The organism is Microbispora cellulosiformans, from assembly GCF_008728085.1.
GTDB lineage: Bacteria > Actinomycetota > Actinomycetes > Streptosporangiales > Streptosporangiaceae > Microbispora > Microbispora amethystogenes.
The window spans coordinates 169,740-282,186 of record NZ_VYTZ01000004.1 but is presented as its reverse complement, the minus strand read 5'-3'; the positions used below and the strand labels follow the sequence as shown (position 1 = coordinate 282,186).

Here is a 112,447-nt window from a genome sequence, read left to right as displayed (position 1 = left end):
GGTGAGGGGTCGCCGGAGAACTCGGCGTACCAGCACAGGAACGACTCCGCCAGGCGAGGCGCGCCCAGTCGCTCCAGATCCATGGCGAGGAAGGCGGCGTCGTCCAGGCCGTCGACGAAGCGGAGCCGGTCGTCGAACTCCAGGCAGTCGAGGATCCGGGGCCCGTCGTCCAGGCAGAAGATGTCGTCGGCGAGCAGATCGCCGTGCCCGTCCACGATCCGGCCTTCCGCGACCCGGACGGCGAAGAGCGGTCCCCGGCCGTCGAGATATCGCAGCGTGAGCCCTTCGATCTCGTCGAGGACATCGGCGTCGAGGACCGCCTCTGGCAGTGCCCGCACCTCACGGAAGCTCGCGGTCCAGCGAGATCGCAGCGCCTGCCCGCTCCCCTGTTCGTCGATCCGCCGGCTGTGCGGAGATCGGGCGTGCATGCCGGCGATCATCCGCGCGATCCGGCACAAGGCGTCCTCCACCGGTGCTCCCGACTGGACCAGCGCGGACAACCGGCGTTCGTCCGGCATCCGCCGCATCACCACGAGGTGCTCCCGGACCCGTCCGTCCGGGCCGGACACGTCGGCCACTCCTTCGTAGACGTCCGGTGCCAGCCGGCGGTTGAGCTCGACCTCCTTGTGGCACATCACCCGCCGGGCCTCCAGCGTCGTGAAGTCCAGGAAGCCCAGATCGACCGGCTTCTTCAGCTTGAAAGCGTGATCCCCGAGGAGGATCACCACCCCGGCGTGCGTCTCCTTGACCTGCGCCCACGGCCTCATCGAGGTGCCCCCGTCCCCGGTCGGTGCCAGGACAGCGTCTCCATGTCCGCTTCCTGGAGACATTCCCCCCGCAGAGACTCCTCCCCCCGCGGGTTATCCGTCCGCGTCCCAGGGGATTTTCGGTCCGGAGGGCCGAGGAGGCGGCGATGACCTGGGGGCCGATTCGGAAAACAGGGCAGGAGGCGGCGCGGTCCAACCTGACGGACTACGAACGTGAGCGCCGCGGCTTCTCCTGGCGGACGGCGCGGCGAGCACTGACCGGCCTGCCCGGTGGCCGAGGGCTGAACATCGCCCATGAGGCCGTGGACCGCCACGCGGACACGCCGCGACGCGATCACGTGGCGCTGCTGTGTGTCGGCAGGGACGACAAGGTCACCGAGATGACCTACGAGGATCTCCGCCTCGCCACCAACCGCTTCGCCAACGTGCTTCGCGGCATGGGGGTGGGCAAGGGCGAACGGGTGTTCACGCTGCTCGGCCGGGTGCCCGATCTCTATGTGGCCGTCCTGGGAACGCTGAAGAACCTGAGCGTGCTGTGCCCGTTGTTCTCCGCCTTCGGCCCGGAACCGGTCCGCGAGCGGCTGCGCCTCGGCGACGCGCGTGTCCTGGTGACCACCCCGGAGATCTACGCCCGGAAGGTCGCCGTGATCCGCGCGTCGCTGCCCGGCCTGAAGCACGTGCTGGTCACCGGTGATGCTCCCCCGCCGCAGGGCGCCGTGTCCCTGCGGGAACTGATGGCCGAAGCGTCGGCGGAGTTCGAGATCCCCGCCACCGACCCGGAGGACATGGCGCTCCTCCACTTCACCAGCGGGACGACGGGGACCCCCAAAGGCGCCGTCCACGTGCACGAGGCGGTGGTCGCGCACCACGTCACCGCCGCCTACGCCCTCGACCTGCGCCCCTCCGACGTCTTCTGGTGCACCGCCGACCCCGGCTGGGTCACCGGAACGTCGTACGGAGTCATCGCGCCGCTCAGCCTGGGAGCCACTCTCGTCACGGACGCGGGCGAGTTCGACGCGCGGCGCTGGTGCCGCGTCCTCCAGGACCAGCGGGTCACCGTCTGGTACACCGCCCCGACGGCGCTGCGCATGCTCATGCGCCACGGCGACACCCTTCCGGGCGAGTACGACCTGTCCAGGCTGCGCTTCGTCGCCAGCGTGGGGGAGCCGCTCAACGCCGAGGTGGTGGTGTGGGGGCCGCGCGCGCTCGGCCTGCCGATCCACGACAACTGGTGGCAGACCGAGACCGGCGCCATCATGATCAGCAATTTCGCCGCGACGGACATCAGGCCGGGGTCCATGGGCCGTCCGCTTCCCGGCATCGAGGCGGCCGTACTGGAACGAGGCCCGGACGGGCGTGCCCGCGTCGTCGACGGCCGGGTGCGGGCGCTGGAGGAGCCCGACGTCGAGGGGGAGCTCGCGCTCCGCCCCGGCTGGCCCTCGATGTTCCGCGGCTATCTTGGTGACCCCGGAAGGTACCGCAAGGCGTTCGCCGGGGGCTGGTACCTGAGCGGCGACATCGTCCGCAGGGACCGGGACGGTTACTTCTGGTTCGTCGGCAGGTCGGACGATGTGATCAAGTCGGCGGGGCATCTCGTCGGGCCGTTCGAGGTGGAGAGCGTGCTGATGGAGCATCCGGCCGTGGCGGAGGCAGGGGTGATCGGCAAGCCCGACCCGGTGGCCGGCGAGCTGGTGAAGGCCTTCGTCGCGCTCAACACCGGTTTCGAGCCGACCGAGAGGCTCCGGCTGGAGCTGATCGCGCTCGGCCGGCGCCGCCTCGGCGCGGTCGCCCCCAAGGAGCTGTGCTTCGACCAGAACCTGCCGCACACACGCAGCGGCAAGGTCATGCGCCGCCTGCTCAAGGCTCGGGAGCTCGGACTGCCCGAAGGCGACGTCTCGGCCCTTGAGCGCCACGAAGGAACCGCACCGTGACAGTCCCGCACCCGAAGCTCACGCCCGGGCGTGGGCGGCGAGGAAGTCCGCTCCCCCGGCGATGGTGGCGAAGGCGGGGTAGTCGTCCTCCTCGATCCGGCACCCGCCGGATTCGCTGAGCGCCTGCACGTAGGTGAGGAAGTCGAGCGAGTCCAGCTCCAGGGCGTCGCGGATGTCGGCGTCCCGCGGTAGCGCCGCCGGGTCCGTGTCCGGCGCCACCCGGCGCAACGCGGTCATGACGACTTCCTGAGCTCGCTGTGGCGTCATAGCGTCTCCGGCTGGTCGAGTAGCCGTCCGAGGATGCCGAGGAACCGCCCGCCGGTGTAGCCGTCGGTCGCCCGGTGATCGGCGGCCAGCGTGCAGGTCACCAGCGGGCGGACACCCAGCAACCCGTCGACGGCCCACGGGCGATCGACGATCCTCCCGAAACCCACCAGGGCCACCTGCGGCGGGTAGATGACCCCGTGCACCGCTTCGACTCCCTGGTCGCCGAGGTTGGTGACGGTGATGGTCGCCTCGGTCATCTCGGCGCCGCGCAGCCGCCCCGCGCGCGCCCGGGCGACCAGGTCTTCCAGGGCGGCCATGAGATCCTCGAGTTCGAGGCGGGCCGCGTCGTGCAGGGCCGGGGCGATCAGTCCGCCGCCTCTGAGCGAGATCGCCACCCCCAGATGCACGGCCTCGCCGGGGACGAAGGCGTCGTCGACCCAGAAGCCGTTCAGGCGCGGCACCTCGGCGGCGGCGCGGGCGGCCGCCTTGAGGAGCAGGGCCGCGGGGAGCAGCCGGCGTGCGACCGGCAGATCGCGGTTGCGCTCGCGCAACCAGGCGAGAGCCCGGGTGAGGTCCACGGTCGTGCTCAGGTAGTAGTGCGGAATCTCCCGCTTCGACCTGGCCATCGCCCGTGCGATCGCCTGGCGCATCGCCTCCCGCCGGCGTTCCAGGTCAGCCCCCGGCACGGCTCGCGCCTCGGCAGGCTCGGCCGGTGGGCGCGCGGCCTCCTCCATCGCCTCGGGCGGCCGTGGCCCGGCACCCCGTTCGGCCGCCTCCCGCACGTCCTGGGCGCGGATCGCCCCGCCCCGCCCCGTGCCGTGGACGCCGGCGAGGTCGACGCCGAGTCGCGCGGCGAGCCCGCGGGCCAGCGGTGAGACCCTGGCCTCCGGTGCGGGCTTCGCGTGCTCGACGTCCGCGCGGGTCACCCGTCCCTGCGGGCCCGTCCCGTGCAGGCGGGCGATGTCCACTCCGCGCTGCTCGGCGAGGTGCCGTACCAGGGGTGAGGCGACCGGTGCCGGAGCGTGCGGCGCGCCCGGCGCCGACGGGGGCCGTCGTGGGCGCACCGGCCTCTTCTCCGGCGGAGCGGGCGACACCGGTTCGGGAGGCACCGGTTCGGCGGCAGGCGGGGCGCCGGTGATCACGGCGAGGGCCGTGCCGACCGGCACCCGCCGGCCGGTCCCCACCAGCAGGCTCTCGACCGTCCCCGTGTGGAAGGACTCGACCTCGATCATGGCCTTGTCCGTGTCTATCACCGCGACGACGTCGCCTTTGCTGATCCGGTCTCCCGGCTTGACCAGCCACTCGGCGACGGTGCCCGACTCCATGTCCGCGCCGAGCGAGGGCATCACGAACTCCGCGCGCTCGTTCACGAGGCGACCGCCTCTCGCGCCGCGGCGACGATCGACGGCACCTGGGGGAGGGCGGCCTCCTCCAGGTGGCGGGCGTAGGGGATGGGGACCTCGGCCGTACAGACCCGCTGGATCGGCGCGTCCAGCTGGTAGAAGGCCTGCTCCGCGATCCGGCTGCCGATCTCGGCCGACAGGCCGCCCGAGCGCCAGCCCTCGTCCACGATGACGGCCCGGTGCGTCCTGCCGACCGACTCCATGATCGTGGCATCGTCGAGCGGGCGCAGGACACGCAGGTCGACGACGTCCGCCTCGGTACCTTCAGCGGAGAGCACGTCGGCGGCCGCCAGCGCCTTCCCGGTCGTGCCGCCGTAGGCGATCAGTGTCACGTCCTTGCCGGAACGCCGGAGCGCGGCGGAGGTGATGTCCACCTGACCGGGACCCGGCTGCCCCGAGGTGCCGTACAGCGAGCCGTGCTCGAAGATCAGGACAGGATCGGGGTCCTCCAGGGCCGGCCAGAGCATGCCGCGGGCGTCCTCGACGGTCGCGGGTGCGAGGATCCGCAGGCCCGGAATGTGGGCGTACCAGCCTTCGAGGCTGTGCGAATGCTGCGCGGCGAGCTGCCGCCCGGCTCCGGTGGTCATCCGGATCACCAGCGGGACGTTCAGCTGCCCGCCCGACATGTGCAGGAGCGTCGCGGCGTTGTTGAGAATCTGGTCGAGGGCCAGCAGGCTGAAGTTCACCGTCATGATCTCGACGATGGGCCGCATCCCGCCCAGCGCGGCGCCGATGCCCGCACCGACGAAGGCCGCCTCCGACAACGGGGTGTCACGGACGCGCTCGGGGCCGAACTCCTCCAGCAGTCCCAGACTCACCGCGAAGCAGCCCCCGTACGCGCCCACGTCCTCGCCCATCAGGAACACGCGATCATCGCGGCGGAGCGCCTCGCGGATCGCCTCCCGCATCGCCTCGCGATAGGTGATCGTGTTCGCCGCGCTCACGACTCGGCCTCCACCGGCCCCACGCGCGCCCTGCCGCTCGTCTCGGGCGTCTCGCTGTAGACGAAACGGGACAGGTCCTCCACCGGCTCGACGGGCGCCTGCTCAGCGAAGGCGACGGCGTGGTCGATCTCCGCCGAGATCTCCTTCTCCAGCACGGCGAGGTCGTCGTCCGTGATCTCGCGCTCCGCCTTCATCGAGGCGACGAGGGCATCGATGGGGTCGCGCTTCTTCCACTGTTCGATCTCCTGCTTGCTCCGGTAACGGTCCGGGTCGTACATCGAGTGGGCGCGGAAGCGGTAGGTGCGCGACTCCACGAGATGCGGCCCGGCCCCGGCGCGGATCGCCTCGGCGGCTCGGGCCGCCGCGTCGGCGACCGCCAGCACGTCCATCCCGTCCACCGGCCACGCCGCGACGCCGTATCCCGCCGCGCGAAGGGCCAGATCGGTCTGCGCGTGCGACCTGGCCAGCGCGGTGCCCATCGCGTACAGGTTGTTCTCACAGGCGAACAGCACCGGCAGCCGCCAGAGCGCCGCGAGATTCAGGCATTCGTGGAACTCGCCCTCGGCCACCGCGCCGTCGCCGAAGAAACACACGGTCACCCGGTTGCGGTCCTGCATCTTGTCGGCGAGGGCGAGCCCGACCGCCAGGGGAAGGCCGCCGCCGACGATCGCGTTGCCGCCGTAGAAGCGGCGGGCGACGTCGAAGAGGTGCATGGAACCACCGCGGCCCCGGCTGCACCCCGTGGCTTTGCCGTACATCTCAGCCATGATCGTCGTGGCGGGCACTCCACGGATCAGCGCGTGCCCGTGTTCCCGGTAGGTGGAGACGACCACGTCGTCCGCGGTCAGCGCATGACAGACGCCGACGGCCACCGCCTCCTCACCGATGTAGAGGTGCATGAATCCGCGGATCTTCTCGCCGCTGTACAGCTCGACGCAGCGTTCCTCGAACCGCCTGATGCGCAGCATCTGGCGCAGGAGGTCCCGATGCGACTCGGCCCGCGCGCTCTTCTTTCCAGCCATAAGGCCCGCCTCGTGTGCGGCTCGCTCCACTCGCGTCCCTACCCACAGACAGTGCGGTCCACTTCTCGGATCGGGTCATCGCCTGGTCGGCGTCATCAGCTGGACCGACCCGCCGGCCGCGGCTCGTACGGGCCCAGGCACCCGGCGGCCGAACGGCGTCCCACGGCGGTGTGGTTGGCTGGATGTGCTGGTGAGGAGGGGAGGACCATGCGTATCGCCAACGTTTACCGTCCCCTGGTGTTCGGGTGCCCGGTGACTGCGAAGCTGCCCGAGGTGGCGCGCCGGATGACGGAGAAGAACATCGGCGCGCTCGCCGTACTCGAAGCGGACCGGGTCACGGGAGTGATCACAGAACGGGACCTCGTGACGGCGCTCGCCACATCCGCCGATCCCGCCGCCCTGAGCGCGGGGATGTGCGCGTCGTCGGACATCAAGACCGCGACCTTGGACGAGGACACGCGTGAGGTGGCCCGCCGCATGCTCGACTACGGCATCCGTCACATTCCGGTGGACCAGGACGGGCGCCTGATCGGCATGGTGTCGATGCGCGACCTTCTCGCCCTGGAGACGCTCACGCCCTGACCACCGCCGCCTGGTCTTCGGGGAAGTGGGATCACACCGGTCCGTGGGTACGGAGCCAGGAACCAGGGGGTGGAACGCGAGATGTCCGGTCACGTTTTCCAGGACGAGATGCGGCAGGTGCTCGACGAGGTGTACCGCGGACGCGAAACGGTCGCGGTCCGGGATGTCTACGCGCAGGCGTCGGCGCGTCTGCACCTGACCGCCGACATGCTCGCGCACCTGAACGAGATCCCGGAGGGCGCCTACACCAGGCAGGAGATGGTCGCGGCGATCAACAGGGTGATCCTGCACCGCAACGAGCAGGACACTCTCGGCTTGATCGACGAGCCTTCCCGGACCGAGTAAGCGGCTGGGACGTAACGCGGCCGCGTACGTCCGCACCATGTCGGACAGGATCCGGCGTTCGCTGGTGATCGGCCGGTCGGGACCCTCACGGATCCGGCGATCGGAGCGCCGCGTGAGCGGAACGACCTGCCCGCGCCGCCGGAGCGGGTGCGCCGGGAGGAGCTGCGGTGAATCCGTGGTCGCTGACCTACGAGGGGTTCGATCCCGATCACGAAGGACTGCGCGAGGCGCTGTGCACGCTGGGCAACGGCCGGTTCGCCACGCGAGGCGCGGCACCCGAGGCCGAGGCCGGCGCCGTCCACTACCCGGGGACGTACGTCGCCGGATGCTACGACCGGCTCACGTCGGACATCGCGGGCCATCGGCTGACCAACGAGGACATGGTCAACCTGCCGAACTGGCTGCCGCTGACCTTCGCGACGCCCGGCTGCCCGTGGTTCTCCCCCGGCACGGCGGACCTGCTCCTGTATCGGCAGGACCTGGACATGCGCCACGCCGTCCTGCACCGGTTGATTCGCTTCCGGGACGCCGAGGGCCGCGTCACGTCCGTACGGCAACGCCGCCTGGTCTCCATGGCCGATCCCTACCTGGCCGCTCTGGAGACGACCTTCACGGCCGAGAACTGGTCGGGGCCTCTCCGCGTACGCTCCGGGCTCGACGGCCGGGTGACCAACTCGGGAGTGGCGCGGTATCGGGACCTGCGGGGCGACCACCTGACAGAGCACGCGACCGGAATCCTGGAGCCCCTGACGTGGCTCCGCGCGCGCACCCGCTCCTCCGGCGTCGAGGTCGCCCTGGCCGCCCGGATCGACACCTCCTCCGGCGGCGGAGGCGGGGCGGAGATCGAGCGGCACGACGACCACGTCATGGAGACACGTGTGCTGCCGCTGGACCGGGACCACCCCGCCACGGTCGTCAAGACGGTCGCGCTCACCACGTCGCGCGACCTCGCGGTCGCCGACGCGACCTCGGCCGCGCTGCGGCGGGCCGGGCTCGCACCCGGCTTCGGCGAACTCCTGGAACAGCACGAGATCGCCTGGCGTGACCTGTGGGAACGGGCCCGGCTGGAGGTGACTGGCCCGCGCACCCAGCGGGACATCCGCCTGAACACCTTCCACGTGCTGCAGACCCTGTCGCCGCACACCGCCGACCTCGACGCGGGCGTGCCCGCGCGCGGCCTGCACGGCGAGGCGTACCGGGGACACGTGTTCTGGGACGAACTGTTCGTGCTGCCCTGGCTGACCCTGCGGTTCCCCGAGATCGCCCGCGGGGCGCTGCGCTACCGCCTGCGGCGGCTGCCGGAGGCCCGGGCCGCCGCCCGCGCCGCCGGTCTACGAGGGGCGATGTTCCCCTGGCAGAGCGGGAGCGACGGACGCGACGAGACCCAGCGGTTCCACCTCAACCCCCGCTCCGGCCGGTGGACGCCCGACCACACCCACCTCCAGCGGCACGTCGGGCTGGCCATCGCCTACAACGCCTGGCAGCACTACGCGATCACCGGTGACATGGAGTTCCTCGCCGGGACGGGCGCGCGTCTCCTGGTCGAGATCGCCCGCTTCTTCGCCTCGCTGGCGCGGCTCCACCCCGGGTCGGGCCGCTACGAGATCCATGGCGTGATGGGCCCGGACGAGTATCACGACAGCTGTCCCGGCGCGGCGTCCCCGGGCCTGGACAACAACGCGTACACCAACATCATGACGGTGTGGCTGCTGCTGCGCGCCCGTCAGGCGCTCGACCTGATGCCGCGACGCGCGCGGGAGGACCTGCGCCGCCGTCTCGGCCTGACGGACGTGGAGACCGAGCGGTGGGAGGAGATCACCCGGCGGATGCGGGTGGACTTCCACGACGGCGTCATCAGCCAGTTCACCGGATACGAGCAGCTGGCGGAGCTGGACTGGGATCGTTACCGGGGCGTGCGCCGGCTGGACCGGGCGCTGGAGGCCGCCAGCGACAGCCCCGACCGCTACCGGGCGTCGAAGCAGGCCGACGTGCTCATGCTGTTCTACCTGCTCACGGCCCGGGAGGTGCGGGAGATCCTCGACCGGCTGGGCTATCCGGCGGCGCCGGGCCTGACCCGCCGCACCATCCGCTACTACCTCGCCCGCACCTGTCACGGTTCGACACTGAGCGCCGTTGTGCACGCCTGGGTGCTGGCGCGGTCGGACCGCACCGGCTCGTGGCGGTTCTTCACCGAGACGCTGACGGGTGACATCACCGACGTCCAGGGAGGGACCACCGCCGAGGGCGTCCACCTCGGCGCCATGGCCGGCACGCTGGACCTGGTCCAGCGCTGCTACCTCGACCTGGAGGCCCGGCCCGACGGCCTGCACCTGAACCCGGTGCTCCCCGAACAGCTCACCACGCTGTCGCTGTGCCTCCGCTACCGAGGCGCGGAACTCGACGTCGACGCCGACCCGGCCCGCGTACGGATCGCCCGGGCCGACGACGGCCCCACCGCCCTGGACCTCTTCGTGCACGGCCAGCACGCCCGGCTCCGGCGCGGCGACAGCCGTACGTTCCCCCTGCCGGAACGCAGGCACGACAGGTGACCGGAGGCCGCGTGGAGACACCGTCAGCTGGGCTGCCACAGCTCGACGCGGTTGCCCTCGGGATCGGTGACCCAGCCGAAGCGGCCGACGCCCTCCATGTCCTCGGTCTCCTTGGCCACGTCCGCTCCCTTGGCGCGCAGTTGGGCGAGCATCGCGTCCAGGTCGCGGACCCGGAAGTTGAGCATCGTCCCCTGGGTCCGGGAGCCGAAGTAGTCGGTCCCGGACTCGAAGGTGGCGAACACCGTCACCCCGGCCTCCTGACGCCACACGCCGTTCTCGTCGGCGTCCAGGCCCAGGCACTCGCGGTACCACGCGCCCAGGGCCGCCGGGTCGGCGGCGCGCAGGAAGTATCCGCCGATTCCAAGCACACGTTCCATGCCGCTCATCCTGCCAGGATCGCGATCATTCGCCACGCCCCTCGCCCCGGTCGCGTCACCTCCGCGCGGTGCGGATGGTGATGCTGCCGTACGGCAGGTCGCCGGTGATCCGGACGTGCAGCCTGCCCGGGCTCCGGCGGCCCGGCGCCTTGGACGTCACCCTGCCCCAGCCGAGGCGCACCCCGTCGGCGTTCGCGCTCGCGCCGGCGGGCAGGATGATCGTGGCGCCGCCGTACGCGAGCCGGAGCTCGATGTCGATCCGCGGGTGCGGGATGTGGGCCCGGGACAGGTCGAGCCGCACTCTGCCGTACTCGGAGTCGACGCGCAGCCGGCGCGGGACGTGCCAGTCGCCCGTCCGCTTGACGAGCCCGCCGTTGGCGGCGATGTGCACCACTTCGTCCTCGGCTTCGTCCGCCAGGTCGGCGACGACCGGCTCCAGCTCACCGGAGGCGGTGGCGGTGAGCGCCAGTTCGAGCCGCCGCTCCAGCTCGGCCGGGCCGAGCCGGCCGTCCGCGTACGCCTGCTGGACCAGCTCCACGGCCCTGTCCCGCTCCTGCTCGGGGACGTGTCCCATCGCGTGGCTCATCGGCTGACCGCTCTCTTGTACAGCCGCGTGGCCAGCGGCACGAACACGGCCAGGAGCAGGACCGACCACAGCAGCGACACCGGCACCGCGTGCCGCAGCGGCCAGGCGGCGGGCGCCGGGACGGCCGGGCTGGTGTTGCCGAACAGTTCGCGGGCGGCCTGGACGAGCGTGGACACCGGGTTCCATTCGGCGATCGGCCTCAGCGGCCCGGGGAGCCGGGCGCTGTCGACGAAGGCGTTCGACAGGAAGACCAGCGGCAACGACACGAGGGTGGCGACGTTGTTGAAGACCTCGGGCGTGCGCAGGGCCAGCGCGACCGTGGCCGTCACCCACGAGAAGGCGTATGCGAACAGCAGCAGCATCAGGAAGCCGAGGAGCGCTTCGAGCGGCGAGGTGTGGACGCGCCATCCGACGAGCAGCCCGACGAGGGTCATCGTGACGATGCTGGTCACGTTCATGATCAGATCGCTGAAGGTCTGGCCGGTCAGCACCGCCGAGGGCGACATCGGCAGCGTACGGAACCGGTCGAAGATGCCCTTCTGCAGGTCCTGGGTGAGGGTGTAGCCGGTGATCTGCGCGCTCGTGGTGATCGTCATGACGAAGATGCCGGGGAGCATGTACTCCGCGTACGACATCCCGGGCAAAGTGATCATGCTGCCGAAGACGTAGGTGAACAGCAGCACGAACACGATCGGGAGCATGACCACGCCGCCCAGCAGGTCGGGAGCCCGCCGGATCTTCAGGGCGTTCCGCTTGGTGATCGTCACGCCGTCGGCGACGGCCAGCCGCAGGGTGTTCATCACGCGATCTCCTCGATTTTCTCGTCGGTCCGCTGTCCCGTGAGGCTCAGGAACACGTCGTCCAGGGTCGGCCGGCGCAGACCGGCATCGCGTACGGTGATCCGCTCGGCTGCCAGGTGGCCGAGCGCCTCGGTCAGCGCGGCCGCGCCGCCGGCAACCGGGATCGTCAGCCGCAGGGCCGCGGCGTCGATCCGCATGTCCCCGGCGGCCAGCGGCGCCAGTGTCCTGGCGGCGCTCTCCAGACTCGCCGTGCTCGTCACCGACAGCTGGATCCGGTCACCGCCGACCTGGTCCTTGAGCTCGTCGGCCGTGCCGAGCGCGATCACGCGCCCGTGGTCGACCACCGCGACGCGGTCGGCGAGCCGGTCGGCCTCCTCCAGATACTGCGTGGTGAGCAGCACCGTCGTGCCTCCCGCGACGAGCTCGGCGATGATCTTCCACAGTCCGATCCTGGCCCGGGGGTCCAGGCCGGTCGTGGGCTCGTCGAGGAACAGCACGGGCGGTGCGGCGACCAGCGCGCCGGCCAGGTCGAGCCTGCGTCGCATGCCGCCGGAGTATCCGCGCACGGGACGGTCGGCCGCGCCGGTCAGGTCGAAGCGGTCCAGCAGCTCGCGGGCGCGCTCCCTGCTGCGCCTGGTGCCCAGGTGGTGGAGGCGGCCGACCATCTCCAGGTTCTCGGCGCCGGTCAGGTGCTCGTCCACGGCGGCGTACTGGCCGGAGACGCCGATGTGCGCCCGCAGCCGGTCGGCGTCACGGACGACGTCGAACCCGGCCACCGTGGCGTGGCCCGCGTCCGGCCTGAGCAGTGTGGTGAGGATGCGCACCGTGGTGGTCTTGCCGGCGCCGTTCGGGCCGAGCAGCCCGAGCACCGTCCCCTCGGGAACGGTCAGCCCCATCCCGTCGAGGGCGACGACGTCGCCGTATCTCTTGACCAAGCCCTCGGCCACTATCGCGTCTGGCATGGGAATCTCCCTGGTTTCAGGAACGGTGGATGACGACGTCGCCGTAGGTGGTGTGGGTCCGCACCTCGACGATCCGGTCTGCCCGCTCTGGGTCGTCGCCGGGATCGTCGCCGGGGTCGAGGGAGACGTCCACGGTGCCGTACGTGGAGGTCACGTCCAGCCAGGCGGCGGTGCCCTCCCGGATCCCAAGGTCCAGGCCGCCGCCGGTCGTCTCCATGACGACCGAGCCGGACACCACCTCGCCGATCCGCACACTGGCGTACGCGGTCTTGGCCGCGACGCCCGCCAGAGCGCGGTCGACGGTGATGTCCCCGTGGGCGCTGTTCAGCCGCAGTTCGCCGGTCACCTCGCGGACGCGGACGGCGCCGTGGGAGGTCCTGACCGCGGCGGTGCCGTCGATCTCGCCGATGTGGATGCCGCCGTGGGTCGTGGTGACCTCGGCGTGCCCGGACGCGCGGGTGACCGAGATGTCGCCGTGGGTGCTCCTCACCCGCATCCGAGCGGCCTGTTCGATCCGGATGTCGCCGTAGGAGGTGGTGATCGTCACCTCACCCAGCGGCCCCCGGCACCGGACGGTTCCCGCCGTCCTGGCGTCGAGCCGGGAACCGGCCGGCAGGTCGATCGTCACGTCCGCCGAACCCGGGCCGAGCAGCAGTGAGCGCGCCCAGGTGGCCGGCGACTCGACGAGCCTGCCCAGTGAAAGCCCCCGGCCGAAGGCGGGACCCGCGTACTCCTTGTCGGTCCGCACCACGAGCCTGCCGTCGGCGTAGTCCACCTGGATGTGCCGGGCGGCCTGCACGTCGGCGTCGTTGTGTTCGTCACTCGGGCGGACGTCGACCACGGTCTCGGTACGGTCGCCCGCGTTGATCCGGACGGTGGCGGTCGCGAGGTCGAGGACGGCGAGGATGGGCCGCGGGGTCTCGAAGGCCCGCATCCCCGCCTCCTTGTCGCCGGTCATCAGCGCACCCACCCGGTGTAGCCGCTGCCGGTCTGCCGCGCCTGGCGCCGGCCGGAGCGGCGGTCGGCGCTGCCGGGGTCGAGCGCGGCGGCGACGGCGCGGACCAGCCAGGCGTTGACCGACAACCCCTCACGGGTGGCCGCCTCCTCGATGCGCGGCTTGAGGTGCTCGGGAACCCGGAGGGAGATCCGAGACGTCCCGCCCTCGTCGGCGTCCGAGAACGGCGGCGGAGCGGGCTGTCTCTCCGCCTGCCCGGTCTCGCCCTCTCCCTCGTACGAACGGGCGCTCTGCGGTGCCGGCGTCACGACGAAACCGGGATCGCGCCCGCGCAGCCGCACCTCGACCGAGCCCGGTGCGAGGTCCTGGGTGATCTCGTCGGCGGCGGCCGACAGTGCCTCCAGCAGCGCGAGCCGGGTGGCCGATTCGAGCGTCGCGGCGAGGCGCTCGGCCAGCGCGCGGACGTCGTCGCCGCCCGCCGCGGCGACCATCGCGAGCTCCCGCCGGAGCTGATCGACATAAGGCGCAAGGTCCATGACGTCAGCATGACATCAGAATGACGCCATGCCAAGCCCTGAATCTCATCTAGGCGATGCCATGGAGACGCCACTGGCGTCGTCTACCCGCGGTCGCGCTTCGAGGGCTCGGGCCGGTCGGCGAGCCAGCGCAGCAGGCGGAAAGCGCGCTCGCTGAAGCGGTCGGAGCCGAAAAGGGCGGTGATCACGACGGCGAGGCCGGCGGCGGCCCCCAACCCGGCGATGACGGTGCTCAGCACGGGGTGGACGACCCAGACGGCGGCGGGTGCGGTCGCCGCGGCGGCGGCGAGGGCGGCGGCACGGCCACGGCGTGAGGTTGATCGGGGCATGCTCCGATCTCACCCGCCGGCCGCCCGCGACAACCCTTGTCCGGGGCGATGTGGGGATATCCGGGGTTGCCCCCAGTCGTGAGGCGCCTCCGGTCCGGCGAACGGTCGCCTAGGGTGAGATCGTCGCCGCACCGTCGGCGGCAGCACGGAGATCTGTCGCGGCTAGCGGCGAAGGGACACGAGATGACGGGACCGCCGGACGACCGCGGCGAGGCCGTCCAGATCTTCCTCGGCCATCTGACGCGAGCGCGTGCGGCAGCCTGGAACCCCTCGGCCCAGTGGCTGTCCCGCCAGTCCGGCATACCGAAGAGCACCGTCGAGGCGTTGATCAACGGCAGTCGAAAGCGGCTGCCGGACTGGACCGATCAGATCGTGCCCCTGCTGCGTGCGTACCGGAGAAGAGCGGAGGACGAGCACAGGGACCCGGACGCGGTGCTGGGCGGCATGACGGCCTGGCACCAGGCCTACAACGACGCGCAGAACGGCCGGTCCCCGGCCTGTCCTCTTCCGGCTCCGCCGTCACCCGTCCCGGCCTCGCCCCCGCCGGGAGCGGGCCGGCCCGTCAGCCGGGCGCGGCCGCTGGAACTCGAGGTCCATCCCGCCATCCAGGTCGGCGCGGCCGGCCGCGGCGACCTCGACGAACTGCCCGTCTACATCCGGCGGGCGCACGACGAGGCGCTGACCCGCGTCGTGGAGGAGGCCCGGACCGGCGCGTCCCAGCTGGTCGTGCTGGTCGGCGGATCGTCCACCGGGAAGACACGCGCCCTGTGGGAGGCCGTCCGCACGCTGCCCGAGCCGTGGCGGCTGTGGCATCCGATCTACCCCGGCAGGTCCGAGGCGGTCCTGGCCGGCCTGGAGGCGGTCGGCCCGCGGACGGTGGTGTGGCTCAACGAGGCCCAGCACTATCTGCGTACGGCCGACCCGAGGGTCGGGGAGCAGGTCGCGGCCGGACTCCGTGAGCTTCTGCGGGCTCCCGGGCGTGGGCCGGTGCTGGTCGCCGGCACGCTCTGGCCGGAGCACTGGGACGCCCTCACCGGCGTCCCGGATCGGGACGAACCGGATCCGCACGCCCAGGCCCGCGACCTGCTCAAGAACGCCAGTGTCCCCGTCCCCGACCGTTTCGGCGACGCCGATCTGGAGGCCGTGGCCGCACGGGCCGGAACCGGCGGTGACCCTCGGCTGGCCGAGGCCCTGCGCCGGGCCTCTTCCGGTCGGCTGACCCAGTATCTGGCCGGCGGCCCGGCTCTCGTCCAGCGCTATGACAACGCCGAACCAGGGGCGCGGGCCATCCTGGACGCGGCGATCGACCTCCGCCGCCTCGGCCACGGCTCCGCGCTGCCCCGCCTCCTGCTCGAGGCGGTCGCCCCCGGATATCTCGGCGACGAGCAGTGGGACCTGCTCGACGACGACGACTGGCTGGAGCGGGCTTTCGCCTATCTCACCGATCGCCGTCCCTGCCGGGGCGCGCGCCCTCCGCTGAGCCGGAGCAGACCCCGTCCCGGGGCCCACGCCGCTCCGGCGGCGTATGGCGCGGGGAAACCGTCGTACCGCCTGGCCGACTACCTCGAACAGCACGCCGGGCCGAGTCGCCGGTTCGAGGTTCCACCCGAGGAGTTCTGGACGGCGGCCGCCCGGCGTGTCACCACGGCGGAGGATCTTGAGGCGCTGTCCGCAGCGGCCCGTGACCGCCTGCGCTACCGTCATGCGGCCGATCTGGCCCTGCGGGCCGCGTCCCTGGGCCGCTTCGGTCAGCTGTATCGGCTGGCGGACGAGTTGGAAGGGAACGGAAACGGGGACGGAGCGGAACGGCTCTGCCGGGCCGGGGCCGAGGCGGGGGACACCGCCTGTGCCTATCGGCTGGCGATGATCCGGGAGAGGTGCGGCGACCATGCCGAGGCGGAGCGGCTCGCCTTCGCGATCACTGGGGAGGACGGTGCGCACGTCCTGGAACGGCTCGTCGAACACCGCTGGGAGAACGGCCGGCGCGACCTCGCCGAGCGGCTCGCCATCAGGGCCTTCCACGCCGGGCACCACGAGGTCCTGTGGTACGTCGCCCGCGGACTCTGGCATCCGGACGACCGGGGTGGAACCGCCCGGATGTACCGGGCGGCCGCCGACGCGGGCGAGGTCCGGGCCCTCGTCCCGCTCGCAGAGACCACGGACGATCCCGGCGAGGCCGACCGGCTCTACCGGGCCGCCGCCGAGCAGGGGGTTCTGGAGGCCCTGTGGGCGATGGCCTGGAAATCGGAGGAGGCCGGTGATCACGAGGAGTGCGAGCGCTACGCCCGCCTGGCCGTCGCGGCCGAGCAGAGCACGTTCATGCTCTGGGACACGTTGTGGCATCTGGTACGCCGGCGTGAGGAGCGCGGGGATCACCAGGGGGCCGAGCGCCTGAACGCCATCGCCGAAGGCAGGGGCGTCAGCTTCCTCGGTTGGATCGCTCATCTCCGGATGGACACCGGCGACGACGCGGCCGCCGTGTCCCTCGCACCCGGCCTGGCTGCCTCGGGAAAGACCCGCACCCTCGGGGCGCTCTCCGCCAGACGCGAAGCGGCCGACGACTTCGAGGGCGCGGAGCACCTCGCTCGAATGGCCTTCGACGCGGGTGATCCCGAGCCGCTGCGCGCCCTTGCCCGCCTTAAGGAACGGTCTGGAGCCGTGGATGACGCGGAACGCCTCTACGTCCTCGCCCGCGACCGCGGGGCGCTGCGCGCGAAGGCCAGGCGGCTGGAGCGAGCGGGGGACGTCCGCGGGGCGGTGCGGGTCTACCGCCTCGGCGCGGATCTGGGCGACACTCTCGCCCTTCACGCGCTGGCCCGGGTGAGGGAGTCCGAAGGAGACCTCGACCAGGCCGAACGCCTGGCCGTAGAGGCCGCCGAGGCCGGCGACGCCCGAGCCCTGCGCACGCTGGCCTGGATGCGCGAATGCCGGGGCGACGGCCCGACGGCCGAACGCCTGGCGGTCAAGGCCGCGAACCACGGCGCCACCGGCGCCCTGCGTGCCCTCGCCGTGGCGCGGGAGAGGGCCGGGGACCGGGACGGCGCGGAGTCGCTGGCCTGCCGGGCGGCGGGTTACGGGGACGCGCACACCCTGGCGGTGCTCGCCCGCCTGCGCCTGCGTGGCGGAGCGAGAGACCAGGCCGAACGGCTCTATGAGAGCGCGGCCGAGGCCGGCGATCCCCTCGCCGTACGAGCCCTCGCCGCGCTGTGCGAGCGGACGGGGGACACCGAGAGGGCCGAGAGGCTGGCCCGCCAGGCGGCGGCCGTGGGTGACCGGGGCGCGCTGTGGGACCTGGCCAGGCTGCGTGAGCAGGCCGGGAAGCACGGCGATGCCGCGCGGCTGTACCGGACGTTGGGGGCGGTGGACGTTCTCGCGGACATGGCGGACCGCCGGGCGCGGGCGGGTGACCTCGACGGCGCGGAACGCCTGGCGCTCATCGCCGCGGAACTGGGCGACAGCGATGCCCTGCTTTCCGTCCTGCGGCTCCGCGCCATGGCTGGAGATCGTTCCGGTGCCGAGCGGGTGGCCGATCTCCTCGGGGATCCCCGCAAGCTGCGCCTGTGGTCTCTCTTCGGGACGTTGGCCCCTCAGCCGGACCGGCATGACCTGGCCGAACTCATCGCGTCACGGATCGCCGAGAAAGGAGTGCCCGAGCCGCTCGAGGAGGTGGCGGTCTCCGTGTCGCGAACCGATCCGGTGCAAGCGGAGCGGCTGTTGCGCCGGGCGGCCGAGGCCGGGAGCGTGAACGCGCTGCTCCAGCTCGCGAACCTGCGTGAACAGGCGGGCGATCACGCCGAAGCGGAGCAGTGGGCACGCCGCCTGTGCGAAGCCGGGTCGAGTAATCACCCGATCAGGCGCATGGCCGAGTCCCGGAGGGAGCGGGGTGACCACCCGGGGGCGGAACGGCTCTACCGCATTCTGGTGGAGTCCGGAGAGATCACAGCGCTTCTCGCGCTGACCCGGCTTCGGCTGGAGCTGGGCGACGAGCCGGGGGCCGAGAAGACGGCCCGGCAGGCGGCGGACGCCGGCTACTCGATCCCAATCGTGATCCTGGCGAGAGAACGGGCCGGACACGACGTCTGGCAGCGGCTCCTCCACTACGGCCTCGAGGCGGACGGACGAGTCGCGGACCCCTGGTGACGTTCCCATCGTGCGCTCTCGGACCGACCGCGGCGCCGCTGGGCGAGCCGCGCCGCAGCGACGTCCGGTCCGGCTCGGTGGCTCAGGTCACCAGGCCTCTGCGGTAGGCGTAGACCACGGCCTGTACGCGGTCACGCAGGTCGAGCTTGGTGAGGATGCGTGACACGTACGTCTTGACGGTCTCCTGGCTGATCACCAGTGCCGTGGCGATCTCGCTGTTGGACAGGCCGTCCGCGATGAGGCGCAGGACCTCCAGCTCACGCGGCGTCAGCGCGACGTCGTCCGGTGTGCCCGGGGCGGGACGGATGCGCGCCGCGTATCTGCCGACGAGCTGCCGCGTCACCTCGGGAGCCAGCAGCGCGGCACCGGCCGCGACGGTACGGATGCCGTGCAGGAGCTGCGCCGGTGGGGCGTCCTTGAGCAGGAAACCGCTCGCCCCCGCGCGCAGCGCCTCGTAGACGTACTCGTCCAGGTTGAACGTCGTCACCACGAGCACCTTGACGGGGTCCGCCACCCCGGCGCCGGCGAGCAGGCGGGTCGCCTCGATGCCGTCGAGCACCGGCATCCGCACGTCCATCACCACGATGTCCGGGCTCACCCGGCGGGCGAGGTCGACCGCGGCGCGCCCGTCGCCGCACTCGCCCACCACCTCCAGGTCGGGCTGGGCGTCGATGATCGTCGCGAACCCGGTGCGGATCAGCGCCTGGTCGTCGCAGACCAGGACCCGGACCGGCGTGGTCACGACGGACTCCCCGCCGGGATCCGCGCCCGTACGACGAAGCCGCCGTCCGCGCGCCGACCGGCGCTGAACTCGCCGCCCAGGGCGTCGACCCGCTCCCGGAGCCCGGCCAGGCCCCGCCCGCTTCCGCCGGGCGACTCGGCCCGGGAGGCGGAAGCTCCGGTGCTCACCTCCACGACAATCTCCTTCTCGCCATAGCGCACGCGGACCGCCGTGGGGCTGCCCTGGGCGTACTTGAGGGCGTTCGTCAGGGACTCCTGCACGACCCTGTAGGCGACATACTCGGCGCTGCCGGTCGATTCCGCCCGCCTGCCGTCCTCGGTGAACTGCACCGGCTGCCCGGCCCGGCGCGTCTGCTCGACGAGCGTGTTGAGCTCGCCCACAGACGGCATCCTGACGTCGGTGTGGTCGGGATTGAGCAGATCGAGCAGGTGCCGCAGGTCGGAAATGGCCCGCCGGCCGGTGTCGGTGACCGCGCTCAGGGCCGCGTCGAGGCGATCGGGCGCCGCGGTCAGGTAACGCGCGGCCTCGGCCTGCACGACCATCGCCGTCACGTGGTGGGTCACGACGTCGTGCAGTTCGCGGGCGATCCTGGTGCGCTCCGCGGCACGGGTGGTCTCGGCGACGTGGCGGCGGCGTTCCTCCTCGGCGGCCCGGGCGGAGCGCTGCCAGGCCCCGATGCCCCACGCGAGGGCCAGCGCCAGGTAGAACACCACGTAACCTTCCGCCTTCTCCGTCGCGCCGATCCGCGCGAGCGCGAACGCCAGCGGCACGTACGCCGCGGAGAGGAGGACCACGGCGACGCGCCGGTGACGTTCCAGATGGATGCCCGTGCTGATGAGCACGACGGGCATCGCGTTGCTCGCGAGCACGTGGTAGGCGCGGATCTGGTCCAGGACGAAGCCGAGCGACACCAGAGCGAGGCACACGGCCGGCCACCGCCGGCGCACGGCGAGCGGAAGGCACTCCAGGGCGATCACCACGAGCGCCAGTGCGTCGAAGGGACGGATCGGAAGGTCGCCGACCTGCGTCCCCTTGCCGTGCAGCGCCGGCAGGAGCGAGGCGACGGCCAGCAGCAGCCCGAACGGCAGATCGCGGACCACGACGTCGCACCGCCGCCACAGATCCGTGACCCGCCGTGAATCGATCACCGGGGGAGCGTAGCGGTCGCGCGGCGCCGGAGCGGGATCACGTTGCCGCGCCGGCGGGCCAGCCACATGAACACGACCGTCAGCAGGAGGCCGAACACCACCGCGTACGGGCTCGCCTCCGGCCCGAACTCGCCGCCCGTGAGCAGGGCGGGGCCCGACGTCACGCCGTGCAACAGCCCCTGCGTCGCGCCGTTGCCCGAGACCTCGGTGCCGAAAATGCCGGCCGCGGCGAAGTTCCAGCCGAAGTGCACACCGATCGGCACCCACAGGGTGCGGGTCGCGGCGTAGGCGGCGGCGAGCATGCCGCCCGCCTCGACCGCGATGGCGAGCGCGCCCCACAGGCTGGCGTGCTGGTTGGTCAGGTGCATGAGGCCGAACACCAGGCCGGTCAGCACCATCGCGATCCACGTGCCGGTCCGTTCCTCGACGATCCGGAACAGGATGCCGCGGAACAACAGCTCCTCCGTCACGGCCGCGGCGGCCATGAAGCCGAACAGCCCGGCCGCTCCCGCCACCGAGCCGAGGCCGTCGACCCGGTAGCCCCCCAGGAAGGCGATGTTCGCGATGACGGCCGCGAACATCCCGGCACCGATCAGCAGCCCCCGGCCGACGGCGGCGACGGCCCCTTGGGCAGCCACCTCCACCGGCGCGCGGCGCTCGGACCACCGCACCACCCGGGCGTACACGAACACCGCGAGCGCGGCCGTCGCGACACCGAGAACCAGGGTCAGGAGCGGGCTCCCCTGCACCGCGCCCACGATCGAGCCGCCGGCGAAGGCGACCAACGCGACGGGCACGAGCTGTTTCAACAAACGCATGACGACTTCCTCACGTGGGGGGCTCAGCGACGGGGCGCCGCCGCTACGCCGGAAACGCTAGGGATTCGACGGCCGGGAATCGTCCCCGCACAGTGGACACTCGCGGGTAGCTCGCACGGGGGACAGACGCACGCGGCGCATGACTCATGGCTCTCGGGAATGCCAGGAGAAAGACGTCGATCCTGTCGCTGTTGCGGCGATCACTAGGTCTTCAGGTTGGAATATGCGAAGGGTAAGGTGAGGGTCTGTGACGACGTTCCGGATCAGCGAGGCCGCCGCGTTGCTCGGGGTCAGCTCCGACACCGTCCGCCGGTGGGTGGACGCGGGCCGGCTGGCCGCCGTACGGGACGAGCACGGCCACCGGCAGGTCAGCGGGGCCGACTTGGCCGCCTTCGCCCGATCGCAGGTCGAGACGACCGGCGACGGCACGCGGTCCTCGGCGCGGAACCGTTTCCGCGGGATCGTCACCGAGGTCATCAGGGACGCGGTGATGGCTCAGGTGGAGATCGCCGCCGGGCCGTTCCGCGTGGTGTCGCTGATGAGCCGCCAGGCCGCCGACGAGCTGGGCCTGGAGGCGGGGGTGGTGGCGGTCGCCGTGATCAAGTCCACCAACGTCGTCGTCGAGATCCCCGGCCACGAGCGCGTGGCCACTTCCCCCTGAGGAGCTCCCTTGGTGTTAAGGCTGGTGTTCAGGCGCCTTCCGCGATGGGCGGTCGCCGCACCCGTCGCGCTGGTGATCGCCGGGCTGTCCGGTTGCGGCTCGGCCGAACCGGCCGCGTCTTCGGCATCGGCACCGGCCGCCGCCGGGGCGAAGGAGGTGAACGTCTTCGCGGCCGCGTCGCTGACCGGGACGTTCACCGAGCTCGGCAGGGCCTTTGAGGCCGCCCACCCGGGCACGACGGTGAAGTTCAACTTCGGTTCCAGCGCGACACTGGCCCAGCAGATCGTGCAGGGGGCTCCGGCCGACGTGTTCGCCGCGGCCAGTCCGGCCACGATGAAGACCGTCACCGACGCGTCGCCGGCGAGCAGGCCGGCCACCTTCGTGCGTAACAAGCTGGAGATCGCCGTGCCGAAGGACAACCCGGCCAAGGTGGACGAGCTGAAGGACCTGACCGATCCCAGGGTGAAGGTGGCGCTGTGCGCCGAGCAGGTGCCGTGCGGGGCGGCGGCCGTCAAGGCGCTGGGGGCGGCCGGGCTGAAGGTCACCCCGGTCACCCTGGAGCAGGACGTCAAGGCCACGCTGACCAAGGTCGAGCTCGGCGAGGTGGACGCCGCCCTCGTCTACACGACCGACGTGATCGCCGCGGCGGACAGGGTGCGGGGCATCGACTTCCCCGAGGCGGACAAAGCGATCAACGACTACCCGATCGCGACCCTGTCGAAGGCTCCCGCCGGTGACCTCGCCAAGCAGTTCGTCGATCTCGTGCTGTCCCCGCGGGGCAGGGACGTGCTGACCAAGGCCGGCTTCCAGTCGCCCTGACCCCGATGAGCTCCTCGTACGACTCAGACACGTCCGGCGCCGGCGCGGCCGCCGGTCGTGAGGTCTCGGGCCGTCTGCCGTGGATGCTGGTGCTCCCGGCGGTGGCGGGGCTGGCCTTCCTGGTGCTGCCGCTGGCCGGGCTGCTGGTCCGGGCGCCCTGGTCCACGCTGCTCCAGCGGCTCGCCGAGCCGCAGATGCTGGAGGCGTTACGGCTGTCGCTGCTGTGCGCCACCGCCGCCACGGTCGTCTGCGTGCTGCTGGGGGTGCCGCTGGCCTGGCTGCTGGCCCGGGTGGAGTTCCCAGGCCGGCGGCTGGCGCGGGCTCTGGTGACCGTGCCGCTGGTGCTGCCGCCGGTCGTGGGCGGCGTGGCGCTGCTGCTGGTGCTGGGGCGGCGCGGGCTGGCCGGGCAGTGGCTGGAGTCCGCCTTCGGGATCACGCTGCCCTTCACGACCGTCGGAGTGGTCGTCGCCGAGGCGTTCGTGGCCATGCCGTTCCTGGTGATCAGCGTGGAGGGGGCGCTGCGCGCCGCGGACCGGCGGTTCGAGGAGGCCGCCGCCACGCTGGGCGCCTCCCGCTGGACCGTCTTCCGGCGGGTCACCCTGCCGCTCGTCATGCCGGGCGTCGTGGCCGGAGCGGTGCTGTGCTGGGCGCGGGCGCTCGGAGAGTTCGGCGCCACCATCACGTTCGCCGGCAACTTCCCCGGCACCACCCGGACGATGCCGCTCGCGGTCTACCTGGCGCTGGAGACGGAGCCGGAGGCGGCCGTCGTGCTCAGCCTGGTCCTGCTGACCGTCTCCGTGGTCATCCTGGCCGGCCTGCGCGATCGGTGGGTGAACAGCCCGTGAGCCTGGACGGTCTGCGATCGGCCCTGGTCGTCCACCGGTCCGCCTTCACCCTGGACATCACGCTCGACGTCGCACCGGGCGAGGTCGTCGCGCTGCTCGGGCCGAACGGCGCGGGCAAGACCACCGCGCTGCGCGCCCTGGCCGGGCTGACCCCCCTGTCCGGTGGGCACATCACCCTGGACGGCCGGCCGCTGCACACCCTGGCCCCCGAGCGCCGCCCGATCGGCATGGTCTTCCAGGACTACCTGCTCTTCCCGCACCTGTCCGCGCTCGACAACGTCGCGTTCGGGCCGCGCTGCCAGGGCGTCGCCAAGGCCGAGGCGCGCCGCGCCGCCGCCGCCCTGCTGGAGCGCGTCGGCCTGGCCGGCCGGGCGGCCGCCAGACCTCGTGAGCTGTCCGGCGGGCAGGCACAGCGCGTCGCCCTCGCCCGGGCGCTGGCCGTACGGCCACGGCTGATGCTGCTGGACGAGCCGCTGGCCGCGCTGGACGCGCACACCCGGCTGGAGATCCGCTCCCAGCTGCGCCGCCACCTGGGCGACTTCGACGGCGCCACCGTGCTGGTCACCCACGACCCGCTCGACGCGATGGTGCTGGCCGACCGGTTGATCGTCGTCGAGGACGGCGCCGTCGTCCAGCAGGGCGCCCCCGCCGAGGTCGCCCGCCGCCCGCGCACCGACTACGTCGCCCGCCTCGTCGGGCTCAACCTCTACCGCGGGCTCGGCGACGGCGCCGGGGCGAAGGTCGGCGAACTGCTGCTGCACACCGCAGAACAGCTCGACGGGCCCGCCTTCGTGGCCTTCTCACCCACCGCCGTGGCCCTCTACCGCACCCGCCCCGACGGCAGCCCCCGCAACCTCTGGCAGGCCAGGATCGACGGCATCGAACGGCACGGCGACAACGTCCGCGTCCACCTCGACGGCCCGATCAGCGCCTTCGCCGACATCACCCCCGCCGCCCTGGCCGACCTCGATCTGAGCCCGGGCGAACGGATCTGGGCCTCGGTCAAGGCGACCGAGACCCACGCCTACCCGGCATGAGCAGATCCCGGACGCCCGCCACGACCGCGGGGGCCGGCGCATCGGCGAATGGGTGACGGCAACGCCAGGAACTCGTCCCTTCCCATGGAACGCCGGGAAGCTTCCCGCGATTATCCGAGTGACAGATCATCGGAGTGGGGGAGATCGATGGAAGTGCTGCTCGGCAACAGACCGGTCTTCGCCAGCACCGACCTCGACGAGATCCGTGACGAGGTGGCGAGGATCTTCTGCCCTCATCGGCTGGACCTGGCCGGCGCGGCCTCCCTGCTGTCGGCCCGGTTCAACTCCGCCCAGCTCGGCTCGGTCCGGATCAATTACCTCGACTATGGTGCCGACGTCCACATCGAACCCGGCGACCTCGGCACCTTCTTCCTGGTGCTGATCCCGCTGGCCGGGCGCAGCCTCATCCGCAGCGGGCACCAGGAGATCGTCTCGACCCCGACGACGGCCACCCTCCCCTCTCCGACGCAGCATCTCGACATGCGGTGGGCGGCGGGCACCCCCACACTGATCGTCAAGTTCGAGCGGACGGCGGTCGAGCGTTCGCTGGAGCAGATGCTCGGCGAGCCGCTCGACCGGCCGGTCGTCTTCGACCTGGGCGTGGACCTGACCGCGGGATGGGCGCGCGCCTGGCGGGCGATGGCCGACCTGATCGTCCGCGAGGCCGAGCACGACGACGGGCTGACCGCGCAACCGCTGGCCGTCGCCCACCTGGAGAACGCGCTGCTCACCTCCCTGCTCACGATGCAGCCCTCCAACTACCGGGAACGGCTGACGGCGCCCCGGCCGCCCGTGCTTCCCAAGGTGGTGCGCCGGGCGCTGGAGTTCATCGAGCAGCACGCCCACCTCCCGATCACCACCGAGGACGTCGCGCGGGCCGTGGCGGTCAGCGGCCGTTCTCTCCAGGAGGGCTTCCGCGTCCACCTGGGCCGCACGCCGATGGCGCAGCTCAGGGAGGTACGGCTGACCAAGGTGCACGAGGAGCTCGCCGCCGGGGATCCGGCCCGTGACACCGTCACGAGCGTCGCCGCCCGCTGGGGCTTCCTCCACCAGGGCCGGTTCGCCGCGCTCTATCGTCAGAGGTACGGCCGGCACCCGTCGGAGACCCTGAGACGCGGCTGAGGCGGATCCCGCGCCAGATGGACGGAACCCGCGCTGAGCGGATGGATCACCGGGCCGCTTCGGCCGTAATTTCGCTGAAACCGCAACTTTCAGCGAAAGGAAACACCCTCATGCGCAGAATCCTCGTCGTCGGTGCCGGTCAAGCGGGTCTGCACCTGGCCATCGGCCTGCTGCGGAACGGCTACGACGTCACCGTGGTCTCCAACCGCACCCCGGAGTCGATCCGCGACGGCCGGGTGATGTCGGGCCAGTGCATGTTCGGCACCGCCCGGGCACATGAGCGCGCGCTCGGCCTGGACTGGTGGGCGGACGTCTGCCCGCCCATCGAGGGCATCGAGTTATCCGTCCCGAGCCCCGCGGGTGGCAAGGCCCTCGGCTGGGCGGCCCGGCTGAGGACTCCCGCCCTCTCGGTCGACCAGCGGGTGAAGATGCCGGCCTGGCTGGACGAGGTCGAACGGCTCGGCGGCAAGCTCGTCATCCACGACGCCACTCCGGAGGATCTGGAGACCTACGCGGCCCAGTACGACCTGATCCTGGTCGCCGCGGGGAAGGGGGAGATCGCCTCGCTGTTCGAGCGGGACGCGGCCCGCTCGACGTACAGCACCCCGCAGCGGGCGCTGGCGGTCACCTACGTCAACGGTCTCGCCCCCCGGCCCGAGCACTCCGCGGTCTCCTTCAACCTGCTGCCCGGCGTCGGCGAGTACTTCGTCTTCCCCGCTCTGACGCACAGCGGCCCCTGCGAGATCATGGTGTTCGAGGGCGTCCCGGGCGGGCCGATGGACTGCTGGGGCGACGTCCGCGGCCCCGCCGAGCACCTGGCGCGCAGCCGCCGGATCCTGGAGAGCTTCTTCCCCTGGGAGGCGGAACGCTGCTCCGAGATCGAGCTGACCGACGCCAACGGGACGCTGACCGGGCGCTTCGCCCCCACCGTGCGCCGGCCGGTCGCCGTCCTGCCGTCAGGCGCACCGGTGCTCGGGGTCGCCGACGTGGTGGTGCTCAACGACCCGATCACCGGGCAGGGCAGCAACAACGCCGCCAAGTGCGCCGCCGCCTACCTCCAGGCCATCCTGGAGCGCGGCGAGCAGCCCTTCGACGCGGTCTGGATGCGGCAGACCTTCGATCGCTTCTGGGCGCAGGCCCAGCACGTCACCCGCTGGACCAACGCGCTGCTGGCCCCGGCCGAACCGCACCACCTGGCGATCCTGGGCGCCGCCGGCCAGGTGCCGGAGATCGCCTCCCGCTTCGTCAACGGCTTCGACGACCCCTCCGACTACGCCGAGTGGTTCATGGACGCCGACAAGGCGCAGGCCTACCTCGACCGGGTCGCGTCATGAGATCGCTGCGCGAGGCGCTGGGACAGTTCGCCACCGGGGTCGCGGTGGTCACCACCGCGACCCCGGGCGGGGAGCGGGCAGGGGTGACGGTGAACTCCTTCAGTTCGGTCTCGCTCGATCCGCCGCTGGTGCTGTGGTGCCTGTCGGACCGCGCTCCCAGCGCGCCCGTCTTCCTGCGCGCGGGGCGTTTCGCGGTCAACATCCTGGCCGCCGGTCAGGACGAGCTGTCGCGGCGGTTCTCGACGCCGGCGCCGGACAAGTTCGCCGGCGTGGACGTGCAGGCCACCCCCACCGGGCTGCCCATGCTCGCCGGTACCCTGGCCACCTTCTCCTGCCGTACGGTGACCGTTCACGCCGGCGGCGACCACCACATCTTCGTCGGTGAGGTGGAGCACCACCAGCGGTCGGGAGGTGAGCCGCTGCTCTTCCACTCCGGCCGCTACCGCGAGTTCGCCTCCTCCCCGGGATGGTGAGCAGGCGCGGCCGGACGGCTCATCGGCCGCGCCTGTTCATCACAGTGCCGAGCCTCGGCTCGGCCCTGTGTCAGGACAGCAGGGTTTCTCCGATCCACCCCTTCGGGTCGCAGCCGGGAGGGACGGCGAAGACGGCGGAGCCGATCGGCGTCGTCCACTCGTTCAGCAGATCCGCCTCGGCCAGCCGCTGCTGAATCGGGATGAACTGCCGGGCGACGTCGGCCTGGTAGGAGGCGAACAACAGCCCGGTGTCGGCGGTGCCGTCGGAGGAGACTCCCTCGTCGTAGTTGTAGACACGGCGGAGGATGCGCGCGCCCGGGTCGGCGACATGCGCCCGGCGGATGTGGGCGTACTCGGAGATGACCGGCAGCCCGGCGGGGGTGAGGCGCGCGAGGTCCGGTTCGTCGTGCTCGCGCGTGCCGGTGAGTGGGGCGCCGTCGGTCAGGCGCCGGCCGATCGTGAACTCCTTGGCGACGGTGTCGGCGGCGTCCCAGGTCTCCATCTCCGCGCGGATGCGCCGCAGGACCAGGGTGGTCCCGCCGCGCAGCCACTCCTGCTCCCCGGCGAACCAGACCGCCCGATCGAAGTCGGGCGTGCCAGCGACGGGGTTGACGGTCCCGTCGAGCTGCCCCATCACGTTGCGCTGGGTGGTGTGGGGCTGCTGGGCGTGCGCGGCCCGCCGGAAGCCGCGCTGGGTCCAGCGGACCTTCGCGAACGACCGGGCGTCCTTGACGAGCACCCGCAGCGCGTGGGTGACGGTGAGCGGGTCGTCCGCGCAGATCTGGACGAGCAGGTCGCCGCCCGTCCACCGCTCCTTCAGCCGGTCGATGCCGAACGCGGGGAGGGGAGCGACGGACTCCGGCCGCTGATCGGACGTCCTGGTGGCCGCGAACAGACCCGGCCCGAAGCCGAAGGTGACGGTCAGCCGGGCGGGCAGCACGGCCAGATGGGGCTCGGTGTCGGCGAGCGCGGGCTGTCCCTGGGTGATGCGCCGGGCGTCGTCGGTGAGCACGCGCATCAGCCGCGCCACGCTCTCCCGGTCCGAGCCCGCCCGCAGGTCGAACGCCACGAACGCGGCGTGCGCCTGCGGCGCCGTCGCGACACCGGACTGGTGGACACCGTAGAACGGCTCCACCGCCGTCGCCTGGGGCGAGTCCACGTCCGAGCCGGTGGTACGGGCCGCCGCCGTACGTGTGTCGTCGGCGCTGGCACGTGCCACGACGGCCCCGCTCGTCGCGGCGGCGGCCACCACGGCGCCGCCCGACAGCAGCGCCCTGCGGCTCAGCCGCGGGCGGGAGACGTTCTCCGCCCCGGTGTGCCGCTCGCTCATCCCATGCCACCCATGTCGGCGCCCGGCTGGTAGTTCTCCTTGGCTCCGGCGAAGTCCTTGCCCAGAGCCGTGAAGGTGTAGGTGCCGCCCCCCTGCAGCTCCAGCGTGAACGGCACTTCGGACCCCGGCTTGATCTCCGCGGGCACGTCCATGACCATGATGTGGTCGCCGCCGGGCTGCAGGACGTGGGTGCCGTGGGCGGGGACCACGAAACCGCCCTTCTTCGGCCGCATCACCATCTTTCCCTTGGACTCCACGACCTCGTGCAACTCCACCATGGGTGCCACGGGAGTGCTGCCGGCGATGACGGTGACGTCCGAATCGGAGTTGTTGACCAGCGTGCCGAAGGCGGCGGTCATTCCCTTCTTGGCGGTCTTGACCCACGGGTCGGTGATGCTGAGCGCGGCTGGGGCGGACGACGGAGAGGCCGCCACCGCCACCGCCGACGGCGACGCCGCCGCCGAGGCGGAGGACGGCTCCTCGGAACCGCAGGCCGCCGTGGCCGTCACTGCGCCCAGGCTGAGAGCTACGAGCATGACACGGGAGAACATGAAGATCCCTTCATCCCGGCTGAGCCGGTACTGGTACCGCTGCACTGAACGATTTCGGCGCACGCGAGCGCACGCCGGACGCACCCCGCCACTAGGGGGGTGCCGGTCACATCAGAGAGGGCCCGCCGACCAGGTGACGGTCAGGCGGGAACAGTGCGAACGGTGCCAGGAGGGCCGCGCCGGCCCACCGAATGGCCGAGCACGACCGACCGCGCGACCACCCGGCGCTCGATCACCGGGACGACGACCGCGCCGTACGCCGGGTCCGGGAAGACGGCGAGCACGATGCGCAGCCGGACGGCCAGCCGGCGCAGCAGCGCCCAGAGCAATGCCTCGCCACGTGCCAGCCACGCCGCCGTCAGCGCGACCGCCCAGCCGTGCATGATCAGCATGCCCAGGCCGGGCACCAGCCCGGAGTGGACATGCCCCCCGCTCATCGCGGAGCCGGCGGTGACCGGCTCCAGGGTGTGCGCGAACGAGAACAGCAGGTGGAGCGCCGCCTGCGAGGCCGCCAGGGCCGGCAGGATCACGGCCAGCGACCGCTCACGCCGGGCGAGGGCGTGCGCGGGCAGGAAGGCGACGAGCAGGGCCACGAGAACGGCGGGCGCGGAGACCGACCCGCCGCCGACAGCATGCGCCCCGACCCCGAGCGCCACCGAGACCGCGGCGAACGCGGCGGCCCGTACGGCACGGAAGGGCATGGTTGCTGTCATGGCGCCGCAATCATCGCACACCGCCTCCCCGCCCCCCAGAGCGTGCGGTGACATACGCCGCGACCGGGTCGAAGGAGCCTGTCGCCCGGCACCGCGATTCCGCCTTCGCGCAGTGGCCCGAGCCCGCCTTGAACGAGCGGACGGCGTGGTATTGGGGCTGACCAGCCTTTGTGCGATAGTCGTTTTCATCATGCGCGCCGCATTGCCCCTGCGACTCGCGCGGTCGGCCGCCTTCACGGTCGTCTGCGTGCTCCTCGCCGTAGGCGCGCACGGGTTCGCCGGCGGGGCCGCCCCGACTCTCCCCGCCCTTCTCGTGGGCGGAGCGGTCGTCATGACCACCGCCACGGCGATGGCGGGCCGGGAGCGGTCGCCATGGGTCGTCATCGGCCTGCTCCTGTCGGCCCAGGCCTTCCTGCACGAACTCCTCGCGTCCCTCTCGCCGTCGGTGGAGACAACGGCCGTGGCACACTCGCACCGGCTGGGGGTGGGCGCCGGGATGCTCACCGCGCATGTCACCGCGGCGGTGGTCACGGGGTGGTGGCTGTCGCGGGGCGAGGCGGCGCTGTGGTCGATCCTGCGCAGGATCGGCACGGGAGCGATCCGCTGGCTCCGGGCCGTGCTCGCGGTGTTCCACCTCTTCGCCCGCCTGCGCCCCCGCCCCCGGCTCGCGTCGTACGACCTCGACCGCGAACCCCGGCGCGGGGCTGTCCTGCGACACGCCGTCATCCGGCGCGGACCGCCGGTTCTCGTGTTCCTGTGATTCTCTCCGAACCCTTCTGAGGGTTCCCTCACGCGGCCTGCCCGCTCGGACGTCACGCCTGCCCGCGGAAGCGGCTCGCCTCGACGTCCCGCGGACCGCTCATGTCGGTCCGTACGGCCCGCGCGCCCGCAGGTATTCACACACGATGACTGGAGATCTCCTGTGACACCCGCTGTCCGCTGTCACCCGCCGGGCCACGGCCTCCCCGTACGCCTGGAGCCTGTCGTGAAGCATCCCTCGTTCAGAGCGGTTTTCCTGTTCGGCGTCTCGTGCCTCTTCGCGGTGGTTCTCGCCGCACCCGCGTCCGCGCACGACAGCCTGAAGAAGAGCACACCCGCCGCGAACGCCGTCGTCTCCGGGCTCGACGAGATCGAGCTGGAGTTCAGCGCGCATGTCAGCTTTCCCGTGGTCGTCCTGCACGACGCGACCGGACGCCGCTTCGAATCGGGGACTCCACGCGTCAGCGGCTCCACGGTGACGGAAGCGGTCGCAGGCCCGCTTCCCTCGGGCGGCTACACAATCGCCTGGCGGGTCGTCTCCTCCGACGGCCACCCCATCCAAGGGGAGATACCGTTCGTCGTCCGATCGTCATCGGTGGCGTCGGCCGGAGGTACGGCACCCGCCGCCGCCCCGGTCGCCGGATCGGACCGCCCGGATCAGGCGACCGGCACACGGGGCTGGATCTGGGCGGCCGTGGTCGCGGTCGTGGTTCTCGGGGCAGCCGCCGTCCTGGTGGCGCGGGGCAGGAGACCGGCGACGCCCCCGGGCAACCCGGAGAATCGCCCATCGGGTCACGAGAACGGTGAGGGCGAGTGACAGGGAAAACGGCCAGAGCGTTTCCGCTCCTCGGCGTTCTGTGCGCCGTCCTGGGAGTGTTCGCCGCACCGGCGCTGGCACACGACACCCTGCGATCGAGCACACCCGTCAGCAACGCCGTGGTCTCCAGCCTCGACCTCGTCGAGTTGGAGTTCAACAGCCACGTGCGTTATCCCGTGGTGCTCCTGCACGACGCGGCCGGGCAGCGCTTTCCGTCCGGCACACCCCGAACCCGCGGGTCCAAGGTGACCGTGGACGTCGCCCAGCCACTTCCCTCCGGGAGCTACACCGTCGCCTGGCGCGTCGTCGCCGCCGATGGCAGCCCCATCGAAGGGGAGATCCCGTTCACCGTACGGTCGTCGACGGCTCCGCTGCCGAGCGCCCCTGTGTCCAGCGCCCCCGTGACCAGCGTTCCGGCGCCGTCACGTACGCCCGTGAGCGCGACAGGCGAGACGGACGAGCAGAGCGGCCTCCCCGGCTGGACCTGGGCGGCTCTGGCAGGGGTACTCGTCGGAACCGGGGCACTACTGATGTGGCGGAGGAGGAAACCCGCTGGCAGGGGCACCCCTTCCTGACCGGCAGTTCCCCGGCGCGGCCGACAGACGATCCCGGCAAAGACTGGACGATTTCGTCTAGTTTGTGGTGGTATGTCAGTAATTGTCAATGCCGTCCCTCCGGCTTGGCTCCAGCGGACCGGCTCGCCCGAGGGGGTGGTCACATGGCCGTTCGAGGGCCGGGGAAGGAGTCTCCGCGGCTCACCGCCCGCGGGGCGGCCACTCGCGCGCGCATCGTCACGACCGCCGCGAACCTCATGTTCCGGCAGGGGGTGACGGCGACGACCCTCGATCAGGTGGTGGACGCCTCCGGCGTCAGCAAGTCGCAGCTCTATCACTACTTCCCGGACAAGGAAGCACTGATCACCGAGGTGATCGCGATGCGCGAGCACCACATGGTCTCCTCTCAGAAGCCGCAACTCGACCAGGTGCGCTCGATGCGGGACCTCGAGAGATGGCGCGACTCCCTGGTGACGGGCCACTGGGAGCGCGACGTGCCCTACAGATGCCCCATCGGCGCGCTGGCCACCGAGATCGCCTGCCGCTACGAAGACGCCCGCCAGTCCCTGGCGGCCGTCTTCGCCAGGTGGCAGGAACTGCTCGCGGACGGCCTCGCCCGCATGCGGGCGAGCGGCGAACTCGACCCCGGCGCGGACCCCGCGAAACTCGCCGTCGCCTTCATCGCCGCCATGCAGGGCGGCTACCTGCTCGCCGAGACCATGCAGGACGAACGGCCCCTGGTCGTCGCCCTCGACATGGCACTGGAACACATAAAAGCCCAGGTCAAGACCCCTGTCGCCAACTTGACACAACCGGACAACTGACCCCAAGGTGGACGAAATCGTCCAATTTTCCCTTGGTGGTGGCCCACCGGGTGCGGCAGGAGAATGGTGAGGCGGATGCCGTCTCTGCACTCGATGCAGACGTACTACACGACAGCGGCGACGATGCTGCTGTTCCTGATCACGGGCTTGGGCGGCGTGAGCCTGGACCTGGCGATCCGATACCGGGTCGAAGACCAGGTTTTCTTTGACGCCGAGCAGGTCGCCGCCCAGTGGAGCGCGCAGGTGCGCGGCGGCGCGCTGCCGAATCCCGACTCCGTCTCCGGCACCGTCGACCTGGTCCAACTCGTGGACGCACGCGGCAGGGTCGTGGAGGCCACCCCGGGCGCGATGGAGCGGCCACGGCTGAGCACGTTCCGGCCCGCACCCGACGAGCGGCTCCAGCGGCGGGTCGAGTGCCGCCCGGGCGAGCCGTGCCTCCTGCTCATGGCCAACCGCGTGTCGCCGGCCCCCGACTCCCCCGTCGTCTACGCCGGAACGGTCGAGCGGCCCCTTATCGCGACGCACCGCCTCGAATACCTCATCGCCGGGGCCGCGCTCCTTATCACCCTGCTGGGCGGCTGGCTCATGTGGCGGATCATCGGCCGGGCGCTGCGTCCGGCCGAGCAGCAGCGCCAGCTCGCCTCCGTCACCTCCCACGAGCTCAGGACACCGATCGCCGGGCTGCGGGTGCAACTGGAGGAAGCGCTGCTCCACCCCGATCACGTCGACCCCCGCGACACCATCCGGGGGGCGCTGTCGGCCACCGGCCGGTTGGAGGCGATCGTGCAGGACCTGCTGACGATGGCCAGACTCCGCGGAGGGCAGCCGGAGCCGCGCGAACCGATCGACCTCGTGGCGCTGGTCACCGAGGAGGTGGACGCCCACTTCGGCGGCACGCCGGTGGAGCTCTACGCCGCCGGGGACGTGTGGGCGCACGGCTCGCGGATCCAGCTGATCCGGCTGGTCGGCAACCTGCTGAGCAACGCGCGGCGGCACGCGGCGACCGGCGTCACGGTCTGCGTCGGAGCCGCCGACGGCCAGGCGGTCCTCTCGGTGACCGACGACGGGAACGGCATCGCCCCCGCTGACCGTGAGCGGGTCTTCGAGCGATTCACCCGATTGGACGAGGGGCGGCGCCGGGACGCCGGTGGCACCGGGCTGGGGCTCGCCATCTCTCGCGACATCGCCCGCGCGCATCGGGGAAGCCTGCGCGTCGAGGACTCCCCGCGCGGCGCGCGGTTCGTCCTCCGGCTGCCGCTCCTCGACCGGAGCAGCGCTGTGGGCGGGTCGGACAACGCCTGGATCCGCGCCTAACCGAGGGCCGGCGGGTGGTCGGCCGGACGGCGTCCCCAGGCCGAGATCAGCGGCGCGAGTGTCAGATCGAGTTCGCCCGCGTGGATGGCGGCCAGGTGCGCGTCGATCTCGGCGTCGTCGGCCAGGCCGGCCGCGAGCAGCTCGCCGCGCACGTGCCGGATGGTCGCCGCCTCCAGCCGGTCGCAGGCCGGCCCGCCGACCGGGAAGGAGCCCGACGCGGCGACATCGACCAGGCCGGTTTCGCGCAGTGCCCGCGGCAGCGTCCGTCCGTAGCGCAGGTCCGCGCCGCGGCGCGCCAGCAGCTCCCGGACCGCGTCGCGCAGCCGGTTGGCCCGCCGCTGCGCCGGGCCGCTGTCGTCCAGGCATGCCAGTGGCTGCAGAGCGGTGTCGGCGTCCTCGACCAGCAGCCAGCCGCCGGGCCGCAGCGCCGCCGCCATGGTGGCCAGCGCCCGAGCCCGGTCGGGCACATGGACCAGCACGAGCCGGGCGTGCACCAGATCGAACGTCCCCGGCTCCGGGGGCGGATCAGCGGCGACGTCGTGCCGGCGCACCTCGTACCCGCCGCCTGCCTCCAGCCACGACGGGTCGAGGTCCGTGGCCAGCACGTACCCGGTCGGACCGACGGCCGCCGCGAGCGCCTCCGGGACGCTGCGGCCACCGGCCCCCACCTCCCAGCAGCGCGAGCCGGGCCCGACCCCCAGTCGATCGAAGTGCCCCCGCGTCACACCGTCGAACAGCTCGGCCAGCCAGACGAATCGCTCGCCCGCCTCGGCGCGCGCGTTGTCCAGCAGGTACCCGCGGGCGGGCTCTCCGCCGAGTGCGGGAGTCCCGCCGGTCGGATCCGGTCGGCCACCGACATGCGGCGGGCGGGGCGATGAGGTCATCACCACATGGTCACCTCACCGGCCCACCAGCGCCACGAGGACGGGGAGAGGGATATCTCACACAGCCGGCGGACCCCGCACGTCCTTCGGCACGGTTCTGCACCGTGACGTCCCGGGGAACCGGCGGCGACTGGGCGGGCGGGCGAGGATGCTCTCGCCCGCCCGCCCATGCCGCTTGTGGCGGGCCGACGAGGATGAACTCGCCCGGCCCCGGTTCAGTAGCGGGAATGCGCCGTGGCCGGTCGGGTTAGGCGCAGTTGATGGCGGTGTAGGAGGGGTTGTAGGTCGAGGTGACCTGTCGGCCATCGATCGTCGCGGTCGCCGTCACGGTCGCCGTGCCCGCGGCGATCTGGCCGGCCCTGGTGTTGAAGGACTGGTAGGCCTGCTTGCCTTGGGCAACGTCGGCCACGGCCTTCGAACCGTAGGGGGTGGTCAGCGTCACGTTCGCCGGCACGGTGGCGTCGTTGACCGCGGTCACGGCCACGTACGCCGTGGTGCCCACGCAGCGGGCGGTGGCGGTCACGGTCAGCGCGAGCTCCGGAGCGACCGGCACCTCGAACGACGCCGTGGTTTCCGACGCCTTCAGATAGTCGAAGCCGAGGTACTCGGCCTTGACCGTCCGGGTGCCCGCAGGCAGACCCGCCGGCAGCGTGACCGTGGCCGCGCCGTCCTCCAGCTGGGCGAGCTTCGACCACGAGCCGACGCTGAACCGCACCTGACCGCCGGTCTCGAACCCGTCGGCAGCCTCGACCGTGGCGGTGGCCGTGGTCGTCTGGGCCCCGCTCGCGTACGGCTTGACAGCCACCTTCGTGGTGGTCGTGACGTCGCTGTTCGGGATCTTGCGGATGTCGTTCCACTCGCGGAGGGTGAGCGGGATCACGGTGCCGTGACGCGGACGGACGACGCCCGCGTTGGTCATCGTGATCGCCTTGGCGTTCCAGGTCGGAGCCTCGATGTTCTCGTGGCACGCGGCCTGGTATCCGCCACCGTTCGTGTACCGGTCACCCCAGAGGTAGAACTTGCCGGGGCAGGAGGTGTCACCAGGGTTGGCTTTGAAGATGATCGGCCCCTCGTACCCCTGGTTGGCGACCCACGTCGTGCGCCCCAAAGCCGGAGCGACCAACGTCCAGTTGTCGATGTTGCTGTCCAGGAAGTCGGTGTGCTTCTCCGAGAAGATGTCCGAGCCCTGGTTGCCGGCCTCGTTCTTGGTCACGCGGTAGTAGTGGTCACCGACCCGGATCGCGGTCGTGTCGATCCGCGACAGAGGGGCCGGGTTCTGCCAGACCTTGGGAGCGGAGAACGTCTGGAAGTCGCGCGTCGTGGTGTACCACATCTGCGCGTTCCCCTGACCGGTGCGGTTCACGGGGTCGTTCCACAGCGACTGTGCCCAGAACACGGCGTAGGCGCCGAGCTCCTCGACCCACAGCGACTCGGGTGCGAAGGCGTTGCCCGCGTTGTCGGGCGCGACTTTCACGTGCCGCTGAGGAGTCCAGTTCACCAGGTCGTGCGACTCGAACACCTCGATGTACTGGGTGTCGTTGATGGCGTATCCGCCCTGGTCGTACCAGTTCAGGTCGGTGGCGATCATGTAGAACGTGTCGCCGTCGGGTGAGCGGACGATGTGCGGGTCACGAAGGCCCTGGTCGCCCAGCTGGGAGATGAGCGACGGCCGGCCTCCGGTCAGACCGGTCCAGTCCAGAGCGGTGTTCCCGTTGGACGTCGCGAACATGATCTGCTCGCCGTCGGCGATCCCCTCGCCCTTGAAGTATCCCAGGAAGTACCGCTCGTACTCCTCGGAACGGGGCATGGCGGTGATGGTCACCGGGAACGACTTCGTCTGCGAGGCCGAGCCCTTGGTGACGGTCGCCGTGAGGACGGCCTTGACATCCGCACGGCCGAAGGCCGGACGGGTCACCTTACCCGTCGGGGTGACGAGGTCGGAGGTCGACTTCCAGGTGATCGTGGATCCGAATTCGCCGGCCGCAGGGAGGTCGATGTTTCCGCGCACGTCGCCGGTGGCGTGCAGGGTCAGGTCGAACGTGTCACGGTCGACCGCCTTCGCGTCGTCGAACTCGGCCTTCACCACAACGGGGATCTCCCGTGTGGTGACCTCTTGGGCGCCCTTGCGGACAGTCGCCGTGAGCGTGGCCGTCGCGTCGGGCTGCCCCTTCGCGGGCCGGGTGATCCTGCCGGTCACCGCGACCTTGCGTGCGCTGGGGACGGCCGGCGGGGTGTAGACCGCGACGACCGACGGGTCCGAACTCGTCCACGTGATGGTGGAGCCCGCCACGGAGCCCACCTTGGGCAGAACGATGTCGCGTACGATCGCGCTGGTCAGGCCGAGGTCGATGGCGTCCGCGTCGGCGTGAACGCCAGTGGAGACGGTCTCTTTCGCCAGGGCGAGTGTCTCGTCGAGGCTCACTGCCCGGTCGTAGACCCGGAAGTCCCGGATCGTTCCGCGGAACGAGTAGTTGCCGGACGTCTGCGAGCGAGCGAGGAAGTTGCAGTTGGTCCCCGCGGCGTTCACCGACGGCGGCGTGGTCAGATTCGTCGACGTCGCGTGCAGCACGCCGTCGAGGTAGACACTGCCGGTCCAGCTCGTACCGTTCGCGTTCAGCGACTGGGTGTAGGTGACGTGCGTCCACGCTCCCTCGGGCATGCGGACCCGGTTCTGCTGGAGGTTCGCCGAACCCACCGCGACGCGGAACCGCTGGGTGTTCGACGCGAAGATGGAGCCCTGGGCGCCGGTGTCGGCGTCGCACGAGCCGGACTTCGCGCCGAAGCCCCACATCTGGTGCTCGCCGACGTTCGCCGGGTCGATCCAGACGTCATAGTCGACGGTGAGGTTCGACATGCCGGCGGTGATGTTCTTCGGCAGCGCCACGTACGCACCGTCGAGGGCGTTCTCGTAGGAGTCGGGGTTGAACCTGACTCCATCGCCGGTCAAGGTCGCCTTCTGCGGATTCACGAGCGTGGCGTTCGCCGCCGAGCCCGCGCTCCCCGAGTTGACCAGCGTCGTCCCACCGGTCTCGTCGAGGGCGAAGTGGTGCACCAGACCCTCGTTGAGCTGCTCCTCGGCAGCCTGCGAGGGCGTCGCCACGAACGAGACCGAGAGAAGCGCACCCAGCGTGATCAGACTCAATCGAGGACTACGACGAGACGAGGGCAGCACAGACAAAAGGTTCACCTCGCTGTGAGATGTGGGGGGTGGGGTGAGTTGGGGGGTACGGGGCTACATGTCACAAGTGTCCGGGTCTTGAATGCAGACACTAACCCCCAACCCCATCGAAAGATAGCGCTAACATGAGTCAACTTTGTCAGTTGGCCGATGAAAGCCGCGCAAGACCTCGATGAAGGCCTCGCCTTGTCAGCACTCAGCGGTACTGCCGCCGTGGTGGCGCTGCGCTGCTCGCGACCGCTCAGACCCGCCGGCAGAGAAACAGGAAGGCGGTGCCTGGTCTGTCGGCGAACCGTGGGGCGGGCAGGCCGATGGCGGCGAGGGCGCGGCCGGTGAGCCGCACCTGGCTCGACGCCCAGCCGGGATGACGGTCGAGCGGTCCGGACACCTCTCCTGGGACGGCCTCGACGACGTACTCGGCGTCGGGGTCGAGCCCGGGCAGTCGCATCGGCGCTGTCCGCTCCACGACGCCGGTCTCCAGCTGCACATAGGAGTACACGGCCCGGCTCCGGTCGAGGGCCACGATGCCGTGGACCCATGCGGCAGGGTCGGGGTGGTCGGCCCGCACCACCTCGCCGGTGTGCAGCAGCGGGCGCAGTTCCTTGTACAGGGCGATCCATTCGGCCAGCGCGGCCCGCTCGGTGGGGGCCCATGCGGTGATGTCGGCCTCGATTCCGGCATGTCCGAACAAAGCGGTGGCAGCCCGGAAACCGAGCGTGGTGACGCGTCCTGTGATGTGGGAGGGGGACGAGCCGACGTGTGAGCCGATCAGCTCGTACGGCAGCAGCAGGCTGGTCCACCGCTGGATGTGCTGGCGTTCGACGGGGTCGATGTTGTCCGAGCCCCAGACACGGTCGGTGCGCTCCAGAATGCCGAGATCGGCCCGGGCGCCACCGGAGGAGCACGACTCGATTTCCAGGGCGGGGAACCGGGCGCGCAGGTCGTCCAGCAGCCGGTAGACGGCCTCGGTCTGCGCACGGGTACCGGGCACGCCTTCGTGCACGGGCTCGGCCAGGTCGCGGTTGTGATCCCACTTGATGTAGTCGATGCCGTACTCGGCCACCATGCTGCTGATCCGTTCCAGCAGGTAGGCGTACACCTCGGGATGTGCCAGGTCCAGAGTGTGCTGGCTGCGTCGGGGTAGCGGCCACCGCTGCGGGTCGGCCAGCAGCCAGTCCGGGTGGGCACGAACCAGATCGGAGTCGAGGTTGGCCATCTCGGGTTCGAACCACAGCCCGAACTGCATGCCGTGCTCGCGCACCCGCCCGACCAGTTTGTGCAGGCCGCCGGGCCAGACGGTCTCGTCCACGTACCAGTCGCCCAGGCCCGCGTCGTCGCTCCTGCGGTGCCGGAACCAGCCGTCGTCGACGACGAACCGCTCGGCACCCACGTCCGCCGCGGCGTCGGCGAGCGCGAGCAGGCGGTCCTCGCGGTGGTCGAAGTAGACCGCCTCCCAGGTGTTCATCGTCACCGGTCGCGCCGATTTCGGATGGGTCGCCCGGGCGCGCAGCATGGCGTGGAACCGTCGGCTCAACCCGTCCAGACCGGCGTCGGAGGCCGCGAAGTACACCCACGGCGTGCTGTACGACTCCCCCTGGCCGAGCCGTACCTCGCCGGGTTCGAGCAGCTCGCCGGCGGCGAGCACGGTGTCCCCCTCCGGGAGCCGCTCGACGTACTGGACGTGGTTGCCGCTCCAGGCGATGTGCACTCCCCACACTTCGCCGGTCCGGAACCCGAACCCCGGAGTGCCGACGACGAGCGGGCCGGCGTCGAACCAGGTCCGGCCACGGCGGTTCTCCCGTGACCAGGCGCCCTGGCGCAGCGGCGCCCGCTGCGGGGACCGCTCCCTGGCCCAGCGGCCGGCGAAGTCGAGCACCTCGCCGGCCTGCGCGGGCAGCGGCAGCAGGCAGGCCAGGCGGTCCAGCGCGTACGGCGAGGTGGCGGTGTTGACGAGCGTGTGCCGCATCCGTAGCACACCCTGGGGCGTCAGCTCGATCTCAGTCGTCAGGCCCAGGCCACAGTCAGGGTCCTCGGCACGCGCCTCGACACGGCTTCCGTTCACGGTGACGGCCTCGGCCAGCGTGAAACGGGACGGACGCCAACCGCTGTCGTGACGCCCGGACAGCACCGGCCGACCGAACCAGCCGTCGCCCTGGCTGGGCACCACATCCTGGCCGGGCACCGGCGGAAGCCCCGTGAGCGGTCCCGGGCAGACACCCCAGTGCGACACCCGCGGCGGGCGCGGGCCGGTGAGGTCGAGGACGACGCCGACGCCGTCCGCGGACAAAGCGATCACCAAAGCTCCAAGCCAGGGGTGTCGGATGGGCCGGCGGGTGGGTGGGATGACGCACTCCTCATGCGGTGCTCGCCGGTGCCGTGGTCCCTCGGGGGATGAGCGTGGCTGTCGGGCACCGGCGTTCCGCGACCGGGCCTCCCTCGACGAGTTCCAGCAGAGACGCGGCGACCGACTGTCCGAACAGGTGCACGTCGAGACTCATGGTGGTGAGCGGAGGCGATGCCAGGCGACACATGCTGGAGTCGTCCCAGGCGATCAGACTGAGGTCGCCGGGCACATCACAGCCCAGATCCTTGGCGGCGCCCAGGCCCGCGACCCCCATGAGGTCGTTGTCGTAGATGATCGCTGTGGGAGGGTCGGGCCGCTCCAGCAACATGGCGGTGAGTTTCGCCCCCGACTCCTCCGAGTAGTCCCCCTCCAGCACGACCGGCTCGATGCTGGCCGACCTCATGCTGTCGAACAGCGCTTCGGTGCGGATCCGTGTGTGGATCAAGGCGGTGGGACCGCTGACCCGGGCGATGCGACGGTGCCCGAGCCTGCTGAGGTGGGCGACCGCTTCCCGCACCGCGCCGACGTCGTCCGTGCGGACGGCCGGGGTGTCTCCTTCCGGCTCGCCCGCCACCACGGCCGGCAGCCCGATCTCGCGAAGGACCGCGGGTCTGACGTCCTCGACCGTACGATTCACCAGCACCACGGCGTCGACCATGCGGTTGTCCGCCCACCGGCGGTACGCGGCGATCTCGGCCTCGTGTGTGTTGACGACATGCAACAGCACGGAACGGTCGTGCTCGGCGAGCAACTCTTCGATACCCGCGATGAACTCCAGGAAGAACGGTTCCGCACCCAGCAGGCGTGGTGGCCTGGCGAGCACCAGGCCGACAGGGGTGCCCGCGCTCACGTCGCGACCGCCGTCAAGGCGTTGGCGCTGCACAGCACGCCGGGAGCGGTCAGGGCGGACGGGTCGTCCAGCACCTCGGAGGTCCGCACGAGGAAGGTGTGCGACTGTCCGGCAGGCAGTGAGACCAGCATGTCGTCCACCAGGGCGTCGGCGGCGACCTTGTCGGCCAGCAGCGCGATGTCACGGGTGAAGGAGACGGCTCGCACCTCCACCTCGTAGCCGCCGGGCAGCCTCCTGACGGCCGTGACGAGCGGCGCGGGCTCGTACGCCAGGTCCCGATCCTCCGCGAACACGTGACAGACGCGGACGTCACCGACGGTCATCACCACCACCTCCCGCTTCACGTCGGCGGGATCGAGCAGGTCACCGGGCAGTTCGACGGCACTCACCGACCGGGGCGGCACGACGAGGGTCAGGTCGGCGTCGGCCAGCACGTTGCCGGCGAGCGTCTGCCGGACCGCGGCAACCGTCCCCGTCCACGCCTCGTCGTGGTCGTTGACGGCGATCAGAACCGCTCGGCCGTCCCTCGGCTGAACGGTGAGCAGCCGGGGCGCGAAGGCGTGCTTGAGGGCGTAGTAGAGGGGCTTGGGCCGTCCGTCGCCGTCCACCGCCGCCCAGGATGTGACCGGCCAGCAGTCGTTGAGCTGCCACACCAGTGCCCCGGCCGTGCGCGGCCACCAGGAGCGGAAGTGCTCGACGCCGAACGCGACGGCGCGGGCCTGGTTGAGCTGCGCCGCCCAGTGCCAGTCCTCGAAGGCGGCGGGCACGGAAAGGTGCGGCTCCATCCCCCGGTCGAGCTTGACGTCGCCGTTCTCCGCCTTCTGATGGAGCAGAAACCCCGGTGAGCTCGGCGTCATCGGCTCGTCGTGGATCCACCTGGTCAAGGTGCGCCAGGTAGGCGGCGCCTGGAAGCCGAACTCGGCGCAGAAGCGCGGGATGTGGTCGCGGTAGTGGGTGTAGTCGACCTTGTTCCAGACGGCCCATTCGTGCCGGGTGCCGTGGTCGTCGTCGTTCGGCCGTGAGTCGCCGGGGCTGTAGGGGCTACCGGGCGTGTAGGGCCGGGTGGGGTCGAGCTCCGCCACGATCCTCGGCAGCAGTTCGGTGTAGTAGCCGAGTCCCCAGGTGCGTCCCTGAAGTGTGTCGCACCAGCCGGGCCACTCCGCGAAAGCCTCCAGGTTCTCGTTGTTGCCGTTCCACAGTGCCAGCGAGGGGCGGGAGACCAGGCGGGTGACGTTCTCCCGCGCCTCGGCCTCGACCTCGCTCCACAGCGGCTCCTCCTCGGCATAGAAGGCGCAGGCGAAGGGGAAGTCCTGCCATACGAGCACACCCCGCTCGTCGCAGACGTCGTAGAAGTCGTCGCTCTCGTAGACACCGCCGCCCCAGACCCGCAGCATGTTCATGTTCGCGGCCACGGCCTGGTCGACTCTCCGGGCGATCCGCTCACGATCGACCCGGGTGAGGAAGTGGTCGTCGGGAATCCAGTTGGCGCCCTTGGCGAAGACGCGCCTGCCGTTGACGACGAAGGTGAACGGGCTGCCTGTCGAGTCGGGTTCGGTGTCAAGGGCGATCGTGCGGAAGCCGACACGTCGCCGGGCGACGTCCACCGGCTGGTCGTCCTCCAGCAGCGTGACCGTCAGGTCGTACAACGGCTGGTCACCGTAGCCGACCGGCCACCACAGGCTCACCCGCGGCACCAGCACGGTGACCGTCGCCGCGCCTCCGGACACGGGCACGTGTTCGGAACGGCCTCCCACATCGGCCCTGATGCTGTGACAGCCGTCGCGGACGCGGTCGAGTTCCACGTGTACCTCGACGCGGCCGGTGCCGTCGGCGTCCACGGTCACCAGCGGGCGTACGCGGGAGAGCCGGGCGCTGTCCCAACGCTCCAGCCGTACCGGCTTCCAGATGCCGGCTGTCTGCAGGTCGGGGCCCCAGTCCCAGCCGAACGAACAGGCCATCTTGCGGACGGCGTTGTAGGGATGAGGGTAGGCGCGCATGCGCGAGCCCAGTTTCTCCTCCACCTCCTCGGCGTGGTTCAGGGCGGAGCGGATCGTCACCACGAGTTCGTTCGCGCCGTCCTGCAGGATCTCGCCCACGTCGAAGCGGTATCCGCGATGCATGTTCGCGGTATGGCCGAGAAGCCGTCCGTTGAGGTGCACCGTCGCGACCGTGTCGATGCCGTCGAACACCAGGTCCACTCGCTCGCCGGGCCGCGCGGCCGACGTCTGGAAGGTCGTCGTGTACCTCCAGTCGGCGCGGTGCGTCCACACCAGTTCCGCTTCGTTCCGGTCCAGGTACGGGTCCGGGACAAGACCCGCCGCCATGAGATCCAGGTGGGAGCTGCCCGGCACCCGCGCCGGGATGTCGCAGCCGGCGACCGCCTCCGGGACGGGTCCTCCGACCACCCGCAGACGCCACCCGTCGTGCAACATCTCGCGGATCATGTGCCCTCTTCCCTCGGGTGCCGAGTAGCCGTCTGCGCTACTTGCTTACTTAAACTATCGAAGTTAGTCAACCTCTGACGCGACGAGGGAATAGGGAAGCGCGACGGGCTCGGCGTCCAGCCTCTCCGGAAGGCGGGCGGCCTGGCTGAGGGGCACCAGTTCCGACTCCAGCACCAGTGCGGCGGCGCCGACGGCGGAAGCGGTGGCGGCCGAGCGGGAGAGCCGTACGTCCACAGGCTGCGCGGCGCGCGAGAAGGCCGTCCGCTGGAGCTCCTGCTGGACGACGGGAAGGTAGACCGAGCCCGCGATCGCGAAGCCCGGCCCGGTCAGCACGAGGACTTCGAGGTCCATGATGTTGGCCAGGCCACGGGCCGCCGCCGCGATGTAGCGGGCCGACCTCTCGAGCAGCGCCAGGGCACCCGGCTGGCCCCTGGAGGCCGCCCGGCTGATCGCGGCGAAGTCGGCGGCGGTCGAGACGCGCCTCCCACGGGTCCCCAGGCCGACGGCCTCGGCCAGCGCGGCGTCCGCCTGCGCGGCCGCCACCACCGCGGCGGTGCCGGCCATCACCTCCGCGCAGCCCCGAGCTCCGCACCAGCACTCAGGGCCGTCCATGTCGACGCAGATGTGCCCGAATTCGCCCGCGTTGCCGTTGGGGCCGCGGTAGGTGATGCCGTTGATGACCAGGCCGGCGCCGATCCCCGTACCGAGATAGACGACCGCCGCCGATGTGGCGCCGCCGAAGCCGCCCGACCAGTGCTCACCCAGCGCCGCGGCGGTGGCGTCGTTGTCGAGCACCACCGGCAGGCCCGTCGCACGCTCCAGCGCTTCGCCCAGCGGGAACCCCTCCCAGTGCCGCATGGTCGGCGGCGCGAGGCCCACCCCGGGAGCGGAGCTGCGCGGGCCGGGAGAGACCAGGCCGACGCCGAGCACGCGTCCGCGCCGCACACCGATGCTCTCGATCAGCCTGGAGATCTCCTCGGCCGTCCGCGACACGACGGTGTCCGGCTCCTCCGCGCCGGCGCCGCGCCGCACGATGCGGGCCACCACGGTTCCGGCGAGATCGGTCAGGACGTACGTCATGGCGCCGTGGTCGAGATGGACGCCCACCGCGTAGCGGGCGGTGTGGTTGAGCTGGAGCAGGATCCGCCGCTTGCCACCCGTCGACTCCGCGCGGCCGGTCTCCACCACCAGGCCCTCCTCGATGAGCCGGCGGACCAGCGCGGAGATCGTGGGCCCGGTGAAGCCGGTGGCGGCGGCCAGCCCGACGCGGCTGATCGTGCCCGCGGCCCTGATCGCGTCCAGGACGGCGGCCTTGCTGCTCGCGTGCGGCTTCGCCCTTGCTCCTGTGCTCACTGCCACCCCGCCTTGGCCTGAATCCCGTCGGCCTGCGGTGAGCGTACAAGCCCGCTCCGAGACCCCATAGAGCCGCACATTACGCCGGAGCAGCCTGCCCTGAAATTTTCACGACCCGTTGACTTACTTAAGTCAGCGAATTAACAATGCTCAGCATCGTTCGAGAGGACTTTCCCGCTATGTCCATCAAGACATCCCGCGTGGCGGCCGGACTCGCTGCGTTGACACTGGTCGCCGGATGCTCCTCGTCCGGAGGCTCGCCGGGACAGGCGGCCGGAGCGACGTCCGGGGCCGGCGGATCGGCGGCCTCCTCCGAGCCTCTGGTCGTGTACACCGGCGGATCAGGTGACATCCAGCCCATCTTCAACCCGTACCTGCCGGGGGCCCTCGGCGGCGGGGGAACGATCTTCGAGCCGTTGTTCTTCTACAACACCGTGCGCAGCGAGGGCGCACCCAGGCCCCGGCTCGGCGAGAGCTTCTCCTGGAACGACGACGGTACGGAGCTGTCGATCTCGCTGCGCAGCGGCGTCAAGTGGTCCGACGGCCGGCCGTTCACCGCCGACGACGTCGTGTTCACGCTGAAAATGATCACTGAGCACAAGGCCATGAACGGCACGGCCTACCAGGGCAGGGCGACCGCCGTCGACGCCACCCACGTAGTGATCAAATTCGACGAGCCGGCCTTCGTGGACGGCCCGCAGGTGCTCGGCCGGATCTGGATCGTGCCCGAGCACAAGTGGAAGGACATTCCCGACCCCACGAAGGAGCAGCTGCGCGAGCCCGTCGGCACCGGGCCCTATGTGGTGGACGAGCTCAAGCCCCAGGCGTTCACGTTGAAGGCGAACCCGAACCACTGGGGTGGCGAGCCCGCCGTGAAGAAGATCCGTTTCCCCTCGCTGTCAGGCAACCAGTCCGGCGCCACCGCGCTCAAGGCCGGCCAGATCGACTGGCAGACCGGACCGGTGCCGGACATCGCGAACGTGGAGCAGAGCTATCCCGGGTACAAGCTGATCACCACTCCGGTGAACCAGATGGTGCTGGACACCTGCGCCAATGCCGACCTGGGGTGTAAAGGCCCGCAGACCGACCCGGCCGTCCGCCAGGCGATCTACTATGCCGTCAACCGGACCCAGTTGAACGCGCTGGCCTTCGAGAACACCAGCGCCGAGATCTCGCCGAGCATGGCCCTGCTGCAGCGGGACCAGGCGGTCATCTCCGGCCGGCTGCAGAACAAGGTCGCGCCAATGCGACCGGACGCGGCGAGGGCGCAGCAGATCCTCGAGAGCGCGGGCTACGCGAAGGGTGCCGACGGGATCTACGTCAAGGACGGCAAGCCCGTCAAGCTGACCCTCAAGACGGTCGCAGGGTGGACCGACTACATCACCGCGGCCGACACACTGAGCCAGCAGCTGGCGAAGGCCGGCATCAAGGTGACCGCGCAACAGCTGTCGTACAACGAATGGGCCGACGCGCGGGGGCGTGGCGACTTCGAGCTGATGCTCGACTCGTTGTTCCAGGGCCCGGCCGCCGACCCGTTCTACGTCTACAGCTACTTCTACAGCACCGACACCACCGACAAGGTCGGCGGGACGCCCGGCGCGAACGTCAGCCGCTTCTCCGATCCTGACGTGGACAAGGCCATCGCCGAACTGAAGAAGATCAACGTGTCGGACACCGCGGCGCGGCAGCCGTACTTCGACACGATCCAGACCCGCATCGAGCAGTCGATGCCCTATGTCCCGCTGCTCACCCAGGGGACGATCAACATCTACAACGCCAGGAAGTTCACCGGCTGGCCGACCAAGGAGGACCTGTACGCCTTCCCGGCGGCCTGGCAGGCTCCGGACGCCTCGGAGATCTACCTACGGCTCAGGCCCACGGGCAAGTGAGCCGATGCGGTACTACCTCCGCAAGTTCGGTTTCTACCTGGCCGCCTTGTGGGCGGCGGTCACACTGAACTTCTTCATCCCCCGGATGATGCCGGGCGACCCCGTGAGCATCCTGATGGCGAAGCTGCAGCAGCGGGGCGGCTCGGTGAACCCCGAGGCTCGCAGAGCCTACGAACTGCTGCTCGGCACCGACACGGGCGAGCCGTTGGCCAAGCAGTATCTGTCCTATCTCGGCAACATGCTGCACGGCGACTTCGGAATCTCGGTCAGCGCCTACCCGGTGCCCGTCTCGGAGGTCATCGCGACCTCCCTGCCCTGGACGGTCGTGCTGGTGGGCATCGCGACGGTGCTGTCGGTCCTGGTCGGCGCCGGGCTGGGAATGGTGGTGGGATGGCGGCGGGGCACCTGGCTCGACTCGCTGGTGCCCGCGACCACGGTGCTGGCGGCGGTGCCGTACTTCTGGCTGGCGCTCGTCCTCGTCGCCGTCTTCGGGTCCGCTCTGGGCTGGTTCCCGCTCATCGGCGGCTACGACGTCGACTCCACCCCCGGGTGGAACCTCGACTTCCTCGGCTCGGCCGTCCACCACGGCATCCTGCCCGCGCTGACGATCGTGATCTCTTCGGTGGGCGGCTGGTTGCTGGGCCTACGCAACATGATGGTGTCCACGTTGTCCGAGGACTATGTGCTCACCGCCACCGCGAAGGGGCTGCCGGACAGACGCGTGATGATCTGGTACGCCGCACGCAACGCGGCACTGCCGTCGATCGCCGGGTTCGCCATCTCCCTCGGGTTCGTGGTGGCCGGCTCCATCGTCACCGAACAGGTGTTCTCCTACCCCGGCATCGGCTCCAAGCTGCTTGAGGCCGTGCAGAACAACGACTACGCGCTCATGCAGGGCATCTTCCTGGTCACGACCGTGGCGGTGCTCGGCGCCAATCTGGTGGTCGACCTGCTCTACAGCGTCATCGACCCCCGAACCCGCGCGGGAGCGAACGCATGACCGATCTCGGTCCGGATTCCCCGGCGCCCCGGCGCGCCGCGCTGCCCCGGTTGTCGCCCAAACTGGTCACCGGGCTCGCCCTGATCACCGCGATCACCCTGTTCGGCGTCGCCGGCCCGCTCCTCCTCGGCGATCCGGACGCGATCAACGACATCGGACTGACGTCGCCCGGCGGAGGCCACGTCCTCGGCACCACGCAGATGGGCCAGGACGTGCTGGCCCAGATCGCGTACGCGACCAGGGGATCGCTCTACATCGGCGTGCTCGTCGGCGTGATGGCCACGGTCCTGTCGGCGCTGTTCGGCATCGTGGGCAGCTACGTCGGCGGCGTGGTGGACGAGGCGTTCTCCCTGCTGTCCAACGTGATGCTGGTGATACCCGGTCTCCCACTGGTCATCGTCATCTCCGCGTTCGTACCGCCCGAGCAGCGGGGGGCGTGGACCATCGCGGTGGTGCTCGCGATCACCGGCTGGGCCGGGTCGGCCCGGGTGCTTCGCGCGCAGACGCTGACGTTGCGCAACCGGGAGTACGTCCTGGCCGCCCGCGTGGCGGGGGAGCCGGCATGGCGGATCATCACCGTCGAGATCCTGCCGAACCTCCTGCCGCTGCTGGCCTCCCAGTTCGTGTTCTCGGTGATCGCGGCGATCCTGTCAGAGGCCGGTCTGTCGTTCCTCGGGCTCGGCGCTTCGAACTCCTCCACCCTCGGCACGATGCTCTACTACGCCCAGAACGGCTTCGCGCTCCAACGCGGCGCGTGGTGGTGGTTCGCGCCGCCGGGCCTGATCATCGCGCTGTTCGGATGCGGCCTCGCGCTGATCAACTTCAGCATCGACGAGATCATCAACCCCAAGCTGCGCGCCGTACCACGCCGGATCCGGCACCCGCGGCGCGAGCCGGCGCCGGTCGGGCGGCCCTCGCAGGATGTCGTGGTGAGTGTGCGGAACCTGTCGGTGACCTACGGAAACACGGTGCAGGCGGTCAAGGACGTGTCGCTGGAGGTACGGCGGGGCGAGATTCTGGGCCTGGCCGGCGAGTCGGGCAGCGGGAAGACGACGCTCGCGTACGCGATCAACCGCCTGCACCGGCCGCCGGCGGAGGTCACCGCCGGATCGGTCACATTCCATCACCGGGACGGCGGGGACATGGACGTGCTCGCCCTGCCGTCCGGCGAGCTGCGGGCCTTCCGGTGGTCGCAGATGTCGGTGGTGTTCCAGGGAGCGATGAACTCGCTGAACCCTGTCATGACGATCCGGGCGCAACTGGAGGACGTACTCACCACGCACCGCCCCCAGCTCTCGCGGCACGATCGCCGGGCGCGCTGCGCCAGGGCGTTGGAGCTGGTAAGCGTGGACCCCGCGCGGCTGCGCTCCTACCCCCACGAGCTGTCCGGAGGCATGCGACAGCGCGTCATGATCGCAATGGCCATGCTGCTCGACCCGCAGGTCATGATCATGGATGAGCCGACCAGCGCCCTCGACGTGGTGGTGCAACGAGGCATCCTCCGCGAGATCCTGCGCCTGCGCGACGAGCTGGGATTCGGGATCGTGCTCATCACCCACGACCTTCCCCTTCTCCTTGAGGTGAGCGACCGCATCGCCGTGATGCTGGGCGGGGAGATCGTCGAGTGCGCGGCGGCTGAGGAAGTCCTCGCCCGGCCCCGCCATCCCTACACCCGGCGCCTGCTCGGATCGTTTCCCAGCCTCACAGGTGAGCGCGGCGCGTTCGTCCGCACCGGTGAGGCCACCGGAGGTGCACGGTGACCACGCTCGACGTGAAGGACCTCGTCAAGGACTTCCGCATCCGGACCGGTCTGCGCGGACGGCGGCTGCGGGCGGTGGACCACGTCTCGTTCACACTCACGCCCGGCCGTACGGTCGCCCTGGTCGGGGAGTCGGGTTCGGGCAAGTCCACGATCGCCAGGATCATCGCCCGGCTGGAACGGCCCACCGCCGGACAGGTCGTCGTGAAGGACGACGACGGCGGCCGGGTGCCCGATCGGGCGTACCGCGACCACGTGCAGATGGTGTTCCAAGACCCGTTCTCCTCACTGAACCCCTTCCACACCGTCGAGCACCATCTGATCCGCCCGCTGCTGCTGCACGGGCAGGCCCGTACCGGTGCCGAGGCCCGGAAGAAGGCCGGCGACCTGCTGGAACGGGTCAACCTACCGGCACGCGACATCGTCCACCGCCGCCCACACGAGCTGTCCGGCGGCCAGCGGCAGCGGGTCGCCATCGCCCGCGCGCTCGCGCCGGGGGCGAAGGTGATCGTGGCCGACGAGCCCGTGTCGATGCTGGACGTCTCCATCCGGCTGGGCGTGCTGAACGTGCTGGCTCGTCTGCAGCGCGAGGAGAACCTCGCCGTCCTCTACATCACCCACGACCTGGCCACCGCACGGCACTTCTCCGACGACATCCTCGTGCTCTACCGAGGCCGGGTCGTGGAGCGCGGCCCGGCCGACGAGGTCATCCTCGGCCCGCGGCACCCCTACACCCGGCTCCTGGCCGCCGCCTCGCCCGACCCGGAGGCGCGTGGCCGTTCGTTCGACATCGACGCGGCGGCCGTCGTGGCCGCCGGCGAGGCTCCCGCCTACGACCATCGGATCCAGTCGTGAGGCGGCCGATCTCCGGATCCGCAAAGGAGAAAGAGGAAAGCCCAATGAAACACCGCGTCGCGTTAGTGACGGCGGCCGTCGGCCTCGTGGCCGCAGGCGCCGCGCTCGTGAATGCACCGGCCTCAGCCGCCGCCAGTGGCTGCTCAGTGAAATACAAGGTCGCAGGTGAGTGGTCGGGCGGCTTCCAGGGTGACGTCTCGATCACCAATCTGGGCGACCCGCTGACCAGCTGGACGCTGGAGTTCGACTTCCCCAATGCCGGTCAGGGTGTGAACAACGGCTGGAGCGCCGACTGGTCGCAGTCCGGCACCCACGTCACCGCCAAGAGCCTGAGCTGGAACGCCAATGTGGCCACCGGCGCCTCGGTGTCGATCGGCTTCGTCGGCAAGTGGAGCGGGAGCAACCCGGTTCCCACCGCGTTCAAGGTCAATGGTGTCGCCTGCACCGGCCAGTCCCCCAGCGCAAGTCCCAGCGCGAGTCCCAGTTCGAGCCCCAGTTCGAGCCCCAGCGCAAGTCCCAGCGCAAGTCCCAGCGCGAGCCCCAGCGCGAGCCCCAGCTCTGATCCCGGTGGCCCCGCACCGCAGCTGCACGTCTCCGGCAACAAGATCGTGACGGCGGCCGGGAAGCCGTACCGGCTGCTGGGCGTCTCCCGCTCCAGCGGCGAGTTCGCCTGCGTCCAGGGCAAGGGGATGTGGGACTCCGGCCCGGTGGACCAGGCGTCGGTCGACGCGATGAAGAGCTGGAACATCCACGCCGTCCGCATCCCGCTCAACGAGGAGTGCTGGCTCGGCCTCAACGGCTCGCCCAGCGGCGCCGCCTACCAGCAGGAGGTCAAGGGCTACGCGGACCTGCTGGTCGCCAACGGCATCACGCCGATCCTCGACCTGCACTGGACCACGGGCGCCTTCAGCAACGGACCGGACTGGCACTGCAAGGACGCCACCGCGACGTGCCAGAAGCCGATGCCGGACGCGCAGTACGCTCCCCAGTTCTGGACCGGCGTCGCGAAGACCTTCAAGGGCAACAACGCGGTGGTCTTCGATCTGTTCAACGAGCCGTACCCGGAGGTCGGCAGCGACTGGAACAAGACCTTGGGCTGGCAGTGCCTGCGTGACGGCGGCACCTGCACCGGCATTCCCTATGAGGTGGCCGGCATGCAGGACCTCGTCGACGCGGTCCGGGCGACCGGCGCGACCAACATCCTCATGGTGGGCGGCCTGGAGTGGGCCAACGACATGCGGGAGTGGCTGGCGTACAAGCCGAACGACCCGCTGAACAACATCGCCGCATCCTGGCACTCCTACAGCTTCAACGCCTGCGCCACGGCGTCCTGCTGGGACAGCCAGATCGCTCCGCTCGCCGCGAAGGTCCCCGTGGTGACCGGTGAGTTCGGCGCGGACAACTGCGGCTACGACTACATGGACCAGCTCACGAAGTGGGCGGACAAGAACGGCGTGTCGTACCTCGCCTGGACCTGGAGCCCGTGGGGCTGTAGCACGGGCGCGGTGCTCATCAAGGACTACGCCGGCACGCCCGAGCCCGGCATCGGCGAGGGCTACAAGGCGCACCTGCTCACCCAGAACCCGTACGCGTGATCATCTGTCCTGACCGCAGGTGACAGCGCCGGGCCCAGCCATCGGACCGCGGTGGCTGGGCCCGCAACGGTTCGCCAAGGAGCGTCACATGACCAACCCTCGTATGCACGCCTTCAGGAGCCGCCTGGGCGGCCTGGCCTACGGAGGCGACTACAACCCTGAGCAGTGGGACCGCGCCACCTGGCGGGAGGACGTCCGGCTGATGCGTGAGGCCGGAGTGAACCTGGTCTCGCTGGGGATCTTCGCCTGGGTCGCGATCGAACCAGCGCCCGGGGAGTACGAGTTCGGCTGGCTCGACGAGGTCATGGACCTCCTGCACGAGGGCGGCGTCAGCGTCAACCTGGCCACCCCCACCGCCGTGCCGCCCGCCTGGCTCACCCAACTGCACCCGGAGGTTTTCCCCATCATGGAGGACGGCCGGCCCCTCGGCCTGGGCAGCCGTCAGCACTTCGACCATGCCTCCCCTGTCTACCGTGAGTACGCCGCGAACATCGTCACCCGGCTCGCCGAGCGCTACTCCTTCCACCCGGCGCTCGCGATGTGGCATGTCAACAACGAATACGGCCCCACGTCGTACAGCCAGGCCGCCGCCGAGGGCTTCCGCCGCTGGCTCAAGCGCAGGTACGGCGACCTCGACACCCTCAACGCCGCCTGGACCACCCGCTTCTGGGGCCAGGTCTACACAGACTGGAACCAGATCGAGGTGGCCAACGTCATGGGCATCTGGATGAACCCCGCTCGCCGCCTCGACTTCCGGCGCTTCACCTCCGACTCCCTGCTCGAGTGCTACCTCGCCGAGCGTGACATCCTCCGCTCCTTCCGCGACGACATCCCCATCATGACCAACCTGATGTCCTTCTACCCGCACGCGGACTACTGGAGGTGGGCGCCGGAACAGGACGTCGCCGCCCTCGACGTCTACCCCGACCCCGGCGATTCCGAATCGCACATATCGACCGCATTCCACTACGACATGTTCCGCTCGCTGAAGAACGGTCAGCCGTGGATGGTCATGGAGCAGGCCGCGAGCGCCGTCAACTGGAGAGACGTCAACCTGGCCAAGGAACCCGGGCGGATGCGGCTCGGCTCGCTGCAGGCGCTGGCACGTGGATCCGACTCGGTGATGTTCTTCCAATGGCGGGCCGCCCGGGGCGGGGTGGAGCGCTTCCACTCCGCGATGGTTCCTCACTCCGGGCCGGACTCGCGGACCTTCCGGGAGATCACCGACCTGGGACACGAGCTGAGCCTCCTCGCCCCGGTGGCGGGTACGACCATGCGCTGCGCCGACGTCGCGATCCTGTTCGACTGGGATGGCCGGTGGGGGCTGGAGGACACCGGATGGCTGCCCCGTGACGACTTCGACTATGGCGAAAGCGTGCTGCGCCACCATCGGCCGCTTTGGGAACACCACCACACCATCGACGTCGTGTCTCCCAGAAGTGACCTGGCGCCGTACAAGGTCCTGATCATCCCCAACGCGTACCTGATCGGCGACGAGGGCGTCGCAGCCGTCACCGAGTTCGCCCGCGCCGGTGGCACCGTCGTCATTTCCTTCTTCTCAGGGGTCGTGGACGAGTGCGACCGCGTCCGCCCCCACGGCTATCCGGGGGCGTTCCGCCACCTCATCGGGGCGAAGATCGACGAGTACTGGCCCGCGCGTCCCGGAGAGCGGTTCGCGGTCCAGTTCGCCGACGGGCGCACCGCCACCGCGAGCTGGTGGCGGGAGGACATTCATCTGGAGACCGGCACCGCGCTGGCGAGATACGCCGACGGGCCGCTGGCAGGACGCGCCGCGATCGTCGCGAACGCCTACGGCTCCGGCCGGGTCGTCTACTTCGCGACTCTCCTGGACGACGCCGCCTTCCATGCCGTCCTTCTGGACCAGGTCCGGACGGCCGGGGTCACGGATCCCTTCCCGGGCCTGCCCACCCACGTCGAGTGCACGGTACGGGAGGGCGGGGGGAACGAGTACCTCTTCCTCCTCAACCACAGCCCCGACGAGGACGTCGCCGTTCCCCTGGACCGCTCGGGAATCGACCTGCTGACGGGCGCCGCGGCAACCGAGGAGATCACATTGGCTCCTCTCGGCGCCGCCGTCATCCAGACAACACGGCACGTGTGACGGCTCCGGCGACGTCAGGCTCGTACGTCCCGCTCGAGGAGGGCCAGCTCGCCCTGCAGGACAAGCACGGCGCCGCCGATCGCCGCCGCGTCCGAGCTGCTGACCGAGGTGACCACCCGGACCGGGTGCGCCCGCCGGGCGAAGGTACGCCGTTGCACCTCCTCCTCGATCACAGACTGGTAGATCGACGCCGCGGTGGTGAAACTGGGGCCGGCGAGCACGATCAGGTCGAGGTCGAACAGGCTCGTCATCGTGACGGCGGCGGTGCCCAGATGGCGGGCGGAGCGCTCGATCAAGGTCCGTGCCGCCGGGTCTCCGGCGACGGCGGCGGTCGCGATGCGGGCGAACCCGGTCATGACGTCAGTATCCGCAGGGTCGAGCCCAAGCCGTTGACCGAGGCTCGATTCCTTCAGCGCCTGCCTTATCACGGCGGCGGGTTCCACGTAGTTTCCAAGGCAGCCGTAGTTGCCGCAATCGCATGGTCCTCCGTTGACGTCGATGGTGATGTGGCCGATCTCGACGGCGTTGGAAGAGACGCCGCGGTACACCTCGCCATCGATGACGACGCCCCCGCCGAGGCCACTGGCCATGTAGAGGCACCCGTACGTACGAGACTCCACCGCCCCCAGCCAGTGCTCGCCGATCGCCGCGGCCGCCGCGTCGTTGTCGAGCAGCACCGGCAGGCCCAGGAGTTCGGACAGGCGCGGCGCGACCGGATATCGGAACCACTCGGCGGTCGGCTGGTGGGTCAGCAGCACGCCCGCCTGCCGGTCCTGTGGTCCGTAGGTCGCCAGCCCCACTCCGAGCACTTTGCCGCGATCGACTCCGGCGGTCTCGATCAGGGCGTCCACACGCGAGGCCACCAGCGAGAGTGCCTGCTCGGGAGGCAGCAGCGCCGTTCCGGGGAACGCGGTCCTGGCCACCTGCCGGCCGGTCAGATCGACGATGACGATGATGCAGATGTTGCGTTCGAACAACACTCCTACGGCGTACCGTGCGTGCGGGTTGATCTGCAGCAGTGTCGGAGGCTTGCCTCCGGTCGACGCGCCGCGCCCGACCTCGACGACCAGCCCAAGGTCCATGAGCTCACGGACGACCTGGGTGATGGTCGCCGCCGTGACTCCGGTGTCGGCGGCGAGCTCGACCCGGCTGATGGTGCGTGCCTTCCGGATCCTGTTGAGCACGATGCCGCGGGTCCTCGGCCTCCCCGCCCCGATGGGGCTGGTCGCCATTCGGCCTCCCTTGAAGCCACCGACCGACCACAGGTTGCGAGGCTCGGTGGGGACGGTGTCTCACGTGATTCAGCGACAACGGTTCATCGATCAGTCAATGGACTATTTTCCCACCGTCCTATGTAGTTGTCGTATCCGGCCACGTAACCGACAGTGGCGACCGCCGCGAGATCTGCGAGCGCACGGACGATTCGCCGGGGACGCGTAGGAGCGGCTGCACCGTACGGAGATCAGGAGCCTGGTCGTCACCGGACACCCTCGCGCGCAGGACGAGACGTCCCTGCCGTCCCTGAAGGTGTGCCCGGCCGCACCGCTGCCGGCCGATGCGATCCGCGTACACAGGGATGAGACAACCATCCTGACGCTGCGGCGTGATTCACGCTATGAGCAGGCGGAGGCCGAGATCTGCCGCGTCGAGGGCGGTGAGGTCGCTGTTGCGCTCGGCCCACCGGCCGGAGTCAAGGTCGTCGCCGAGGCTTCGCACCGCCCGCTGCTCGGCCTCGGGCCCGACCTTCGTCCACACCGACATCGCACGGCGCACGTGCTCCTCCAGATAAGCCGCCGGTCGGCGCCAGTACGCCTCGAACAGGCCGTCAGCGCAGTCCCACGGGATGGGCACCGGCTCAGCGCGGGCGCCGATCGCGTCGGCCGCGATCGGGAGGCTCGTAGGAGCCGGTGCCGGCCCCGACGTTCAGCACCGTCTGCGCGTCCCCGAGTGCAGTCCAGATCTGCGCGGCGATCCGCGGCTCAGTACGCCGTGTCGCGGGGTAAGCGCTGCCGATCTCGTTGTACAGCCGTGCACCGAGCATCTCCAGTTGCTCCTCCGGTGTCACCTTCAGCCCCCTCGCCCGTGCCTCGAGTCCCCTCTCGATGGCCGCCCGGACACTCACACCGGCCGGCTCGGCCACGTGTCCACAGTCCAGTGATCCTCCACGGCACCGACTATGCAGCCTGACGTCACCGCCACGTGAGGGTCAAGAGCCTCACTCGCGCAACAAGTGCCGAATGCGGAGCAGCGTGTTGCACATCGCGTGGTCAGGCCGCTACGACCGCGCTGAGACGGTCCCTATCGAGCAGTGATGCCCGAGGACCGCGGGAGGCGTGGTCGATGAGCGTGGCGGATCGCGCGCATCCCGTACGAGCTGTGCGTGCGAGTCGCCACCTGGAGCTGGACGGCGTCCCGCTCGGGCCTCCCAGCGCCCCGTGACGCACGGAGCCAGGCGCCGGGGTTCGCGGTCGAGGGCGCGGAAGCGGTCATGATGGGTCCGGGCCTCCCAGTGCAAGAACGCGTCCTGCATGGTCGCTTCGGTGTCGAAGCGATCAGTGGCGGTGCTGTCCACGCGGACCACGTGAGGTGGTTACGCGAGCGCCTTCTCGGCGGACACATCCGGCGTGGCGGCCAGGCGGTGCTTGCGCTTGGGCATGCCGAGCGTCGGGTGCGAGGTGGCCCAAAGTGACAGCTTGACGATGCCCGCCTTGATCCGCGCGGCCATGCGGCCGCCCACGTACTTGGGCTTTGCCTGTCCCTCGTACCGACCGCATGGTGCGATCGACGACGATCTGATCGTTTTCGGTGACCTCCAGCCCGCGTGCTCGGCCGCGCCGGGGACGGCGCGGCCGGCGCCGTGAATGCCGAGCGCGTACAAAGCGTGTCGTAGCCGAGTTCGCCGCCGCCGTCGGCGTCGGCCACGGCGACGACCTGGCGCTCAGGGTCCACGGCGGTGACGCGGGCCACGCGCAGCCGTATCCCCGTGCCCGCGAAGACGTCGGCGAGCTTGCTGAGCGAGCAGGTGGGCGCGGTGGTGCGGCTCAAGCACAGCGCCGAGGCCACCGGCGAGCATCTCCAGGAGTTCCTACGCGACCGCATCGCGGCGTTCAAGGCGCCGGTCCGGTTCTGGTCCAGGGAGGCCGAGCTGCCGCGCAACCCGGGGCAAGGTCCTCAAGACCCACCTGCGCAAGGAGACGCGCGGGCCGGAAGCATTACCCGGCGCGTAATCGCCTCTCCTCAAGGGTCCATGACACCGTTCACGTGTCGTCACCGAGACAACCTGAAGGAGCACGAAGATGACCGACTACACCGCCCTGGCCGAGCGTTACATCGCCGCCTGGAACGAGCGTGACCCCGAGGCCAGGGCGAAGGCGGTGGCCGCGCTGTGGACCGAGGACGGCGGCTACATCGACCCGCTGGCCACGGTGACCGGCCACGAGGGCGTCGCCGCCGTGATCGCCGGCGCGCAGGACATGTTCCCCGGGTTCGTGTTCACCCTGGGCGGCGCCGTGGACGGTCACCACGACACGGCCCGGTTCACCTGGCACCTCGGCCCCGAGGGCGCCGCCGAGCCCGTCGTGATCGGTTTCGACGTCGTCGCGATCGCCGAGGACGGCCGGATCGGCAACGTGTACGGCTTCCTCGACAAGGTCCCCGCCTGACCGCCTCTCTGCGGGCTCCCGGCCGCCCCTCGTGCCTGTCGATGAAGACTGACCTCTGTCACCTGGTCAAGGCTGGCCCGCTAACGAGTGACTGACAAACGATCAAGGGCCAGGTCCCGGATCTTGGGAACTGGCCTCTGAGCTGGTGGTTCGTGGTGGGACTACCAGGACTTGAACCTGGGACCTCTTATCAGCCTTCACATCTCGACGCGAAGGGCAAGACATACAGGCACGGCACCCTGACGGCCTTGACCGCGGACTGCCCGGCCCTGGCCGCGCTCCGTGAGCACGGGGCTGCGGCGCGACTTCGACGCCGCCAAAGCCGGCCTGACCCTGCCCCACAGCTCAGGCAAGGTCGAGGGCCACGTCAACCGCGTCAAGACGCTCAAGCGGCAAATGTACGGCCGAGCCAACCCCGACCTCCTGCGCAAACGCATCCTCCTCGCCACTGAGACGGGCCAACGCACGAAGTCAGTGCCAGAGCCACGATCGAGCCGGAATCGACACTGATACCTCGCCGCGGGGGCGGGGCGGACTGCGAGGCGTTTACCGCAGGGCCCGCACCCTGGACCCACTTTCGAGCGGCTCCCCGCCCAGTCGCCGAGAGAGCGTCCACAGACAGCGCTGGCGAGCCTTGCAGTCACCGACAGTACGACGGATTCAGACAACACAACCCTCAGAGCAGGGCGTTTGAGACGCCAGCGCGGTCGCGGTCTCGGCACACGATCTGCGCACCGTGGTGCCAATACGCGAGATGGATGCCTTCGTGCACGAACCTCCGGGCGGTGGCGGTGTCGTCTCCTGGTAAGGGGATGGTGGCGGATCGGTCGTTGCTGGGAGGAGGGCATTTGAATACTCTGCGTAGTAAGTCGATTACCCAAAGTAGAGGCAACTGGAGATCGCCAGCCGGCCCCGCCCAGGAAGGAAAGACGATTTCGGTCTGCCTTGCCTTTGCGCGACGTCCGGTCAAAGACATCTCGCCTCAGGAGAGGAGCATTCGATGACCCGTTGGGTTCGCCTGGCCGCCGTAGCGACGCTGGGAGCCGGGTTTGCGGCGGTTCCTGGTGCCGCCCAAGCCGTGCCGGCCCCCGACCTGGTGGCACAACAGCAGCGAGCGGCACGCAGCGTCGCCGTCACGTTCAACAACACCACCAAGTGTGTGCTGACGCTGCGCGACAAGGAGCTGGACCACGGAATCTGGGTCACGCACCCCGCGCGGACGATTCAGCCCGGCACCAGCGACGACTTCGAGACCGAGTCCGACGGATTCATGACCGGCACCGAGGCCGCGGTGGACTACCTGGCCAGCAACTGCACCCAGTCAGGCAAGCGGATCCGCTTCCACTGGGACAACCCCTACACGGGACGCAACAGCTACGACTGGGACGAGACCGACCAGGTCTTCGACACCGACTACACCGGTGGTAACGGCGACAACGCCTCCGTGACCGCAACGGTCTCGGCACCCGACTGATCCGCCGGCCTACCGGCTCTCAATCAGGCAGATCGGCGACCCGGTCCCGCAGCGGCGATCCCCCGCGGCCTGTTCTGAGCCTCCTGCCGGCCAGGTCAGGCCGGGGACCGACCGCGCCCTCCCGGGGGCGGTCCGGGGCGCGAAGGCCGGCCTCCCTGTGATCCTCCATCCCCAAGGAGCACGCTATGACGACAGCCGACCAGACCTACGACGCCTCCCAGACCTCCGGCGCCACGCTCAAGCCGGGCGGCATCTATCTGATCAAGCAGGCCGACGGGAACAACGTGCGGGTGTACCGGCCCGAGCTGCCCAAGTGCCTACTCGACCTGGCCGCCAAGCCCGAAGCCGCCAACTACTTCCACCTGATGCCGATCAACAGCGCACGCACCACCTACTGGATCGTCAACGCCAACCGGGGCGAGCTGGTGATGCCTGAAAACCTCAGCAGCGCCGCGGACACGAACCTTGTGATCGAGACCTCCGGCCAGCAGCGAGCCTGGGCGGCCAACACCCTCACCCACTGGGGCATCGTCGGCAATGGCGTCGGCTACGAGATCACCAACGCCAGCACCAGCCTGTACGCCCGCCGCAAGAAGGCGGGCGACCCGCCGCTGATCGCCGGGGACGACGATGAAACCCTGGCCCGGTTCACCCTCCAAAGGGTCAATCACCTGCCCAAGGTCGAGAACTTGGCGCACATCGACACCGACCCGTCCCAGATCGGTGACGTGGACCGGCTCAAGGGCTTCCAGCAGCCCAAGATGCGCACCGACGAGGTCCTCATCGGCCAGGTCGCCATCCCCTACCTGGCAATCAACGAGCCCGGTAAGGACACCACCTGGCAGGCCAAGCACAGCCCGTACTACATCGTGCGGCGTTACGGCTACTGGCAGCAGGTGCTGTACTACGAGCACGCCGGTAACAGCAACTACACCAAGACCGAAGAGGCCTACATTGGGCTGACCACTCGCAACGCGCAGGTGGTCGAGGAGACCACCAACATCCGCGTCAGCCTCGACCTCGCGTTCTCCTACGAGGGATTCTCCGCCGCGGTCAGCTCCTCCTACGAACACGAGCTGAAGGTCACCACCACCTCCGAAGAGGTCAAGGAGCAGTGGAAGAAGGTGAGCGTCAGCCGGGACTTCAAGAATGACGGGAAGCGTGTCGCCCTGTGCGTTTGGTACCGCGGAGATCACTACACCGTCCACCGGATCGATTCGGCCGAAACCCTGATCGCCGACTGGCGCACCCTCAGCGAGACCGGCCATATCGATGACGGATGGCCAAAGAACTGACCCATCCCGGCCTCGATGTCGACACGCCGTTCTCGCCAGCGGCAAGGTCGTCATCAAGACCTGCGACGGCTCAGGTGCCCAGGACTGCTGGTCCCGTCGACTGGAGGAGGCCGGTCCAGCCACGTCACCGGCTGGGCCGTCTTCCGCCCCCGCAACAACCCCAAGCTCGCCCTGACGCTGGACACCTACATGGGCCCTGGAAGTTGGGACACCCTCTACCTCAACCGCGGCCAAGACTCCTCCGACCGCCTCTGGCGTTTCCTGCGCGAGGGGGAACCTGGTACCCCCCGCCAGGCCCCACCGACGGTGGTCGGGCGGTTTCGTCGCGGTGGCCAGACGAGGCCTGCCCGCGACGCCCCTCGGCTGTAGGGCCGGGTTTCGTCGCGGCAGCCGCCGTCGAGCTCGGCGTAATGAAAGCCTCGGCGCAGCCGGTGCAGGAGTCCACAGTGAGGGCACCCAGCTCGCCGGCGAAGACAGCTTCGGACTCAACCAACGCCGGCCGGGGCAGCGCGAGCAGCACGTGCCGCTCCACCACCTCGCGGCGGAAGACCTCTTTGGCCTCCATCGCGTTCCTGAGCGGCCGTACGGCGGCGATCTCGTCCGGCCATCCCACTCGTACAGCCCCAACTCTGCAGCGGCACGTCCACCAGCCGGGCGACGTAGGCAACGACCTGGTCAGGGAACTCCGCCCCGCCCGTCGGGAACCGGCCGTTCAGCGCGTAGAACCCCAGAAGCAGCGCGAACCCGAGCTTCGTCGCGCCCCGCCGGCCCGACAGCTGATCCCGCTCGTTCCCAACCAGCGTCCAGTTCCCAATGAGCTCGTTCTCGTCCAGCACACGCGCCACGCGGCATCCGGCTCTCTCGCGAAGCGGTCAGCCAGGGCGCGCAGACCTCACGAATCCGCAGCAATACTGGCCGCAGCCGATCATCGCGCTTGTACAGCCGCGACGATCAGGCGTTGCGGGTGTGGCCGATCGCGTGACCTTGTGAGGTCATCGGGTGGGGGTATCCGCGACGTCACGAATTCCAAGCGTCGTCGTTGTCAGCCCTCCACGAACCACTCGTCGAAGAGTCCACCCACGCATTGGGCCCGATCGAGGCCGGTGACGCGACCGCCCCCGGTAAGGCACACGGCCCCTGGGATGGAGGCGTGTGCAGCGCTGGCCGCCGGGTGAGTTCGATGAACTGGTGCCGCCGAGGACTATGTGCGGGCTGTGGAATGGATCAGGTCTGACTCCTGGGCGTGCCCACGTTGCAGGGCTGGGTGCCGGGATTGCGGTAGAGGGCCAGCAGGCAGCGGCCGAGCGCCTGCTGGCCGAACGCGTTGGGGTGCATGGCCTCCTGCTGGTGTCCCTGGCTGATCTTCGCGCCGACGGTGCCGTACCGTACCCATTCCATCGTGTCGCCCAGTTTGGCGGCGTCGTCCAGCGGGCCGGATTGGCTTGTGCCCTGTTCGCACAACGTGTGGCCCTCCACGGCGCCCAGCATGCTCAGGAACTCCGCACCGGTCGCGGTGGCGACCCGCCGCAGCATGGCGTCGATCGCGGGTGCCAGGGTGTCGTGCATCAGATCGAAGTCGGCGTCCCGCAGCGGGCAGCCGCCCACGAGCGTACGCTTGGTGGCCTTGCCGCCGCCGCCCTCGCCGTAGCGCACCCGGGCCGAGGAGGGCACCGGAGAGGGATAGGACTGCAGGATCAGCCGGTATCCGGCGGAACGGGCCGACGCCCGGCCCATCACCTGGCGGATCTTCTGAACCGCCAGGGTCACCTGCTGCTCCACCGCCGGTAGCGCAGCGAGAAACCGATCGCCCTCGCCCGTTGAGGCGCAGGAGCGCTTGTCGCCCGCCATGTACATCGCGGCGCATCGGCGCAGCATCCCGGACAAGTTCAGGTCGTTGCCGCCGATCGACAGCACGACCACCTTGACCTGCCGGGTGGCGGCAACCTGCGCAAGCAGTTCGGCTTGGGAGGCGGTGTTCTCCTTGAACGCCTCGTTGATGACGTGCCGGGTCTCCGCCCCAGAACAGGCCAGGTTGACCGGGGTGAGCCCGGCCTGGCCCAGCCCGGTGATCTCGGCTACGTCGGAGCGGTGACATCCGGTGCCCTCTCCGTGCACGGCCGTGCCGTCATACACCCGCTGGGGGTCGTAGTAACAGATCAAACGCTTGCGATAAGCGGCCCGGTCGGTTCCGCCGCGGGTGCAGCCCGCAGCGGCGGACACCGTACTGTTGCCCCACCACCGGCCTGCCTCGCCGGAGATGAAGCTGTCCCCCAAGGACACCGCCACCTGCTCGTCTGCCTGGGCCTGGGCGGGTGCGGGAACGGCCAGGGCCGTGGCGCTCAGCGCCAGGATTGCCAGAACCCAACCGGCATGCCCGGCACGGCGCACGTGGCGGGGGCGGCGGGGGACGGCGGGAACGCTTCGGGGATGCTGCGGGACGGTAGCGCTCACTGCTGTTCCTTTCACGGTGCGTAGGAGACGCCTTTTGAGCCGGCCTTCGGGGTGTGGAAGAACGGAAACGTATGCCTGACCTCGGTGTTCGGGGGAACGCGGGCACATCCGTGACCGCACCCTGGAAGGCCACGAGTCCGCGCGCAGCCGCGGCAAGACCATCGGCGGCGCCGCCGTCACCGACGACGCCATGCTCCCCATGGCCCTGCACCTGCGCGCGCAGAACCTCAGCCTTCGTGACATCGCCAGCCGGATTGTCCTCACCAAGGGCGAGAAGAAGGGCCGGCACCCGTCCCCGGCCACCGTCTTGCGCATGCTCCGCGAGCACGACGCCACCGCGGCGTCGGTCGAGGGCTGACCAGCCTGTCGGTGCGGACCGGAACGGCCGCACCAGCCGCTCCGCGGGGGTCGTGATGGCCAGGGCGCCCGAATCCGCGCTTCAGGAGAAGACGACGGAGCGCACCAGCAGGCGCTCTGAAGCACCTGCGCCGGGGCGCAGGCTGTAGAAGACGTCTCCCATACAGCCGGCCTCGAGGAAGACCGTGGCCGTCGAGTCGGTCAGGTTCTTCGGCGCGTAGGCGGCCGACGTGCCGTCAGAGCCGGCTCCCTTGATGTCGATACATGTCCCACTCTCGGGGTCGTTGAAGAAGCCAACGGCGTCGTGCCCGTCGGCGGTCTTGTAGGAGTAACGGAACTGGCCTGTGGCGGCCGATGCGGAACCGGAAACCGCCAGAACCAGCATGAGGGCGCCGCTGGCGGCGGCCACGGCAGAGCGCAGACGCATGGATCCTCTCCCCGAAACAACGACAACACTTTCTGTAATTATTAGGTCACATTCAGTATTGGATGTCGAGCGCGTGCGCGCCCGCGGGCGGCGGGACGGCCACGGCATACGCCGCCGCGCCCGCACCCCGGACCCACCTTCGGGCGGCTCCCTCCCGATCTGCCAGGCGCTGCCGCCCAAGGTGCTGGAGTACTGCGCGGCCGCCCCGGGTAAGGCGATTCCGTCCTTGCGGGAAGCCTGTGTCCAGCGGCCGGGCAGGCGGCGGCGAGATTACGAGGCGTCGGCCAGGCCGGGCAGCGGGCTGTCCGGACAGTCCTGCGCGGTGGTCGTGCAAGGCGGTCTTCTCCGCAGCTGCCGCCCCAACGTTGCCGGCGACCTCGCCTGCCAACCGGGGAGTGCGTCCAAGCGCAAGTGATCTCCAAGAGGCGGAACTCACCCTGCGGACATGAACAGCAGACGCGACGGCTCCGAAGGATCCAGCGACGCCAAGCCCGGCAAACAGACCCAGTGGCAGATCGCGCTGGCTTTGCTGGCCGACCTGCTGCCGGTCTGCCTGGTGGCGGGCGTGCTCCTGGTGGCCGCGGTGAAGGCGTCCCTGCCGTGTGTGTCGCCACCCGAGGGCACCTGGCCGCCGCCCGCCGCCCGCACCTACACCTACGTCGATTTGCCGCCCACAGCGTCGGAGATGCGCCGTGCCGCCTCTAGCCCGGGCGAGGAGCCCGTCATCGTCGCGGTCTACAAGACGCCCGGCGGGAAAAGGGTCCAGGTGTGGCTGCTCTACGCAGAACACCCAGATCCGGGCGCCTCTCTCAACGAGAAACTGCGGCGGTCCGGCAGTAGGACGGTCACGACAAGGTCCCGCACCCAAGTCGTCGACGAGTGCCCCGACGGAATCGTGGCGATGCCGACCACCCCGCTCGGCGGAGCAGCGGCCTGCTACCCAACCCGGTTCATAGAGCCGAAAACCTACATCGACGAGCCGGGGGCCGTGTGTATTTTCTTTGACCGGTGGTCCGGGGCGGAACTGGAGGCGCCGGGCATGACCGTGACCGAGCTGGCCGGGCTGATGTCCCGCCTCCGACCCGCTATCCAGGTCCCCCGCACCCTGTGACCGCCTCCCTCATTGGAACCGCCGCCCCTTGAGCAGTTCGTCGCTGCCGGGTAGCGGACGATTGGACACGGCGGGTCGGCAGCGACACATGCTGGGAAAGGGCCGATCAGGACGGACCGGCCAGGTCGGGCAGGGGAGTGTGCGGACACTCCTGCGCGCTACGTCAACGGCCCATACGTTGATCATCTTGTTGCCGGGATCCGGCAGATGGATGAGCAGGTCCGTCAGGAACATGGCGTGCTCGCGGGCGGCATGAGCCAGCGCTGGGTGGGGGAGCTGGGGGATGCGCTCCTCAAGAGCGCCGATCGTCGAGGCGAGGTCGACGCGCTCGGCGCGGACCAGGATCTGCACTCGCTCGGACAGCGAGTTCAGCCAGCGTCCGAAGGCGGCGACCAGCCCGCGATACGCCCTACGGGGCTCGTACGCGCCTGGATGTCTTGGCCGCACCGCCTTCGGCTGCATCAAAATGAAGCGAGGGCGTCTGAGTTTTTGTCTTGGACGCCCTCGCCTTGATGTGTCGCCGTGCAGGCTGAGCGGAGGCGCCTGCGGCTTCAGGCGCTCGCCGGTCCGCTGTAGTCGGTGGCGGCATAAACCTGCAGGAGCCTCTCGACTCCGCGTAGGAAGGTCTCGCAGATCAGCACCGGGTCGAACAGGCAGCCGGCGGCCATGGCGCCGTCGCGCATCATCACGAAGTGGCGGGCGGCGGGCTCGGCGCCGGTCTCCTGGATCTTGGCCAGCAGTTCCGTGATTGTTTCCAGGAACCATTGGCGGTGGGCGAGCACGGCCTTGTGCACCGGGGACTCGGGGTCGGGATACTCGACGGCAGCGTTGAGGAAGGCGCATCCCCGGAAGCCGGGGGACTGGATGCTTTGGGCGATGGACTTGCTGAGGGCGCGGATGGTGTCGGCGGCCGGTAGTCCGGCGGCCACAACCTCGTCCGCCTGACTCCTTATGGCCCGGTCGACCTCGTTCAGGTAGGCCAGGACAAGGTCTTCCTTGCCCGGAAAGTGTCGGTAGAGGGTGGCCCGCGTCACCTGTGCTTCGGCGACGATGCGATCGATGCCGACGGCCTGGATGCCCTCCGCGTAGAAGAGCCGGCTGGCCGTGTCGAGCAGCCGGGACCGCGCTTCGGACGGCCGGCCGGCCTTCGGATTCGCTACGCATGCGACCATCCTAGTAGGTAGAACGTTCTGTCTTGACAGGTTGCACCGTAGATTGTAAGCTGTGCGAGGTAGAACGTTCTGTCTTGCGGGAGAGTTGTTCCAGTGGCTCGTCGTCTTCACGTACGCGCCGCCCCTCTGTTCATCGGTGCGGCCGTGGTCGCCGCGGTCGGCCTGTCGGCGGCGGGTCCGGCGTCCGCGGCACGGAGCACCTCGGACTTTCCGTCCTTTGTGAAGCCGGCCCGGATTTCCGTCGAGCATCTGCCGCGACCATGGCCGTCAGCAGCGCCCGTGCGCCGGGAGTGCCTTCCCGCAACGAGCGAGGCGGTCTCCTCGTCACTCACACTCGGAGAAGGATCATCATGAGCTCCATCGCTGCTTCGCCCGGCCTTTCCGGGACCGCGTCCGCACTGCGGCGTCTGTACTTCGTCCGGTTCGCGTTCGCCATCGTCTGGGCCCTCGCGATGTTCACGACCGCCTCGAACCTGGGCCCGCTCGTGGTCACCCTGCTCGTGCTCTACCCGCTGTTCGACGTGGCCGCCGCCGCCATCGACGCCCGCGCGTCGCGCGCCACCGGATCACCTGCCCTGTTGTACGTCAACATCGCGGTCAGCCTGATCGCCGCCATCGGAGTGGCCATCGCCTGCGCGTCCGGCATCCCGGCTGTGCTGCGCGTGTGGGGCGCCTGGGCAATCGTGGTCGGGCTGGTCCAGCTGATCGTGGGCGTCACGCGCCGCAAGATGGGCGGCCAGTGGCCGATGATCATCAGCGGCGCCATCTCGGTGCTCGCCGGCGCGTCGTTCATCCTTGGTGCCTCCGCAGCCAACCCGACGCTGACCAACGCGGCCGGCTACGCCATCCCCGGCGGCATCTTCTTCCTCATCTCGGCCTTCCGCCTCGGCCGCGCCGCGAAGGGGAACTGACATGGACAGCAACACTTACGACAACACCTACGACGTCGTCGTCATCGGGGCACGCCGCGACGATCGCGATCGTCGGCCGGGTTCCGCTGGACCGGCTGTGGCACGCGGTTCCGTCGTTCCCCACCATCAGCGAGGTGTGGCTGCGACTGCTGGAGGCCTACGGCCGCTGACCGCCGGGCCGCGCGCTGCTCCTCTGGCGTGGCGGAGCCCTCCCTGAGGCGTCACGGAAATCTACACGATGATGATAAAAATCGACACTGTGTAGAATTTGAGTCGAGAGCAGTCCAGCTCCTCGCGAGTCTTCTCTGGAGAAGCAATGCAGAAGCAGAAGTGGCTCATCACCGGCGTCAGCGCGGGCCTCGGACGCGCCTTCGCCCAAGCCGCCCTGGCCGCCGGACACACCGTCGCCGGCACGGTCCGCTCCGAGGAGGACCTGCGGGCCTTCGAAGGACTCCAACCCGGGCGGGCTCACGGCCGCATCCTGGACGTGACGGACGACGACGCCGTCTCGCGCGTGGTCGCAGAGGTGGAACAGAGCGTCGGCCCTCTGGACGTCGTCGTCGCCAACGCCGGCTACGGCCTGGAGGGCACCTTCGAGGAAACCCCGCTCGCCGAGGTGCGGCGGCAGTTCGAGGTCAACGTATTCGGGGCAGTGGCCACCCTGCAGGCAGCACTGCCCCACATGCGCCGGCGCCGTCGCGGACACCTGATGGCCGTCACTTCCATGGGCGGGCTCATGGCCGTGCCCGGCATGTCCGCCTACTGCGGCAGCAAGTTCGCCCTGGAAGGGATCCTCGAGGCACTGGGCAAGGAGGTCACGCAGTTCGGGATGCATGTCACGGCGATCGAGCCCGGCTCCTTCCGCACCGACTGGGCCGGGCGGTCCATGACGCGCGCCGCGCGGAGCATCGACGACTACGACGAGCTGTTCAATCCCATCCGGGAGACGCGGCAGAAGGCGCGCGGGAACCAGCTGGGCAATCCGGCCAAGGCCGGGGAGGCCGTCGTGCACATCGCGTCGGTCGACCGGCCGCCGGCCCACCTCGTCCTGGGTTCGGACGCGCTGCGACTGGTCACCGCCGCGCGCGCGGCTGTGGACGAGGACATCCGCGCGTGGGAGGCGCTTTCCCGTTCGACCGACTTCGCCGAGGGTGCGCAGCTCTGATGCCTGCCCACGACCGCGCGCGGAGCCGGCGCACCACCGAACGCAAGGGCGATATCCGGGAGCGGGCCATTCTGGACGCCTGCGAAGCCCTGCTGGCGCAAAAGGGCTACGACGCCATGACTGTCGGCGACGTCGCCCAGGGCGCCGGCATCACACGCGGCGCCCTGTACTTCTACTTCGGCTCCAAGCAGGAAGTGGTCACGGCACTCATGGCCCGGACCGTCGAGCACCTGTGGGAGCGGTCCCGGGTCACCGCGCAGACCGAGGAGCCGCGCCAGGCCATCGCAGCGGCCATGCGGCGCACGGTCGAGCTGTGGAACGAGCACGGCCTGGTCTTCCGCACGGCGATCGACCTGTCGTTGACCGTGCCGGAGATCGGCGAGCTGTGGAGCCACACAGCTGACCTGTTCATCACGGCCATCACCGCCGTCCTGGAGCGAGCCGGCGTTCAGGCCGGCACCGCACCAGACCATGCGCCAGCGATGGCACGAGCCCTGTGCTGGATGATCGAGCGGACCTTCTACCACGCCTCACAAGAGTCCCACGAGGAATTGCAGAGGGCATCGGCAACCTGCGAACACATCTGGCTGATCAGCGCCGGCATGGAAAGTGAAGCTTAAGAACCGAACCTCGCGATTCTGGCCGAAGCTTCATGCATGGGCCTCCACATCAGGTTCCAGAGTCCGGTCCGGGTAGGCATGCCGAGGGGCAGGTGGCGCTGGTCAACCACGCGGTGACTTCGTGCTCGCTTTCGGGGTCAGGCCGAGCGAACGCAGAAGGGGTGTCCGGCCGGGCTGGCGTAGACCCGGAAGCCCGGCTGGGTGGAGGCGACGACATCGTCAGCCGGTCGCAGCCGTCGACCGCCGGCATCGAGCACCCGCTTGTCCGCGGTCGCCACGTCGTCCGTGGCGAGGTCGAAGTGCATCTGCTGGGAGGCGCCGTCGGGCCATTGCGGCGGCACATGTTCCGGAGCGCGCTGAATCACGATCACGGGAAAGCCGTCGATCTGCAGAAAGTGGTGCGTCGCCGTCCTCGTGATCGAGCCGCCGAGTAGCCGGTGCCAGAACGAGCTTTCGCTGTCCAGGTCCGCCGCATCCACGATCAGTGACGTCAAGCTGAAGGTCATGGTGTCTCTCCTCGAATCGCCTGCGGGGGCGGCTCAGACCACGGGGATGATGCCGCCGTCGACCCGGAACTGAGCGCCGGTGAGCCATCTGGCGCGGCCGGAGGCGAGGAACGCGATCATCTCGGCGACGTCCTCGGGTTCGCCGGGGCGCCCCATCGGCACCTTCAGGTGGTCCACGATCTGCTGCTTGACCTCGTCGATGCCCACGCCCTGGCTGTCGGCCATCTGCTGAAGATGGTCGACCGCTCCCTCGGTGACGACGAAGCCCGGCAGAACGCACACCACACGTACGCCGTGCTCGCCCACCGCCGTCGCCAACTCGCGGCTATAGGCGTTGAGCGCCGCCTTCGATGCCGCGTACGACGCCTCGGCAGGCTGGGGAAGGTGGCTGGCGATGGAGGAGACGTGCACCACGACACCGAAGCCACGCTCGACCATCCCGGGAACCAGGGCCCGGTCAAGCCGGACCGCGCTGAGCAGGTTCATCTCCAGGTCGGCGAGCCACGACGCGTCCGACCGCTCCAAGGTCGGCATCGGTCCGGTTGCGGCTCCGGCGTTGTTGACCAGGACGTCGATGCCTCCGACGCTGTCCACTACGCGTCGGCCGAGTTCCGTCGCCCCCTCCTCCGATCGCAGGTCGGCGGGAATGAAGATGGCGGGCAGGTCTTGCGGGGGTGCGGTTCGCGAGGCCGTCAGCACGACGGCGCCGGCTGCGGCGAAGCGACGAGCCGTCGCCTCCCCTAGCCCTCGGCTACCGCCGGTCACCAGCACTCGCAGGCTGGCGAGCTGTTCGTGCTCGATCGTCATGGGCGTACTCCTTCAATAATGTGAACCAGACTCCGAAAACTGTACACTTAAACGGAGTCCGATTCACCTTATGGAGGGACCGTTGCCGTCATCACGTCCACTGCGCGCCGATGCCCGCCGCAACCGCGAAGCGCTCCTAGCCGCGGCGCGTGAGGCGTTCCTCGCCGACGACGCCGCTCATGTGGAGGAGATCGCCCGCCGAGCCGATGTGGCCGTCGGCACGCTGTACCGCCACTTCGCAACGCGCGAGGCGCTCGTCGCGGAGGTGTACCGCCAGGAGGTCGCCGAGCTCTGCGCAAGCCCCGCCCGGCTGCTCGCGCAATACGCCCCGGACGAAGCACTGCGCACCTTCCTGCTGCTGCTAGTGGAACACGCGGCAGTAGGCAGAGGGATGGGTGAGGCGCTGGACAGCATCATGGCAACCGATTCGCCGGTCTTCGACGACGCGCGCGACGAGATGGCCCGCGCCCTCGACGAACTTCTCGCCGCAGGTGTCGCAGCAGGCCTCGTCCGCAGTGGCATCAGTGGGCGCGTCGTGCTGCGCGCCCTCGGCGGCATCTGCGGGATGCGCGCCAAAGGCTGGAAGGACGATGCGCTACGCATCGCCATGATTCTGTATGACGGGTTGCGCTACGGCGCAGGGAACCACGGCTAGCGCGAGGTTGCCAGGCGCTTCCCTCTTCGAGAGGCAGCTCAGCCGCGCCATGGCAGCTTCCTCGGGCCGAAGCTCTGCTCGCCTGGCTTGTCGCCGCACACGCACGGGGCGACGTGAGGGTTGCCCTTGTCCTCTGCGCTTACGACGGAGTTCTCGTCTGATCAAGATGCCGACAGAAACTCACTTGAACGCGTCGGTGCCCGTTAGTGACGGACAGCGCGACGGTCAGATGACGGTCAAACGATCAAAAGGCCAGGTCCCTGATCACGGGAACTGGCCTTGCCCTGCTTCCACCTGCGGTGACTATCCAGTGCCGTCCACCTGTGTGCAGGGCTGTCCGTCTGGGTTGTCACGCAGTTCGTCACGCAGGGAGCCCAGCTTCCACTCGACTGATCCGAACATGCGGCGGGCGCGCACGACCGGGTGAACGAGCCGTACCGGAACTCGGTGCGCTGTCCCTCCCGCCGTGAGCGGGCGACGGGTGGGCTCGCCGCTCCACGTGCTCCATGAACCCCGAGTCCGGCCGGGGTGAGAAGGCGCGGGGACGGCATGCTGGCACAGCCGCCTCCGGCACCGCTCGGGCCGCAGGCCGCCGCCCATGCCGAGGCGTTGAAGCCAATGAGATCGCCAAATGTTCAAGTCGGCCGGCCGCGACCGCGCGACGCTCGCCGGGCAGTTGGAGGGGGGACGAGGGTCGTATGCCGCGCCGTCCTCCAGGGGTGCCGGAAAGGTCGAGCCGGGTGCGGGGCGGGCCGGGTGGGTCAGGGCGTCGACACAGGGGAGGCGAGGGGAAGCTGAACGACGAAGCGGGCCCCGCCACTGGGAGAAGGTTCGACCCACACGGATCCGTTGTAGGTCTTGACGATCTCCCGGACGATGCTCAGCCCGAGGCCCGTGCCGGCGTCGCCACGCAGAGGCTCGCTCGTGAGCTGGTACAACCGATCGAAGATGTGCTCCCGCTCGTGCAGGGGAATGCCGGGGCCGTCATCGGACACCGCCAGCCGTGCGAAGCGGTCGCCGCATCCGACGTCGACCCGCACGCTGTGCCGGGCGTGGCGCTGGGCGTTGTCCAGCAAGTTGGTCAGAATCTCGCGCATCTGCGTATGCATGGCTTCGACCTGACCACTGGAAGTGGAACTCACCTCGACGGGTATCGGGTCGGTTCGGACAGCGACTTCCTGCCTGACCAGCTCGCACAGATCGATCATCTCCATTCTCTGGGCGACACGACCCCGGGCGATCAGCAGGAGGTCGGTCGCGAGCGCCTCCAGTCGATCGACCTCCCGCAGCACCTCCCTGAACGCGCCTGGGTGGTCGGCGTGATCAGGGTCGGCGATCGCCTCTTCCACACTGACGCGTATGCCGGCCAGCGGGGAGCGGATCTCGTGGGCGACAGTGGAGGCGAACTGCCGCTCGCGGTCCAGCATGTCCAAGCTCACGTTGATGTTGCCGACCAGCTGGCTCATCTGCGTCGGATCCCGATGGTGGGTGATCTGGTCGTACTCGTCTTTGATGTTGATCCGGGCGAGGTTGTCTGAGATCCCGCCGACCCGACGCAGCAGCCGGTAGACGACGATCACGCCGGCGAGCATGACAGCCGGCACCCCCAGTGCCTTCCGCAGCCGACTCCATGAAACAGTGCCGCTGCCCCGCACCGCCCGGTGCCGCCGTCCACCCAAACTCAGCATGTGTCTACATTGTCCCTCGCACTGCCCTTCGCACAACCAGATGGCCTTCTGACCAGCAAAAACAGTACGCTCATCGGGTTCGAGAACATGTAGCGGTCGCCGCGGCCACAACTCGGTCGGTTCCCCTGCGACTGTGGTCGCCGGACACGGAGTTGCTTCGCACCTGGCGCTCCCGCTGGGGAACTTGCCACTGCTCATGCGAGGCATTTGAGGGGCAGGAAGGGTGGTGCGAGGGAACGCCAGGCGGGATCCTGGCATGGGAGACGAAAATACCGTCGGGCTGTTCCACAAGCCGACGAGGGACTCGCGTCACAGGGCTTGTTCTCGCTGGTAGAACCCGACACCGCCAACGTCGAAGGTGGCGTGGATTCCGGTTTTCCCGCTCGGGCCGATGCGCATCGGCGGTGGAGCGAGTCGTCTTCACGAGCTGGAATAGCCGAGGGGTTGGTCCCGTGAGCGTCCCGAGAACAGCAGGGCCCCACAAGGTGGTGCTGGCCACCTACAACAGCTACGACGCGGCCCAGCATGCGGTGGACGTCCTTGCCCGCCACGACTTCCCGATCGCACACATCACCATCGTGGGCTGCGATCTGCGGTGGGAGGAGAAGGTGCTCGGGCGATGGGGCCTCGGCAGGGCGCTCGTCACCGGCGCGGGTACCGGCGGCTGGATCGGTCTTCTCATCGGCTTGATATTCGTGATCTTCAGCCCGTGGGCCGGATGGGCCATCGGCTCCTCGATCGCGCTCGGGCTGATCTTCGGCCTCGTCTGGGGTGCGATCAGTCACCTGGTGCAGCACCGGGCGTTCGCCTCGATGCCTGCGGTCGTCGCCGACCACTACGACATCCTCGTGGACCCCGGATTCGCCGACGAGGCCCGGCGAGTGCTCACCGACGCTCGTGAGGCCGCTGCGCTCAGGTGAGCGCCAGGAGGGGGATGAGGACATGGCCAAGGCGGTGGGCATCGACCTCGGCACGACGAACTCGGTCATCGCGACCACCGAGGACGCGCATCCGACGGTAGTCCCGAACGCCGAGGGGTCGCGCACGACTCCCTCGGTGGTGGCCTTCACGGACCAGGGCGAGGTGCTGGTGGGCCAGATGGCCAGACGCCAGGCGATCCTCAACCCGAAGGGCACGATCTATTCGGCCAAGCGCTTCATCGGACGCAAGTTCGACGAGGTGCAGAGCGAGATCAAGGCGGTCTCGTTCGACGTCGTGCCGGGCCCGGACGGCGCCGTGCGGTTCAAGGTGCGCGACAAGCTGTACGCGCCGGAGGAGATCTCCGCCTTCGTGCTGCGCAAACTGGCCTCGGACGCCGGGAAGTTCCTGGGAGAGAAGGTCAACGAGGCCGTCGTCACGGTCCCCGCGTACTTCAACGACGCGCAGCGGCAGGCCACCAAGGACGCCGGCAAGATCGCCGGCCTGGAGGTCCTGCGGATCATCAACGAGCCGACCGCGGCGGCCCTGGCGTACGGCCTGGACAAGAAGGGCAACGAGACCGTTCTCGTGTTCGACCTGGGCGGGGGCACGTTCGATGTCAGCGTCCTCGACATCGGTGAGGGCGTCATCGAGGTCCGCGCCACCTCTGGTGACACCCACCTGGGCGGCGACGACTTCGACCGGCGCGTCGTCGACCACCTGGCCGACGAGTTCCACCAGCAGCAGGGCATCGACCTGCGGCGCGATCCGCAGGCTCTCCAGCGGCTGTTCGAGGCCGCGGAGAAGGCCAAGGTGGAGCTGTCGGCGGTCACCCAGACGCAGGTCAGCCTGCCGTTCGTCACGGCCGACGCGACCGGCCCCAAACACCTGAACACGACACTCATGCGCTCGACCTTCGAGCAGATCACCCACGACCTGCTCGAACGCTGCCGGGGCCCGGTGGAGCAGGCCATGGCCGACGCGAAGCTGACGACGAACGACCTCGACGAGGTGATCCTCGTCGGCGGCTCCACCCGCACGCCGGCCGTGCAGCAACTCGTGCGGCGGCTGACGGGCAAGGAACCGAACATGACGGTCAACCCGGACGAGGTCGTGTCCGTCGGCGCGGCCGTCCAGGCCGCCATCATCAAGGGCGAGCTGAAGGACGTCGTGCTGCTCGACGTCACTCCTCTGTCGCTCGGCGTCGAGACGCTCGGCGGCGTGATGACGAAGGTCATTGACAGGAACACCACGATCCCGGCCCGCCGCACGGAGACGTTCAGCACGGCGGACGACAACCAGTCGGCCGTGGACGTGGTCATCCTGCAGGGCGAGCGCGAGCGGGCCGCCGACAACCGGGTGCTCGGCCGGTTCCGGCTGGAGAACATCCGGCCCGCGCCGCGCGGGGTGCCGCAGATCGAGGTCACCACCGACATCGACGCCAACGGCATCCTGAACGTCTCCGCCAAGGACAAGGACACCGGCGCCGAGCAGCGCATCACGATCAGCGAGAGCTCCAACCTGGACAGGAGCGAGATCGACCGGATGATCGCCGACGCGGAGCGGCACCGCGCCGAGGACGCGCAGCTTCGCGCCGCGATCGACGCGCGCAACGAGCTGGACTCGGTCGCCCACCAGGTGGAACGCCGGCTGTCGGAGCTGGGCGAGGCCGTCCCGGTGCACGAGAAGGCACGGGCCGAGCAGCTGATCATGGAAGCACGTCAGGCGATCAAGGAGGAGGTTCCCGTCGACCGGCTGCGCGGCCTGACCGCGGAGCTGCAGCAGGTCTACCACGGCCTCGGCGTGGCGGCGTCCACCGCCCAGACCCAGGGCCCGGCTCGGACCGGGCCCGGCCAGGCCGCCGCAGGCCCCTCGGACGAGGACGTCATCGACGCCGAGTTCACCAGCTCCGAATAGCCCGTGCCATGACCGAGCGGAATGAGACACCGCCTCCGGAGCCCCGGCAGGCCGTCGAGGAACCCCTTGCGGAGAAGCTCGCCGAGCTGGAGGACCGGTGGCTGCGGGCCGTCGCCGAGCTCGACAACCTCCGTAAGCGCGCCGCGCGCGACTTGGACCGGCAGCGGATCGACGAGCGCACGCGGGTCGCGGCGGAGTGGCTGCCGGTGATCGACAACCTCGAACTCGCGCTCAAACACGCGGGCGCCGACGCCGACGCGGTGATCGAGGGGGTCCGGGCCGTCCGCGACCAGGCGGTCGGCGTGCTCGCGCGCCTCGGCTTCCCGCGCAGGGACGATGTCGGTACGCCGTTCGACCCCGCCAGGCACGAGGCGGTCAGCACGGTCGCCGTCCCGGACGCCGACCCCGGCACCGTCGTCGAGGTCGTACGGCCCGGCTACGGCGACGGCGCGCTGCAACTGCGCCCGGCCTCCGTCGTCGTCTCCACGAAAGCCGGCGCGTGATGGCGGATCGCGACTTCTACGAGATCCTGGGCGTGCCGAGAACGGCGGACCAGGACGAGATCCAGCGGGCCTACCGGAAGCTGGCCCGCACCTACCATCCCGACGTCAACAAGTCCCCCGACGCCGAGGACCGCTTCAAAGAGGTCTCGGAGGCGTACGAGGTGCTGTCGGATCCCGGGACGCGGCGGCGGTACGACGCGTTCGGGCCGGACTTCCGCCGCGTACCCGAAGGCGTCGACCCGGCGACATACGCCCGCGCCGGAGCGGGAGCCGGCGCGGGACCAGGCTGGGCGGGGCAGGGGCCCGGCTGGGCGCGCGGACCGGGTGGGGAGGAGATCCACTTCACCACCGGCGAGGGCTTCGAGGGCATCGACCTCGAAGACCTGCTCGGCGGCGTCTTCGGCAGGCGCAGACGCGGGGCGACCGGCCGCGGCTGGGGCCCGGTGCCCGGCGCCGACCAGGAGGCCGAGCTGCCGCTCACGGTCGAGGAGGCCTACCGCGGCGGCCGGCGGACCATCACGATTCCCGGCCCCGGAGGCGGGCGGACCCTCCAGGTGAACATTCCCCCAGGGGCCACCGACGGCCGGCGGATCCGGCTCGCGGGCCAGGGCGGAGCGGGCGGCGACGGCGCCAGGACGGGCGACCTCTACCTGATCGCGCGGATCGCCGACCACCCCCGATACCACCTGGAGGGGCGAGACATCCATGTCCGCCTCCCACTGACGCCGTCGGAGGCCGCGCTGGGGGCGACCGTCGCGGTCGACACGCCCGGCGGGGAGGCGAAGGTCAAGGTGCCACCGGGCACCTCGTCCGGGCGCCGCCTGCGCCTGCGCGGACAGGGCATGCCGAACCCGCGCGGCCGGCCCGGAGACCTGCTGGCCGAGGCCCGGATCATGGTGCCGCCCAGGCTCGGCGACGAGGAGCGCCGCCTGTACGAGCAGCTGGCCAGGATCTCGGCGTTCAACCCGAGGAGCCCGTCATGACGTATCCGCTCGTCCGGCTCGCCCGCCTGGACATCGCGCACCTGGACCTGGAGTCCTTCTCCCGGGCCACGGGACTGCACCCCGAGCTGGTGCGCCGCCTGGTGGCGCTGGGGCTGATCGACGCCTGGAGGGACTCCTCGGGCGGTCTGCGCTTCCCGCCCGCCCAGGTCGCCGCCGCGGGGCGCCTTCAGCGCCTGCACGCGGGACTCGCCGTCAACTACGCCTCCCTCGGCCTCGTGACGGACCTCCTGGACCGCATCGCGGAGCTGGAGGCTGCTCTGCGCACCCATACGAGATGGACCGGAGACAGATCGTGGACCTGAACCGCCTGACGCAGAAGTCGCAGGAGGCCCTGCACGACGCCCAGACCGCGGCGATCCGCTTCGGACACACCGAGGTCGACGGGGAGCACCTGCTGTTGGCGCTGGTCCGGCAGCCCGACGGGCTCGTCCCGCGCCTGCTGTCCGCCGCCGGCGCCGACCCGGACAAGCTCCGGCTCGAACTGGAGCACGAGCTGGAGCGGCGGCCCCGCGTCACCGGTCCCGGCGCCGCTCCCGGCCAGGTCTACGTCACCCAACGGCTGTCGCGGCTGCTCGACGCCGCCGAGCGGGAAGCCGGCCGGCTGAAGGACGAGTACGTGTCGGTCGAACACCTGCTGATGGCGCTGCTGGACGAGGGCGTCGACAGCGCGGCGGGCCGACTGCTCAAGGGACACGGGCTGACCCGTGAGCGCTTCCTGCAGGTCCTGACGCAGGCACGCGGGAATCAGCGGGTGACCTCCGCCAATCCGGAGGTCGCGTACGAGGCGCTGGAGAAGTACGGGCGCGACCTCGTCGCCGCGGCGCGGGCGGACAAGCTCGACCCGGTCATCGGGCGGGACGGCGAGATTCGCCGGGTCGTCCAGATCCTGTCCCGCAAGAGCAAGAACAACCCGGTCCTGATCGGCGACCCGGGCGTGGGCAAGACGGCGATCGTGGAGGGCCTCGCGCAGCGCATCGCGCGCGGCGACGTGCCGGAGGGCCTGAAGGACAAGACGATTTTCAGCCTGGATATGGGCGCGCTGGTCGCCGGGGCGAAGTACCGCGGCGAGTTCGAGGAGCGCCTGAAGGCCGTGCTCACGGAGGTGACGGCGTCCGAGGGGCGCATCCTGCTGTTCGTTGACGAGGTGCACACGGTGGTCGGCGCGGGCGCCGCCGAGGGGGCGATGGACGCCGGCAACATGCTCAAGCCGATGCTTGCCCGCGGCGAGCTGCACATGATCGGCGCGACGACCGTGGCGGAGTATCGCAAGCACATCGAGAAGGACGCTGCGCTGGAGCGCCGCTTCCAGCCCGTCTTCGTCGACGAGCCGTCGGTCGAGGACTCCATCTCCATCCTGCGCGGGTTGCGCGAGCGGCTCGAGGTCTTCCATGGCGTGAAGATCCAGGACGGCGCGATCGTCGCCGCGGTCGTGCTGAGCCACCGCTACATCTCCGACCGTTTCCTCCCCGACAAGGCGATCGACCTGGTCGACGAGGCGTGCGCCATGCTCCGTACGGAGATCGACTCGATGCCCGCCGAGCTGGACGAGCTGACCCGCCGGGTGACGAGGCTGGAGATCGAGGAGGCGGCGCTGGCCAAGGAGGACGACCCGGCGAGCCGGGAGCGCCTGGAGACGCTACGCAAGGAGCTGGCCGACCTGCGGGCCGAGGCCGACGCCATGCGGGCCCAGTGGGAGGCCGAGCGGCACGCCCTGCGCAAGGTGCAGCAGCTGCGCGAGGAGATCGAGAGCGTACGCCGGGAGGCCGAGCAGGCCGAGCGCATGTACGACCTGAACCGCGCGGCCGAGCTGCGACACGGCAGGCTTCCCGAACTGGAGCGCAGGCTGCGTGCCGCGGAGGAGCAACTGGAGAGCAAGCAGGGCGGGCACCGGCTGCTGCGCGAGGTGGTGACCGAGGAGGAGATCGCCGGCATCGTGTCGCGGTGGACCGGCATCCCGATCAGCCGCCTGCGGGAGGGCGAGCGGGAGAAGCTGCTACGGCTCGACGAGATTCTGCACCAGCGGGTGATCGGCCAGGACGAGGCCGTGCGGGCGGTCGCCGACGCCATCATCCGGGCGCGTTCGGGGATCAAGGACCCCCGCCGCCCGATCGGGTCGTTCATCTTCCTCGGACCGACCGGAGTCGGCAAGACCGAGCTGGCCAAGACGCTGGCCGAGGCGTTGTTCGACACCGAGGAGAACATCGTCCGCGTCGACATGAGCGAATACCAGGAGCGCCACACCGTCAGCCGCCTCGTCGGCGCCCCGCCCGGGTACGTCGGCTACGAGGAGGGCGGCCAGCTCACCGAGGCCGTGCGGCGCAAGCCCTACTCCGTGGTGCTCTTCGACGAGATCGAGAAGGCGCACACGGACGTGTTCAACACCCTGCTGCAGGTGCTGGACGACGGGCGGCTCACCGACGCCCAGGGGCGTACGGTCGACTTCCGCAACACCGTGATCATCATGACGTCCAACATCGGCTCGCACTACCTCAGTGAGAAGGCGGCGCCGTCTGGCGAGATCGACCCGGAGGTGCGCGAGATGGTCATGGCGGAGCTGCGGGCCCGCTTCCGCCCCGAGTTCCTCAACCGCATCGACGACATCGTGCTGTTCAAGCCGCTCACCGAGACCGAGATCGAGCAGATCGTCAAGCTGATGTTCAACGACATCAGAGCGCGGCTCGCCGAGCGCAGGATGACGCTCGAGATCAGCCCGGAGGCGGTCCGGTGCATCGCCGAGCGCGGGTTCGACCCGATCTACGGAGCCCGCCCGCTGCGGCGTTACATCGCCCGCGAGGTGGAGACCCGGGTCGCGCGGGCGCTGATCGCCGGCGACGTCCGCGACGGCGCGACCATCCGGGTGGAACTGTCCGGCGGCGAGATCGTGGTCACGTACGAGAACCCGGAGGGCTGACCGATGCCGCCGAAGGTCGTGGAGTCGAGCGTCGTCCGGTGCCCGCACTGCGGGCGCAACAACCGCGTGTCCCGGGCAGGTGCCGGGGTTCCGCGGTGCGGCGAGTGCCGTGAGTCGCTGCCCTGGGTGGACGCGGGGGACGAGGACTTCACCGCGGTCGCCGAGGCGGCGCGGATTCCGGTCGTCGTCGACTTCTGGGCGTCCTGGTGTGGGCCCTGCCGCATGGTGAGCCCTGCGCTCCAGCAGGTCGCGACCGAGCTGGCCGGGCGGATCAAGCTGGTGAAGGTGAACATCGACGAGGCGCCAGAGACGTCGCGGCGCTTCGGCGTGCAGGCGGTCCCGACGCTCGTCGTCCTGCGGCTGGGGCGGGTCGTGGCCCAGCGGGCCGGTGCGGCGCCGGCGCCCGTGTTGCGGAAGTGGGCCGGCGATGCGCCGGCCGGATGAGCTCACCGAGTCGCCCGATCTGCAGGGCGCCTACCCCCGGCTGAGCGATGTGCAGATGCGGACGCCGGCCGCCCACGGCAAGTGTCGCCCGGCTCACCGGGACGACCTCCCGGCGCCGAGCACGCGGGAGGTGGTGTGCGACCTGCTCATCGTCGGAGCCGGGCCGGCTGGCCTGGCCGCCGCGGTCTACGGCGCCTCCGAGGGGCTCGTCGTGCCCGACCTGGAGAGGTTCGAGGCGACCAGCGTCTGCTACGCGGCCACCGCGTTCGAGGCACAGATGCGCAGCCGGAACCCGGTCGTCGTGGGAGGCGGTAACCTCGGCCGGCCAGGCCGCGCTGTTCCTCGCCCACCACGTCGCCTCTGTCCGCCTGCTCGTACGCGACGGCGAGCTGACCAGGAACATGTCCCACTACCTGGCGGTAGAGGTCAAACAACACCCCGGCGTTCAGGTGATGCTGAACACCCAGGTCCGGCGGTTCACCGCCGGGGCCCGCGCGATGTTCGTCTTCGTCGGTGCGGAGCCGTACACCGGGTGGCTGGCCAACGAGGTCGCGCTCGACTCCCGGGGCTACATCCTGACCGGGCTGGACGCCGCTCGTTCCGGCAGGAAGGGCGTGCCGGACTCCACGGGTCGGCCGTTCCCGCTAGAGATCGGCAGAGCGGGTGTGATCGCGGCCGGTGACGTGCGGAACGGATCGATCAAACGGGTTGCGTCGGCCGTCAGCGAGGGCGCGATGGCCGTGCGCCTCGTGCACGAACCCCTTCAGCTAAGGGGCTGAGCCGCCGACGCGGGGAGGAAGGGGACCGGCGATGGCAGAAGTGATGGCGGTGCCAAGGTTCGAGCGGTTCTTCAGGACGGCGGCGGGCCTCGACGTCGACAAGGAGGATCTCCGGCGCTACAGCGACTTCGTGAACCAGAAGCTGTACGACCTGCTGGTGATCGGCCAGGCCCACGCGAAGGCAAACGTCCGGGACATCGTCGAGACCTGGGACCTGCCCATAACCAAGGGCCTCCAGGAGAGCATCCACCGGTTCCGCGACCTCGACGAGGACATCGAGCTGAAGCCCATCCTGGAGCAGCTCCCGGCGTTGCCTCCGCTCGACCTGTCCATAGGCGAGGAGGTGAGGGAACAGCTGCCCGAGATCGTCGGCGGGCTGTCGCTGGCGCTGGCGCGCACGTTCACCATCCTCGATCCCGGCCTGAAGAATCCGAGCACCGAGCAGTGGGAACGCGTGATCCGCGTTTTCGAGCTGCTGCTCTAGAAAGTGAGGACACCATGAAGGCAGTCGTATACGAAGGACCCCGGCAGGTCGGCGTCAAGAACGTGCCGGACGCGCGGATAGAGATGCCCACCGACGTCCTGGTCCGTGTCACCACGACCAACATCTGCGGGTCGGACCTGCACATGTACGAAGGCCGGACCGACCTGGAGCCGGGCCGTGTCCTCGGCCACGAGAACCTCGGCGAGGTGGTCGAGGTGGGGCCGGGAGTGGTACGCGTCCGCGTCGGCGACATGGTCTGCGTGCCGTTCAACGTCGCGTGCGGCTTCTGCGCCAACTGCGAGAGAGGCCTGACTGCCTTCTGCCTCACCACCAACCCGGAGCCGGGGGTGGACGGGGCCGCTTACGGCTTCGCGGACCTGGGCCCGTACAACGGCGGCCAGGCCGAGCTGCTGCGCGTGCCGTTCGGCGACTTCAACTGCCTGGTCCTGCCGGACGACGCGCGGGAGAGGCAGAGCGACTACGTCATGCTGGCCGACATCTGGCCCACCGGCTGGCACGCGACCCAGCTCGCCTGCGTGCAGGCCGGCGACTCGGTCGTGATCTACGGGGCGGGGCCGGTCGGCCTGATGGCCGCCTACTCCGCGACGTTCAAGAGCGCGGGCATGGTGATGGTCGTGGACCGCCACCCGGACAGGCTGGCCAAGGCCGAGGAGATCGGGGCGATCCCGATCGACGACTCCACGACGTCGCCGGTCGACCAGGTCATGGAGCTCACGCACGGCAGGGGCGCCGACCGGGGCTGCGAGTGCGTGGGCTACCAGGCGCACGACCCCCAGGGCCACGAGCATCCCAACATGACGCTGAACAACCTCGTCAAGTCGGTGAGGTTCGCCGGGACGATCGGGGTCGTGGGCGTGTTCATCCCCACGGATCCCGGCAGCCCCGACGACTTCTACAAGCAGGGCGAGATCGCCTTCGACTACGGGAAGTTCTGGTTCAAGGGCCAGACCATGGGCAACGGCCAGTGCAACGTCAAGAAGTACAACCGGCAGCTCTGCACCCTCATCCACGAAGGGAAGGCCCGGCCGTCGTGGGTCGTCTCCCACGAGCTGGATCTGGACGACGCGCCCGGCGGCTACGAGCACTTCGACCGGAGGGATCCCGGCTGGACCAAGGTCGTCCTGCATCCCGTCAGCACCGGCTGACCCTCCCGTGGCCGGCCGCGGGCCTCACCTGGCAGTAAGGGGGACGCGCCATGCGCATGCCAGACGCCCGCTGGCTCAAGCAAAGGCTGCACGACGCCTTCAACAGGCACGATCTGGACGAGGTGATCCAGTGTCACAGTAAGGACGCGGTCCTGGTGACCCCGGCGGGCGTCGCGGAGGGGCACGAGCAGATCGCCTCCTACTACGAAGACCTGTTCAGGGGCTTCCCCGACATGCGCATGACGGTCTGGCACACCGTCCTGTGCACGGATCCGGCGGTGACCGAATGGCTGCTCACCGGCACCCACGACGGTCCCTTCCTGCTGCCCGGGGGCCAGGTGCTGGAACGAACCGGCCGCCATGCCGCCGTCCGGGGCACCGGTACCTGTTCGGTGAGCAACGAAAAGATCATCAGTCACCGGATGTACTTCGACCAGTTGGAGCTCTACACCCAGCTCGGCGGGAGGTCCGGGATGACGGCCCCGGTATCCCGCCGGACAAGCGCGAGGTGGTCTTCCAGCGGTTCGCCCGGCTTGACACCGCGCGCAGCCGCGCCACGGGCGGCACCGGCCTCGGCCTGTCGATCGCCCGGCAGACCGCGGGAAGCCACGACGGAACGCTGACCGTCGAGGACAGCGCCCACGGAGCGCGCCTTGTCCTTCGCCTACCCCAATGCTCCAACGGGCCACTGCCGATATGCCGATCAAGAAGCGGTCGTCGGAATGAGAATCCCACGCCCGGCGCAACCGTCGTTCAGTGACGCCTGAAGATCCGACGGCACCTGCCGTGACACCCGAGATGCTTCTGCAACAGGCGCTCGGCCAAGTCAAGCCGCCTGCCCCGCGGATCGCGACGGCACCACCGCGCGGCAAGGACGGGCTGGTCGGCCTGCCGCACTTCTTCTGGGCACAGCGAGGCCAATGGCGCACGATCAACAAGCGGGCGACGTCCGGCCCGGTGTGGGCCGAGGTCACAGCGACACCGACGACCATGGTCATCCGCCCGGGTGCGGGACAGGCCACGCTGACATGCAAGGGGCCCGGCACCCCGTATGACCCGTCCGTGGCCGACCAGAGAGACACCTGCACGTACCTCTTCACCCGCTCCAGCGCCGGTCTCCCAGGCGCGCACTACAAGGTGACCGTCTCCGTCGTCTGGACGGCCGCGTGGACCGGCTCCGACGGTGCCGGCGGACCTTTGGCGCCGATGACGACGTCCACGACCTTCCCGTTGCGGATCGCCGAAGGCCAGGCACTCATCCAGAGGAGCTCCTGAATGGTCCGCAACCACATGTCCTCGCCACCTCAGCACGCAGGGAACGGCGTCGCCCCTCCAGCGCAGGTGCCGAAGCTCACGCCGCAACCACGCCAACGCCGCCGAGGACTACTGCTCCTCGGCGTGCTCGTGGTGGCCGGCGGCGGAGTGATCAGCTATCAGACGATCACGGGTTTGAGCGCCCGGGTGCCGGTGCTCGTGATGACACATGATGTGGCCCCCGGCCGGCAGCTGACGGCGGACAACGTCACGACGACCACAGTGGGCGTGGACAACCTCGTACCGACGATTCCTGCCCGCGATCTCCCCAGTGTGATCGGGAAACGAGCCGCGACGGATCTGGTTGCGGGCATGCTCGTGCAGCCCAGGCTGCTCACCGATCAGGTCGTCCCCGTCGTGGGCCAGCAGCTCGTGCCCGTCGCGGTGAAGCCGAGCCGACTGCCGGCCCGCGGGCTACGGCCCGGAGACGCGATCCTCGTCCTCGCCACCCCGGAGAACCAGGCCGTACCTGCTTCCAGAGCAAACGCGAGACCCGTCATCGACGCGGTGGTCGACCAGGTGAAGGGGCCGGACACGGACGGTCTCATGGTCGTCGACCTCATCGTGAGCAACTCGCGAGGCGCCGAGCTCGCCAGTCTGGCGGCCAGTGGCCAGGTCGCCCTGGTCCTCAATCCTCGGAGCAGGTGAATGGCGACCTATGCCTTGATGAGCCCGGGCGGGTCCCCTGGCGTGACCACGACCGCTCTTGCCGTCACCTACGCCTGGGGAGGCCGCGCCCTGCTCGCCGAGTGCGATCCCGAGGGCGGCAGCGTCCTCCAGGGTTTTCTCGGCGGCCGGATGGAAGGGTTGCCCGGCGGCCTGTTGGAGTTCGCCCTCGCCATCGCCCACCAGCCTCATCCAGCGGTTCTGTGGAAATACATCGTCTCTCTCGACCAGGACACCCGCGAGTGGCTCCTGCTCCCCGGAACGAGAGACCCACGCCACGTGGCGCAGCTCGAAACAGCGTGGGACGCCATCGCGACGGCGATTACGTCAGCCGGCGCGGGAGCCGCAGCGTGAATCGTGACAGTCGCGTTGCTGCCATCGGCCACAGCCGCGGCACGAGGACGGCGACGAGCAGGACGCGGGCGATGTGCCGCCGCGGTTTCCGCGACGCCGGCAGGTGAGGGATCCGCGCGGAGCCGGTGAGGCTGCCCCGGCCTCCTTTCCTCGTGGTGGTCTCGGGTTGCGTATCCGAGCTCCGGCTCCGCGCGGAAATCATGGGGACGTCCTTCTCCACCCCTCTAGAAGGGGCAGGGGAGATCGTCAGGGACGTGGCGGCCTCGACTTCGCCGCTCAGGACGGCGTCGACGAGGATCGGCTCGCAGCGCTGGCGGCGCTTCTTGGCGGCCTCGGTGGTCAGGCCGAGCTGCCGGGCGGCGTCGGCGATGGTGCGCTTCTCCAGGCGGGTCATGCCGATCAGTTCGGCGTCGACCTCGCTGATGACGCCCTTGGCGACGGCGTCCAGGAGGACGAGGTCCGGATGCCCCCAGGGGACGGCAGGGGGTGCGGATTCCTGGAGCGGAAAGCGCCGGGCGGCTCCGGCCTCCGCGTTCTCCCGGGCGCGCTCGCCGGCGCGCTTGGCCACCGCGCGCATGCGGGGGAAGACGTTCGGGGTGTCGAGGTTCACCGTACGGATCGCCTCGATGAACGCGGTCAGGACCTCGGTGTCGATGTCTTCGGGGTCTGCGGCGACGTAGCCGCGGCAGATCCTGCCGCTGATGCCGCGCAGTGCCGGTACGGCAACGCCGACGGCACTCACCATCCACTGCGGCCCGTTCTGCCGGGCCCGCGTCACCAGCAACCGCCAGACCGCGTCGCGGGCGGCGTTCGAGCAGGAGGGGTGGATCAGCACATCCCGCAGCTCGATCAGCAGCGTTCGCCGGCGGGGGAGGCCGTGCCCGACCTGTCTGCCGTCGATGGCGAGGCTGCTGGGCGCGCATTCTGAGATGCCCGACCGCTCCGTGGACTGCCTGGTGACCAGCCCGCCCTACTACGGGCTTCGGGACGACGGCCCCGGCCAGTACAGCCAGGAGCCCACACCGGACGACTACGTGGAAAACCTCCGCGCCACCTTCGCGGAGGCCCGGCGGGTGCTCGCCAACGACGGCACCTGCTGGCTCAACCTCAGCGACGTCTACGCCGCCAACTCCGACGGCTACGCCCGCGGCGACAGCTACAACCAGCGGCAGCCGGTCGTACGGCCTCGCTCCCGCCGCGTCGTGTCGCCCAAGAACCTGCTCGGCATGCCCTGGCGGATCGCCCGGCCCTTTGCACGGCACCGCCAGCCGCCCGGACGGCCGTGCCACCGATGCGGCTAACCCGAGCGGCCGCAACCCCGGCGACGTCTGGACCATCTCGACCAGGCCCTACCGTGGCGCCCACTTCGCCCCGTTCCCGATCGACATCCCGCTCCGCGCCATTGCCGCAGGCTGCCGCCCCGGCGGCACCGTCCTGGACCCGTTTTCCGGAGCGGCAACAACTGCTCTTGCCGCCCGGCAACTCGGCCGGCAGTTCATCGGAATCGAACTCAACGCGGACTACTGCAAGCTCGCAGTAGCGCGGATCCGTGAGGCATCGGCAAAGGCTGGGGGCATCGAATGAAGGACATCACCCTCCGGGACCTCCAGGCTCTGCCGCCGACGCTCGACCTGATGACCGCGGCAAGGATCCTGGGCATCGGCCGCACCAAGGCCTATGAGCTGGCCAAGAAGGATCAATTCCCGGTGCGGACCATCCGCATCAGTGACCTCTACCGGGTCTCTACGCCAGACTTGCTGAGACTTCTTGACGGCGACGCCCATACAGCCACCCCTCGTCCGTGGGGATGTAGGTAGTGTCGCCACACCAGCAGGTGCCGAGTGCGGCTGGATCTGGTTGGGCGTACCCGGCCTTGGTCAGCATCAGGAGCCCGCGGGACTCCTCCATCGGCCGCAATCACCGTCTCTCGTAACTATGAGCGGGGACCTGCGTTCCCGCACCGGGCGAAGCCCCGGAGCTGTCAGCAGAGTGACATGGACGACGGTCGTGTTGCTCGCTTCGAGGGCAGATGACCAGCCCTCCTGGGTCCGGGCGTGACAGCGCGGTGTCAGGCCCGCGGGGTGCCGCCACCGCTGCCTGCTACGGCGATCGAACGCCGGCGGTGGCGGCGGATGTCACGCTGGCGGGTCGATCAGACCGCGTTGGTAGGCGCGGACGAGGCGGCGGGGCACCAGCAGTTCCCGCCCGTTCAGTGTGATCGGGACGAGGTTGGGGCGCTGCGCCTTCCACTGGGCGCGGCGGTGCCGGGTGTTGCTGCGGGAGCTCCTGCGCTTGGGTACGGCCACGGCTACCAGCTCGCCTTCCTGACGCCGGGCAGCTCGCCCCGGTGCGCCATCTCCCGGAATCGGATGCGGGACAGGCCGAACGTGCGCAGGTGGCCGCGGGGACGGCCGTCGACCGAGTCGCGGTTGCGCACCCTGGTCGCGCTGGCGTCGCGCGGCTGGCGGCTCAGCAGCCGTACGGCCTCGGCCCGTTGCTCCGGGGTGCCGGTGCGGATGATCTCCTTCAGTTCCGCACGGCGCTCGGCGTGGCGGGCGACGGTCGCCTTCCTGCGCTTGTTGGCCGCGATCTTGCTCCTCTTGGCCATCACACCTTCTCTCCCCTGGCCCGAATCCGCGCGACGGCGTTCTCGATGCCGATCTTGTCGATGGTCCTGATCGCGCGAGCGCTGAGTGTGAGCCGTACGAAACGGTTCTCGCTCGGCAGCCAGTAACGGCGGTGCTGGATGTTGGGGTTCCACCGCCGCCGGGTGCGGCGGTGGGAGTGGGAGACGTTGTTGCCGAAGACCGGCTTGACGCCGGTGAGCTGGCAGTGCGCGGACATCAGCTTCTCCCGTAGCGCTGGTTGAACCGCTCGACCCGGCCGGCGGTGTCCAGGACCCGGTTGCGGCCGGTGTAGAAGGGGTGGCTGGCCGAGGAGACGTCGACGTTCACCACGGGGTAGGTGTTGCCGTCCTCCCACACGATGGTCTTGTCGCTGGTGATCGTGGATCGGGTGAGGAAGGCGAAGTCCGCGCCGGGGTCGCGGAAGACGATCGGCCGGTAGTCGGGGTGGATGCCCTTCTTCATCGTTCCTCCCGGAACTCGACGTGGCGGCGGATGGTCGGGTCGTATTTGCGCAGCTTCAGGCGGTCGGGGTCGTTGCGCCTGTTCTTGGTGGTCACGTAGGTGTAGCCGGTGCCTGCGCTCGAGCGCAGCTTGATCACCGGTCGTAGCTCGTTTCTGGCCATCCCTCTCGTCCTTCTCCGTTGGCGGCTGTGCCATGATAACGATAATGGTTTTCATTTTCATCCCTCGGGAGGTCATATGCCCACGCCCGTCGTCCTCGTGGCAGGCCTGTACGGCGACGCCCGGGCGGCCGTGGTCGACCGGTTACTTCGCGCCCATCCAGGGGCCGTCGCGATTCACCATGATCTGACCGCCGTCGTCGCCGACCGGGTCGAGCGCGTCATCCGCGACGGCTCGGGCATCCTCGATCGGACCGAGGTGCGCCTGGCCCACGGCTGCGTCACCTGCACCGTCCGCGAGGACCTGCTCCCACAGCTCGTTCGGCACGCGAGGACGGCGTCCCTGCTGATCGTCGACCTGTGGGATTCCGTGGAGCCCCGTCCCGTGGCGGAGGCGCTGGGCCATGAGGACGCGGCCGACCTGCTGGCCCTCACCGGCGTGCTGACCGCGCTGGACGCCGAGCTGATGCCGGTGGACATCTGCCGAGGCGAGCGCCTGGCCGAAACCGGGCAGTGTGCCGCCGCGGGGGACCGGCGCTATCTCGCCGAGGTGCTGGCCCGCCAGATGGAGTACGCCACGGGACTCTTCCTTCTCGGCGACGACGAGGAGGACATGGAGCTGGCCGCCGCGGTGCTCGGCCACCTGGCTCCGCACACCCCGGTCTTCTCCACGTCGCTGCCCGAGGTGACCGGCCCCGCTCTGCGCGTTCACGAGCTGGGCGAACGAGTGGACCCGGCCACCGCGCAGTTGCCCGGCGAAGCGCAGACCGGCGAGATCACCACCGTGGTCTGGCGCCGGCTGCGCCCGCTGCATCCGGGACGCCTGTTCGAGGCGGTCGACGAGCTGGTGACCGGCTCCGTCCGCTCTCGTGGCCGGTTCTGGCTGGCCAACCGGCACGAGCGGATGCTGGCCTGGGACGCCGTGGCCGGCGTCGTCTCGGTCGAGGATGTCGGACCCTGGCTGGCCGCGCTGCCCGAGGCCGCCTGGGACCTGGTCTCTCCGGCACGCCGCGCCGCCGCCGCGCTGGACTGGAACCGCGTCACCGGCGATCGGATCCAGCACCTGGTCTTCACCGGGCCCGACCTCGACCGCGAGCACATCTGCGCTCTGCTCGACTCCTGCCTGCTCACCGAACGGGACGCTCTTCCCGGTTCCGCCGAGTGGGCCGCCTACTCCGACCCGTTCGCCGACTTCATCGACATGAAGGAGATCGCATGAAGCCCCGCCGTATCCCCCGGAAGAAGTCCAACCCGCTGCTCGGGGTCACCTACATCGACTACAAGGACACCGACCTGCTGCGCCGGTTCATCTCCGACCGGGGCAAGATCCGCAGCCGCCGCGTGACCGGCGTGACCGTGCAACAGCAGCGGCAGCTCGCCCGGGCCATCAAGAACGCCCGGGAGATGGCCCTGCTCCCGTACGCATCTCGTCCCCGGTGATTCCGATGACCGATCAATACGAGCGATCCGCGGAATTCGTCGACATCATGCTCGCGGCTCACTGGTCGGCTCTCGGACCCGCGCTGGTGGAGGCACTTCACGGCAGCGTCGGCCCGATCAACGCATCGGAGCAGGAGGCGGGCACGGCACCAGGGTGATCGCACAGGCGGGGCCCGATGCGGAGGTCGTCGCCGTCGAGCCGTCACCCGCTCTACGTTCGGTCCTCCTGGCGAGGGTGAACGAAAGCCCGGAGCTGCGTGACCGGGTGACCATGCTCCCCGACGGCCTTCTCCACGCCGAGCTGCCGCCTCAGCTGGGTGCCGTGGTCGCGATGAACGTCATCGGACATTTCACCCCTGCCGAACGGCACGTGGTCTGTGACCTGCTCGCCCGGCGGCTCCTGCTCGCCGGACGCGCGGTGGTGAACCTCCAACCACCGGCCGAGCCGGTGCAAGTGCCGCAGGCTCGATTCTCCGATCTCCGTATCGGACGACGCCGTTACGAGGGGAGGGGCCGTGCCGGGCCGCGGCCCTGGTGGGCGCTTCGGACGAGCGGTGAGGTGAGCGGTCCGTGGCGTTCCTGGTATGCGCGGCGGATCTTTCCGGCCCGCGTGAGCTCGAGGTCGCGGCGCTGGGGCAGTCCGGGCGCGGCAGACCTGTACGGGTGGGCCGCCTTCGAACTCGCCCACATGCTCCATGGCGACCCCGCCGAGGCGGGGACCGAGCCGCTCCTGCACCTCATCGTGCCCAGCGTCGAGGTCGCGCTGCACCCCGGTAAGGCCGAGGTGCGCTCGATCGGCGACACCTGGACCAGGAAGGTCTGCGCCCTCCTCGCGGACGCGGCCACGCCCGATGCCGAGGCGGCGATGGCCCTTCCGGCGTTGCCCGACGCCGAGAAGCTCATCGCCGTGGGCGGGCCCGCCCAGCGGCAGGCGGTCGCCCGCGACGTCGCCGACATTCACGCGGGCCTCGTCGGCAAGGCCGTCCTCTCGCGGGTTGTGCCTCTGCCTCCTGGCGGCGTGCCGGACTTCACCGCCTCCTACCTCACGGGCCGCCGGGCGAACACCCCCGCACGATCCTTCTTGCTGAAACTCGGCGGCTGGCAGGCGGCCGGCTTCAGTCCGGAGACCGTGGTCGAGGTCGACCCGAGCGGGCGCGTCTCCACCCAGCCACTCGCGGGGACCCGCGCGCTGGGCCGGATCCGGAGGAGGACGAGCGTCTGCGCCGTGAGCTCCTCACGGATGCGAAGGAGGTGCACGAGCACGCGATTTCCGTACGGCTCGCCTGCGAGCAGATGGAGTCGATCTGCAGGCCAGGATCGGTGATCGTCGAGGAGTTCATGACGGTCAAGGAGCGTGGTTCTGTACAGCACCTCGCCTCCCGGGTCGCCGGGAGCCTGGAGGAGGCCGTCGGAACTTGGCAGGCGTTCGCGGCTCTCTTCCCGGCCATCACGGCCACCGGTGTGCCGAGAGCCGCCGCCCTCACCGCCCTGGCCCGGCATGAGGTGGAGCCCAGGGGGCTTTACGGCGGAGCGGTGTTCCGGGCAGGGACGGACGGCTCACTCGATGCCGCGCTAGTCCTGCGGACGCTGCTCGGCCGGGGAGCGCACCTGGCTCCGTGCCGGAGCCGAAGTGATGGGGGCAGTCCGCCACTGAGCGTGGATACGAAGAGACGTGCGAGAAGTTGCGGAGCGTTGTCCCGTATCTGCGCTTCCATAGCTTTTGGACAATTCTGAAAATTTTTCCGGCCAGTTTTAAGCGCAGTACGCAATCATTTTGGCGATTGGAGTGGATCCTCCACGTATCGTTCCGTGGAATGCGGCGTCAATGAGCGTCACTTCGCCACGAGGCATACCAGGGGGAAACATGACAGCTTCTACTGAGCATCGCCCTCATATGGACCACAGCCACCAGCACGGACTGGGCTGCGGGCACGTGGCGGTGCCACACGGTGATCACGTCGATTACGTTCATGATAGGTGTCTTCACAAACTGCATGAAGACCACGTCGATGAATGCGAGCCGGCGACGCATAGCGTCCACTCAAATCACGATCATGAGCATGGCCCGGCATGTGGTCATGTGTCCGTACCCCACGAGGACCACGTGGATTACATTCACGATGGCCACCGGCATGTCCTTCATGACGGCCATTGGGACGAGCACTGATCGGGTGAGAATCGTGATGCGGTGGCCCGGGTGACCCGCAGGCGGTCATCCCGGACCAGGGTCTGTCCGAATAACGGCACGTCTGCGCGCCAAGCCACTGGGCGTGGTGTCGGCTTACTCGTACGGCTTGCTCGGTTCCGGGATTTCCGTCACCTGGATGGCGGTCATCTCCGGGGGCACGGTTCCGTTCGGGATCTTGCGGGACCTGGGCGGGACCCAGGTGCCGGTCACCTCGACCCAGGTGTCGTCGGGCGGCGGAGCGGCGCCGAGCACGGCCACCTTGAGGGCGATGGCGTCGGCCGCGCAGCAGCTCATCTGCATGCGGGTGACGTACCAGCGGTCCTTCTTCTTCGACCGTACGACGAAGCCGGTCAGCCGGACCTTCTTGCCGGTGAGCGTGCGCTTGCGGAAATCCCAGGCCCGGCCGATGAACTCGCCCACGGCCATCGGGGTGATTCTCTCGGAGGAGAGCGGGACGTAGGAGCCGGTCGTCGCCGGCGGCCGGATGGGCGCGTCCTCACTACGAGCGGCGAAGGCGCCCAATGCGGGAGGCGCGATCAGGACGATCGCGAAGACGGGCAGGGACAGCAGCCAGCCCACCTTCGGCGCCCGTGAATGGTCGTGACCCTCGACGTGCTTCCCCGGCCCTTCGTGGACGTGTTCATCGTGAGCGTTCGCGTACGGACGCCGCCACTCCTGGACGAGGCCGATGATCCCGAGGGTGAGGACGACCACCCCTGCGGCGAGCAGGAAGGGGCGGAAGCCGGGTTTCACGTAGTTGAGGTATGACGTCGTCAGGGCGGTTATCCAGAGCACGACGCCGCCGAGCAGGGTCAGCACGAGACTCTGGGACAGGCGGTTCACAGGAGGATTCCTCCGATCGCCGAGCTGACCACGACCGCGAGCAGGAACGTCAGCGGAACGAACCGCATCGCGAAGGCCCGGCCGAAGGTCCCCGCCTGCAGGGCGATGAGCTTCAGGTCGACCATCGGCCCGACGACCAGGAACGCCAGCCTCGCCGTAGGGGAGAACGCGGTGAGTGAGGCCGCGACGAACGCGTCGGCCTCCGAGCAGATCGACAGCACGACCGCGAGAAGCGCGAGCACGACCGCCGACAGCACCGGGACGTCCGCCACCGAGATCAGCCACGCGCGGGGCACCACCACGTTCAGCGTGGCCGCCATGATCCCGCCGATCACCAGGAATCCGCCCGCGTGGAGGAGGTCGTGCCGCATGGCGTCGCGGAACTCTGCCCACTTCGAGCCGGCGAGGGCTGTACGGGACGGTACCCGCAGCCACGACGACCGGCCGAAGCGGAGCCACAGCCAGCCGACCGCGACCGCCACCAGGAGCGAGGCCGCGAACCGGGCCACGGCCATCATCGGCTGTCCGGGGAACGCCACGGCCGTGGCGACCACGACCACGGGGTTGATGGCGGGCGATGACAGCAGGAACGCCAGCGCGGCAGCCGGGGTGATCCCGCGCGACATCAGGCCCGAGGCCACCGGGACCGAGGCGCACTCGCAGCCGGGCAGAACCGCTCCGGCCGCCCCCGCCACGGGGACCGCGGCGTAGGGGTTGCGGGGCAGGGCCTTCGTCCAGAACGACGGCGGGACGAAGGCCGCGATGGCCGCGGAAAGCAGCACGCCGAAGACGAGGAAGGGTAACGCCTGGACGCAGATCGCCACGAAAACGGTCGCCCAGGTCTGCAGCGCCGGGGCCGTGAGCAGGGGTGTCAGTGCCAGGCGGCCGATGACGAGAAGCGCGGCGAGGAGCGCGAACAGCCAGGGCGTCGCCGGAGGTGCGGCCGATCTGCGGCCCCATTCTGGGGGCGGTATCTCTGTCGAGGAATCCACCACGACCCGGTCCGACATGCGCCTCATCCTGGCAGAACCTTTCACCGGTGATCCTGGGATCGGCACTGCGGAGCCCCGTCGAAGTCCCGTATGGCAGTCGTGTGAACCGGGCTGGGGAGGAGCGGAGCTCACCATCGCCTCAGCCGGTGACCACAGCCGGGGGTCTGCGCGCCCAGCCGCTACGCGTGCGTACGGCCCCCACAGCGCGGCAGGCCAGGTAGATGGCGAAGGCGATGGTGGTGACATACGGACTGATCGGGATGCTGCTGCCCAACGCGATGAGGATGCCGCCGACCACGGACGTGACGGCGAACAGGACGCTGAGCAGAGGGATCAGGCGAGGGGAAGCCGTCACCCGGGTGGCGGCGGCCGCAGGGGTGACCACCAGGGCGAGCACCAGCAGAGCCCCGACGATCTGGATCGTCGTGGCCACGGCGAGACCCAGCACCAAGGTGAACACAGGGGACAGAGCCCGAACGGGCACGCCGCGGGCGGCGGCGACATCGGGATCGAGGCTGGCGAAGGTCAGCGGACGCCAGATGACCGCCAGGACGAGCAGGACGACGACCGACACTCCGATCAGCCAGGCTGTCTGCGGGGTGTCCACGGCCACGATCTGACCGGTGAGCAGCCCGAACTTGTTGGCGGCACGGCCTTTGTACAGCGACAGGAACAGCACACCCAGTCCCAGTCCGAACGGCATCAGAACGCCGATGGCGGAGTTGCGGTCCCGGACGCGCACCCCCATGGCACCGATGACCGCGGCGGCCAGGACCGATCCGACCAGGGATCCTGCCACCACGTTCACTCCGAGCAGGAGCGCGGCCGCCGCGCCGGCGAAGGACAGCTCGGCGATCCCGTGCACGGCGAAGGCCAGATCCCGCATCATCACGAACGTACTGATCAGGCCGCCGACCACACCGAGCACGGCCGCGGCGATGATCGAGTTGGCCACGAGGGCCAGCAGCTGCCCGTAGCCGTCGTAGTTGAAGATCTGGTGCCAGATGTCGGTGCTCATGACTGGACGCCTTCAGCGTGGTCGGGGTGGTGCGGGATGGGGACGCCGGCGATCAGGTAGCGGCCGTGGGCCCGGACCACCTCGACCGGGCCGCCGTACAGGTCGGACAGAACGGAAGACGTCATCACCTCGTCGGGCGTGCCGACGCGGAATCGGCCCCCGGCCAGGTACAGCACCCGGTCGACCAGTGGGAGGACCGGATTGAGCTCGTGGGTGACGAAGAGCACTGCGGTGCCATGGGCGCGCCGCCGCCGGTCGAGCAGGTCGACGATCGCGTGCTGGTGGTGCGGGTCGAGCGAGAGGAGCGGCTCGTCGCACAGCAGGAGCGCGGGATCGGTGGCCAGGGCCTGCGCGATGCGCACCCGCTGCTGCTCGCCGCCGGACAGTAGGCCGAGGGGCATGTCCGCGTACGCGTGCGCGCCCACCTCCGTCAGCAGCTCGTCGATGCGACGCCGCAGCCCTCTGCTGCCGAGAGGCAGACCCCAGCGGTGGCCGTCGACGCCGAGCCGTACCAGGTCGCGGGCACGCAGCGGCGTGTGCGGGGCGACGGCGCGCTGCTGGGGGATGTAGCCGATCAGATCGCCGCCCCGCCGGGGCGGGCGGCCGTCGATCAGCAGGGTTCCGGCAGAGAGAGCCAACTGGCCCAGGACGGCGTGCAGCAGGCTGGTCTTGCCCGATCCGTTGGGCCCCAGCACGGCGACGAACTCGCCGCGGCGCAGCTCCAGATCCAGCCCGGACCACAGCACGCGCTCGCCACGGCGCAGTTCCGCATCGGTCAGGCTGAGGACGACGGGTGTTCCGCTGGTGGAGGCGGCCTGCTGTGCGATGGTTCCCGTCTGCTCGCTCATCGCCCCAGGGCCTTGCCGAGCGCGTCGAGGTTGGCGGTCATCCAGCCGAAGTAGTCCTTCCCGGAGGGCAGGGTCTCGGTGACCGAAACGACGGGGATGCCGTTGCCGGTCGCCGCCTCGCGGACCCTCTCGGTCTCCGGGCCGGCGGTCTGGGAGTTGTAGACGAGGGCCTGCACCTTCTTGCCGGTGAACAGGGCGAGGGTGTCCCGCAGGACGCGGGGGGAGACGTCGTTGCCTTCCTCGATGGCCTCGCTGAACTCCTCGGGGGCGGCGTTGGTCAGGCCGCACGCCTCGATCATGTACAGCGGGACCGGCTCAGTGATCGCCACGGCGGTGCCCTTCGCGGTCTGCGCGATGGCCGCCTCCTGCTCCTCCAGCGGCTTGAGCTTCTGCTTGAAGGTCTCGGCTCCAGCAGTGAAGGCGGCGGCCCCGGAGGGATCGGCCTTGCCCAGCGCGGCGGCGATCGAGTCGGCCAGCCGCGCGACGGACGGGAAGTCGTACCAGACGTGCTCGTTGAGCTCCTCTCCGTCCGCCGCGGTCTTCCCGGAGATCTCGACCGCGTTCAGCACCTGGGCCGAGGTGTTGCCGGCGGCGTCACGCATCGTGTCCATGAAGTCGTCGTAGCCGCCGCCGTTCTCGATGATCACCTTGGCCTTGGACAGCGCCAGCTGGTTCTGCGGATTGGCCTCGAAGGAGTGCGGGTCCTGGTCGGGGCCGGCGATGAACGAGGTCACCGCGACCTTGTCACCGCCGATCTGCCGGACGACGTCGCCGTACACGTTGGTGGAGGTCACCACGGCGACCGCGCCCGGGCCGGGGGACGCGCTCACAGCCGGCTCGGGAGATGCGGCCGGAGAAGACGAGCCGCCGCAGCCGCTCAGCAGCACGGGAGCCAGGCCCGCGAGGACGAGCAGGGAGGGACGACGCAGGGGGGAGGCGTTCATGTCGATCCTCATTGGAAATGACAACGGTTTTCATTTCTCAACCTAGCATCGCCACCCGGATCGGCCGCAATGGGGCAGAAGGCATAGAAGGTCACCGCATGGCCGTCGAGGGCTCCGTCTCGTCTGTCCAGCACGACGTGCACACGCCGTAGATCTCCTCGACATGGAAACCGACCGCGGCAGGAAGCCGGTGAAGGGCGCGGTCGAGGTCACCGGCCTCAACGACCAGGCCACATCTGCGACACACCAGGTGACGATGGTTCCCCTCACCGCAGAGCCGATAGACGGTCTCGCCGCCGCGCTCGAAGGTGTGCACGAGCTTCGCCTCGGACAACGTGATCAACGTCCGGTAGACCGTCGTCAATCCCAGCTTGCCGCCGGCGTTCTGCACCTCGGCGTAGATCTCCCCGGCGCTGCGGGCGCGGTCTTGCTGACGGAGGGAGCGTAAAACGAGCAGGCGGGGCGCCGTCGCGACGAGACCTAAACCATGGAGCGTCCGCCTATCCGGATCCATGCGTAAAATCTAGACGATAATGACAATTATTGTCATTTCTACCTTGTCAGTGCCTCACGCAGGGCGGTTTGGCCGACGGCAAGCCGCTCGCTCTGCTCGGTGCAGGTGGCGCGCAGCTCCTCCAGGGCGCGCGGCCTCCGCATCCCCGCGGGCGGCGACGGCGGCGCCGACAGCTTCGGCGCGACCGGGGGCGGCTTCGTGCGCGGCAACTCGTTCCCAGGCCTCTCGCTGGATACGTTCGGCCTCGCCCCGGATCGCCACGGCTCGCTGGTCAGCCTCCTGTCGAGCGACGGCGGTGGTATGCGCCTGGGTGAGGGCTTCCCGGCGAAGCTCATCCGCCGCATTGCCCGCCGCGCCTGCATCCCCTCCGGGGCCCAGCTCACCCCGCAGATCGACCGCGCCAAAGCCGGCCTCACCCTGCTCCACAGCTCCGGCAAGGTGGAAGGTCACGTCAACCGCGTCAAGATGCTCGGGTTCGTCCCCGCCGAGGACCTGGAGCAGGCCGAGCTGGACGCGATGCAGGACGAGGTCGAGCACGAGGCCGCTGACCTTGCGGCGTTCAATCTCCGTCCCTCGCATGAGGAGACCGGGTGTCGTGACCTGTCGATGTGGATCGATGTCTGCTACCTGGTGCCGGACGTCCGTGATGGCAAATCGATGGCAAACGACCAAGAGACCAGGTCCCGGATCTTGGGAACTGGCCTCTGAGCTGGTACTTCGTGGTGGGGCTACCAGGACTTGAACCTGGGACCTCTTCCTTATCAGGGAAGCGCTCTAACCGTCTGAGCTATAGCCCCGCGATGCGCATCGAACGTTACCGCATCCGGTTTCCGGTGGCGAATCCGCTTCCGGACGAGGAAAAGCTTACCGTGTCCGGCCCGGTGGTCGTGCCGCGAAGCGCGGTGTCCGCCTCGTACGGCCGGCCGCTCGGGGCGGCCCGCCGTACGAGGGAATCACTCGGCTTCGCTGAAGGTGACCTCGACGCCCCCGACGAGGTCTGCGGAGATGTTGTAGATCACGGCGCCGAGGGTGGACAGCGCGGTGATGAGGACGACGTTCAGCGCGCCGAGCAGGGCCGCGTACCCGAGGATGCGGACCGGCTCGAACCAGCCACGGATGTCGATGGTGCCGACGCCCTTGCCCGCCACACCGCCGCTCGTGGTGAGCTGCATGACGGTGTCGGTGATCGAGGAGAACACGCCGAGCGCCGAGAGCACGCCGTACAGAATCGCGACGGCCACGAAGAGCACGACGAAGCACACCAGCGAGACGACGAAGCTGAACTTCATCGCCGACCACGGCTCGACCCGGCGCAGGACCAGGTGGGCCTTGCGCGGCGGGCGGAGGCCGGCTCCGGGCTTCTTGTCCTTGCCCTTGGCGGCCTCGGGGCGGTCCCCGCCGTCGGGGCCGAAGGTGAGCCCGCGTACGGACCCGCCGCCCGTCTTGGCGCCGTTGTCCACGGGTGCCCGGGCGCCGTCCACAACGGGAGCGGCCGCGGCCACCCCGGCGGGCCGGGGATACTGCGCAGTGGCGCCGCCGTCGGGTCCGCCACTGCCCGGCCTGCCGTTCTCGGGCCTGCCGTTCTCGGCGGCGCCGGCCGCGGTCGCCTGCCGCTTCCACGGCTTGTCGGCGCCCGTGGTCCGGATGCGCATGGTGTCTTCGGCCTTCGCCTTGTCGGCGGCGGTCACGTCATCTCCTTCGGAAGCCACCCTGGGGACGCTACCGCCATCCTGTGCCCGCGCGGTAACGCCGTTAGAGGACGACGCCGCCGGACGGGCGCCCGCCGGTTTCTGCCTGGCGCTGCCGGGGGTCGGTGCCCCGCCGCTGTCGCTCATGCCACACCCTCGCCTGACGGCTCGGGTCCGCATTCGCGAAGCGCACTGTGCTCATCGATTCGCTCGCTGCGCTCGCTCATGCCTCGCCTCCTGCCCCGTTCTCCTCGGTCACCGACGACTCGGCGCTCTCTTCGGCCACCAGCGCCTCGGCGTTGCGAGCGAGGGCGACGACGCTGTCACCCTCGGCCAGATTCATCAGGCGGACGCCCATGGTCTGGCGACCCGACTGCTTGATCTGGCCTGCGCTGGTACGGATCACCCCGCCGGCAGAGGTGATCGCGAAGACCTCGTCCTCGGGACGCACCATGACGGCACCGACCAGCTTGCCACGAGCACTGACGATCTTCGCCGTCAGGACGCCCTTGCCGCCCCGGCCCTGCACCGGGTACTGGTCGGCGGGTGTCCGCTTCGCATACCCGCCCTCGGTCGCGATCAACACGTCGTCGCCGTCGCCCATGACGTTCATCGCGAGAAGTTCGTCGCCGTCGATGAACCGCATGCCGATCACGCCGCTGGTCGCGCGGCCCATCGGGCGCAGCGCGTCGTCCGAGGCGGTGAACCTGATCGACTGCGCGTTCTTGGACACGAGCAGCAAATCGTCACCCTCGGACACGAGACGGGCGGCGATCACCTCGTCATCCTCGCGCAGGTTGATCGCGATCAGGCCACCGGAACGCGGCGAATCGTATTCGGAAAGGCGCGTCTTCTTCACCAGGCCGCTGCGGGTCGCCAGCACCAGGTACGGCGCGACGTTGTAGTCCCGCAGGTCGAGGATCTCCATCACGTGCTCGTCGGGCTGCATGGCGAGCAGGTTGGCCAGGTGCTGGCCGCGCGCGTCACGCCCCGAGTCCGGCAGTTCGTACGCCTTGAACCGGTAGACCCGGCCCTTGTTCGTGAACGCCAGCAGCCAGTGGTGGGTCGTGGTCACGAAGAAGTGCTCCACGATGTCGTCCTGGCGGAGCTGGGCGCCCCTGACCCCCTTGCCACCGCGCTTCTGCGCCCGGTAGAGGTCGGTGCTCGTCCGCTTGGCGTACCCACCGCGCGTGATCGTGACGACCACGTCCTCCTCGGCGATCAGGTCCTCGATGGACATGTCGCCCTCGTACGCGATGATCTCGGTCTTCCGCTCGTCGCCGTACCTGGCGACGATCTCGCCGAGCTCGTCCGACACGATCCGGCGCTGCCGGACCTCGGAGGCCAGGATGTCCTGGTAATCGGCGATCTGCGCCATCAGTCCGTCGTACTCGTCCTGGATCTGCTGCCGCTCAAGTGCGGCCAGCTTGCGCAGCTGCATGTCCAGGATGGCCTGCGCCTGCACCTGGTCGATGTCCAGCAGGGTCATCAGGCCGCCCTGCGCCTCAGCCGCCGACGGCGACCGCCTGATCAGGGCGATGACGTCGTCCAGCCGGTCGAGGGCCTTGAGCAGGCCGCGCAGGATGTGCGCCCGCTCCTCGGCCTTGCGCAGCAGGAACCGGGTCCGCCGGACGACGACCTCGACCTGGTGCGTGATGTAGTGCCGCACGAACTGGTCGAGCCGCAGCGTCCGCGGCACCCCGTCGACCAGCGCGATCATGTTCGCGCCGAACGTGGTCTGGAGCTGGGTGTGCTTGTAGAGGTTGTTCAGCACCACCTTGGCGACCGCGTCGCGCTTGAGCACGATCACCAGCCGCTGGCCGGTGCGCGAGGAGGTCTCGTCGCGGACGTCCGCGATGCCGGTGACCTTGCCGTCGCGGACCAGCTCGGCGATCGTGAGCGCCAGGTTGTCCGGGTTCACCTGGTACGGCAGGGCCGTGACCACCAGGCACTGCCGTCCCTTGGGGTCCTCCTCGACCTCGACGACGGCCCGCATGATGATCGAGCCGCGGCCCGTGCGGTAGGCGTCCTCGATGCCGCGGCGGCCGACGATCAGCGCACCGGTGGGGAAGTCGGGGCCCTTGACCCGCGCGAGCACCCCGTCGAGCAGTTCCTCGTCGGTCGCCTCGGGGTTGTCGAGCGCCCACATGACGGCGCTGCCGACCTCCCGGAGGTTGTGCGGCGGGATGTTGGTCGCCATGCCGACCGCGATGCCGGCCGACCCGTTGACCAGCAGGTTCGGGAACCGCGACGGAAGGACGACCGGCTCCTGCGACCGCCCGTCGTAGTTGGGCTGAAAGTCGACGGTCTCCTTGTCGATGTCCCGGAGCATCTCCATGGCGATCGGCGCGAGGCGGCACTCGGTGTACCGCATCGCGGCGGCCGGGTCGTTGCCCGGCGAGCCGAAGTTGCCCTGCCCGTCGACGAGCGGGTAGCGCAGCGACCACGGCTGCGCGAGCCGTACGACGGTGTCGTAGATCGACGTGTCGCCGTGGGGGTGGTAGGAGCCCATGACGTCGCCGACGACCCGGGAGCACTTGAAGTAGCCGCGGTCGGGCCGGTAGCCGCCGTCGAACATCGCGTACAGCACGCGGCGGTGCACGGGCTTGAGGCCGTCGCGGACGTCCGGCAGCGCGCGGGACACGATGACGGACATCGCGTAGTCCATGTAGCTGCGCTGCATCTCGGCCTGGATGTCGACCGGCTCGATCCGATCGGCGGGGGGCCCAGGCGGCGTGTTCACTTCCGTCACGAAAAGTCCTTCTGGTTATCCGCGCCGCTCAGACGTCGAGGAAGCGGACGTCACGGGCATTGGTGATGATGAAGTTCCTGCGGGCCTCGACGTCCTCGCCCATGAGCACGCTGAACATGTCGTCAGCCTGGGCGGCGTCGTCGAGGGTGACCTGGCGGAGTACGCGGGTGTCGGGGTTCATCGTGGTCTCCCACAGCTGGGAGGCGTTCATCTCGCCCAGACCCTTGAACCGCTGCACGCCGTCGTGGAGCCGGGGGTCGCGCCGGCCGCGGCCGACGCCGTCCTCGATGATCGAGTCCCGCTCCCGGTCGGAGTACGCGTACGACGCGTCCTCGCCCTTGCGGTCCCACTTGATCTTGTACAGCGGAGGCTGGGACAGGTAGACGTGGCCCGCCTCGATCAGCGGCCGCATGAAGCGGAACAGCAGCGTCAGCAGCAGCGTGGTGATGTGCTGGCCGTCCACGTCGGCGTCCGCCATGAGGATCAGCTTGTGGTAGCGCAGCTTCGAGATGTCGAACTCGTCGTGCACGCCGGTGCCGAGGGCCGTGATCAGCGCCTGGACCTCGTTGTTCTTGAGGACCTTGTCGATCCGGGCCTTCTCGACGTTGAGGATCTTGCCGCGCAGCGGGAGGATCGCCTGGAACTTGGGGTCGCGCCCGCCCTTGGCCGAGCCGCCGGCCGAGTCGCCCTCGACGATGAACAGCTCGCACTTCTCCGGCTCCGACCACTGGCAGTCGGCCAGCTTGCCGGGGAGCCCGCTGCCGCTTTCCAGCAGCGACTTGCGGCGGGTGAGGTCGCGCGCCTGGCGGGCCGCGATGCGGGCCCGGGAGGCCTGCAGCGACTTGTTGATGATCTCCTTGGCCTCGCCCGGGTTGCGCTCGAACCAGTCGCGCAGGTGGTCGTTGCAGGCCTTCTGGACGAACGACTTCGCCTCGGTGTTGCCCAGCTTGGTCTTGGTCTGGCCCTCGAACTGCGGGTCGGCCAGCTTCACCGAGATGATCGCGGCGAGCCCCTCGCGGACGTCGTCGCCGCTGAGGTTGTCGTCCTTGCCCTCTTTGAGGAACTTCTGCTCGCGCGCGTACCGGTTGACGATGGTCGTCAGCGCGGCGCGGAAGCCCTCCTCGTGGGTGCCGCCCTCGGCGGTGTTGATCGTGTTGGCGAAGGTGTAGACCGACTCGCTGTAGGAGGCGTTCCACTGCATGGCGATCTCGACCGAGATGCCGTCGCCGTGCTCCTCGAAGTCGATGACCGAGTTGTGGATCGGGTCCTTCTTCGAGTTCAGATGGGTGACGAAGTCGGACAGACCACCCTCGTAGTGGTACGTGACGACCTTGGACTCGCCCTCGATGATGTGGTCGGGCCGCTCGTCGGTGAGCCGGATCGTGAGGCCCTTGTTGAGGAAGGCCATCTCCTGGAAGCGGCGCGCCAGCGTCTCGAAGTTCCAGGCGACGGTCTCGAAGATCTCCGCGTCCGGCCAGAAGCTGATCGTCGTGCCGTGGTCCTCGGTGGGCTCGCCCTTCTGCAGCGGCCCGGTCGGCTTGGCCGTCAGGTACTTCTGGCGCCACACGTGGCCGTCGGTGCGGACCTCGACCTCCAGGCGGGTCGACAGGGCGTTGACGACCGACGCGCCGACGCCGTGCAGGCCGCCCGAGACGGCGTACGACTTGCTGTCGAACTTGCCGCCGGCGTGCAGCACGGTGAAGACGACCTCGACGGCGGGCCTGCCCTCGGCGGCGACGATGCCCACGGGGATGCCGCGCCCGTGGTCCATCACGCGCACGCCGCCGTCGGCGAGCAGGGTGACCTCGATCAGGTCGTTGTAGCCGGCCAGCGCCTCGTCGACCGCGTTGTCGACGATCTCCTGGACCAGGTGGTGCAACCCGCGCTCACCGGTCGAACCGATGTACATGCCGGGCCGCTTGCGGACCGCTTCCAGCCCTTCGAGAACGGTGATAGAGCTAGCGTCGTAGGACAAGTGCGAAATCCTCCTGCCGCGGACACGCGGCGGGCTACACCGTGGATCGGCTGCCCCTGCCGTGCCCGTCACCGTCGTGAGTGCCCCGATGCGCCCGCCCAGGGAAAACCGGCCCGCTGGACCGGGGGTGACGCAAACCGGACGTGTCCTTGAGTCCTCCTACATTCTACCGGTCCGACCGACAACCGGTGGCATTCACGGGGGCTGTGATGCCCTGTCGCTTGATGATCATGTTTCCGACCGTCCCCTACTGGGGGCGGGGGTCATGGCCTCAGGCGCGATTTTGGGCCGGTTCGGGCTTCCGGAGACCTCCCTCTGCCCAGCAGACGGGCCCACTCACCCGTAGGTGTCGCCCGGACCCCGGCTGCCGCGCACCCGCAGACCGCCCTCCGGCCGCGGCCCCGCGCCCGGGCCGCGCACCTTCACCCTGGTCACCGTGCCGTCTCCGAGTTCCTCGTTCAGCCGCTTGACCAGCGTGGCGGCGAGCAGGCGCACCTGGGTCGCCCAGGCGGTCGAGTCGGCGGCGACCAGCACCTCGCCGTCCTCGAAGCTCTCCGGCCGGGTGTGGGCGGCGAGATCGGGCCCGACGATCTCCGGCCAGCGGCCGAACACCCCGCCGACCGCGACCGGCTGCTCCCAGCCCCGGGCGGCGAGCAGGTCGCGGATCGCCCGGCCGAACGGCAGCGGGTCGCCGGCGTCACGCCGCGCAGCCCCCGAGCCGGATCGGCGGCGGGGCTCGCTGCGCGGCAGCTGCCCCCGCTTCAGCGCGTCGGACTTGGCCTGGGCCAGCTTCTCCCGCGCCAGCGCGGCGCCCCGGGCGGCCGAGCCCTTCGGGGATTGTCCACCGCCTGTGGATATCTCATCGGACACGGGTCACGCTCCCTTCGGTCACGTCGAACCTGGCGCCGGTCAGCTCGGGCGGCACGTCGTCCGGCACCGCGGCCGTGATGAGCACCTGCTCGGCCGGGGCGACGATCTCGGTGAGCCGCCTCCGCCGCTGCCCGTCCAGCTCGGCGAAGACGTCGTCGAGGATCAGCACGGGGTCGCCGCCGTCGGTTCTCAGCAGGTCGTAGGCCGCGAGCCGCAGCGCGAGCGCGAACGACCACGACTCGCCGTGGCTGGCGTAGCCGCGGGCGGGCAGCTCGCCCAGCCGCAGCAGCAGGTCGTCGCGGTGCGGGCCGACGAGGGTCACGCCGCGTTCGAGCTCGGCCTGGCGGGCCTCGGCGAGACCCGTCCGGATACATTCGGCGAGAAGTTCCCGGTTTGTCCCCAGGGTGGGGATATCTGTGGATAACCCCGACGCCCGGTACTCCAGATCGGCGAGCCCGGATGACGGCGCGAGTGTGGCGTACGCCTTGGCGGCGAGCGGGCGCAGCAGATCCACCAGGTGCAGCCGGGCCGCCAGCAGTTCGGCGCCGAAACGCACCAGGTGGGTGTCCCAGATCTCCAGGGTGCTCAGCACATCCCCGGCGCCGGCGGCGGCGAACGCCGCGTCGTCGTCCTGCCTGCGGGGGGCGCGCCGCCGCCCCGCCCGGCTCGCCGCGGCCGTACGCAGGAGGGTGTTGCGCTGTTTGAGCACGCGCTCGTAGTCGGCGCGTACGGCCGCGAACCTGGGGGCGCGGGCGACGAGCAGCTCGTCCATGAACCGGCGGCGCTCGGACGGGTCGCCCTTGACGAGCGCGAGGTCCTCGGGGGCGAACAGGACGGTGCGCAGCAGGCCGAGCGCGTCGCGCGGCCGCGGGACCGGTGAGCGGTTCACCCGGGCGCGGTTGGCCCGGCCCGGGTTGATCTCCACCTCGACGAGGGCGCGGCGGTCGTCCCTGACGACCACGGCCCGTACGACCGCCCGCTGGGCGCCGTGCCGTACGAGCGGCGCGTCGGTCGCCACCCGGTGGCTCGAATGGGTCGCGACATAGCCGAGCGCCTCGACGAGGTTGGTCTTGCCCTGCCCGTTCGGCCCCACGAAGGCCGTCGCGCCCGGTTCGAGCGTCAGCTCGACCTCGGGGTAGGACCGGAAGTCGGTGAGGGACAGGCTCGCCACGTGCACGCCCGCAAGGCTAGCCGCCCCGGGTGCTCACCGGTCGGCTTCGGGGGGCGGAGCCACGTCGGCGCCGGGGGAGTCGGCGCCCTTGCCCGTCTGGCCCTCGGCCGACGCGACCGCGTGGCCGCCGAACTGGTTGCGCAGCGCCGCCACCATCTTCATCGCCGGGGAGTCGGCCTGGCGCGAGGCGAACCTGGCGTACAGCGCGGCCGTGATGGCCGGCAGGGGCACTGCGTGGTCGACGGCGGCCTGCACGGTCCACCGGCCCTCGCCGGAGTCCTCCGCGTAGCCCTTCAGCTCGGCGAGGTCGGGGTCGTCCTTCAGGGCCCGCACCAGCAGGTCGAGCAGCCAGGACTGGATGACCGTGCCGTGCCGCCAGCTCGCGAACGTCTCGGGGACGTTGGTGACGACGTCGCTGGCCTCCAGCAGTTCCCAGCCCTCGGCGAAGGCCTGCATCATGCCGTACTCGATGCCGTTGTGGACCATCTTCGCGAAGTGGCCCGCGCCGACGCTGCCCGCGTGCACGAAACCGTCCTCGCCCTCGGGCTTGAGGGTGTCGAAGACGGGCATGAGCCGCCCGACATGCTCGTCCTCGCCGCCGGCCATCAGGGCGTAGCCGTTCTGCAGGCCCCACACGCCGCCGCTGACGCCCACGTCGACGAAGCCGATGCCGCGGGTGCCGAGATCCGCCGCGTGCCGCTGGTCGTCCAGGTAGTGGGAGTTGCCGCCGTCGATCACGACGTCGCCCTCCGACAGCAGGTCGCGCAGTTGCTCGACGGTGGCACGGGTCGGCGCTCCGGCGGGGACCATCACCCAGACCGCGCGCGGCGCCTGAAGCCTCTCCACGAGGTCCTTCAGGCTGCCGACGTCGCTGACGGAGGGATCGCGGTCGTAGCCGACGACCTCATGGCCGCCGCGCCGCAGCCGCTCGGCCATGTTGCCGCCCATCCTGCCGAGCCCGATCATGCCGATCTGCATCTGAGCCACCCCTTGACGTCCGCGTCGTCCACCGAGGCACGCGTACCCGTGCAACGGGTCTCCATGCCACGGCCAAAGCGTACGCCCGGGGCGTCACGGTGAGATCAGCTGGACAGGCGGATGGGCATGATGAGGTAGCGGTAGTCCTCGTTGGCGCCTTCGTCCACAGGCTTGCCCCCGGTGAGGATGGCCGGCTTGGTCGGCGTGGTGAACTGCAGCCGGGCGATGTCGGAGTCGATCGCCCCGAGGCCCTCCAGCAGGAACTGGTGGTTGAACGCGATGTTGATCTCGTCGCCGTCGAAGTCGACCGGGAGCGCCTCCACCGCCTGGGCCTCGTCGCCGCTGCCGGCCTCCAGGACGACCTCTCCGCCGCGGAAGGCCAGCCGTACGGGGGTGTTGCGCTCGGCGACGAGCGCGACGCGCTTGACGGCCTCGACGAACGAGCCTGTGGGCAGGTCGGCGCGGGCGGAGAACTCGGTGGGCAGCAGCGAGCGGTACTTGGGGAACTCGGGGTCGAGCAGCCGGGTCGTCGTCCGCCGCCCGGAGCTGGAGAACCCGATCATGCCCTCGCCGGTGCCGCCGGCGGAGCTGAGCGCGATCTCCACCTCCGCACCGCTGCCGCCGAGCGCCTTGGCCGTGTCGGCGAGCGTACGGCCGGGAATCATCGCCACGGCCTGGAAGCCGGGCTGCTCCGGCTGCCACTTCAGTTCGCGTACGGCGAGCCGGTAGCGGTCGGTGGCGGCGAGGGTCACGGTGTCGCCGTCGATCTCCATCCGGACGCCGGTCAGCATCGGGAGCGTGTCGTCCTTGCCCGCGGCCACGGCCACCTGGCCCACGGCGGAGGCGAACACGTCGCTGCCGACCCGTCCGGCGGCGGGCGGCATCGCGGGCAGGGAGGGGTAGTCCTCCACAGGCATGGTCAGCAGGGTGAATCGCGCGCTGCCACAGGTGACCACGGCCTTCGCCCCGTCCACAACCAGTTCGACCGGCTGTGCGGGAAGGGCGCGGGTGATCTCGGCGAGCAGCTTGCCCGAGACGAGCACCACGCCCGCCTCCCCGGTCTGCAGGTCGAGGGTCACCTCGGCGGAGACCTCGTAGTCGAAGCCGGAGAGCTTCAGCCGCTGGTCATCGGTCACCTCAAGCCGCATGCCGGCGAGCACCGGCACCGAGGGACGGGCCGGAAGGCTTCGTGCCGTCCACGCCACGGCCTCGGCGAGCACATCGCGATCGATCCGGAACATCACGTGGATCAGCCTCCTGGGTGTCGCTGCATCGTCAAGTCTTCACTCTCCCGCACCTGTGTGCCTCCAGAACCCCTTCTATGGTTCTTGAGTTCCTTAGAGAGAGATACAGGTCCTCGTATTAGGGAGTGTGGATATGTGGATGAGGAGCATTTTCGCAGCTCAGCGGAGATGCTTCATCCACCGGTGCTGTGGGGGAAAGGTGGACGGACCCCCTGTGGACTGTGGGTGACCGCGCTGTCCCCACAGCCCGTCCCCAGGTTCGGGCCCCTCTGTCCACGAGTAATCCACCAGGTTTCCACCGGTTGTCCACGGGGTAAAAGGGACAGCCGATGTGCCTGTGACGAGTACGCACAGGGCGTCCCCAGCCTGCCCACAGGTATTCCCCAAGCTGTCCCCAACATTTCCCCAGAGTTGTCCCCAAGTGGGGACGGCCTGCCGGCGGGCCGGAGAGGGTGGGGGTAACGCGATTCGGGCCGCGATGAGGCGGCATCCCTGATCCACAGAGTTATCCACAGCCTGTGCACTAAGCGTTGCGTGCGCGCTGCTTGATCCGGGTGGTCAGCTCGTTGACCTGGTTGTACATCGAGTGCCGCTCGGCCATGAGCGAGCGGATCTTACGCTCCGCGTGCATGACGGTGGTGTGGTCCCGGCCGCCGAACTGCTGGCCGATCTTCGGCAGCGACAGGTCGGTCAGCTCGCGGGCCAGGTACATCGCGATCTGCCGGGCGGTGACCAGTGCCCGCGACCGGGAGCTTCCGCACAGGTCGTCGAGCGAGACGCCGAAGTACTCCGCCGTTGTGGACATGATGAGGGAGATGGTGATCTCCGGGCTCGCGTCCTCGCTGATCAGGTCCTTGAGGACGATCTCGGCGAGCTGGAGGTCCACGGACTGGCGGTTGAGGCTGGCGAACGCGGTGACCCGGATCAGCGCCCCCTCCAGCTCGCGGATGTTGGTGGCGATGCGGCTGGCGATGTACTCGAGGACGTCGGGCGGCGCGGCCAGGCCCTCCTGGATCGCCTTCTTCCGCAGGATCGCGATGCGGGTCTCCAGCTCCGGCGGCTGGACGTCGGTGATCAGGCCCCACTCGAAGCGGTTGCGGAGGCGGTCCTCCAGCGTGACGAGCTGCTTGGGGGCGCGATCGCTGGAGATGACGATCTGCTTGCTGGCGTTGTGGAGGGTGTTGAAGGTGTGGAAGAACTCCTCCTGCGTCTGCTCCTTGCCCTCCAGGAACTGGATGTCATCCACAAGGAGGATGTCGACCGCGCGGTAGCGGGCCCGGAACCCGTCCGCCTTGTGGTCGCGGATGGAGTTGATGAAGTCGTTGGTGAACTCCTCGGAGCTCACGTACCGCACCCGGGCGCCGTCGTAGAGGCTCTGCGCGTAGTGGCCGATCGCGTGCAGCAGGTGCGTCTTCCCCAGCCCGGAGTCGCCGTAGATGAACAGCGGGTTGTACGCCTTGGCGGGGGCCTCGGCGACGGCGACCGCGGCGGCGTGGGCGAAGCGGTTGCTCGCGCCGATGACGAAGGTCTCGAACGTGTACTTGGCGTTGAGCCGGGCCGACTCCCCGCTCGGGCGGCCGCCCCGCGCGTCCCAGCGGTTCTGCGCCGGCACGGGCTCCGGTTTGGGGGCGGGAGGCGGCTCGGGCGAGTAGCCGCCCGGACGCTGCGGACGGTCCGGCGGGGAGACCTGCTGGGCAGGCTGTGGATACTGCTGGTCCTGTGGATACCGCGGCCCACCGTGGACCTGCTGCGACCCCTGCGGGCGGCCGTGGGAGGGACCGTACGCCGGACCGTGTGCGGGGCTGTGGATACTCGGCGGGGCGTGCGGCTCGGGCTCGCGCCGGGACGGCCCGTCCTCACCTAAGGGGTAGCGCGGAGCCTGGTGATGGGCCTGTGGATAATCTGTGGACGACTGCTGTGGATGACGGTCGGCCGGCCCCTGGCCCACGGGGTCGGGAGCGGCCTGAAGTCCCGCGCCGGGATCCACCATCACCGCGATCCGCACCGGCCTGCCGAGCTCCTGCGACAGGGCGTGCACGATCAGCGGGCGCAGCCGCACCTCGATGACCTCTTTGGCGAAGTCGTTCGGGGCGGCCAGGAGGATGGTGTCGTTGATGAGGCCGGAGGGCTGTGTCATCTGGAGGAACGCACGCTGCTGTCCGGAGACGCCCTCGTCGAGGAGGGTGCTGAGCGCCCGAGCCCATACAGCGTTGAGATCGACGCCTTCCATGGCTCGGCCCCTCCTCCCTTTGCGCGGCCCCGTCCGCCGCCGCGATCCGTGCCGTGTTCCCGTCCGGTACGCCTCACGGCACCGGCCCTCTTCCGAATGCCTGATCCACACGTGATCCACACGATGTGCACAGGCCGCGTATTCTCCCCGGGCACATCCACGCTGATGAGGGGAAGGGCCGGACGGCCGACAGTAGCGGTGTGCACATCCGCGTTCAAGGCGTTGTCCACAGCCTAGTGGGCCATGGTCGCCCGCCGTACTCGGTTGGCGGCACGGGTGTCGGTTTGACCTGACGTAGGGTGGCCCCGTAACGTGTCCCGGTCGGCTAATCACGCGACGGCTATTTCGCATGCCCGCGCATATGACAAGCCGCGTGACATTGGATTGTGCCGCGTCCGCAGCCCGCGGGCGTACCTGAAGCCTGGAGCCCACTCGTGAGCAAGCGTACTTACCAGCCGAACAACCGTCGCCGCGCGAAGACCCACGGCTTCCGGCTGCGCATGCGCACCCGGGCCGGCCGCGCCATCCTGGCCGCGCGCCGCCGCAAGGGCCGCGCCGAGCTGACGGTCTGACGACCAGTCGCCGCCCGCTCGTGCCCGGCGCCCTTCGCGGCGCCGGCGGAGCGGGCGGCCGTACGTCGAGGAAGGCCCGGTGCTGCCGTCCGCGTCCCGCATGCGTCGGGGTGACGAGTTCGCCGACGCGATCCGCCGTGGGCGACGCGCCGGGCGTCCCACCCTGGTCGCACATCTGAATCTGCGCGACGCCGACGAGCCACCGCTGGTCGGCTTCGTCGTGAGCAGGGCGGTCGGTGGCGCCGTGGTGCGGAACCAGGTCAGGCGCAGGTTGAGACACCTCATGCGGAGCCGCCTGCCGATGCTGCCGAGAGGTAGCCTCTTGGTGGTACGCGCCAATCCACCGGCCGCGTCCGCGCGAAGCGAGCACCTGGCCGCCGAACTCGACGTCGCGCTGAGTCGTTTACTCCGGCGGCGCGGGTCCGAGGCCCGGACCCCGACGGATGGACGGTCATGACAGCGCAGCATCCGACCCCGGCCGAGGCGCCCGGGGAGGCCGACCGGCTCGGAGGCGGGCTGGTCGCCCGCGTGCTGCTCGCGCTCATCCGGTTCTACCGCGCATTCATCAGCCCGTTGCTGGGGCCGAGGTGCCGGTTCGAGCCGTCCTGTAGTGCCTATGGTCTCGAGGCCGTCGCCGTTCACGGAGCGGCGCGCGGGGTATGGCTGACCGTCAGGCGTATTGGACGGTGCCATCCGTTCCATCCTGGAGGTTTCGACCCGGTGCCCCCACGCCGAGTCCGGTCTCACGACGAAACGCAAGGGAGCTAGCTCGGTGGAGCTGCCATTCCTGAATTGGCTGTATACGGCTGTGGCCCAGGTGATCACCTGGATCCACGGCGGTTACAGCACCTTCATCCCCGCCAGTAGCGGTCTCAACTGGGCGCTGACCATCATCACCCTGACCGTGCTGATGCGTCTGCTGATCTTCCCGCTCTTCATGAAGCAGATGCGCTCGTCGCGGAAGATGCAGGAACTCGCGCCCAAGGTGCAGGAGCTGCGCAAGAAGTACAAGAACGACAAGCAGCGCATGAACCAGGAGGTCATGAAGCTGTACCAGGAGGCCGGCACCAACCCGCTGGGTGGCTGCCTCCCGATCGTCGCGCAGTTCCCGATCTTCATCTCGATGTTCACCGTGCTGCGGGCCATCGCCGAGGACCGGGCCGTCTTCGGGATGTCCAAGGATCTCGTGGAGAGCGCCCGGCACGCGCACGTCTTCGGTGCTCCGCTGCCGGCGACCTTCTTCACGAGCGCGGCGGACATCGAGAAGTTCAGCGCCGATCCGGTGGTCACGAAGATCGTGCTCGGCCTCTTCGTCGCGGTCAGCTCGTGCACCACCTTCCTCACCGTCCGGCAGAGCGTGACGCGCTCGATGGCGCAGATGCCGGACAACCCCATGGCGCAGCAGCAGAAGATCCTCATGTACATCTCGCCGCTGTTCGCCGTCTTCAGCCTGAACTTCCAGCTTGGTCTGATCCTCTACTGGGTGACCACGAACCTGTGGACGCTCGGCCAGCAGCACTGGTTCTACAGCCGCCACCCCATG

Annotated in this window: 113 protein-coding genes, 1 tRNA gene and 2 pseudogenes (2 of these 116 only partly in view); 59 read left to right on the top strand and 57 right to left on the bottom strand. The window is 69.9% G+C overall.

Annotation, left to right across the window (positions count from 1 at the left end; translation table 11 throughout):
* A protein-coding gene (locus F5972_RS12450; RefSeq protein ID WP_225311401.1) for a bifunctional aminoglycoside phosphotransferase/ATP-binding protein crosses the window boundary here: on the bottom strand, positions 1-767 show its 5' portion. 727 nt of this gene lie to the left of the window's left edge; the window shows 767 of its 1,494 coding nt (coding positions 1-767); the start codon lies at positions 765-767; its stop codon lies off the left edge, out of view.
* Positions 768-913: 146 nt separating this feature from the next.
* Here F5972_RS12450 and acsA point away from each other — a divergent pair, with 146 nt between their 5' ends.
* Positions 914-2,698, top strand: a complete 1,785-nt coding sequence (gene acsA, locus F5972_RS12445; RefSeq protein WP_150933623.1) for an acetate--CoA ligase — start codon at positions 914-916, stop codon at positions 2,696-2,698.
* Positions 2,699-2,716: 18 nt separating this feature from the next.
* Here the strand turns inward: acsA and F5972_RS12440 are convergent, their stop codons facing one another.
* From F5972_RS12440 to pdhA, 4 genes are read right to left on the bottom strand one after another with little or no spacing between them, the layout of a single operon-like run.
* Complete coding sequence (locus F5972_RS12440; protein WP_225311400.1) at positions 2,717-2,935, bottom strand: acyl carrier protein; 219 nt, start codon at positions 2,933-2,935, stop codon at positions 2,717-2,719.
* 26 nt (positions 2,936-2,961) lie between these two features.
* Entirely contained in the window at positions 2,962-4,335 is a 1,374-nt protein-coding gene (locus F5972_RS12435) for a 2-oxo acid dehydrogenase subunit E2 (RefSeq protein ID WP_225311399.1), read from the bottom strand.
* Complete coding sequence (locus tag F5972_RS12430) at positions 4,332-5,312, bottom strand: alpha-ketoacid dehydrogenase subunit beta (protein ID WP_225311398.1); 981 nt, start codon at positions 5,310-5,312, stop codon at positions 4,332-4,334. Before F5972_RS12430 ends, F5972_RS12435 begins: the two co-directional genes overlap by 4 nt.
* Positions 5,309-6,334, bottom strand: a complete 1,026-nt coding sequence (pdhA, locus tag F5972_RS12425) for a pyruvate dehydrogenase (acetyl-transferring) E1 component subunit alpha (RefSeq protein ID WP_150933621.1) — start codon at positions 6,332-6,334, stop codon at positions 5,309-5,311. The genes F5972_RS12430 and pdhA overlap by 4 nt, the downstream gene beginning before the upstream one ends.
* Before the next feature lie 207 nt (positions 6,335-6,541).
* On the opposite strand from pdhA, the gene F5972_RS12420 reads away from it, so the two are divergent.
* The 3 genes from F5972_RS12420 (at position 6,542) to F5972_RS12410 (ending at position 9,810) form a co-directional block, all read left to right on the top strand.
* A complete protein-coding gene (locus F5972_RS12420; RefSeq protein WP_150933620.1) occupies positions 6,542-6,916 on the top strand; it encodes a CBS domain-containing protein in 375 nt (124 codons plus the stop codon).
* Positions 6,917-6,997: 81 nt separating this feature from the next.
* Positions 6,998-7,261, top strand: a complete 264-nt coding sequence (locus F5972_RS12415) for a hypothetical protein (protein ID WP_150933619.1) — start codon at positions 6,998-7,000, stop codon at positions 7,259-7,261.
* Positions 7,262-7,428: 167 nt separating this feature from the next.
* Positions 7,429-9,810 (top strand): glycoside hydrolase family 65 protein, encoded by a 2,382-nt coding sequence (locus F5972_RS12410; RefSeq protein WP_150933618.1) that lies wholly within the window; start codon positions 7,429-7,431, stop codon positions 9,808-9,810.
* 23 nt (positions 9,811-9,833) lie between these two features.
* On the opposite strand, the gene F5972_RS12405 is transcribed toward F5972_RS12410, so the two are convergent.
* The 7 genes from F5972_RS12405 to F5972_RS12375 all read right to left on the bottom strand — a co-directional run bounded on the left by F5972_RS12405 (position 9,834) and on the right by F5972_RS12375 (position 14,355).
* Positions 9,834-10,187, bottom strand: coding sequence for a VOC family protein (locus tag F5972_RS12405; RefSeq protein ID WP_150933617.1), 354 nt, complete (start codon positions 10,185-10,187; stop codon positions 9,834-9,836).
* A gap of 55 nt (positions 10,188-10,242) precedes the next feature.
* Positions 10,243-10,761: a DUF1707 SHOCT-like domain-containing protein gene (locus tag F5972_RS12400; RefSeq protein ID WP_225311397.1), complete on the bottom strand. Its 519-nt coding sequence runs from the start codon at positions 10,759-10,761 to the stop codon at positions 10,243-10,245.
* A gap of 8 nt (positions 10,762-10,769) precedes the next feature.
* A complete protein-coding gene (locus tag F5972_RS12395; protein ID WP_150933929.1) occupies positions 10,770-11,573 on the bottom strand; it encodes an ABC transporter permease in 804 nt (267 codons plus the stop codon).
* Entirely contained in the window at positions 11,573-12,535 is a 963-nt protein-coding gene (locus tag F5972_RS12390) for an ATP-binding cassette domain-containing protein (RefSeq protein ID WP_150933615.1), read from the bottom strand. The genes F5972_RS12395 and F5972_RS12390 overlap by 1 nt, the downstream gene beginning before the upstream one ends.
* A gap of 16 nt (positions 12,536-12,551) precedes the next feature.
* A complete protein-coding gene (locus tag F5972_RS12385) occupies positions 12,552-13,493 on the bottom strand; it encodes a DUF4097 family beta strand repeat-containing protein (protein WP_225311396.1) in 942 nt (313 codons plus the stop codon).
* A complete protein-coding gene (locus F5972_RS12380; RefSeq protein WP_150933614.1) occupies positions 13,493-14,026 on the bottom strand; it encodes a toxin-antitoxin system HicB family antitoxin in 534 nt (177 codons plus the stop codon). Before F5972_RS12380 ends, F5972_RS12385 begins: the two co-directional genes overlap by 1 nt.
* A gap of 83 nt (positions 14,027-14,109) precedes the next feature.
* A complete protein-coding gene (locus F5972_RS12375; RefSeq protein WP_150933613.1) occupies positions 14,110-14,355 on the bottom strand; it encodes a hypothetical protein in 246 nt (81 codons plus the stop codon).
* A gap of 183 nt (positions 14,356-14,538) precedes the next feature.
* Here F5972_RS12375 and F5972_RS12370 point away from each other — a divergent pair, with 183 nt between their 5' ends.
* Positions 14,539-18,495 carry a hypothetical protein gene (locus F5972_RS12370; protein WP_150933612.1) on the top strand — a complete coding sequence of 1,319 codons (3,957 nt, stop codon included), beginning with the start codon at positions 14,539-14,541 and terminating at the stop codon, positions 18,493-18,495.
* An 82-nt stretch (positions 18,496-18,577) separates the two neighbouring features.
* Here F5972_RS12370 and F5972_RS12365 read toward each other — a convergent pair whose 3' ends face one another.
* Genes F5972_RS12365 through F5972_RS12355 form a run of 3 tightly spaced genes read right to left on the bottom strand, consistent with a single transcriptional unit; the run spans position 18,578 to position 21,203 of the window.
* Positions 18,578-19,237, bottom strand: a complete 660-nt coding sequence (locus F5972_RS12365; RefSeq protein ID WP_150933611.1) for a response regulator — start codon at positions 19,235-19,237, stop codon at positions 18,578-18,580.
* Positions 19,234-20,385: a sensor histidine kinase gene (locus F5972_RS12360; protein ID WP_150933610.1), complete on the bottom strand. Its 1,152-nt coding sequence runs from the start codon at positions 20,383-20,385 to the stop codon at positions 19,234-19,236. The genes F5972_RS12365 and F5972_RS12360 overlap by 4 nt, the downstream gene beginning before the upstream one ends.
* On the bottom strand, positions 20,382-21,203 hold the full coding sequence (locus F5972_RS12355; protein WP_150933609.1) for a CPBP family intramembrane glutamic endopeptidase: 822 nt from the start codon (positions 21,201-21,203) through the stop codon (positions 20,382-20,384). The genes F5972_RS12360 and F5972_RS12355 overlap by 4 nt, the downstream gene beginning before the upstream one ends.
* Positions 21,204-21,450: 247 nt before the next feature.
* Here F5972_RS12355 and F5972_RS12350 point away from each other — a divergent pair, with 247 nt between their 5' ends.
* The 7 genes from F5972_RS12350 (at position 21,451) to F5972_RS12320 (ending at position 27,494) form a co-directional block, all read left to right on the top strand.
* On the top strand, positions 21,451-21,864 hold the full coding sequence (locus F5972_RS12350; RefSeq protein WP_150933608.1) for a TOBE domain-containing protein: 414 nt from the start codon (positions 21,451-21,453) through the stop codon (positions 21,862-21,864).
* 12 nt (positions 21,865-21,876) lie between these two features.
* Entirely contained in the window at positions 21,877-22,683 is an 807-nt protein-coding gene (gene modA / locus F5972_RS12345) for a molybdate ABC transporter substrate-binding protein (protein ID WP_404803054.1), read from the top strand.
* Between the two features lie 5 nt (positions 22,684-22,688).
* Positions 22,689-23,528: an ABC transporter permease gene (locus F5972_RS12340; protein ID WP_150933607.1), complete on the top strand. Its 840-nt coding sequence runs from the start codon at positions 22,689-22,691 to the stop codon at positions 23,526-23,528.
* Complete coding sequence (locus F5972_RS12335; protein WP_150933606.1) at positions 23,525-24,565, top strand: ABC transporter ATP-binding protein; 1,041 nt, start codon at positions 23,525-23,527, stop codon at positions 24,563-24,565. The genes F5972_RS12340 and F5972_RS12335 overlap by 4 nt, the downstream gene beginning before the upstream one ends.
* A gap of 147 nt (positions 24,566-24,712) precedes the next feature.
* Positions 24,713-25,687, top strand: coding sequence for an AraC family transcriptional regulator (locus F5972_RS12330; RefSeq protein WP_150933605.1), 975 nt, complete (start codon positions 24,713-24,715; stop codon positions 25,685-25,687).
* A 110-nt stretch (positions 25,688-25,797) separates the two neighbouring features.
* Positions 25,798-27,021: a styrene monooxygenase/indole monooxygenase family protein gene (locus F5972_RS12325; protein WP_150933604.1), complete on the top strand. Its 1,224-nt coding sequence runs from the start codon at positions 25,798-25,800 to the stop codon at positions 27,019-27,021.
* Positions 27,018-27,494 (top strand): flavin reductase family protein, encoded by a 477-nt coding sequence (locus F5972_RS12320; protein ID WP_150933603.1) that lies wholly within the window; start codon positions 27,018-27,020, stop codon positions 27,492-27,494. Before F5972_RS12325 ends, F5972_RS12320 begins: the two co-directional genes overlap by 4 nt.
* 70 nt (positions 27,495-27,564) lie before the next feature.
* On the opposite strand, the gene F5972_RS12315 is transcribed toward F5972_RS12320, so the two are convergent.
* The 3 genes from F5972_RS12315 to F5972_RS12305 form a co-directional block, all read right to left on the bottom strand.
* Complete coding sequence (locus F5972_RS12315) at positions 27,565-28,824, bottom strand: Dyp-type peroxidase (RefSeq protein WP_150933602.1); 1,260 nt, start codon at positions 28,822-28,824, stop codon at positions 27,565-27,567.
* Complete coding sequence (locus F5972_RS12310) at positions 28,821-29,375, bottom strand: copper chaperone PCu(A)C (RefSeq protein ID WP_225311394.1); 555 nt, start codon at positions 29,373-29,375, stop codon at positions 28,821-28,823. The genes F5972_RS12315 and F5972_RS12310 overlap by 4 nt, the downstream gene beginning before the upstream one ends.
* A gap of 140 nt (positions 29,376-29,515) precedes the next feature.
* On the bottom strand, positions 29,516-30,088 hold the full coding sequence (locus F5972_RS12305; protein ID WP_150933601.1) for an MFS transporter: 573 nt from the start codon (positions 30,086-30,088) through the stop codon (positions 29,516-29,518).
* Positions 30,089-30,278: 190 nt separating this feature from the next.
* On the opposite strand from F5972_RS12305, the gene F5972_RS12300 reads away from it, so the two are divergent.
* From F5972_RS12300 to F5972_RS12280, 5 genes are all read left to right on the top strand, one after another.
* The gene (locus F5972_RS12300) at positions 30,279-30,848 is read left to right on the top strand and encodes an MFS transporter (RefSeq protein WP_150933600.1); all 570 of its coding nucleotides are present in this window, start codon (positions 30,279-30,281) and stop codon (positions 30,846-30,848) included.
* Between the two features lie 225 nt (positions 30,849-31,073).
* Positions 31,074-31,664: a copper resistance CopC family protein gene (locus F5972_RS12295; RefSeq protein ID WP_191910077.1), complete on the top strand. Its 591-nt coding sequence runs from the start codon at positions 31,074-31,076 to the stop codon at positions 31,662-31,664.
* A complete protein-coding gene (locus F5972_RS12290; RefSeq protein ID WP_150933598.1) occupies positions 31,661-32,239 on the top strand; it encodes a copper resistance CopC family protein in 579 nt (192 codons plus the stop codon). The genes F5972_RS12295 and F5972_RS12290 overlap by 4 nt, the downstream gene beginning before the upstream one ends.
* A gap of 143 nt (positions 32,240-32,382) precedes the next feature.
* Complete coding sequence (locus tag F5972_RS12285) at positions 32,383-33,042, top strand: TetR/AcrR family transcriptional regulator (protein WP_150933597.1); 660 nt, start codon at positions 32,383-32,385, stop codon at positions 33,040-33,042.
* A 75-nt stretch (positions 33,043-33,117) separates the two neighbouring features.
* Positions 33,118-34,356, top strand: a complete 1,239-nt coding sequence (locus F5972_RS12280; RefSeq protein WP_191910076.1) for a sensor histidine kinase — start codon at positions 33,118-33,120, stop codon at positions 34,354-34,356.
* Here the strand turns inward: F5972_RS12280 and F5972_RS12275 are convergent.
* The 6 genes from F5972_RS12275 to F5972_RS12250 form a co-directional block, all read right to left on the bottom strand.
* A complete protein-coding gene (locus F5972_RS12275; RefSeq protein ID WP_150933595.1) occupies positions 34,353-35,240 on the bottom strand; it encodes a methyltransferase domain-containing protein in 888 nt (295 codons plus the stop codon). The genes F5972_RS12280 and F5972_RS12275 overlap by 4 nt on opposite strands.
* Positions 35,241-35,487: 247 nt before the next feature.
* Positions 35,488-38,382 (bottom strand): immunoglobulin-like domain-containing protein, encoded by a 2,895-nt coding sequence (locus F5972_RS12270; RefSeq protein WP_150933594.1) that lies wholly within the window; start codon positions 38,380-38,382, stop codon positions 35,488-35,490.
* 277 nt (positions 38,383-38,659) lie between these two features.
* Entirely contained in the window at positions 38,660-40,714 is a 2,055-nt protein-coding gene (locus F5972_RS12265) for an alpha-galactosidase (RefSeq protein ID WP_225311393.1), read from the bottom strand.
* A gap of 58 nt (positions 40,715-40,772) precedes the next feature.
* Positions 40,773-41,612, bottom strand: a complete 840-nt coding sequence (locus F5972_RS12260) for a LacI family DNA-binding transcriptional regulator (protein WP_150933592.1) — start codon at positions 41,610-41,612, stop codon at positions 40,773-40,775.
* A complete protein-coding gene (locus F5972_RS12255; protein ID WP_150933591.1) occupies positions 41,609-44,056 on the bottom strand; it encodes a glycoside hydrolase family 2 protein in 2,448 nt (815 codons plus the stop codon). Before F5972_RS12255 ends, F5972_RS12260 begins: the two co-directional genes overlap by 4 nt.
* A 63-nt stretch (positions 44,057-44,119) precedes the next feature.
* Positions 44,120-45,409 carry an ROK family transcriptional regulator gene (locus tag F5972_RS12250; RefSeq protein WP_150933590.1) on the bottom strand — a complete coding sequence of 430 codons (1,290 nt, stop codon included), beginning with the start codon at positions 45,407-45,409 and terminating at the stop codon, positions 44,120-44,122.
* A gap of 179 nt (positions 45,410-45,588) precedes the next feature.
* Between F5972_RS12250 and F5972_RS12245 the strand changes: the two genes are divergently transcribed.
* The 6 genes from F5972_RS12245 to F5972_RS12220 all read left to right on the top strand — a co-directional run bounded on the left by F5972_RS12245 (position 45,589) and on the right by F5972_RS12220 (position 54,629).
* Positions 45,589-47,298 carry an ABC transporter substrate-binding protein gene (locus F5972_RS12245; protein ID WP_191910075.1) on the top strand — a complete coding sequence of 570 codons (1,710 nt, stop codon included), beginning with the start codon at positions 45,589-45,591 and terminating at the stop codon, positions 47,296-47,298.
* 4 nt (positions 47,299-47,302) lie between these two features.
* Positions 47,303-48,298 carry an ABC transporter permease gene (locus F5972_RS12240; RefSeq protein ID WP_150933589.1) on the top strand — a complete coding sequence of 332 codons (996 nt, stop codon included), beginning with the start codon at positions 47,303-47,305 and terminating at the stop codon, positions 48,296-48,298.
* Positions 48,295-50,058, top strand: a complete 1,764-nt coding sequence (locus F5972_RS12235; RefSeq protein WP_150933588.1) for a dipeptide/oligopeptide/nickel ABC transporter permease/ATP-binding protein — start codon at positions 48,295-48,297, stop codon at positions 50,056-50,058. Before F5972_RS12240 ends, F5972_RS12235 begins: the two co-directional genes overlap by 4 nt.
* Positions 50,055-50,912 (top strand): ABC transporter ATP-binding protein, encoded by an 858-nt coding sequence (locus tag F5972_RS12230; protein WP_150933587.1) that lies wholly within the window; start codon positions 50,055-50,057, stop codon positions 50,910-50,912. The genes F5972_RS12235 and F5972_RS12230 overlap by 4 nt, the downstream gene beginning before the upstream one ends.
* A 146-nt stretch (positions 50,913-51,058) precedes the next feature.
* Positions 51,059-52,507, top strand: coding sequence for a cellulase family glycosylhydrolase (locus F5972_RS12225; protein ID WP_263641820.1), 1,449 nt, complete (start codon positions 51,059-51,061; stop codon positions 52,505-52,507).
* A gap of 88 nt (positions 52,508-52,595) precedes the next feature.
* Complete coding sequence (locus tag F5972_RS12220; protein ID WP_225311392.1) at positions 52,596-54,629, top strand: beta-galactosidase; 2,034 nt, start codon at positions 52,596-52,598, stop codon at positions 54,627-54,629.
* 14 nt (positions 54,630-54,643) lie between these two features.
* Here F5972_RS12220 and F5972_RS12215 read toward each other — a convergent pair whose 3' ends face one another.
* The 4 genes from F5972_RS12215 to F5972_RS37155 form a co-directional block, all read right to left on the bottom strand.
* Entirely contained in the window at positions 54,644-55,861 is a 1,218-nt protein-coding gene (locus tag F5972_RS12215; protein WP_150933585.1) for an ROK family transcriptional regulator, read from the bottom strand.
* A 376-nt stretch (positions 55,862-56,237) separates the two neighbouring features.
* Positions 56,238-56,480, bottom strand: a complete 243-nt coding sequence (locus F5972_RS38060; RefSeq protein ID WP_225311391.1) for a hypothetical protein — start codon at positions 56,478-56,480, stop codon at positions 56,238-56,240.
* Positions 56,481-56,484: 4 nt separating this feature from the next.
* The gene (locus F5972_RS38055) at positions 56,485-56,769 is read right to left on the bottom strand and encodes a hypothetical protein (RefSeq protein ID WP_225311390.1); all 285 of its coding nucleotides are present in this window, start codon (positions 56,767-56,769) and stop codon (positions 56,485-56,487) included.
* A gap of 450 nt (positions 56,770-57,219) precedes the next feature.
* Positions 57,220-57,507, bottom strand: a complete 288-nt coding sequence (locus F5972_RS37155) for a hypothetical protein (protein WP_225311389.1) — start codon at positions 57,505-57,507, stop codon at positions 57,220-57,222.
* A gap of 418 nt (positions 57,508-57,925) precedes the next feature.
* Between F5972_RS37155 and F5972_RS12195 the strand changes: the two genes are divergently transcribed.
* From F5972_RS12195 to F5972_RS12180, 3 genes are all read left to right on the top strand, one after another.
* The gene (locus tag F5972_RS12195) at positions 57,926-58,291 is read left to right on the top strand and encodes a nuclear transport factor 2 family protein (protein WP_150933584.1); all 366 of its coding nucleotides are present in this window, start codon (positions 57,926-57,928) and stop codon (positions 58,289-58,291) included.
* A 1,000-nt stretch (positions 58,292-59,291) separates the two neighbouring features.
* Complete coding sequence (locus F5972_RS12185; protein ID WP_150933583.1) at positions 59,292-59,765, top strand: aegerolysin family protein; 474 nt, start codon at positions 59,292-59,294, stop codon at positions 59,763-59,765.
* Positions 59,766-59,950: 185 nt separating this feature from the next.
* The gene (locus F5972_RS12180; RefSeq protein ID WP_150933582.1) at positions 59,951-61,060 is read left to right on the top strand and encodes a hypothetical protein; all 1,110 of its coding nucleotides are present in this window, start codon (positions 59,951-59,953) and stop codon (positions 61,058-61,060) included.
* A 597-nt stretch (positions 61,061-61,657) separates the two neighbouring features.
* On the opposite strand, the pseudogene F5972_RS12175 reads toward F5972_RS12180, so the two are convergent.
* Positions 61,658-61,905 (bottom strand): annotated as a pseudogene (locus tag F5972_RS12175) (DUF4158 domain-containing protein); the annotation flags it as partial.
* Positions 61,906-62,284: 379 nt separating this feature from the next.
* A complete protein-coding gene (locus tag F5972_RS12170) occupies positions 62,285-63,511 on the bottom strand; it encodes a GDSL-type esterase/lipase family protein (RefSeq protein WP_191910074.1) in 1,227 nt (408 codons plus the stop codon).
* Between the two features lie 190 nt (positions 63,512-63,701).
* On the opposite strand from F5972_RS12170, the gene F5972_RS38050 reads away from it, so the two are divergent.
* Entirely contained in the window at positions 63,702-63,869 is a 168-nt protein-coding gene (locus F5972_RS38050) for a hypothetical protein (protein WP_225311388.1), read from the top strand.
* An 81-nt stretch (positions 63,870-63,950) separates the two neighbouring features.
* On the opposite strand, the gene F5972_RS12160 is transcribed toward F5972_RS38050, so the two are convergent.
* On the bottom strand, positions 63,951-64,295 hold the full coding sequence (locus tag F5972_RS12160) for a hypothetical protein (RefSeq protein ID WP_150933579.1): 345 nt from the start codon (positions 64,293-64,295) through the stop codon (positions 63,951-63,953).
* 445 nt (positions 64,296-64,740) lie between these two features.
* Here F5972_RS12160 and F5972_RS12155 point away from each other — a divergent pair, with 445 nt between their 5' ends.
* Entirely contained in the window at positions 64,741-65,406 is a 666-nt protein-coding gene (locus tag F5972_RS12155) for a hypothetical protein (RefSeq protein WP_150933578.1), read from the top strand.
* Positions 65,407-65,415: 9 nt separating this feature from the next.
* Here F5972_RS12155 and F5972_RS12150 read toward each other — a convergent pair whose 3' ends face one another.
* Together F5972_RS12150 and F5972_RS12145 are read right to left on the bottom strand one after the other, a co-directional pair.
* On the bottom strand, positions 65,416-65,868 hold the full coding sequence (locus F5972_RS12150) for a hypothetical protein (RefSeq protein WP_150933577.1): 453 nt from the start codon (positions 65,866-65,868) through the stop codon (positions 65,416-65,418).
* A gap of 89 nt (positions 65,869-65,957) precedes the next feature.
* On the bottom strand, positions 65,958-66,578 hold the full coding sequence (locus F5972_RS12145) for a TetR/AcrR family transcriptional regulator (protein ID WP_150933576.1): 621 nt from the start codon (positions 66,576-66,578) through the stop codon (positions 65,958-65,960).
* A 350-nt stretch (positions 66,579-66,928) separates the two neighbouring features.
* On the opposite strand from F5972_RS12145, the gene F5972_RS12140 reads away from it, so the two are divergent.
* The 3 genes from F5972_RS12140 to F5972_RS12130 all read left to right on the top strand — a co-directional run bounded on the left by F5972_RS12140 (position 66,929) and on the right by F5972_RS12130 (position 69,274).
* Positions 66,929-67,489: a hypothetical protein gene (locus tag F5972_RS12140; protein ID WP_150933575.1), complete on the top strand. Its 561-nt coding sequence runs from the start codon at positions 66,929-66,931 to the stop codon at positions 67,487-67,489.
* 316 nt (positions 67,490-67,805) lie between these two features.
* Entirely contained in the window at positions 67,806-68,654 is an 849-nt protein-coding gene (locus tag F5972_RS12135) for an oxidoreductase (RefSeq protein ID WP_150933574.1), read from the top strand.
* The gene (locus F5972_RS12130) at positions 68,654-69,274 is read left to right on the top strand and encodes a TetR/AcrR family transcriptional regulator (RefSeq protein ID WP_150933573.1); all 621 of its coding nucleotides are present in this window, start codon (positions 68,654-68,656) and stop codon (positions 69,272-69,274) included. The genes F5972_RS12135 and F5972_RS12130 overlap by 1 nt, the downstream gene beginning before the upstream one ends.
* A gap of 137 nt (positions 69,275-69,411) precedes the next feature.
* Here the strand turns inward: F5972_RS12130 and F5972_RS12125 are convergent, their stop codons facing one another.
* The gene (locus F5972_RS12125; protein WP_150933572.1) at positions 69,412-69,780 is read right to left on the bottom strand and encodes a VOC family protein; all 369 of its coding nucleotides are present in this window, start codon (positions 69,778-69,780) and stop codon (positions 69,412-69,414) included.
* Positions 69,781-69,813: 33 nt separating this feature from the next.
* On the bottom strand, positions 69,814-70,587 hold the full coding sequence (locus F5972_RS12120; RefSeq protein WP_150933571.1) for an oxidoreductase: 774 nt from the start codon (positions 70,585-70,587) through the stop codon (positions 69,814-69,816).
* A gap of 70 nt (positions 70,588-70,657) precedes the next feature.
* On the opposite strand from F5972_RS12120, the gene F5972_RS12115 reads away from it, so the two are divergent.
* The gene (locus F5972_RS12115; protein ID WP_191910073.1) at positions 70,658-71,242 is read left to right on the top strand and encodes a TetR/AcrR family transcriptional regulator; all 585 of its coding nucleotides are present in this window, start codon (positions 70,658-70,660) and stop codon (positions 71,240-71,242) included.
* A 761-nt stretch (positions 71,243-72,003) separates the two neighbouring features.
* On the opposite strand, the gene F5972_RS12110 is transcribed toward F5972_RS12115, so the two are convergent.
* Complete coding sequence (locus F5972_RS12110) at positions 72,004-72,822, bottom strand: sensor histidine kinase (RefSeq protein ID WP_191910072.1); 819 nt, start codon at positions 72,820-72,822, stop codon at positions 72,004-72,006.
* A gap of 560 nt (positions 72,823-73,382) precedes the next feature.
* On the opposite strand from F5972_RS12110, the gene F5972_RS12105 reads away from it, so the two are divergent.
* From F5972_RS12105 to F5972_RS12040, 15 genes are all read left to right on the top strand, one after another.
* Entirely contained in the window at positions 73,383-73,850 is a 468-nt protein-coding gene (locus F5972_RS12105) for a general stress protein (protein ID WP_150933569.1), read from the top strand.
* Positions 73,851-73,872: 22 nt separating this feature from the next.
* Positions 73,873-75,765: a molecular chaperone DnaK gene (gene dnaK / locus F5972_RS12100; RefSeq protein ID WP_150933568.1), complete on the top strand. Its 1,893-nt coding sequence runs from the start codon at positions 73,873-73,875 to the stop codon at positions 75,763-75,765.
* 8 nt (positions 75,766-75,773) lie between these two features.
* Entirely contained in the window at positions 75,774-76,268 is a 495-nt protein-coding gene (locus F5972_RS12095) for a nucleotide exchange factor GrpE (protein WP_150933567.1), read from the top strand.
* Positions 76,268-77,251, top strand: coding sequence for a DnaJ C-terminal domain-containing protein (locus F5972_RS12090; RefSeq protein ID WP_150933566.1), 984 nt, complete (start codon positions 76,268-76,270; stop codon positions 77,249-77,251). Before F5972_RS12095 ends, F5972_RS12090 begins: the two co-directional genes overlap by 1 nt.
* Positions 77,248-77,574, top strand: a complete 327-nt coding sequence (locus F5972_RS12085; RefSeq protein WP_150933565.1) for a chaperone modulator CbpM — start codon at positions 77,248-77,250, stop codon at positions 77,572-77,574. The genes F5972_RS12090 and F5972_RS12085 overlap by 4 nt, the downstream gene beginning before the upstream one ends.
* Positions 77,565-80,183 (top strand): ATP-dependent chaperone ClpB, encoded by a 2,619-nt coding sequence (clpB, locus tag F5972_RS12080; RefSeq protein ID WP_150933564.1) that lies wholly within the window; start codon positions 77,565-77,567, stop codon positions 80,181-80,183. Before F5972_RS12085 ends, clpB begins: the two co-directional genes overlap by 10 nt.
* 3 nt (positions 80,184-80,186) lie before the next feature.
* Positions 80,187-80,627, top strand: a complete 441-nt coding sequence (gene trxA / locus F5972_RS12075; RefSeq protein WP_150933563.1) for a thioredoxin — start codon at positions 80,187-80,189, stop codon at positions 80,625-80,627.
* A gap of 401 nt (positions 80,628-81,028) precedes the next feature.
* Positions 81,029-81,406, top strand: coding sequence for a hypothetical protein (locus F5972_RS12070; RefSeq protein ID WP_150933562.1), 378 nt, complete (start codon positions 81,029-81,031; stop codon positions 81,404-81,406).
* A gap of 31 nt (positions 81,407-81,437) precedes the next feature.
* The gene (locus F5972_RS12065; RefSeq protein ID WP_150933561.1) at positions 81,438-81,890 is read left to right on the top strand and encodes a DUF1931 family protein; all 453 of its coding nucleotides are present in this window, start codon (positions 81,438-81,440) and stop codon (positions 81,888-81,890) included.
* A gap of 14 nt (positions 81,891-81,904) precedes the next feature.
* Entirely contained in the window at positions 81,905-83,056 is a 1,152-nt protein-coding gene (locus F5972_RS12060) for a glutathione-independent formaldehyde dehydrogenase (RefSeq protein WP_150933560.1), read from the top strand.
* A 50-nt stretch (positions 83,057-83,106) separates the two neighbouring features.
* Entirely contained in the window at positions 83,107-83,679 is a 573-nt protein-coding gene (locus tag F5972_RS12055; RefSeq protein ID WP_404803051.1) for an ester cyclase, read from the top strand.
* Positions 83,565-83,816: an ATP-binding protein gene (locus tag F5972_RS38045; protein WP_404803050.1), complete on the top strand. Its 252-nt coding sequence runs from the start codon at positions 83,565-83,567 to the stop codon at positions 83,814-83,816. Before F5972_RS12055 ends, F5972_RS38045 begins: the two co-directional genes overlap by 115 nt.
* 38 nt (positions 83,817-83,854) lie before the next feature.
* Positions 83,855-84,331 carry a hypothetical protein gene (locus tag F5972_RS12050; protein ID WP_150933559.1) on the top strand — a complete coding sequence of 159 codons (477 nt, stop codon included), beginning with the start codon at positions 83,855-83,857 and terminating at the stop codon, positions 84,329-84,331.
* Positions 84,332-85,018 (top strand): SAF domain-containing protein, encoded by a 687-nt coding sequence (locus F5972_RS12045; protein ID WP_150933558.1) that lies wholly within the window; start codon positions 84,332-84,334, stop codon positions 85,016-85,018. It abuts the gene before it with no gap.
* Positions 85,019-85,390 carry a hypothetical protein gene (locus F5972_RS12040; RefSeq protein ID WP_150933557.1) on the top strand — a complete coding sequence of 124 codons (372 nt, stop codon included), beginning with the start codon at positions 85,019-85,021 and terminating at the stop codon, positions 85,388-85,390.
* Here F5972_RS12040 and F5972_RS12035 read toward each other — a convergent pair.
* Positions 85,359-86,225, bottom strand: a complete 867-nt coding sequence (locus F5972_RS12035; protein ID WP_150933556.1) for a hypothetical protein — start codon at positions 86,223-86,225, stop codon at positions 85,359-85,361. The genes F5972_RS12040 and F5972_RS12035 overlap by 32 nt on opposite strands.
* Positions 86,226-86,319: 94 nt before the next feature.
* Between F5972_RS12035 and F5972_RS38040 the strand changes: the two genes are divergently transcribed.
* Genes F5972_RS38040 through F5972_RS12025 form a run of 3 tightly spaced genes read left to right on the top strand, consistent with a single transcriptional unit; the run spans position 86,320 to position 87,207 of the window.
* A complete protein-coding gene (locus tag F5972_RS38040; RefSeq protein ID WP_225311387.1) occupies positions 86,320-86,691 on the top strand; it encodes a DNA methyltransferase in 372 nt (123 codons plus the stop codon).
* Positions 86,642-86,974: a DNA-methyltransferase gene (locus tag F5972_RS38035; protein ID WP_225311386.1), complete on the top strand. Its 333-nt coding sequence runs from the start codon at positions 86,642-86,644 to the stop codon at positions 86,972-86,974. Before F5972_RS38040 ends, F5972_RS38035 begins: the two co-directional genes overlap by 50 nt.
* A complete protein-coding gene (locus F5972_RS12025; protein ID WP_150933555.1) occupies positions 86,971-87,207 on the top strand; it encodes a helix-turn-helix domain-containing protein in 237 nt (78 codons plus the stop codon). The genes F5972_RS38035 and F5972_RS12025 overlap by 4 nt, the downstream gene beginning before the upstream one ends.
* A 318-nt stretch (positions 87,208-87,525) precedes the next feature.
* Here the strand turns inward: F5972_RS12025 and rpmF are convergent, their stop codons facing one another.
* The 5 genes from rpmF to rpmG are packed head-to-tail and all read right to left on the bottom strand — an operon-like array spanning position 87,526 to position 88,640.
* On the bottom strand, positions 87,526-87,696 hold the full coding sequence (gene rpmF, locus F5972_RS12020; RefSeq protein ID WP_150933554.1) for a 50S ribosomal protein L32: 171 nt from the start codon (positions 87,694-87,696) through the stop codon (positions 87,526-87,528).
* A gap of 2 nt (positions 87,697-87,698) precedes the next feature.
* Positions 87,699-87,998 carry a 30S ribosomal protein S14 gene (rpsN, locus tag F5972_RS12015; RefSeq protein ID WP_150933553.1) on the bottom strand — a complete coding sequence of 100 codons (300 nt, stop codon included), beginning with the start codon at positions 87,996-87,998 and terminating at the stop codon, positions 87,699-87,701.
* Positions 87,998-88,234, bottom strand: coding sequence for a 50S ribosomal protein L28 (gene rpmB / locus F5972_RS12010; protein WP_150933552.1), 237 nt, complete (start codon positions 88,232-88,234; stop codon positions 87,998-88,000). Before rpmB ends, rpsN begins: the two co-directional genes overlap by 1 nt.
* On the bottom strand, positions 88,234-88,479 hold the full coding sequence (locus tag F5972_RS12005; RefSeq protein WP_150933551.1) for a type B 50S ribosomal protein L31: 246 nt from the start codon (positions 88,477-88,479) through the stop codon (positions 88,234-88,236). The genes rpmB and F5972_RS12005 overlap by 1 nt, the downstream gene beginning before the upstream one ends.
* Complete coding sequence (rpmG, locus tag F5972_RS12000; protein ID WP_079314766.1) at positions 88,476-88,640, bottom strand: 50S ribosomal protein L33; 165 nt, start codon at positions 88,638-88,640, stop codon at positions 88,476-88,478. The genes F5972_RS12005 and rpmG overlap by 4 nt, the downstream gene beginning before the upstream one ends.
* A 76-nt stretch (positions 88,641-88,716) precedes the next feature.
* Here rpmG and F5972_RS11995 point away from each other — a divergent pair, with 76 nt between their 5' ends.
* The 4 genes and pseudogenes from F5972_RS11995 (at position 88,717) to F5972_RS38805 (ending at position 91,811) form a co-directional block, all read left to right on the top strand.
* Entirely contained in the window at positions 88,717-89,856 is a 1,140-nt protein-coding gene (locus F5972_RS11995) for a CobW family GTP-binding protein (RefSeq protein WP_150933550.1), read from the top strand.
* Entirely contained in the window at positions 89,853-90,077 is a 225-nt protein-coding gene (gene rpsR / locus F5972_RS11990) for a 30S ribosomal protein S18 (RefSeq protein WP_150933549.1), read from the top strand. The genes F5972_RS11995 and rpsR overlap by 4 nt, the downstream gene beginning before the upstream one ends.
* 5 nt (positions 90,078-90,082) lie before the next feature.
* A complete protein-coding gene (locus F5972_RS37150) occupies positions 90,083-90,235 on the top strand; it encodes a hypothetical protein (RefSeq protein WP_191910071.1) in 153 nt (50 codons plus the stop codon).
* Positions 90,236-90,348: 113 nt separating this feature from the next.
* Positions 90,349-91,811: pseudogene (locus tag F5972_RS38805) on the top strand (salicylate synthase).
* Between the two features lie 547 nt (positions 91,812-92,358).
* On the opposite strand, the gene F5972_RS11975 reads toward F5972_RS38805, so the two are convergent.
* From F5972_RS11975 to F5972_RS11950, 6 genes are all read right to left on the bottom strand, one after another.
* Positions 92,359-93,108, bottom strand: coding sequence for a TIGR03943 family putative permease subunit (locus F5972_RS11975; protein WP_150933547.1), 750 nt, complete (start codon positions 93,106-93,108; stop codon positions 92,359-92,361).
* Entirely contained in the window at positions 93,105-94,127 is a 1,023-nt protein-coding gene (locus F5972_RS11970; protein ID WP_150933546.1) for a permease, read from the bottom strand. Before F5972_RS11970 ends, F5972_RS11975 begins: the two co-directional genes overlap by 4 nt.
* A gap of 112 nt (positions 94,128-94,239) precedes the next feature.
* Positions 94,240-95,118 (bottom strand): metal ABC transporter permease, encoded by an 879-nt coding sequence (locus F5972_RS11965; protein ID WP_150933545.1) that lies wholly within the window; start codon positions 95,116-95,118, stop codon positions 94,240-94,242.
* On the bottom strand, positions 95,115-95,966 hold the full coding sequence (locus F5972_RS11960; RefSeq protein WP_150933544.1) for a metal ABC transporter ATP-binding protein: 852 nt from the start codon (positions 95,964-95,966) through the stop codon (positions 95,115-95,117). Before F5972_RS11960 ends, F5972_RS11965 begins: the two co-directional genes overlap by 4 nt.
* Positions 95,963-96,910, bottom strand: coding sequence for a metal ABC transporter solute-binding protein, Zn/Mn family (locus F5972_RS11955; RefSeq protein WP_150933543.1), 948 nt, complete (start codon positions 96,908-96,910; stop codon positions 95,963-95,965). The genes F5972_RS11960 and F5972_RS11955 overlap by 4 nt, the downstream gene beginning before the upstream one ends.
* 91 nt (positions 96,911-97,001) lie before the next feature.
* Positions 97,002-97,424, bottom strand: coding sequence for a Fur family transcriptional regulator (locus F5972_RS11950; RefSeq protein ID WP_150933542.1), 423 nt, complete (start codon positions 97,422-97,424; stop codon positions 97,002-97,004).
* Positions 97,425-97,529: 105 nt separating this feature from the next.
* On the opposite strand from F5972_RS11950, the gene F5972_RS11945 reads away from it, so the two are divergent.
* The gene (locus tag F5972_RS11945; protein WP_150933541.1) at positions 97,530-98,132 is read left to right on the top strand and encodes a hypothetical protein; all 603 of its coding nucleotides are present in this window, start codon (positions 97,530-97,532) and stop codon (positions 98,130-98,132) included.
* 12 nt (positions 98,133-98,144) lie between these two features.
* Here F5972_RS11945 and F5972_RS11940 read toward each other — a convergent pair.
* The 9 genes from F5972_RS11940 to dnaA all read right to left on the bottom strand — a co-directional run bounded on the left by F5972_RS11940 (position 98,145) and on the right by dnaA (position 110,332).
* A tRNA-Ile gene (locus F5972_RS11940) sits at positions 98,145-98,221 on the bottom strand.
* A 156-nt stretch (positions 98,222-98,377) separates the two neighbouring features.
* A complete protein-coding gene (locus tag F5972_RS38020; protein ID WP_225311385.1) occupies positions 98,378-99,112 on the bottom strand; it encodes a DUF3566 domain-containing protein in 735 nt (244 codons plus the stop codon).
* Positions 99,113-99,335: 223 nt separating this feature from the next.
* Complete coding sequence (gene gyrA / locus F5972_RS11930) at positions 99,336-101,864, bottom strand: DNA gyrase subunit A (RefSeq protein WP_150933540.1); 2,529 nt, start codon at positions 101,862-101,864, stop codon at positions 99,336-99,338.
* Between the two features lie 28 nt (positions 101,865-101,892).
* Positions 101,893-103,800, bottom strand: coding sequence for a DNA topoisomerase (ATP-hydrolyzing) subunit B (gene gyrB, locus F5972_RS11925; protein WP_425563117.1), 1,908 nt, complete (start codon positions 103,798-103,800; stop codon positions 101,893-101,895).
* Between the two features lie 375 nt (positions 103,801-104,175).
* A complete protein-coding gene (locus F5972_RS11920; RefSeq protein WP_318527567.1) occupies positions 104,176-104,709 on the bottom strand; it encodes a DUF721 domain-containing protein in 534 nt (177 codons plus the stop codon).
* Positions 104,699-105,886 carry a DNA replication/repair protein RecF gene (gene recF, locus F5972_RS11915; RefSeq protein WP_150933538.1) on the bottom strand — a complete coding sequence of 396 codons (1,188 nt, stop codon included), beginning with the start codon at positions 105,884-105,886 and terminating at the stop codon, positions 104,699-104,701. Before recF ends, F5972_RS11920 begins: the two co-directional genes overlap by 11 nt.
* A gap of 27 nt (positions 105,887-105,913) precedes the next feature.
* Complete coding sequence (gnd, locus tag F5972_RS11910) at positions 105,914-106,867, bottom strand: phosphogluconate dehydrogenase (NAD(+)-dependent, decarboxylating) (RefSeq protein ID WP_345530726.1); 954 nt, start codon at positions 106,865-106,867, stop codon at positions 105,914-105,916.
* Between the two features lie 95 nt (positions 106,868-106,962).
* Positions 106,963-108,102 (bottom strand): DNA polymerase III subunit beta, encoded by a 1,140-nt coding sequence (gene dnaN / locus F5972_RS11905; RefSeq protein WP_150933536.1) that lies wholly within the window; start codon positions 108,100-108,102, stop codon positions 106,963-106,965.
* A 523-nt stretch (positions 108,103-108,625) separates the two neighbouring features.
* Positions 108,626-110,332 carry a chromosomal replication initiator protein DnaA gene (gene dnaA / locus F5972_RS11900; RefSeq protein ID WP_150933535.1) on the bottom strand — a complete coding sequence of 569 codons (1,707 nt, stop codon included), beginning with the start codon at positions 110,330-110,332 and terminating at the stop codon, positions 108,626-108,628.
* A gap of 434 nt (positions 110,333-110,766) precedes the next feature.
* Between dnaA and rpmH the strand changes: the two genes are divergently transcribed.
* The 4 genes from rpmH to yidC all read left to right on the top strand — a co-directional run.
* Positions 110,767-110,904, top strand: coding sequence for a 50S ribosomal protein L34 (gene rpmH, locus F5972_RS11895; RefSeq protein ID WP_015772801.1), 138 nt, complete (start codon positions 110,767-110,769; stop codon positions 110,902-110,904).
* A gap of 100 nt (positions 110,905-111,004) precedes the next feature.
* Complete coding sequence (gene rnpA, locus F5972_RS11890) at positions 111,005-111,361, top strand: ribonuclease P protein component (protein WP_404803053.1); 357 nt, start codon at positions 111,005-111,007, stop codon at positions 111,359-111,361.
* Complete coding sequence (yidD, locus tag F5972_RS11885; protein WP_150933533.1) at positions 111,358-111,672, top strand: membrane protein insertion efficiency factor YidD; 315 nt, start codon at positions 111,358-111,360, stop codon at positions 111,670-111,672. Before rnpA ends, yidD begins: the two co-directional genes overlap by 4 nt.
* 4 nt (positions 111,673-111,676) lie before the next feature.
* Positions 111,677-112,447, top strand: the 5' portion of a protein-coding gene (gene yidC, locus F5972_RS11880) for a membrane protein insertase YidC (RefSeq protein WP_150933532.1). The gene runs 183 nt beyond the window's last position; only the first 771 of its 954 coding nucleotides appear in the window; its start codon is at positions 111,677-111,679; its stop codon lies off the right edge, out of view.

What these genes read in the sequence shown, in the direction of transcription:
- F5972_RS12095 (WP_150933567.1), top strand. Translation starts at nt 75,774, where the DNA reads ATGACCGAGCGGAATGAGACACCGCCTCCGGAGCCCCGGCAGGCCGTC.
- rpsN (WP_150933553.1), bottom strand. Translation starts at nt 87,998, where the DNA reads ATGGCCAAGAGGAGCAAGATCGCGGCCAACAAGCGCAGGAAGGCGACC.
- F5972_RS12090 (WP_150933566.1), top strand. Translation starts at nt 76,268, where the DNA reads ATGGCGGATCGCGACTTCTACGAGATCCTGGGCGTGCCGAGAACGGCG.
- F5972_RS12315 (WP_150933602.1), bottom strand. Translation starts at nt 28,824, where the DNA reads ATGAGCGAGCGGCACACCGGGGCGGAGAACGTCTCCCGCCCGCGGCTG.
- F5972_RS12025 (WP_150933555.1), top strand. Translation starts at nt 86,971, where the DNA reads ATGAAGGACATCACCCTCCGGGACCTCCAGGCTCTGCCGCCGACGCTC.
- pdhA (WP_150933621.1), bottom strand. Translation starts at nt 6,334, where the DNA reads ATGGCTGGAAAGAAGAGCGCGCGGGCCGAGTCGCATCGGGACCTCCTG.
- F5972_RS12050 (WP_150933559.1), top strand. Translation starts at nt 83,855, where the DNA reads ATGCTTCTGCAACAGGCGCTCGGCCAAGTCAAGCCGCCTGCCCCGCGG.
- F5972_RS12300 (WP_150933600.1), top strand. Translation starts at nt 30,279, where the DNA reads ATGCGCGCCGCATTGCCCCTGCGACTCGCGCGGTCGGCCGCCTTCACG.
- F5972_RS12405 (WP_150933617.1), bottom strand. Translation starts at nt 10,187, where the DNA reads ATGGAACGTGTGCTTGGAATCGGCGGATACTTCCTGCGCGCCGCCGAC.
- F5972_RS12415 (WP_150933619.1), top strand. Translation starts at nt 6,998, where the DNA reads ATGTCCGGTCACGTTTTCCAGGACGAGATGCGGCAGGTGCTCGACGAG.
- F5972_RS12150 (WP_150933577.1), bottom strand. Translation starts at nt 65,868, where the DNA reads ATGCAGCCGAAGGCGGTGCGGCCAAGACATCCAGGCGCGTACGAGCCC.
- F5972_RS12385 (WP_225311396.1), bottom strand. Translation starts at nt 13,493, where the DNA reads ATGACCGGCGACAAGGAGGCGGGGATGCGGGCCTTCGAGACCCCGCGG.
- F5972_RS12040 (WP_150933557.1), top strand. Translation starts at nt 85,019, where the DNA reads ATGGCGACCTATGCCTTGATGAGCCCGGGCGGGTCCCCTGGCGTGACC.
- F5972_RS11950 (WP_150933542.1), bottom strand. Translation starts at nt 97,424, where the DNA reads ATGGATCCGGATAGGCGGACGCTCCATGGTTTAGGTCTCGTCGCGACG.
- F5972_RS12155 (WP_150933578.1), top strand. Translation starts at nt 64,741, where the DNA reads ATGAACAGCAGACGCGACGGCTCCGAAGGATCCAGCGACGCCAAGCCC.
- F5972_RS12355 (WP_150933609.1), bottom strand. Translation starts at nt 21,203, where the DNA reads ATGCGTTTGTTGAAACAGCTCGTGCCCGTCGCGTTGGTCGCCTTCGCC.
- F5972_RS12255 (WP_150933591.1), bottom strand. Translation starts at nt 44,056, where the DNA reads ATGATCCGCGAGATGTTGCACGACGGGTGGCGTCTGCGGGTGGTCGGA.
- F5972_RS12070 (WP_150933562.1), top strand. Translation starts at nt 81,029, where the DNA reads ATGTCCCACTACCTGGCGGTAGAGGTCAAACAACACCCCGGCGTTCAG.
- F5972_RS12120 (WP_150933571.1), bottom strand. Translation starts at nt 70,587, where the DNA reads ATGACGATCGAGCACGAACAGCTCGCCAGCCTGCGAGTGCTGGTGACC.
- F5972_RS37150 (WP_191910071.1), top strand. Translation starts at nt 90,083, where the DNA reads ATGACCGATCAATACGAGCGATCCGCGGAATTCGTCGACATCATGCTC.
- F5972_RS12160 (WP_150933579.1), bottom strand. Translation starts at nt 64,295, where the DNA reads ATGCGTCTGCGCTCTGCCGTGGCCGCCGCCAGCGGCGCCCTCATGCTG.
- F5972_RS12055 (WP_404803051.1), top strand. Translation starts at nt 83,107, where the DNA reads ATGCGCATGCCAGACGCCCGCTGGCTCAAGCAAAGGCTGCACGACGCC.
- F5972_RS12085 (WP_150933565.1), top strand. Translation starts at nt 77,248, where the DNA reads ATGACGTATCCGCTCGTCCGGCTCGCCCGCCTGGACATCGCGCACCTG.
- F5972_RS12125 (WP_150933572.1), bottom strand. Translation starts at nt 69,780, where the DNA reads ATGACCTTCAGCTTGACGTCACTGATCGTGGATGCGGCGGACCTGGAC.
- F5972_RS12065 (WP_150933561.1), top strand. Translation starts at nt 81,438, where the DNA reads ATGGCAGAAGTGATGGCGGTGCCAAGGTTCGAGCGGTTCTTCAGGACG.
- F5972_RS12115 (WP_191910073.1), top strand. Translation starts at nt 70,658, where the DNA reads ATGGAGGGACCGTTGCCGTCATCACGTCCACTGCGCGCCGATGCCCGC.
- F5972_RS12440 (WP_225311400.1), bottom strand. Translation starts at nt 2,935, where the DNA reads ATGACCGCGTTGCGCCGGGTGGCGCCGGACACGGACCCGGCGGCGCTA.
- rpmB (WP_150933552.1), bottom strand. Translation starts at nt 88,234, where the DNA reads ATGTCCGCGCACTGCCAGCTCACCGGCGTCAAGCCGGTCTTCGGCAAC.
- F5972_RS11955 (WP_150933543.1), bottom strand. Translation starts at nt 96,910, where the DNA reads ATGAACGCCTCCCCCCTGCGTCGTCCCTCCCTGCTCGTCCTCGCGGGC.
- F5972_RS12285 (WP_150933597.1), top strand. Translation starts at nt 32,383, where the DNA reads ATGGCCGTTCGAGGGCCGGGGAAGGAGTCTCCGCGGCTCACCGCCCGC.
- F5972_RS11995 (WP_150933550.1), top strand. Translation starts at nt 88,717, where the DNA reads ATGCCCACGCCCGTCGTCCTCGTGGCAGGCCTGTACGGCGACGCCCGG.
- F5972_RS38040 (WP_225311387.1), top strand. Translation starts at nt 86,320, where the DNA reads ATGCCCGACCGCTCCGTGGACTGCCTGGTGACCAGCCCGCCCTACTAC.
- rnpA (WP_404803053.1), top strand. Translation starts at nt 111,005, where the DNA reads ATGCGTCGGGGTGACGAGTTCGCCGACGCGATCCGCCGTGGGCGACGC.
- F5972_RS12215 (WP_150933585.1), bottom strand. Translation starts at nt 55,861, where the DNA reads ATGGCGACCAGCCCCATCGGGGCGGGGAGGCCGAGGACCCGCGGCATC.
- yidD (WP_150933533.1), top strand. Translation starts at nt 111,358, where the DNA reads ATGACAGCGCAGCATCCGACCCCGGCCGAGGCGCCCGGGGAGGCCGAC.
- F5972_RS12145 (WP_150933576.1), bottom strand. Translation starts at nt 66,578, where the DNA reads ATGGTCGCATGCGTAGCGAATCCGAAGGCCGGCCGGCCGTCCGAAGCG.
- dnaA (WP_150933535.1), bottom strand. Translation starts at nt 110,332, where the DNA reads ATGGAAGGCGTCGATCTCAACGCTGTATGGGCTCGGGCGCTCAGCACC.
- F5972_RS12375 (WP_150933613.1), bottom strand. Translation starts at nt 14,355, where the DNA reads ATGCCCCGATCAACCTCACGCCGTGGCCGTGCCGCCGCCCTCGCCGCC.
- F5972_RS12420 (WP_150933620.1), top strand. Translation starts at nt 6,542, where the DNA reads ATGCGTATCGCCAACGTTTACCGTCCCCTGGTGTTCGGGTGCCCGGTG.
- F5972_RS12395 (WP_150933929.1), bottom strand. Translation starts at nt 11,573, where the DNA reads ATGAACACCCTGCGGCTGGCCGTCGCCGACGGCGTGACGATCACCAAG.
- rpmG (WP_079314766.1), bottom strand. Translation starts at nt 88,640, where the DNA reads ATGGCCAGAAACGAGCTACGACCGGTGATCAAGCTGCGCTCGAGCGCA.
- F5972_RS12005 (WP_150933551.1), bottom strand. Translation starts at nt 88,479, where the DNA reads ATGAAGAAGGGCATCCACCCCGACTACCGGCCGATCGTCTTCCGCGAC.
- F5972_RS12310 (WP_225311394.1), bottom strand. Translation starts at nt 29,375, where the DNA reads ATGTTCTCCCGTGTCATGCTCGTAGCTCTCAGCCTGGGCGCAGTGACG.
- F5972_RS12235 (WP_150933588.1), top strand. Translation starts at nt 48,295, where the DNA reads ATGACCGATCTCGGTCCGGATTCCCCGGCGCCCCGGCGCGCCGCGCTG.
- F5972_RS12330 (WP_150933605.1), top strand. Translation starts at nt 24,713, where the DNA reads ATGGAAGTGCTGCTCGGCAACAGACCGGTCTTCGCCAGCACCGACCTC.
- F5972_RS12380 (WP_150933614.1), bottom strand. Translation starts at nt 14,026, where the DNA reads ATGGACCTTGCGCCTTATGTCGATCAGCTCCGGCGGGAGCTCGCGATG.
- F5972_RS12135 (WP_150933574.1), top strand. Translation starts at nt 67,806, where the DNA reads ATGCAGAAGCAGAAGTGGCTCATCACCGGCGTCAGCGCGGGCCTCGGA.
- F5972_RS12130 (WP_150933573.1), top strand. Translation starts at nt 68,654, where the DNA reads ATGCCTGCCCACGACCGCGCGCGGAGCCGGCGCACCACCGAACGCAAG.
- F5972_RS12045 (WP_150933558.1), top strand. Translation starts at nt 84,332, where the DNA reads ATGGTCCGCAACCACATGTCCTCGCCACCTCAGCACGCAGGGAACGGC.
- F5972_RS12305 (WP_150933601.1), bottom strand. Translation starts at nt 30,088, where the DNA reads ATGACAGCAACCATGCCCTTCCGTGCCGTACGGGCCGCCGCGTTCGCC.
- F5972_RS12140 (WP_150933575.1), top strand. Translation starts at nt 66,929, where the DNA reads ATGAGCTCCATCGCTGCTTCGCCCGGCCTTTCCGGGACCGCGTCCGCA.
- F5972_RS12240 (WP_150933589.1), top strand. Translation starts at nt 47,303, where the DNA reads ATGCGGTACTACCTCCGCAAGTTCGGTTTCTACCTGGCCGCCTTGTGG.
- F5972_RS12280 (WP_191910076.1), top strand. Translation starts at nt 33,118, where the DNA reads ATGCCGTCTCTGCACTCGATGCAGACGTACTACACGACAGCGGCGACG.
- F5972_RS12275 (WP_150933595.1), bottom strand. Translation starts at nt 35,240, where the DNA reads ATGACCTCATCGCCCCGCCCGCCGCATGTCGGTGGCCGACCGGATCCG.
- dnaK (WP_150933568.1), top strand. Translation starts at nt 73,873, where the DNA reads ATGGCCAAGGCGGTGGGCATCGACCTCGGCACGACGAACTCGGTCATC.
- F5972_RS12400 (WP_225311397.1), bottom strand. Translation starts at nt 10,761, where the DNA reads ATGGGACACGTCCCCGAGCAGGAGCGGGACAGGGCCGTGGAGCTGGTC.
- F5972_RS11970 (WP_150933546.1), bottom strand. Translation starts at nt 94,127, where the DNA reads ATGAGGCGCATGTCGGACCGGGTCGTGGTGGATTCCTCGACAGAGATA.
- trxA (WP_150933563.1), top strand. Translation starts at nt 80,187, where the DNA reads ATGCCGCCGAAGGTCGTGGAGTCGAGCGTCGTCCGGTGCCCGCACTGC.
- F5972_RS12220 (WP_225311392.1), top strand. Translation starts at nt 52,596, where the DNA reads ATGACCAACCCTCGTATGCACGCCTTCAGGAGCCGCCTGGGCGGCCTG.
- F5972_RS38050 (WP_225311388.1), top strand. Translation starts at nt 63,702, where the DNA reads ATGCTCCCCATGGCCCTGCACCTGCGCGCGCAGAACCTCAGCCTTCGT.
- acsA (WP_150933623.1), top strand. Translation starts at nt 914, where the DNA reads ATGACCTGGGGGCCGATTCGGAAAACAGGGCAGGAGGCGGCGCGGTCC.
- F5972_RS12320 (WP_150933603.1), top strand. Translation starts at nt 27,018, where the DNA reads ATGAGATCGCTGCGCGAGGCGCTGGGACAGTTCGCCACCGGGGTCGCG.
- rpsR (WP_150933549.1), top strand. Translation starts at nt 89,853, where the DNA reads ATGAAGCCCCGCCGTATCCCCCGGAAGAAGTCCAACCCGCTGCTCGGG.
- F5972_RS11965 (WP_150933545.1), bottom strand. Translation starts at nt 95,118, where the DNA reads ATGAGCACCGACATCTGGCACCAGATCTTCAACTACGACGGCTACGGG.
- F5972_RS12325 (WP_150933604.1), top strand. Translation starts at nt 25,798, where the DNA reads ATGCGCAGAATCCTCGTCGTCGGTGCCGGTCAAGCGGGTCTGCACCTG.
- F5972_RS12245 (WP_191910075.1), top strand. Translation starts at nt 45,589, where the DNA reads ATGTCCATCAAGACATCCCGCGTGGCGGCCGGACTCGCTGCGTTGACA.
- F5972_RS12180 (WP_150933582.1), top strand. Translation starts at nt 59,951, where the DNA reads ATGACGACAGCCGACCAGACCTACGACGCCTCCCAGACCTCCGGCGCC.
- F5972_RS11960 (WP_150933544.1), bottom strand. Translation starts at nt 95,966, where the DNA reads ATGAGCGAGCAGACGGGAACCATCGCACAGCAGGCCGCCTCCACCAGC.
- F5972_RS12390 (WP_150933615.1), bottom strand. Translation starts at nt 12,535, where the DNA reads ATGCCAGACGCGATAGTGGCCGAGGGCTTGGTCAAGAGATACGGCGAC.
- F5972_RS12195 (WP_150933584.1), top strand. Translation starts at nt 57,926, where the DNA reads ATGACCGACTACACCGCCCTGGCCGAGCGTTACATCGCCGCCTGGAAC.
- F5972_RS12370 (WP_150933612.1), top strand. Translation starts at nt 14,539, where the DNA reads ATGACGGGACCGCCGGACGACCGCGGCGAGGCCGTCCAGATCTTCCTC.
- F5972_RS12060 (WP_150933560.1), top strand. Translation starts at nt 81,905, where the DNA reads ATGAAGGCAGTCGTATACGAAGGACCCCGGCAGGTCGGCGTCAAGAAC.
- F5972_RS12340 (WP_150933607.1), top strand. Translation starts at nt 22,689, where the DNA reads ATGAGCTCCTCGTACGACTCAGACACGTCCGGCGCCGGCGCGGCCGCC.
- F5972_RS12185 (WP_150933583.1), top strand. Translation starts at nt 59,292, where the DNA reads ATGACCCGTTGGGTTCGCCTGGCCGCCGTAGCGACGCTGGGAGCCGGG.